This window comes from Frankia sp. RB5 (genome assembly GCF_059816245.1).
The window spans coordinates 1-91435 of record NZ_JCBATA010000026.1; the positions used below are offsets into that span (position 1 = coordinate 1).

The window sequence follows — 91435 nt, forward strand, 5'->3', positions numbered from 1 at the left end:
CAGGTCCGATCGGCCGCGCCCCCTCCGCCCCCGGGTCCGCGCGGGCGCGCCGGTCTACACCCGCGAGCCGCTCGGGCCCGTGGCGAGCGCGCCCCGCCCCTGGCCCCGGTTCCCCCGACCGGGGGGCGGCGGCCCGGGCCGGGGGGGGGGGCCCGCCGCAGCCCCCGCCTGGCCAGCAGTGGGGCGGCCCGCCGCCCGGGCAGCAGCCAGGGCAGTGGGGCCCGCCGCAGCCCCCGCCTGGCCAGCAGTGGGGTCCGCCGCCCCCGCCGCCCGTGCCCGGGCCGCCGCCCGCCGGTCGGGTGAACCTGGACAAGGGGCGGGTCTCGCTCGCCAAGGGCCAGAGCGTCTCGCTGGTGAAGACCGGCGCGCCCGCGCTGACCCGGGTGCGGATGGGGCTCGGCTGGGATCCGGCGCAGCGCGGCCGCTCGATCGACCTGGACGCCTCCTGCATCCTGTTCGACGATCGCGGCAAGGACGTCGACAAGGTCTGGTTCATGTCCAAGAAGGGCGCCCGCGGCGCGGTGCGCCACTCCGGCGACAACCTGACCGGTCAGGGCGATGGCGACGACGAGACGATCGCGGTCGACCTCGCCGCGCTGCCGCCGAACGTCGTCACCCTGATCTTCACCGTGAACAGCTTCCAGGGGCAGGCGTTCACCGAGGTCCGCAACGCCTACTGCCGGCTCTACGACGATGTCACCGGGCAGGAGCTCGTCCGCTTCGACCTGTCCGAGTCCAAGCCGTCGACCGGCCTGGTGATGTGCCGGGTCCAGCGGGAACGAGGCACGCCCACCTGGTCGATGACCGCGATCGGTGAGTTCCATGACGGCAAGACCGTCCGGGCCATGGTCAGCCCCTCCCGCCAGTACCTCTGATACCGCCTGACCCGCCGGCAGCGCCGGTGCGTGACTACGGAGCGTGCGCACTGTACACACTCCGTAGTCACGGTCGGGAGGGAGTGCGCGCGGCATGGGGGATCTGGGTCCGCGTCCACGGGCAGAGGCGGATGATCCACGGTCTGGTCCGCCGTGCCGCGTCGCGGCCGTCGCGGTCGCCGGTGTGCTGGTGGCCCTGGTCGCGGGTCTGATCGCGGCCGTCGTCCGGCCAGGGGCGGACCTGGAACGGACAGCCGTGAGCCAGCCCGCAGCCACCGGGATCCCGGTCCCCAGGACCGTTCCGTCCCCGCCGGACCCCGCCGCCTTCACCCGGCCCACGCGCGGTCTGACCACCGGCCCCGGCACCCCCACGGCCGCGGCACCCGGCGTCGCGGCCGGCGGACCGCCGGAGATGCCGGGCCTGGCAGGTACGTCGGGTGTGGCAGGTACGTCGGGTGTGGCAGGGGCGCCGGCGGGCCGGACGCTGGTCGCCGTCGCCACCCAGGATGTGAGCTGGTTCGCCGGAACCGGCGGGTCCGCGGCCGGTCTGGTCATCGCCTCGGTCGGGATGCCCGCGTCGCTGCCCGTCATCGACCAGCGGCCTGGCTGGCTGCGGGTCCGCCTGCCGCAGCGGCCGAACGGGTCGACAGGATGGCTGCGCCGCGCGGGCGTCGGCCTGACCAGCACCCCGTATCGGATCGAGGTCGACGCGCTGGCCGCACGTCTGCGCCTGTACTACGCCAACGCCCCGGTCCTGGACGTGCCGGCGGGCGTCGGCACCCGCGAGCATCCCACCCCCACCGGGAGCTTCTACATCACCCGCGTCGTGCCGCCTGCGCGCGCCGGCTTCGGCGACCTGGTTCTGGTCACCTCCGCGCACTCACCGACGGCGACGGACTACGACGACTCCCTCGACGCGAGCGTGGCGATCCACGGCCCGCTCGACACCACCGCCGACGTCGCGATCGGCACGCGCGGGGCCCACATCGCCCGTGGTTGCGTCCGTCTGCACCTGGCGGACCTCGACCGCCTGCGGGAGGTGCCGCCCGGCACCCCGGTCGACATCCTCACGGAGGTCGCGGTCTGAACGGGATGTGACGGACCGCGGAGTTGCGGTGGGGACGTGGGCGGGTAGCCTCCCGCCGTGATGACGTCCCGTCCGGCCCAGTCCAGGGTGTTCTGCCGGCGCCTGGCCGGCCTGCTGGTGCTCGACCCCAACGGTGACCAGGTCGGGCGGGTCCATGACGTGATCGTCACGCTGCGTCTGGGGCACGAGCCGCCGCGGGTGCTGGGGCTCGCGGTCGAGGTGCAGCGGCGGCCGATCTTCGTGCCGATCGGGCGGGTCACCGGTGTGGAGTCGGGCGCGGTCGTGCTGTCGTCCGCCCGGTTGAGCTGGCGGCGCTTCCAGCAGCGCCCGAACGAGATCCGGGTGCTCGGTGAGCTGCTCGACCGCCGGGTCACCCTGCTCGCCGACAGCACCGAGGTCACCGTCGTCGACGCGGCGATCGAGCCCGTCCGCGGCGGCGACTGGGTGCTCGACCAGGTGGCGGTGCGCCGGGGCCGGGGCCGGCGCGGGGAGGTCCGCACGGTCTCCTGGGACGAGGTCACCGGTTTCTCGTTGCCCGAGGAGGGACAGGGCGCGGCGAACCTGCTGGCCGCGTTCGAGAAGCTCCGCCCGGCCGATCTCGCCACGCTGCTGCATGACCTGTCGGACAAGCGCCGCGCCGAGGTCGCCGCCGCCCTCGACGACGAACGGCTCGCCGACGTCCTCGAGGAACTGCCCGAGGACGAGCAGGTGGAACTGCTCGGCGGCCTGGCCGAGGAACGCGCCGCCGACGTCCTGGAGGCGATGGGCCCCGACGACGCGGCGGACCTGCTCGGCGAGCTGCCCGCCGAGGACGCGGAGCGGCTGCTGCGCCTGATGGAGCCGGACGAGGCCGCCGGCGTGCGCCGCCTGCTGCGCTACGCCGACGACACCGCCGGGGGGATCATGACGAGCGAGCCGGTGGTGCTCGCCCCGAACGCGACGGTCGCCGAGGCGCTGGCGCGCATCCGCGAGCCGGAGCTGTCCCCGGCGCTGGCGGCGCAGGTGTACGTGGTGCGCCCGCCGTACGAGACGCCGACGGGTCGCTACCTGGGCCTCGCGCACTTCCAGCGGCTGCTGCGCGAGCCGCCGTCGACACTGGTCGGCGGGGTGATCGACGTGGACATCGCGTCGCTGCGCCCGGAGACGCCGCTCGCCGAGGTCACCCGGCACCTGGCGTCCTACAACCTGGTGGCGGCGCCGGTGCTCGACCAGGCCGGACGGCTTGTCGGTGTGGTCACCGTCGACGACGTGCTCGACCATCTGCTGCCCGCCGACTGGCGGGAACACCAGCTGGACGCCGACGTGGACGCCCGCACCACGCCCGGCGCCCTGACCCCGCCCCCGGCGGGTGACGTCGATCCCGCCCGCGGCGAGATCGGCCCTGGCCCGGCGGAGACGTCATGAGGGCGCGTCGGCGCGGCGCGCGGCTGGACCAGCCGCGCCTGTCCCGGCGCGTCCGGGTCCGGCCGGGCTATGAGGCGGACGCCTTCGGCCGGCTCGCCGAGCGGGTGGCCCGCTTCATCGGAACGGCCCGGTTCCTCGTCGCGCAGAGCGTCGTCATCGTGCTGTGGATCACCTATAACGTCGTCGCGCCGAAGGCGGCGCGGTTCGACTCGTTCCCGTTCATCTTCCTGACCCTTGTGCTGTCGTTGCAGGCCGCGTACGCGGCGCCGCTGATCCTGCTCGCGCAGAACCGCCAGGACGACCGGGACCGGGCGAACCTCGCCCAGGACCGCGAGCAGACCGTGCGCACCCGTGAGGACACCGAGTACATCGCCCGCGAGCTCGCCGCCATGCGCATCACAATCGGCGAACTGGCGACCCGGGACTACCTGCGGGCCGAACTACGTGGGCTACTCGCCGAGCTGGACCCGCCGCGCCGCACGACCGACCGCGAGCGGCGGGACCGGCGACGGCGCCGGGACGACGAGCGCGGCAGCGACAAGAAGCGCGAGAACGGCCACGACGCCGCCGACTCGGCCAGCCGACCCCTGCGGACGCCCGGGGACCGCTGAGGAGACCATCGACGAGCGGCTCAGGGCTGGCTGGCCGCTCCCCGGCACATGGTCAGCACGGCCATCGCGATCTCGACGCCGCGCGGCCCCAGCTCCTCGGCCCACGCGGCGATGATCTCGTTCTCTCGGGCGTGCTCGATGCGCGGACCGCCCTCGATCCCCCGCAGCGCCTGGATCTGGCGGGACAGGTCGCGCCGGGTGGCGAGCAGCGCGCGCAGCTGGCCGTCGATGTCGTCGATCAGCTGGCGTCCCTCGGCGATCGTGCTCAGCGTCGGCGCGCCGTCCGCGAGCGGCACGTCGGCGAGGGTGCCGCCGGGCGCGGTGGGCGCGGGGATCGCGGTGTCGGGACGGTCGACGAGGTTCTCCACGGGTGGGACCTTTCGATCGGAGCTCCGGCTCAGCCCAGGCCAACGGTGCCCGGGTGGACCGGGCCTGGGTCTGATGCTTGTGCCGCGTGAGGTCAGCGGCATCGCGGGGACCGGGCCCGGTCCCCATAAAACGGAGGCAGCAGCGCGCCGTGACGCGTGGTTCGGCCGCACCCCATGAGGCAAGCATGCCAGCCGGGCGCGGATCCGTCCAGGAACACGGTCCGCGCCGGATCCGTCGGAAGTGTGCCTCGCCTCCGTCCCGCCCGGGCCCGGCTAACCGGCCGCGGGCGGGACGGGGGCACCGGGACCGGGAACGCGCCGGACGTCGGTGACGTCGACCTCACGGCCGCAGGCCTCGCAGCGGCGGCGGTCGTCGATGTGACCGCCGCAGTCGCGATGCAGGATCAGGTAAGGCGGGTTGCCCGCCATCACGTGCCGGTCGCCCCAGACCATGAGGGCGTTGAGGATCGGCCACACGTCGCGGCCCTGCTGGGTCAGTACGTACTCGAAGCGTTCCGGCTGGTCCTGGTACCGGCGACGGTCGAACAGGCCGTCCGCGGTGAGGCGGGACAGCCGTTCGCTCAGCACGGTGCGGGCAAGGCCGAGGCGGCTCTGGAAGTCGGCGAAGCGGGTGGCCCCGCGGCACGCCTCGCGCAGGATCAGCAACGTCCAGCGATCGCCGAGGATCTCCAGGCTCGCGGCGATCGAGCAGTGTTCCTGCTCGTAGGTGCGCCGCAGCATGCGCCCAAGTGTAGCGTCACGCTACCCATGTTGGTAGCTTCACTAGACCTACTCGGTCCAGTGAAGCTACCAACCTGATGGGGTCGCCTGATGCGCGCCGATGCCCGCCTGCGCTGGGTCCTGCTCGTCACGTCGGCGGCGACGTTCGTCGCCAGCCTCGACCTGTTCGTGGTCAACGTCGCCTTCAACGACCTGCAGCGGGCGTTCGGCCACACGGACGCCGCGACGCTGTCCTGGGTCCTGAACGTCTACACGATCGCCCTGGCGGCGTTGCCCATCCCGTTCGGCCGCTTCGCCGACGCCTACGGCCGGCTGCGCGGATTCGTCGCCGGCATGGTCCTGTTCGCCGTCGCGTCCGCCCTGTGTGCCGCCGCACCGTCGCTGACCTGGCTCATCGTGGCGCGCGGGCTGCAGGGGGTGGGGGCGGCGGCGCTGCTGCCGACGTCGCTGAGCCTGCTGCTGGGTGAGTTCCCGCCGGCACGGCGGGCGGGCGCGGTGGCGACGTGGGCGGCCACCGGTTCGGTCGCCGCCGCCTTCGGAACTCCCGTCGGCGCGCTGCTCACCCGGGTCAGCTGGCGCTGGATCTTCCTGATCAACGTGCCGATCATCGTGGTCACGCTGCTGGTGGCCCGGCGGGTGCTGCGCGAGTCGCGGGCGGACGGCCCGGTGGAGCGCCCCGACCTCGTCGGCACCGTGCTGCTCACCGCGGGCGTCTCGCTGGTCACGCTCGGCCTCGTCCAGGCGGACTCCTGGGGCTGGGCCACGGCGGGGACGATCGGCACGCTGGTCGGCGGCCTCGCCGCGGTCGCCCTGTTCCTCCGGCAGTGCACGCGACACCGGGCCCCCGTCATCGAGCTGGACCTGTTCCGGGAGCGGTCGTTCAGCGCGGCGTCCGGGGTGACCCTGCTGCTCTTCGCCGGATTCGGGGCGTTCCTGCTCAGCAACGTGCTGCTCATGACCGACCTGTGGCGGCAGGGCGTGCTGACGGCCGGTCTGCAGTTCGCGCCGGGCGGCCTGGTCGCGGCCGTCGTGTCGATGTTCGCCGCCGCGCGCCTGGCCGCCCGCTTCGGCTACCGCCCGGTCGCCGCCGTCGGCTGCCTGCTGCTCGCGGTCTCGAACCTGACCTTCCGCGTGCTCGTCGGCGTCACCCCCGGCTACGCCCGCGACTTCCTGCCCGCGCTGATGATCGGCGGCTTCGGCGTCGGCCTCGCCATCCCGGTGCTCGCCGCCGCGATCTCCGCCACGCTGCCGCCGGCGCGCCGCGCGACGGGCAGCGCCGTGTTCGCGATGTCCCGCCAGCTCGGCACCGTGCTCGGGGTGGCGGCGACGGTGGCGCTGTCCGTGGGTGGCGCCGAGGGGCATGCGCTGTTCGCCTACCAGCGGGCCTGGGTGTTCATCGCGATCGTCGAGGCGGTCGCCGCGCTGAGTTGCCTGCTCCTGCCGACGCGCCGTACCGCGGCGGTGGTCCCTGCCGCGCGGGTGTCGTCTGCGTCCTCGGGCGAGGGCCCGGCGGCCGTGGAGGCGGTCAGCCAGGTGGGATGATCGGGCGATGGCACAGATGGAGCTCGCCGGCATGCCCCGCAGGCTGTTCGCCTGTACGCCGTCGCGGCTGGCGGCCTTCGAGGACTGCCCCCGTCGCTACCGGATGATCTACCTGGACCGGCCGCGGCCGCCGAAGGGTCCGGCCTGGGCGCACACCTCGTTCGGGGTGAGCGTGCACAACGCGCTGCGCCGCTGGTGGGAGGAGCCCATCGCGGCGCGCACGCCCGCGCGGGCCGTGCAGCTGGTGCGGCTGCTGTGGGTCGAGGACGGCTTCCGTGACGCGGAGCACTCGGCCGCCTGGCGGGAGCGCGCCGCCGAGATGGTCGCCGGATATGTGGGCGGCCTCGATCCGGCGGCCGAGCCGCGCGGCGTCGAGCGCTCGGTCGCCGCCCGCACCGACGCGCTGGCCTTCTCCGGCCGGGTCGACCGCCTCGACGAGCGCGACGGCGAGCTCGTCGTCGTCGACTACAAGACCGGACGGCGTCCCGTCACCGAGCAGGACGCGCGCAGCTCCCCGGCGCTGGCCCTCTACGCCCTCGCCGCCGGGCGGATGCTGCGCCGGCCGTGCCACCGCGTCGAGCTGCACCACGTGCCGACCGGCCGGATCGCCGTCGCGGAGCACACCGACGACAGCATCGCCCGGCATGTGCGCCGCGCCGAGTCGGTGGCGTCCGACGCCGTCGCCGCGACGGAGGCGCTGGGCGCGGGCGGTGACCCCGACCGCGCCTTCCCACCCAGGCCCGGCTCGCTGTGCTCGTGGTGCGACTACCGGCGGCTGTGCCCGCAGGGCCAGTCGGCCGGCCCCGAACGCCAGCCCTGGGCGGCCCTCGGCGACGAGACGGCGCCGGTGACCGAGCCTCGGCACGGCGACTGACGGACGCCGCGGTGTCAGGATGGGGCCGTGTCCGAGCAGATCACCGCGCCCGCTCCCACCCCGGCCAGCGTCTCCGGCGAGGCGAACGTCTCCGGCGAGGCGAACGTCTCCGGCGAGGTCAGGGTCTCCGCGAAGGCGACCACCTTCACGGAGTCCGTCATCCGGGACATGACCCGGCTCGCGCTCGCCCACGGCGCGGTCAACCTGGCCCAGGGCTTCCCCGACTTCTCCTGTCCGCCGGAGCTCAAGGAGGCCGCCAAGGCCGCGATCGACGCCGACGTCAACCAGTACGCGATCACCTGGGGGGCGGCCGAGTTCCGCGTGGCCATCGCGGCGAAGGTCGGCCGGACGTATCCGGGCTGGTCCGTCGACCCGGACACCGAGATCTGCGTGACCTGCGGCTCGACCGAGGCCATGATCGCCACGATGCTGGCGCTGGTCGACCCCGGCGACGAGGTCGTCATGTTCGAGCCGTTCTACGAGAACTACGGGCCCGACACGATCCTGTCCGGTGCGCGCCCGCGCCTGGTCCGCCTGCACCCGCCGGACTGGTCGATCGACCCCGACGAACTACGGGCCGCGGTCAGCGACCGCACCCGGGCGATCATCCTGAACACCCCGCACAACCCGACCGGCAAGGTGCTGCGCCGCGACGAACTCGACCTCGTCGCCGAGCTCTGCCAGCGCCATGACGTGCTTGTGTTCACCGACGAGATCTACGAGCACATCCACTACCTGGGCCCCGGTGGCCACATTCCGCCGGCGACGGTCCCCGGGCTCGAGGACCGCACCGTGACGATCAACGCCCTGTCGAAGACGTACGCCGTCACCGGCTGGCGGGTCGGCTGGACGATCGCACCCCCCGCCTACACCGCGGCGATCCGCAAGGTGCACGACTTCCTCACCGTCGGCGCGGCGGCACCGCTGCAGGCCGGCGGGGTCGCGGCGATGAACCTGCCGGCCGCCTACTACGGCGCGCTCGCCGAGGAGTACCGGGCCCGCCGAGACCTGCTGTGCGGCGCGCTCGCCGAGACCGGCTTCACCTTCCGCGAGCCCGACGGCGCCTACTACGTGATGTGCGACACCCGCGCCGTCGATCCGGTCGGTGACGATGTCGCGCTGGCCCGCCGCCTGGTCACGGACATCGGCGTCGCCACCGTGCCCGGCTCGTCGTTCTTCGCCGATCCCGCCGACGGGCGGCACATCATCCGCTTCGGCTTCCCGAAGAAACTCAGCACCCTGCGGTCCGCCGCCGACCGCCTCACCCGCCTCGCCCCCAGCTAGGTAGGCCTCGCGACGGCGCCATCCAGGCCCCGACGATCACCACAGGGGCGAGAAACCGTGTTCCCGCGGGAACACCCGGACGGGCCGACCGCCGACCGCCGACCGCCGGCCTAGTCCGTCTGGTTCGGCGTGGTCGGCCCGACCGGGGGAACGGGCGGGGTGGGCAGGGGATAGCCAGCGGAGGCGGCGCGTGCGTGGCCGGCGCGCAGCTCACGCTCCAGCTCGGTGATCGCGGCGCGGGCGCCGCCCCGCCAGGGCAGGCCGCGTGCCGACGGCGACGCGGCGCCCATCGCGACGGGATCCGGCGGGGCATAGCGGCCGCGCAGGTACTCGCCGATCCAGCGCCCCTGCGCACCGGCCAGGTCCGGGGCGTCGCTGAGGTGGAAGACCCAGGCCGTGCGCAGGTCGAACACGCCGCCGAACCGGGGCGAGTCCGCCACGTCCGGCAGCAGCGCGCGGGTGCCGTCCGTCAGCACGACCGCGTCGAAGGTTCCGAGTGACGCCTCGTCGCCGGGAGGGTCGGCTGGTGCGCCGTGGATCTCGAACGGCGGGGCGGCCGGGCTGGTGGTGGTCACGCCGGCGCTCGTCAGGCGCAGCGTGCCCGCGGCCACCTCGACGACGCGGTCGGCGCAGCCATAGGCCGCGAGGGCGGCGAGGGCGGCCGGCGTCACCGGAGCGGGGGTGACAGCGGTCACCGGGAGGCCGCCGTCGACGAGGGCGATCGTCGCGGCGGCGGAGGCGGCGTCGAGGCCGAGGACGGCGACACTGGGAAGTCCGGTCACGACGGGGCACTCTAACGGCTGGTCCATCGGTCACCGTCCGCGTGCCGTGGCGAGGGGCGCACTACGGTGGAACCATGAGCGTCGCGGCCCCCCAGCACGGTGCCCCTGCTGGTCACGGTGGCGCGGGTGCCCCTGCCGCGACGGGGGCGTCGCTGTGGTCGTTCGAGGTGGTGCAGTCGTCGTCGCCCGGAGCGCGCTGAGCCGCGTCATCCGGCGACGTCGGTCAGTTCGCCGACGAACTGCTCGACGACGTCCTCCATCGTGACGACCCCGACGGTCCGGCCGGACCTGTCGGCGACGCGGCCCAGGTGGCTGCCCGCCCGCTGCATCCGCCGCAGCGCCTGGTCCAGCGGGGTGTCCGTGGCCAGCTCCACCATCTGGTGCAGACGCAGCGGGGCCAGCGGGGTGTCGAGCCGGTCCGCGGGGACGCCCAGCACGTCCTTGGCGTGCAGGAAGCCCGCGATCTCGGCGTCGTCGCCGGGGGGAAGCACCGGGAAGCGGGAGTAGCCCGTTCGGGCGACCACGGCCTCGAGGTCGCGGGCGGAGATGGTCCACGGGACCGTTTCTACCCGTGACAGGGGAACCATCACCGCGCCCACCTCGTGCTCGGACAGTTCCAGAGCGCTGGTGAGACGTTCGTGCTCGGCCTGCTCGAGCAGTCCCTCCTCGGTCGACTCGGCGATGATCGCGGCGAGCTCCCGCGGACTGTAGGCGGAGGCGAGCTCGTCGCGCGGCGACACCCCCGCCAGCCGCAGCACCCGGTTGGCGAACCCGTTGAGCAGCTGGACGAACGGGCCGGTGGTCCGGGCGAACGCGATCAGCGGCGGCCCGAGCCACAGCAGCGCCCGCTCGGGCCCGGCGATCGCCAGGTTCTTCGGCACGATCTCGCCCAGCACCATGTGCAGCGCGGAGACGATGGTCAGCGCGACCGCGAAGGCGATCACGTGCCGCGCGGCATCCGGCACCCCGAGCGCGTGCAGCAGGTCGACCAGCAGGTGCGCGACCGTCGGCTCGGCCACGGCGCCGAGCGCGAGCGAGCACAGGGTGACGCCGAGCTGGGTGGCGGCCAGCAACGTCGAGAGGTGCCCCAACGCGCCGATCACCGAGCGGGCGCGGCGGTCGCCGGCCTCCACCAGCGGTTCGACCCGGTCGCGGCGCGCGGAGACGATGGCGAACTCGGCGCCCACGAAGAACGCGTTGCCGGCGATCAGGGCCAGCCCGGCGACCAGTGCGAGCAGCGTCACGATGCCCATGCCCGTCCGTCGTCGTCGGCGCGTGGGGTCGGCGTGCCGTGGACGCGCAGCCGCACCCGGTCGATGCGATGGTGGTCGAGCGCGACGACCGTCAGGGACACGTCGCCGATCCGGACCTCGTCGTCGACCCGGGCGAGCCGGCCGAGATGGGCGAGCACCAGGCCGGCGATCGTCTCGTACGGCCCGTCGGGCAGCCGCACGCCGGTGGCCTCGGTGGTCTCGTCCGGGCGCAGCAGGCCGGACAGCACCCAGGCGCGCCGACCCACGGGCACCACGCCGGGTGGGGACGGCAGGTCGTGCTCGTCCACCACCTCGCCGACGAGCTCCTCGACGAGATCCTCCAACGTGACGATGCCGGCCACGCCGCCGTACTCGTCGATGACCGTCGCCAGCTGCAGGCCGTGCCGGCGCAGCCGTGCGAGCAGGGTGTCGCAGTCCAGTGAGGCGGGTACGAGCAGCGGCGCCACCATGAGATCCCGGACGGTCACCGTCCCCCGGCGCTCCGGCGGGATCCGGAACACGTCCTTGACGTGCACCACGCCGGTCACCCCGTCGACACCCTCGATCTCCCCACCCCGCGCCCGCGTGCGGACGGGGAACCGGGAGTGCCCGGAGTCGCGCGCGACCCGCAGCAGCTGCGCGGCGGGCGCGTCGGCGTCGGCCCAGACCGTGCGCACCCGGGGGGTCATCACGTCGGCGGCATCGCGGTCGCCGAAGCGCAGCGAGCGGCGCAACAGGACCGCGGTGCTGGTCGGCAGGGTGCCCTGGCGGGCCGAGGACCGCACGATCGATCCCAGCTCGTCGGGGGAGCGCCCGGCACGCAACTCGTCCTGCGGCTCGACGCCGAGCATCCGCAGGATCGCGCCGGCGCTGGCGTTCAACACCGTGATCAGCGGCCGGGCCAGCCACGAGAACCAGATCTGCCAGCCGGCGACGGCGCGTCCCGCGCGCAGCGGCTCGCTGATCGCCCAGTTCTTCGGCACCAGTTCGCCGAACACCATCTGGCTGACCGTCGCGACGGCGAGGGCGACGGCGAGCGCCAGCACCGAACCCGGCGTCGGCGGCAGGCCGGCCGCCCGTGCCACCGGCCGCAGCAGGGTGGCCAGCGCCGGCTCGGCCAGGTAGCCGACCGCCAGCGAGGTGACGGTGATGCCCAGCTGCGCGCCGGAGAGCTGGAACGACAATGAGTGCACGGCCCGGACCACCGCCCGGGACCGCCGGTCGCCGCCCGCGACGGCCAGCCGCTCGGCCTGATGCGGCTCGATCGCCACCAGGGCGAACTCCGCCGCGACGAACACCGCGTTGGCCGCGATCAGCGCCAGCACGGCGGCGAGGTAGCCGAGTGCCTGGATCACCCGGCGCCGCCGGCGGCGGGTGTGGTCGGGGTCATGGGCGAGCGCTACCCGATCGCGCGGCCCACACACGTCGGGCGGTGCGCCGCCGGACGGCGCGCCGAGATTTCCATCCGCCAGATGTTGTGACCATCCGATTACCCATCCACACTGATCGGCGTGGCCCACATACTCGCGGTAGCGAACCAGAAGGGTGGCGTAGCCAAGACGACGTCGGTGGCCAGCATCGGCGCCGCCCTGACCGAGCTGGGCCGCCGCGTCCTGCTGGTCGACCTCGACCCCCAGGCATGCCTGACCTTCTCGCTCGGACTCGAACCGGATGCCCTCGAACTCTCCGTCCACGATGTGCTGCTCGGCCGGCTGTCCGCCGGCATCGTCGTCACCACGACCGGCGACGGCACCGATCTGCTTCCCGCGACGATCGAGCTGGCCGGCTGTGAGGCGGTGCTGCTCTCGCGCACGGGCCGGGAGCACGCACTGCGCCTCGCTCTCGCCGACGTCGTCGACGCCTACGACTTCGTGCTCATCGACTGCCCGCCGTCCCTCGGCGTGCTCACGATCAACGGGCTGACCGCCGCCGACGAGGTCATCGTCCCGCTGCAGTGCGAGACGCTGTCCCACCGGGGCGTCGGCCAGCTGCTGGACACCGTGCACGACGTGCAGCGGCTGACGAACCCGCGCCTGGCGGTCCGTGGCGTGCTGCCGACCCTGTTCGACGCGCGCACAGCGCACGGCCGGGCCGTGCTCGCCGACGTCCGGGTGCGCTACGGCCTCGCCGTGCTCACCCCACCGATCGCCCGCTCGGTGCGTTTCGCCGAGGCCCCGGGCACGGGACGGTCGATCCTCGCCACCGCCGGCCGCTCCAAGGGGGCCGACGCCTACCGGGTGCACGCACGCGTGATCGCCGGCATGCCGCCCGGTGAGACGGCCGGTGAGATGGCAGGCGGGGTGCCGGGTCCGGTGGCGGCGCGTGATCGGGGTCGGCGCGCTCGGCGCGGTTCCGCGGCGGGTGTGGTGTCGGCGGAGATCAGCATGCCGGCGGAGATCAGCGTGGCGGTGACGGCGTCGGCCGGTGGCGGGGTCGCTCCCGCCGGAGGCGTGCGGTGAGCCGGGGGACTGTGAGCCGGGGCAGTGTGAGCCGGGGGAGTGTCGGTCCTCGGTCCGAGCCGGCGGGTTCCGCCGCGGGCTTCGACCGCCTGCCACGTCGCGGGCCCCGGCCTCCCGGCGCGGGGACGGCGAGTACCGGGACCACCGTGGGGCGGGACGTGCACGGCAAACGTGCCCTGTACAGCGGTGTCCGCCCGACGACGCCGGCGCACGCGAGCCTGCGCGTCGAATGCGGCCGGTGCGGTGAGACCCGGCTGCTCGGCGCGCGGCAGGCACTGCGGACGCTCACGCCCAGCGTGCACCTGCCAGTGCTGCGAGCACGCCACTTCTCGCTGCTGCGCTGCCCGACCTGCCGCCGGGTGAGCTGGGTGCGCCTCGGACTGCACCTGCGGCCCGCAGCCCAGTCCTGACCGTCGCCCAGTCCTGACCAGCCCGGCTGCCGCCCCGCTCCGGCGGGAGGCGGCGAGATCCGGTGCTGGTCAGACGGAGGTGCTGGTCAGGCGGATTCGGCGCGGAGCGGGGCGGCCTCGGCTCCGCCGGCGTCGACCTCCGCGAACTCGGCCAGGTCGGCCAGGTCGGTGGCCTCGCCGCGCACGGCGCCGGTGCCGCGGCCCCGGTTGCCCCGGCGACGGCGGCGGCGCCGGGCCGGCTCGCCGGCGGCGCCGCCGGCCTCGGATGCCAGGGTGGACACGGCGGCGTCGGGTCCGTCGGCGTCCGCGACACCGTTCGCCTCGGCCACCACGCCCACGGCATCGGTGGTGAGATCGGTCACGTCGTTCTCGGCCGCGTCCTCGGCGGCGATCGCCAGGCCGGACGCGGCCGCGGCGGCGCCGGCGCCGCGGGTGCGCCGGCGCGTGCGGGTGCGGGTGGGTACCGGGCGGTCCGCGGCGCGGGACGTCTCGCGCCCGGCGCGGGGGCCACGCCGGCCGCGGCGGGACTCGCCCAGATCCTCGATGTCCTCCGCGTCGAGGCCGGCACGGGTGCGCGCGGCGTGCGGGAGGGTGCCGGCGGCCTCGGCCGGGATTTCGAGGGCCTCGTACAGGTGCGGCGAGGTGGAGTACGTCTCGACGGGCCCGTCGAACGGGAGGCCGAGAGCCTTGTTCACCAGCGTCCAGCGGGGCAGGTCGTCCCAGTCGACGAAGGTGACGGCGACGCCGGACTCGCCCGCGCGACCGGTGCGGCCGATGCGGTGCAGGTAGACGTTCTCGTCCTCGGGGCACTGGTAGTTGACGACGTGTGTGACGCCGCTGATGTCGATGCCCCGGGCTGCGACGTCGGTGGCGACGAGGACGTCGACCTTGCCGGCGCGGAACGCGCGCAGCGCCTGCTCACGCTGGCCCTGGCCGAGGTCGCCGTGTACGGCCGCGGCGGCGAAGCCGCGCTTGTCCAGCTCCTCGGCGACCTTGTCCGCGGTGCGCCGGGTGCGCACGAAGACCATCGCGAGCCCTCGGCCGGTGGCCTGCAGGACCCGGGCGAGGACCTCCATCTTGTCCAGCGCGTGGGCGCGGAAGACGTGCTGGTGCGTCGTCGGTACCGTGCGGGTCTCGTCCGGCTGCTCGGCGCGGACGTGCACCGGGCGCTGCATGAACCGGCGGGCCAGCGAGATGACCGGGCCGGGCATGGTTGCGGAGAACAGCATGGTCTGCCGGGCAGTCGGAAGCTGCGCCATGATGCGCTCGACGTCGGGCAGGAAGCCCAGGTCGAGCATCTCGTCGGCCTCGTCGAGCACCAGGGTGCGCACGCCGGCGAGGTCGAGGACCTTCTGACGGGCGAGGTCGAGCAGCCGGCCCGGCGTGCCGACGACGACGTCGACGCCGGCGCGCAGCGCGGTCAGCTGCGGCTCGTAGGCGCGGCCGCCGTAGACGGAGATGACGCGCAGGCCGCGGCGCGCGCCCGCACGGGTCACGTCCGCGGTGACCTGGACGCACAGCTCACGGGTGGGGACGACGACGAGTGCCTGCGGCCGGCCGTCGGCGCCTTCGCCGGGGGCCAGCGCGGTCTGCACGACGGGGATGCCGAACGCGAGCGTCTTGCCGGTGCCGGTGCGCGCCTGGCCGATGATGTCGTTGCGCCCGAGCGCGAGGGGGAGCGTCAGCTCCTGGATGGGGAAGGCGTGGATGATGCCCGCTTCAGCGAGCGCCTCGACGGTCTCGGCACGTACGCCGAGGTCGGCGAAGGTTGGCCGCTCGGTGGGCGCGGCGGTCTCGATCGGCTTGTTCGGGGCGGCTAGATCATCTGAAGGTACTGCGGCTGTGACGGACAGCGGGACGCTCCTGGTCTTCTCTGAGCGGTGTCTACGCTGAACCCGCTCACGGTGAGCCGCTAGGCGCCCGCGGCCCGATGTCCGTGTGCCCGGTGCCGAGAATGGCAGCTCTGGGTGCACAGGTGACGAGGCGACGCCTGCTATGCGGCAGCCGAGGTGACATAACGACCTCTGGCCACGCCCTAGCATACCCGGTGTGACGGCGAGTTGGGGGCTCCTTCGCCGAGGATTGCCGACCAGGACGATGCGGGGTGCCAGAATCGCGGCTGTGACGCAGACATCCATCCCGTCGTCCGACCCGCCTCCACAGGGCGGCCTGGCCGAGGCGGACCAGGCGACCGTTGACCTGCTGGGCCTGCTCGCCTACGGCGAACTCACCGCCTTCGAGCGGCTGGCGACCGACGCCCGGATGTCCCCCACCCTCGGCGACAAGATCGCCCTGGCGGCGATGGCGGCCGCCGAGTTCTCCCACTTCCAGGCGGTCTGCGCGGAACTCGACCGGCTCGGCGTCGACCGTGAGCGTGCGATGGCCCCGTTCGTCGCACCGCTGACGACCTTCCACAACTCGACCGCTCCCGCCGACTGGCTGGAGAGCCTGGTCAAGGCGTACGTCGGGGACAACATCGCCGCGGACTTCTACCGGGAGATCGCCGCCCGGCTGCCCGCGCCGTCGCGCGAGATCGTGCTGCGGGTGCTGGACGACACCGGCCATGCCGTCTTCGCGGTCGAGCGGGTGCGGGCCGCGATCGAGGCGAACCCCACCGTCGCCGGACGGCTCGCACTGTGGGCCCGCCGCCTGGTCGGCGAGGCGCTCACCCAGGCCCAGCGGGTGGGCGTCGACCGGGACGCGCTGACCGGCCTGCTCGTCGGGGTCGGCGATCTGGACGCGCTGGCGGCCATCTTCAACCGCATCATGGCGGCGCACGGTCGCCGGATGTCCGCCCTGGGTCTGTCCGCCTAGGTCTGTCCGCCTGGGCCAGTCCACCCGGGGAAGGGCTCCCGCGGCCGCGGACGGGTTGGCCGGGCCGGGCCTGGCCGGACTGGGAGCCCGGCCAGGCCAGCCGCGGTCAGTGGGAGCTCAGGCGCCGAAACCCACCCGCCGCTGCGAGGAGGCGGCGATTTCCACGTAGGCCAGGGACGACACCGGCACCACCACCAGCCGCCCCTTGTCGTCGATGAGGCTCAGCACGCCACTGTCGGCCTTGATCGCCTCGCTCACCAGCGCGGCGACGGCCTCCGCGGTCTGGTCGCTCTCCAGCACCAGCTCCCGGGTGACCTGCCGCACGCCGATCTTGACCTCCACCGAATGACCTCCGCCTTCGTCGGACCAGCACGCCGGCGGACATCCGCCGCCGAGGTTGGATCACCGCCCACACTATGGCTTCCGGGACTTCTCCACCGGGACGGGAGTGGCGTGTTCGCTGCGGGCACACCATGCCTCACCCGCGCCTAGCGTTGCTGGCCGTCCCGCCCGGATGGTTCCCGCTCCTGGCGGGGATAGCCCCCGATGCCGCGCCAGGCGAGCTCGACCATCGACTCGATGGCCTGTTCCTTGGGCACGGTGCCGCCGCGGACCAGCCACCAGCGCGAGGCCGTCTCCGCGAGGCCCACCAGGCCGACAGCGAGCAGGTCGGCCTCGTCCTGGGTCAGCCCGGTGTCGGCGACGATCGTCGCCGCGATGGAGCGCACGCACTGGGCGAACGCGGTCTCGATGCGCTGGCGCACCACCGGCTCGCTGCGCAGGTCCGACTCCAGCACGAGCTGGTGCGCCCCGGACGGGTCGTTGACGAAGTCGAAGTACGCCCGCACCGACCGGGCGATGCGCGTGTGGTTGTCCGTCGTCGAGGCGAGGGCCTCCTGCACGCTGGTGACCAGCTGTGTGGCGTGCTCGTCGAGCAGCGCCAGGTAGAGCTCCAGCTTGCCGGGGAAGTGCTGGTAGAGCACAGGTTTGCTGACGCCGGCCCGCTCGGCGATCTCGTCCATGGCCGCCGCGTGGTAACCCTGGGCCACGAAGACCTCGCGGGCGGCGCCGAGCAGCTGAAAGCGGCGAGCGGTGCGGGGGAGCCGGGGAGTCCTGCCCGGCCGCGTACCGGGCGAGGCTGGCTCGGCCGTCACCGGCGCACCTCCTGGTCGATGCGGACAACACTATCGCCGAATCCCGGTGGGGTGGCGACACCGGAGGCGCCCCCGCACCGGTGATCGGCTCACTCTCGCACAGCACCCCGTCCGCGGACCGTCCGCGCCCCCACCCCCGGGCGGGCCCGCGTCGCGCGCGGTCGGCCGCGGGTGGTTCAGCGGTAGTCGTCCTCGTCCATCTCGACGATGATGCTCTGCTCGACCAGGTCGAACTCGTCGACCTCGGCGGGTGGTGCGGCCGGCGCGCTGGGCCGGCCGGCGGCGGTCTGCGGCGGGCGGACCTCGCGGGCCTGCTCGGCGGCGTCGGCGTCCGGCGCCTCCAGGGGAAGTCCGGAGGCGGGCAGATCGGTGGGTGCACTCATGGGGACGTCCTCCTGCGCTCGTCGGTGCGGCGCCCGTGACCACGGGCGCCGGCGTTGGGACGGTGCGGACCGCGGCGGGGTCCGCACCGCGATGTGCCCGGGATGGGGACGTCTCACGCGGAACCGTCCTGACCGTCCGGCGTGCCCAGCAGAGTGGCGAACAGGTCGCCGTGCTCGTCCACCCGGCGCAGCACGTCGTCGGCGGTGAAGGTGAGGTCCTCGGGCCGGCGGGCGGCGCGGACCTCGTCCCAGCTCACCGGCGTGGACACGGTGGGCCGCTCGCGCCCGCGCAGCGAGTAGACGCTGACCGTGGTCTTCGCCGGGTTGTTCTGCGACCAGTCCAGCAGGACCCGGCCGCCGCGCAGGTCCTTGCGCATGTTGGCCACCACGAGGTCGGGGTGGTCGCGCTGCAGCTGGTTGGCGAGGGTGCGCATGTCCGCGCGGACCTGCATGGACGTCCGCCCGTCGGTGACCCGGCCGTACACCTGCAGGCCCTTCGAGCCGCTGGTCTTCACGCACAGCGGTGCCGGCAGCACCTCGCGCAGCAGCTCGGCCACCCGGGCACAGTCGACGACGGTGGCCGGCGGGCCCGGGTCCAGGTCGGCGACGACGAGGTCGGGCAGGCCGGTGGAGATCCGCCACATCGGCGTGTGCAGCTCGAGCGCGGCCAGGTTGGCGAGCCACATCAGGGTCGGCCGGTCGGTGGCGACCAGGTAGTCGATCGTCGAGCGGTCCTTGGTCGAGCCGGGGGAGGGCAGGGTCGCGACCGTCGTCCAGTCCGGGCGGTGGGACGGGGCGTTCTTGGTGAAGAAGCTCGACTCGGCGACCCCGTTGGGGAAGCGGACGACGGTGAGCGGCCGGTCGGTCAGGTGCGGCACCGCCACCGGGCTGATCCGCCGGTAGTAGTCGATGACCTGGGCCTTCGTGAAGCCGGCGGCCGGATAGAGGACCTTGTCGAGGTTCGACAGCCGCAGCCGCCGGCCGTCGACCTCCACGGACGCCGGGGTAGCGCTCACGACTGCGTCCCTATCCACTGGTGGTGCGCCCGGTCGGGCCCGGCCCGCAGGTGTGTCGGCCTGGTCGCGCGGCGCACCACGATGGTGCGGCCGATCCGTGCGGGAGGGAAGCCGCGCGCCGCCGCGCGACGCGGGGCGTGACCGGGTGCGTCGTCCGGGATGTGCCCCGACCGCGATCCGCCGCGCGGCCATCCACGACCGCTGACAACTTCGGACGATTCCCTCATCTGGCTTACTCGTGGGTGTCCCGTGGGTCACCATGGTGGGTAATCGACGTGAGGGGCGAACATGCGTTCGATCTGGAAGGGTGTCATCTCTTTCGGTCTGGTGTCGATCCCCGTCCGGCTGTACTCGGCCACGCAAGAGCGGGACGTCGCGTTTCACCAGGTCAGACGGTCGGACGGCTCCCGCATCCGGTACCGGCGCGTCGCCGAGGCCGATGGTGGCGAGGTCAGCTACGCCGACATCGCCAAGGGCTACGAGCTTCCCGACGGCCAGACGGTCGTCCTCACCGACGAGGACTTCGCCAACCTGCCGCTGTCCACCTCCAAGGCGATCGACGTGCTCGAGTTCGTCCCGCTGGAGCAGGTCGACCCGATCTACTTCGCCAAGAGCTACTACGTCGAGCCGGACCGGACCGGGGCAAAGCCCTATGTCCTGCTGCGCGACGCGCTGGCCGAGTCGGGCCGCGTGGCGCTGGTGAAGATAGCTCTGCGTCGGCGCGAGCAGCTCGCGACGCTCCGGGTGCGTGACGGCGTCTTCGTCCTGGAGACGATGATCTGGCCGGACGAGGTGCGCGAGCCGGACTTCCCGTTCCTCGACGAGGAGGTCGAGGTCCGCCCGCAGGAGCTGGCGATGGCGTCCTCGCTCATCGAGACCCTCGCCGCCGACTTCGACCCCGGCCGCTTCTCCGACGAGTACCGCGACGCGCTGCAGGCCGTCATCGACGCCAAGATCGCCGGTCGTGAGATCGTGAGCCCGCCGGGTGCCGAGGAGCGGGAACCGGTCGGCGACCTGATGGCCGCCCTGCGCGCCAGCATCGCCGCCGCGCGCAAGGACCATCCGAACGGCGCCGCCGCCGACGAGGAACCCGCCGCCCAGGCCGCCGACGGGGACTCCGCCGCAGGCAGGGGCGCCACGGCTGGCAGGCGAGCGGCGGGCAGGACCGCGGCCGGCAAGGCACCGGCGGGCAAGACGCCGGCCGGCAGGACTGCGGCGGGCAAGACACCGGCCGGTAGGGCTGCGGCCGGCAGGACTGCGGCGGGCAAGACACCGGCCGGTAGGGCTGCGGCCGGCAGGACGGCGGCGGGCAAGTCGACACCGAACAAGACGACGCCGAACAAGAACACGGGCGGCAAGACCGCGACCGGCAAGACCACCACGCATCCCACGAGGCGTTCCGCCTGACCAGGCCACTGGCCGGCGGCTCAGCGGCGGAAGGAGTCCTTGACCTTCTCGCCGGCCTGGCGCAGGTCGGCGACGGTGCGCTCGCCGCGGCCCTCGCCCTGCGTGCCCGGGTTGCCGGTGGCCTTGCCCGCGCTCTCCTTGCCCCGCCCGCGCAGCTCGTCCATCTTGTTCCTGACCTTGTCGACGAAGGACACGGCGCTCAACTCCCTGGGTAGGTGCGTGCACTCCATCGTCGGTCTACCCATCGGTGTTCGGGGAACACGCCGGCCGTCGCGGACGCTGTACGAACGGATGGCTCATTCGCGACGACGCCGCGCGCCGATATGGCATCGTCGAGGAACGACAGCGAACGCGAGGAGCAAGCGTGTCCCTTCCGCCCCTGGTCGAGCCCGCCGAGGGCCTGACCGTCGACGAGGTCCGCCGGTACTCGAGGCACCTGATCATCCCGGACGTCGCCATGGACGGCCAGAAGCGGCTGAAGAACGCCCGAGTGCTGGCCGTCGGCGCCGGCGGTCTCGGCTCGCCGACGCTGATGTACCTGGCCGCCGCCGGTGTCGGCACGCTCGGGATCGTGGAGTTCGACACGGTCGACGAGTCGAACCTGCAGCGCCAGATCATCCACGGCCAGTCCGACGTCGGCCGCTCCAAGGCCGAGTCCGCGCGCGACTCCGTGCTCAACATCAACCCGTATGTCAACGTCGTGCTGCATGAGACGCGGCTGGACACCTCCAACGTCATGGAGATCTTCAGCCAGTACGACCTCATCGTCGACGGGACCGACAACTTCGCCACCCGGTACCTGGTCAACGATGCGGCCGTGCTGCTCGGCAAGCCGTACGTCTGGGGCTCGATCTACCGGTTCGACGGGCAGGCCAGCGTCTTCTGGTCCGAGCACGGACCGTGCTACCGCTGCCTCTACCCCGAGCCCCCGCCCCCCGGGATGGTCCCGTCCTGCGCCGAGGGCGGCGTGCTCGGCGTGCTGTGCGCGTCCATCGCCTCGATCCAGACGACGGAGGCCATCAAGCTGCTCACCGGCGTGGGCGACCCGCTGGTCGGCCGGCTGATGGTGTACGACGCACTCGAGATGACCTACCGGTCGATCAAGGTCCGCAAGGACCCGGAGTGCCCGCTGTGCGGGAAGAACCCGTCGATCACCGAGCTCATCGACTACGAGGCGTTCTGCGGCGTGGTCTCCGAGGAGGCCCAGCTCGCCGCGGCCGGCTCGACGATCACCGCCGCCGAGCTGAAGGGCTGGCTGGACGCGGGCGAGCCGATCGAGCTGGTCGACGTCCGTGAGCCCGCCGAGTGGGAGATCGTGCGCATCCCCGGCGCCCGGCTGATCCCCAAGGGCGACCTGCCGGCGCACCTCGCCGAGCTGCCGCAGGACCGCCGGGTGGTCGTCTACTGCAAGTCCGGGGTGCGCTCCGCCGACGCGCTGGCGACCCTCAAGAACGCTGGCTTCGCCTCCGCGGTGCACGTCCAGGGCGGCGTGACGGCCTGGGCCACCCAGGTCGACAAGACTCTCCCGGTCTACTGAGCCTGCCGGTCCACTGAGCGCGGCGGCCGATCGAGACGTGAGCGGACCCAGAGCCCGGCGCGACACGCCACCACCCAGCGTGTCCGCCGGGCTCGGCACCCGGGTCGGGGTCCACCTCGGCGGCGCCGAGCCCAGCCCGCATGCGCGGGAGGTGCTGGACGCCGTCGCCCAGATCCCCCGCGGCAAGGTCATGACCTACGGTGACGTCGCCGAGTTCGTCGGCACCGGCACCGGCCGCACTGTCGGCGCCGTCCTCTCCCGCTACGGCGACGACGACATCCCCTGGCACCGCGTCATCCGCGCCTCCGGCGAGCCGAATCCGGCCAATCCCACCGAGGCGCTGCGCCGCCTCGTCGTCGACGGGACGCCCCTGCGCGAGGGCGGCGAGCGCGTCGACCTCGCCGCCGCCCGCTGGGACGGCACTTCCGCCCGCTGGTGAGGGCACCACCGTCCGCTGGGACGGCACTTCCGCCCGCTGGCGACGGCACCGCCGCCTTTACCGGGCTGGCGTCCGCCTTGCTCAGCCGAAGATCAGTGTCAGGCCGCGTAGCTGCCGGCCCGGCCTCAGGTGCTCGATCGGCTGTGATCAGCCGGCGTCCTGGTGCGGCGGGTCTCAGCGGGCGGACAGGCCGCCGTCGGCGAGGTAGACGCTGCCGGTGACCAGGCTCGCCCGGTCGGAGAGCAGGAAGACGACGACCTCGGCGACCTCGTTGACGGTGCCGAGCCGGTTGATCGGGGTGAGCAGCGCCGCGCCCCGCTGCGGGCGGCCGTCGACGTGGATCAGTGCCGTGTCGACGAAGCCGGGGGCGACCGCGTTCACCCGGATGCGGCGCGCCGCGTACTCCAGGGCGGCGGTCTTGGTCAGCCCGACCACGCCGTGCTTGGCGGCGACGTAGGGCGCGGAACCGGCGAAGCCGACCATCCCGAGCACCGAGGCCATGTTGACGATCGAGCCGCCCGTGCCGCCGTGCAGCATGGCGGTGATCTCCGCGCGCATGCTGTAGAAGACGCCGGACAGGTTCACGTCGAGCACCCGCTGCCAGTCCTCGGCGGGGGTGGTGCCGACGGGCTCGCGCCCGGCCGTGACGCCGGCGTTGTTCACGGCCAGGTCAAGCTTGCCGAACGTGCCGACGGCGGCCTGTACGGCACGCTCCATCGCGTCCGGGTCGGTCACGTCGGCCTCGACGGCGATGGCGTCGCCGCCGCCGCGCTCGATCTGGGCCGCCACTTCCTTGATCCCGTCCGGCTGGCGGTCGGTGACCACGACCTGAGCCCCCGCGCTCGCCAGCAGGCGCGCGCAGGCCGCGCCGATACCGGAGGCCGCTCCGGTGACGAGGGCGACCCTGCCGCTGCATTCGGTCATGGTCGATGACAGTGCCATGCCAGCCGGGGCCCGTGCACGCCGGCCCACCCGTTCGGGCATTGTCGGACCCGCGTGATGTTCTGTACGGGTGCCCCCCGCGTCTGCCCCGCCCGCCTCCCGCGGCACGTCCCGCGCCGGTTACCGGCTGCTGCCGGCCCCGGTCGCCGCGCCCGCCCGGCTCGTCGCCGATGCCGCCCAGCGGCAGGTGATCGAGCATGCCGGCGGCCCGCTGCTGGTGCTCGCCGGGCCGGGCACGGGCAAGACGGCCACGCTGGTCGAATCCGTCGCCGCGCGGGTCGAGGCGGGCGCCGATCCGCGGTCGATCCTGGTGCTCACCTTCAGCCGGCGGGCCGCCGCCGAACTGCGGGAGCGGATCACCGCGCGGCTCGGCCCGGCCGGCGGCGGCCGCGGGCCGGGGGCGTGGACCTTTCACGCCTGGTGTCTGGCGCTGCTGCGGGCGCACGACCGGCCGGCGCCGAGCGGCGGTTTCCGGCTGCTGTCCGGTCCGGAGCAGGACGCCCGGCTGCGGGAGCTCATCGACGGCTCCCGGGAGGACGGCCGCCCGGCCTGGCCACCGGCGCTGGCCCGCTGCCTGGGGACGCGTGGGTTCACCGAGGAGGTGCGGGCGCTGCTCGCCCGCGCCCGCGAGGTCGGGCTGGAGCCGGTCGGGCTCGCCCAGCTGGCCCGGCGCACCGCGCGGCCGGAATGGTCGGCGCTCGCCGAGTTCTACGAGATGTACCTGGACGTGTTCGGCTTCGAGGGCGCACTCGACTACGCGGACCTGGTGCACCGGGCCGCCGCCGTCGCGGGCGGCGCCGAGGCCGCGGACGCGCTGCGCACCCGCTATCGGCACGTCTTCGTCGACGAGTACCAGGACACGGATCCGGCGCAGGAGCGGCTGCTGCGGGCCCTTGCCGGCGGCGGCGGTGACCTGGTCGCCTTCGGGGATCCGGACCAGTCGATCTACGCCTTCCGCGGCGCCGAGGTGGCCGGCCTGCTCGACTTCCCCCAGCGCTTCCCGACCGCCGACGGCCGCCCGGCGCCGATCGTCGCGCTGCGCACCTGCCGGCGGATGGCGCCGGCGCCGCTGCTCGCGAGCCGCCAGGTCGCGCGGCGCCTGCCGGCCGCGGGCCTGCCCGTGCCGGCACTGCGCGCCCACCGGGACCTGACCGGGCGGGCCGATCTGGGCGACGGCCTGGTCGAGGCGCGCACCTACCCGTCGGCGGGCGCGGAGGCCGAGGCCGTCGCCGACCTGCTGCGCCGCGAGCATCTGGAGCGCGGCACCCCGTGGCGGGCGATGGCGGTGCTGGTGCGTACGGCGGAGCGGATCGGCCGGCTGCGCCGGGCCCTCGTCGCCGCGGGCGTCCCCGTCAGCGTGGACGGCGACGACCTGCCGGTGGCGCAGGAGCCGGCCGCCGCCCTGCTGCTGCTCGCCCTGCGCTGCGCCGACGACCCGGCCGGCGCGCTCACCGCCGACGCGGCCCGCACCCTGTTGACCTCCCCGCTCGGCGGGGCCGACCCCGCCGGCGTGCGCGAGCTGGGTCGGGCGCTGCGCGCCTTCGACCGGGACGGTGGCGCCATCCAGCCCGCCGCGTCCGCGGAGCTGGTGCGCGACGCCGTCGCCGATCCCGACCGCCTGCTGCTGCGCGTCCCGGACGAGGTCGCCCGGCCGGCGCGGCGGGTCGGCGGGCTGCTGCGGGCGGGCCGGCGCGCGCTGCGCGATCCCGACGGCACCCCGGAGCAGGCGCTGTGGGAGCTGTGGTCGGCCAGCGGCTGGCAGGAGCGCCTCGTCGCGGCGTCGGCCGGCGGGGGCGCGGCGGGCCGGGCCGCGGACCGTGACCTCGACGCGGTCGTGGCCCTGTTCGACGCCGTCGCCCGGCTGGCGCAGCGCCGCGGCCGCGGCGCCGGTGCCGCGCTGCTGGTCGACGAGCTCGGCCGGCAGCAGATCGCGGCCGAGTCCATCGCGCCGGTCGGGGAGGACGCACGGCGCGGCGGGGTTCGGCTGCTGACGGCGCACCGGTCCAAAGGACTGGAATGGGATGTCGTCGCCGTCTGCGGGGTGCAGGACGGCGCCTGGCCCGACCTGCGGGAGCGGCACTCGCTGCTCGGCGCCGAGGAGCTCGACGCGCCGGCCCGTGGCGGGCTGCGGCCGCCGCTGACCCGCCAGGACCTGCTCGCCGACGAGCGTCGCCTGTTCTACGTGGCGCTCACCCGGGCCCGGCGCCGGGTGCTGGTGACCGCGGTCGACAGCCCCGACGAGGACGGCAGCCGGCCCAGTCGCCTGCTCGAGGAGCTCGGCGTCCCGGTCGAGGCCGTCCTCGGCCGCCCGCCCCGGCCGCTGACGCTCGTCGCCCTCGTCGCCACCCTGCGCCGGCTCGCCACAGAGCCGACGTCGAGCCCGGCGTTGCGCGGCGCCGCCCGCCGGCGGCTGGCCGCGCTCGCCGCAGCCCGTGATGACGCCGGCCGCCCGCTGGCCCCCGCGGCGCATCCGCGCACCTGGTGGGGGCTGCTGGAGGTGACGACCTCGGACGTGCCGGTCGTCGCGCCGGACGCGCCGCTGCGGCTGTCCGGCTCGTCGCTGTCGAGCATCGGCGCGTGCTCGCTGCGCTGGTTCCTGGAGCACGAGGCGCACGCGGTCACCGTCTCGTCGACCGCGCAGGGCTTCGGCAAGGTGGTGCACGCCCTCGCCGACGAGGTCACGACGGGCCGCACCCCGGCGGATCTGGCGGCCCTCGACGCCCGGCTCGACACCGTCTGGCGCCACCTCGACTACGAGGCCCGCTGGCGCAGCGAGCAGGAGCGGGGCGCCGCCCGCGAGGCGCTCGCCCGCTTCCTGGACTGGCACGCCGCCGAGCGCGGGCGCCGCGTCGCGGGCGCCGAGGTCAGCTTCACCGCCCGGCTGACCGTCGCCGGGCGCGACGTGCTGCTGCGCGGCTTCATCGACCGCCTGGAACTCGACGGTGAGGGCCGGGTGCACGTCATCGACTTCAAGACCGGCCGCACCGCGCCGAGCCGCGCCGAGCTCGCCGTCCACCCGCAACTCGGCAGCTACCAGCTCGCCGTCCGCGCCGGCGCCCTCGACAGCGCCCTCGACAGCGCCCTGGCCGCCGCGCGAACCCCAGACGGCACCCCGGCAGGGCCGGGGGGCGCGCAGCCGGCGGAGCCCGGGGGAGCCGAGCTGGTCCAGCTGAGGCTGGATGCCGGCGGTGACAACCGGGCGCCCCGGCTGCCCGGGGAGGCGCCCGGACCGCCGCAGGTCCAGGCCCAGGAGCCGCTGCCGGCCACCGGCGAGACCTGGATGGACCAGGCCATCGGTGAGGCGGTGCGCGTCGTCGACGCCGAGGCGTTCCGGCCCACGCCCGGCGACCAGTGCCCGGTATGCACCTTCCAGGCGAGCTGCCCGGCCCGCCCGGAGGGACGGCAGGTGGTGGAGTGAGCGCGCTGGGCACCGGCGCGCGTGGGCCGGCCCAGCCGTTCCTGCCCGGCTTCGGCCTCGGTTCGGACGACGAGAGCCCCACCGGCCCGGCCCGGCCGCGGCTCGAACCGGACGACCTGCGTGACCTGCTGGAGGTGCCCTACACCGACGAGCAGATCGCCGCCGCCGCCGCGCCGCTGGAACCCGGGGTGATCGTGGCGGGCGCGGGCTCGGGAAAGACCTCGGTGATGGCGGCGCGGGTGGTCTGGCTGGTGGCCACCGGTCAGGTCCGCCCCGACCAGGTGCTCGGGCTGACGTTCACGACGAAGGCCGCCGCGGAGCTCGCCGGCCGAGTGCGCCTCGCCCTGCGGCGGGCGGGTGCCGCCGGCGCCACCGGCCTGCCCGTCCCACCGCCGGCCGCGGGGGTGGATCTCGGGGTGGACGCGGACGTCGACGGCGAGCCGATCGTCGCCACCTACCACGCCTACGCCGGGCGGCTCGTCGTCGACAACGCGCTGCGCCTCGGCCTGGAGCCGGACATCGCGCTGCTCAGCGGCGCGGCCCGCTACCAGCTCGCCGCCCGCGTGGCACGTGCCCACGGCGGGACGGTGCGGGCGCTGACCCGCTCCCTGGCCGCCGTCGTCGGCGACATCGTCGCGCTCGACGCCGAGATGAGCGAGCACCTCGTCGACCCGGATGCGCTCGCCGCCTTCGACGCCACCGTCGCCGAGGAGGCACTGGCCGCGCTGGCCAGCGCCCAGGGCCGGCACGGGACGAAGGGCGTCCGGGACCGGCTGCGCCGCTACGCGCACACCACGCGCGGCCGGCGCGAACTCGCCGCGCTCGTCGCCGAGTACCGCGCCGCCCGCCGCGACCACAACGTCCTCGACTTCGGCGACCAGGTCACCTACGCGGCCCGCATCGCCGAGACGATGCCGGAGGTCGGCCGGGCCGAGCGGGCCCGCGCCGCCGTCGTCCTGCTCGACGAGTACCAGGACACCTCCGTCGCCCAGCGCCGCATGCTCGCCGGCCTGTTCGGCGGCGGCCATCCCGTCACCGCCGTCGGCGATCCGTGCCAGGCGATCTACGGCTGGCGGGGCGCCTCGGTGGCCAACCTCGACCATTTCCCCACCCATTTCCCCCGGACCGACGGCACGCCGGCGACCGTCTACGAGCTGTCGGTCAACCAGCGCAGCGGCGGCCGGCTGCTGGAGCTCGCCAACACGGTCGCCGCGCCGCTGCGTGCCCGCCACCGGGTCGTCGAGCTGCGCCCGCGAGCCGACGTCGCCGAGCGCGGCGAGACGGTCGTCGCGCTGCACGACAGCTGGGACGACGAAGTGTCCTGGCTCGCCGGCCAGCTGCGCCGGGTCGTGGCCGCCGGCACCGCGCCGGGCGCCATCGCCGTCCTCGTCCGCGCGCGCGGTGACATCCCGCCGCTGCTGGCCGCGCTGCAGGCCGTCGGCCTGCCGGTCGAGGTCGTCGGCCTGACCGGCCTGCTCACCGTGCCCGAGGTCGCCGAGATCGTGGCGGTGCTGGAGACCCTCGACGCCCCCACCGCGAACGCCGCACTCGTCCGTCTGCTCACCGGCCCGCGGGTGCGCCTGGGACCGCGTGACCTGGCCGCGCTTGGCCGCCACGCCCGCGAGGTCGTCCGCCGCCCACCCGAACGGGACGACGGGCTGCCGGAGCGCGGCGACCCGCTGGCCGCGGCCGTGGCCGATGTCGACCCGGCGGACGTGGTCGCGCTGTCCGACGTCCTCGCCGAGCCGGGGCCGGAGATCTCCGCCGAGGGCCGCGCGCGGGTGCGTCGCCTCGGCGCCGAGATCGAAGCGCTGCGCCGCCACGTCGGCGAGGGGCTGCTCGACCTGTGCCACCGGGTCATCGCCACGATCGGCCTGGACGTCGAGCTGACCGCCACCGAGGCTGCCGTGCGCGCCCGCCGGCAGGACAACGTCGCCGCCTTCCTCGACGTCGCCGCCTCCTTCACCGACCCGGACGGCACGACGTCCCTGCACGGCTTTCTCGGCTTCCTGCGCGCCGCGCGCGAGCACGAGCGCGGCCTCGACGTCACCGGTCCCTCCGGCGCCGACGCCGTCGCCCTGATGACCATGCACCGGTCCAAGGGCCTGGAATGGGAGGTCGTCGCGGTCCCGAACCTCAGCGAGAAGGTCTTCCCCGACGTCACCGCCCGCGACCAGTGGGCGACCTCGCCCGGCGTGCTGCCGATCCCGCTGCGCGGCGACGCCGCCGACCTGCCTGCCATCCGCATCTCCGACCAGAAGGCCGATCACGACGCCGCCGTGGCCGACGCGAAGGCGTACGCCGAGCGGGAGGAACGCCGGCTCGCCTACGTCGCCGTCACCCGGGCGAAGTCGTTGCTGTTCGCCAGCGGGCACTGGTGGGGACCGGCGCAGAAACGCCCGCGCGGCGCGTCGGTCTTCCTCGAGGAACTGGCCGAGCACGCGCGCGGCGGGGGCGGTCGGGTCGACGGGTGGGCGCCACGCCCGGCGGAGACGTCCAACCCGGCGCTCGCGATCCCGACGGAGTTCGCCTGGCCGATCCCGTACGAGCCGGAACCGTTCGCCCGCCGCCGGGAGGCGGCCCGCGAGGTCCTCGCCCGCCTTGACGCCGCCCTCGCGCCCGCCCCGCGCCTCCCGTCCGATCCCCCGCCCGACCCCCCGTCCAACGAGAAGACGAGGTCCAACGAGAAGACGAGGTCCAACGAGAAGGCGAGGCCCGACGGTGGGGGCGCGGCCGGCGTCGACCCGCCCGGGCTGACCAGGGCGGAACGGGACCTGCTCGCCGAGCTGGGCCGGGAGACGGTGCTGCTGCTCACCGAGGAGCGCGCCGCCCGCGTCCCCCGGCTCGACGTGCCGCTTCCCGCGAACCTCACCGCCTCGGAGATCGTCCGCATGCGCGCGGACCCGGCCGCGTTCGCCCGCGAGCTCGTTCGCCCGCTGCCTCGTCGGCCGGTCGCCGCGGCGCGCCGGGGCAGCCGCTTCCACGCCTGGGTCGAGGAGCTGTTCGACCACCGGACGCTGCTCGATGACGACGACCTGCAAGGTGCCATGGATGCCGAGCTGTCCGACGACGACCTGCACGAGCTGCGCGAGGCGTTCCTGCGCAGCCCATACGGCGCGCGCCGGCCGTATGCGATCGAGGAGTCCTTCGAGCTGCCGCTCGCCGGCCGGATCGTTCGGGGCCGGATCGACGCCGTCTACGCCCTCGGCGGCGGCCGTTGGGAGGTCGTCGACTGGAAGACCGGGCGATCGTCCGCCGACGACCTCCAGCTCGCCATCTACCGGCTGGCCTGGGCCCGGCTACGCGGCGTCGACCCGTCCGCCGTCGACGCCGCCTTCCTCTACGTGCGTACCGGCGAGGTCGTCCACCCCCCGCTGCTCACCGAGGACGAGCTGGCCACCCTCCTCGCCCGGCCCCACACCTCCACCGGCTGACCGTCACCTCCCGACTGACGAGCGATCAGCCACTGTCGTCGGCGCCCTCGGCGCCCACCACGTCCGCGACAACACAACTGATGTTGTCCACGCCGCCCGCGGCCGTCGCCAGGTCGACGAGTTCATGCACCGCCCGTTCGGGCTCCGCGGCGCCGACCAGGATCTGGCGCAGCGCGTCGGCGGGCACCGCGCTGGACAGGCCGTCAGAGCAGAGCAGATACCGGTCGCCGCGCCGCACCTCGCGCAGGCCGATGTCGGGCACGGCCGCGGAACCCCCGTCCAGTGCGCGCAACAGCAGCATCCGCTGAGGATGGGTCGCGGCCTCCTCCGGCCGCAGCCGTCCGTCCTCGACCATCGAAGCGACGATCGTGTGGTCGTAGGTGATCTGCCGCAGAGCGCCCGCGCGCAGCAGATAGGCCCGGGAGTCGCCGATGTGGACGAGTGCCAGGGCCGATCCGGTCCACAGCAGGGCGGTCAGGGTGGTGCCGATCGGCGTCTGCGCCTGCGTCTGCGTGGCCTGATGATCATGTTCTCGCCGGTCGTCGGTCCGGTTCAGGTCGCGCACCGCACGGTTCGCGCGCGCCACCGCATCCGCGAGGAAACCAAGCAGTTCGCCCGGGGCCGCGGCGGACGCATCGAAGTGGCGCAGGGCGTTCACCGCGGCCTCGCCCGCCTGTGCGCCGGCGGAGCCGAACCCGTCCGCGACGGCCAGCACGGTCGGCCCGGCGTGCACCGCGTCCTGATTGCCGGGTCGGACCAGGCCGCGATCCGACAGGGCGGCGTGGCGCAGCGCCAGCCGTTCGGCCGCCGGGCCGCCCGATGCCTCCGGCCGCTCACCGGCTGAGGCGGACGGCCAGGTCGTCGCACTGCCGTCGGCCGGCGGTACCGGCTTGGAGTTCGGCATGTCCACGTCCTTTCGGGACAGGTACTCGACGAGGACCGCGGCCAGCTCACGTCGCGCCGCCACCGCGGCCTCGGTCTCCGCCCAGAAGCGCCGGATCTCCGCGCTGGCCATGGCGGCGTCGAGCGCGCAGATCCGGCGGATCCGGGCGAGCGGCATGTCCAGCCGGCGCAGCCACGCCACGAGGCGGGCCTGTTCAAGCTGATCCGGCGAGTAACGCCGGTAGCCGGAGCCGGGGTCGACCCGGACCGGTCGCAGCAGGCCCAGCTCGTCATAGAGCCGCAGCGCCTTCGGTGACAGCCGGCTCAGCCGGGCGAACGCGCCGATCGACAACAGCTCCGTCACCGGTCGCCTCCTCGGGGCCGGACGGGGTGTCCTGCCGCCACCCGACGATGTGGCCTGCCCATGGGGCAAGGTCAACCGTGGCCGACCGGTTGCCCGAGCCGCCGCGACGGCGGACAGCTCAGGAAGGCCAGTCAGTCCGGGGGTCGTCGACGTCGTCGAGGTCGACGAGCAGGGCGCGGTGGTCGGAAATGGCGGTGCGGCGGCTGTGGACCGCGCTGACCGTACCGACGGGTCCGCGGGCGAGAATGTGGTCGAGCTGCACGCGGGGCGCCGGCGCGGGGTACGTCGGCGTGACGGCGAGGCGGCGCCAGCCGGTCAGTATGGACGGCAGCCGGCTGGGCAGGTTCAGATCACCGAGCATGACGAACGGGCCGTCGACTCGCGCCAGCCGACGGGCGAGCCGCACCAGTTGAGCCACGTTCCATCCGGGTACGAACGACAGATGTGTGGTCACGACGGTCAGCGGGCCGCCGGGTGTGCGGATCCGGGCGGCGATGGCGATCCGGGGCTCGTCGTCCAGCAGGATCAGGCGAGCGCGCCTGCCAGCGCCGTCGGGAACCGCGATCGGGGAGCGGATCGGGGCCCGGCCCAGCTCGATCACCCGCCACTCGACGACCGGAAACCGGCTGATCAGCGCGATGCCGTAGGCCGGCTCGCCGCGCGCTGGCGGTCCGGTCGCGGGCCGCCAATGCGCGCCCGGCGTCCCATAGACGGTCGGAACGAACCGCCAGTCCTCGGCGGCGGCGCCCAGCGCCGTGGCGGCCGCGGCGGCCAGATCCATCCGGGCGGAGCGCGGCTGGTCGACATCGACCTCCTGCAGACCGAGCACATCCGTCCCCAGCCCGGCGACGGCGGCGGCGAACCGGTCCGGCGCCACCTGACCGTCGACGAGCGACAGACCGTGCATCACGTTGAACGAGCCGAGCCGCACGCGAGGACGGTACCCGCCCGGACGCCGTTCCCCACCGTCTCGTCCACTGCCGCGACCCGTGACGGTCAGGGGACGGCAGGATCAGGTGGGGGCGACGCCGTGGGGTCGACGGCGTGATGCGGCACGCTGACCGCGTGGTGCGGCGGGTCGTCGGCGCGGGGCGTGCGATGCCGTCCCAGACGAGCCAGCGCGGGTGCCGGATCCTCGCCGGCCGAGGCGCCCATGGCCTCCTGACCGGTGGACCCGGTGGACCCGGTGGACCCGGTGGACCCGGGCGGCCCGGGCGCGGGGGAGCCCTTCGCCGCCGCGGGCGGCCCGGGGCAACGGGCGTCGGCCGCGCCGGCGCGCAGCACCAGCTCGAGGTCGAAGCGGACGTCCGGATCCTCCAGGCAGGGACCGAAGAGCTGGCGCAGCTGATTGACCCGGTACCGCACGGTCTGTGGGTGGACGTGCAGCCGCTCGGCGATAAGCCCGCGCTGCCCACGCAGCGACAGCCACTGCAGCAAGGTCTCGGCGAGCCGCTCTCGGGTGCGGCTCGGCAGGCTGTCGAGCGGGGCGAGCCGGCGGGTCGCGAGGTCCGTGACGAGACCAGGGTCGCGGGCGAGCAGCAGGGCGCTCAGATGCTCTTCGGTGAACAGCGGATCGACGCCGCCGGCGCTGGTCAGCCGGCCGGCGGCCCGGGCGTCGTGGGCGAGACGGGCCCGCGTGGCGCTTGCCGCGGCCTGCCCCCACGACACCGCCGGGCCGATGACGGCGCCGAGCCCCGCCAGCCGCGTGGCGAGCGCCGCGCGAGTCGAGCCGCGGTCGGTGGCGCCGACGAACAGCCATGTGTCCTGCCCCTGCACCGTCCGCGGGCAGTCCGCGAGCGGCGGGAACTGTCCTGTGCCGGGGCCCGGGGCCGCCCCACCGGTGCTCGCCTCCCCGCTGGGGCGGGGGGCGCTCGGGCGGCCCGAGGGGATGAGGACGGCGGCCAGGCGGCGGGGCAGCGACACCCCGCCCTCGTCGGCGACCTGGGCGACGGCCTGTTCGCTCGCCCCGGTCAGCAGCATCTCGCCGAGGCGGTCCAGGAGGCGTTCGCGTTCCCCGGCGGCGGTGAACTGCTCGGCGGCGTAGCCCTCCGCCGACGCGGCGGAGATGCCGTCGATGTACGCGAACATCATCTCAGCGAGGCTCACCAGACCCGCCGGGTCGACGCCGTGGCGGGCGGCGGCCTCCCCGAAGCGCCGCCAGGAGACCCGCGCGCCGACCCGGTACGCGCTGAGCAGGTTGTCCAGCGAACGCCCGGAGCGCACCTCGCCCCGCCCGAGGCGGACGTACACCTCCCGGCTGGCGGCGAGGTCCGGCGCGCGCTGCGGACCGGCCTCGACCACGGCGAGGAACCGGTGCAGGGCCTCGGCGACCCCGCGGCGCACCCCCCGGCCGAACCCGCCCTCCAGCGGGCGGGCATACGCGGGGACCTCGCGCGCGATCGCCGCCATGATCTCTTCACCCAGACGGTCAACCTCACCCGCAAGAGTGGTGGGCAGGCCGGCCGGAAACTGTGCCATGGGAACAGTCTGCCGGGTCAGGGCCGGCATCTGCGGCACATTGCCTCCGTACCCTCGCCGCTGGTCCGCGCCCGTCGCCGCGGCGGAACGCGGCGCGGTGGACGCTGCGACCGGCGTCCTGCGCGCTCTGGTCACTGGCGTGATACTAGGGTTTGCCGGGCCGCGCGATCGTCCCCGGTCCCGGCGAGTCCCGATCGGCCGCGTGACGCGGGTGGGACGCGGGTGGGACGCGGTCCTTCGCCACCCGCCCGGCGGCGCGGGCAGTAGCGTGACAACCGTGTCGTCGCCTAGAGAACCCGGTCCGGTCGGCTCCGCCGCCGCGAGGTCGGCGCTGCCGGCATCCTCCTATCCGATCGAGCGGACCCGGCTCGACAACGGGCTGCGCGTCCTTCTCGCCCCCGACCGCACGGCCCCGGTGGTGGCCGTCTCGGTGCACTACGACGTCGGTTTCCGGTCGGAGCCCGAAGGGCGCACCGGGTTCGCGCACCTGTTCGAGCATCTGATGTTCCAGGGCAGCGAGAACGTCGGGAAGGCAGAGCATCCCAAGCACGTGCAGGCCGCCGGCGGAATCTTCAACGGCTCCACCCATCCGGACTTCACGGACTATTTCGAGCTGCTGCCGTCCGGCGCCCTGGAGCTGGCCCTGTTCCTCGAGGCCGACCGGATGCGCGCGCCGAAGATCACCCGGCAGAACCTCGACAACCAGATCGCCGTGGTGCAGGAGGAGATCCGGGTCAACGTCCTCAACCGGCCCTACGGCGGATTTCCCTGGATCAGGCTGCCGCCGGTCGCGTTCGACACGTTCCCGAACGCGCACAACGGTTATGGCGATTTCTCCGAACTCGCCGCGGCCAGCCTCGACGACGCCGAGGACTTCTTCGACAAGTACTACGCGCCCGGCAACGCGGTGCTCACGATCGTCGGCGATGTCGATCCCGCCGAGGCGCTGACGTTCGTCGAGCGGTACTTCGGGGACATCCCCGCCCGCGCGGTGCCGCCGCGGGCGAGTTTCGCCGAGCCGGTCCCGACGGCGGAGCGCCGGGCGTCGATCACCGACCCGCTGGCCCCGCGTGCCGCCCTCGCCGTCGGCTACCGCGTGCCGGACCCGATCGGTGACCTGTCCACCTACCTCTCCTACTACCTGCTCACCGAGGTGCTCAGCGACGGCGACGCCAGCCGCCTGGAGCGCCGGCTGGTGCAGAAGGACCGGTCGGTCCTCGGTGTCAGCGCCTACCTCGGCACGTTCGGCAATCCGTTCGAGCAGCGCGACCCGCTGCTGCTCACCCTCGACGCCCGCCAGTCCGAGGACGCCAGCGCCGACGCGGTCCTCGCCGCCGTCGACGAGGAGCTGTCCCGGCTGGCGGGCGACGGCCTCGCCGACGGCGAGCTGGAGCGGGTCCAGGCGCGGGTCGCGTCCTCGCTGCTGCGTGAGGCCGACGACGCCCTCGGCCGGGCGCTGGCGATGGCCGTGCACGAGCTGCACCGCGGCCGGGCCGAGCTGGTGAACGAGTTGCCCGCGGAGCTGGCCGCGGTCACCGGCGAGGCGGTCGCCGCCGCCGCCGGATCGCTGCTGGCGCAGGGCCGCTCCGTCCTCGAACTGCACGCTGGCGCCGATTCATGATCAGGAGTGCCGTGACCTCGACCGATCCCTCGTCCTCGGCGCCGGCCGCGACCACCGGCGTCATCCCGGCGGTGCGCCCGACCGTCCCGGCCCAGCTGCCCGCCGTCACCGATCACACCCTCGGCAACGGGCTGCGGGTGCTGGTCGTGGAGCGCTCCAGCGTGCCGATCGTCGAGGTGCGCCTGCGCATCCCCTTCGCCGGTGCCGGCGCCGCCCACCAGGCCCGCGCCGAGGTGCTGGCGGAGACGCTGTTCACCGGGTCGCCCCGGTTCGACCGGGTGGGGCTGGCCACCCAGGTGCAGCGGCTCGGCGGCTCGCTGTCCACCGGCGTCGACAGCGACCGGCTGGCCGTCGTCGGCTCGGCCCTCGCGACGAACCTCGAACCGCTGCTCGAGATCCTCGCCGAGGTGCTGCGGGGGGCCACCTACCCAGACGACGAGGTGGCCGGCGAGCGCGACCGCATCGTCGAGGACACCGCGGTGGCCCGCAGCCAGCCGGCGGTGATCGCCCGCGAGGCGCTGCTCGAGCGCCTGTTCGGCGATCATCCCTACGCGACCGGGATCGCCGATCCCGAGGTCGTCGGCCAGGTCGGGCCGGCGGATGTGCGCGCCCTGCACGCCGAGCGCGTCTCCCCGGCCGGCGCCATCCTCACCCTGGTCGGCGACGTGCGCGCCGAGCGGGCGATCGCCGCGGTCACCGCGTCGCTCGGCGGCTGGACGGGCCGGGCAGCCGACCCCGCGCCGCCGCTGCCCGCGCTGCGCACCGGCCCGCTGATCATCGTTGACCGGCCCGGCGCGGTGCAGACGAACATCCGCCTCGGCGGCGAGGCGCTCGACCGGTCCGCCCCCGGCTATCCGGCGCAGCGGCTGGCCAACACGATCTTCGGCGGGTACTTCAGCTCGCGGCTGGTCGACAACATCCGCGAGGACAAGGGCTACACCTACTCGCCGCGCAGCTCGGTCGACCACTACCAGGTGGGCTCCCGGTTCACCGTGGCCGCGGACGTCGCCACCGAGGTCACCGGCCCTGCGCTGCTGGAGATCGGCTACGAGCTCGGCCGCCTCGCCGTGCTGCCGCCGACCCAGGAGGAACTGGACGCGGCCCGCCAGTACGCCGTCGGCACCCTGGCCCTCGGCAGCGCCACCGCCGCCGGGCTCGCCTCGACGCTGTCGGCGCTCGCCGGCGTCGGCCTCGGCGTGGAGTACCTGCGCGACCATCCCCGCGCGCTCGCCGAGGTCACCCTCGACGACGTGCGGGCCGCCGCCGCCGAGCTGCTCGCGCCCACCCGGCTGGTCACCGTCCTGGTCGGTGACCGGGCCCGGATCGCGGCCGCCGTCGGGGCGCTCGGCCTCGTCGCGGACGCCTGACCGACTCGGACCGACCGACCGACCGAGCGTCGTCGGCGCCCGGTCGGTTCGGCGCGGGAGCCGGTCAGTGTCGCGGCTGGACCCGGTCAGTGTCGGGTGGACGCGGAGTGCGGCGGCGAGGGCCGGGGAGTGCTCCCACCGGCGCCCGCCCCGGGCGCTACCCCGCCGGGGGGCGCGCTGCCGCCGATGCCGGCCCCGCCGGTCCCGGAGCCCCCGCCTGTCCCGGAGCCGCCGCCGGGCGGTGGCGGGGCCGGCCGGCCGGCGAGCTCGCCCGGCAGGGTGGCCCGGGGGTCGCCGACCGAGTCGACGACCTGCCGGGCCAGGTCGTGCACCCGCCGGCCCATGCCCCGCGCGGTCCGTCGCAGCCGCTCGAACGCCTCCCGCGGCCGGATCTGGTTGCGCTCGGCCAGCACGCCGATGGCCTGCTCGACGACGACTCGCGACGCCAGCGCATGCTCGAGCTGCACGACGGACAGCCGCAGCTGCTCGATCTCGCCGAGGTCGCGCTCGGCCCGGCGCGGTCGCCCGGGCGGGGCGAGGTCCTCGGCGAGCAGGTCGGCGAGCACCATCGCGGACAGCAGGTCACCAACCGGGCGAATCTCGGTGCCGGGGCCCTCCACGATCCAGCCGGCCGTCGTCCGGCGCAGCCGCATGTCGGAGAAGGCGCGTCGCGGCGCCGTCGGGGCACCCTTCGCCGCCGGTGGCCCGCCAGGGCCGGTGCCGCCGCCGGGCGGCGCGGGCGGGGGTCCTGGACGCGGTGACCCCGGCCGCCCGGGCGGGCCAGGCCGCGGCGCCCGGGCGATCGTCTGTGGTGTCGGCGTCGGCCTGCCCGGCGGGCGCGGGGTCGCGGCCGGGGCGCCGCCCTCACCGGCCGGCCCGGGCGCGCGCGGCGGCGAGCCGGGGGTGGCGGAGGCCGGCGCGGTGGTACTGGGTGACGGGGCCGCGGGCGGCGGCGCCGGGGCGGGCGCCTCCTGCGGAGCCCGATCCCGATCCTGGTCCTGGCCTGTCTGGCCCGCGGGCGCCGGCTCGCCGCCGGATGCCGGGCCGGACGACGCCGTGGCACCGCTGGCAGGCGGTTCGGCCGCGGTCGCCGGCCCCGCCGCGGGAGGTGGGGCCGCCGCGGCTGGCCCTGTCTCCGCGGCTGGCGCTGTCTCCTCGGCCGGCCCTGTCTCCTCGGCCCGCGGAGCCGGCGCGGCAGGCGGAGTCGCTGTGGTCGGCGGCGTCGGTGCGGGGGACGCCGAAGGCTGTGGAGGACCTGGGCGGGGCCCGTTGGCCGAGACCGTCGGCGGGGATGGCGCGGGTGCGTCACCCGCCGCTCCCAGCGCGTCGGCGACGCCCCGGATCAGGGCCCGGTCATCCGCGGAGACGGGCACGTCGCCGTGGTCAAGGCCGACCAGGACGCCGAGCAGCCGACCGTCCGGCCGGATCACCGGCGACGCGTGATAGCTGCGCACCCCCAGTTGGCGATGCTCGGCGGTGTCGGCTGAGGGATGCCCCACGCCGACGCCGGCCGCCGCGGCGGGGGCACCGTCGAGCACGCGGGCGGTCAGGCTGTCCGCGCGTGGAAAGTGGGTTCCCTCGTCGAGACCGGGCAGGGTTCCCGACACACGGAGATAGCTCGCAGTCGTCGCTGATACCACGACGAAACAGGCTGTCTCCATCCGGTCCAGGGCGCGAACGGCCCGCAGCGCGGCATCGACGGTGCTCCACGCCTGTTCTGAAGGTGCTGACGACACAGGCCGAACTCTCCCACAAACTTCACGGGCAGTGACGGACACCGTCCCACGAGCCGGCCGCGTGTGCGGTGGGAAGGTAAGAACTCCCGGGATGTCGTTGCTCTACGTATCCGTTATGCGGCAGAAGTGACCTTCTCGGTGACCTGGCGGAGGCTCGGGTTCGTCATCACAGTGCCATCGGGAAAGAGCACCGTCGGCACGGTCGCGTTCCCGTTGTTCGCATCGCGGACAAGTTGCTCTGCTGTCGGGTCGTTCTCGATATCAACGGTCTTGTACTCCACCCCGGCGCGATCGAGTTGGTGCTTCAGCCGAACGCAGTAGCCGCACCAGGAAGTCGTGTAGATCGTGAGCACGAAAGAGCCTCCAAGCCACAGGGACGCAACCCACCGTGTAACAGCGCCGCATCGTCGGCGCTTCCCGGCCCCGTCCGGTACTACCGTGTCGAGGGATGTCCGGATCGCCTGCCCCCACCGCCCACTCCGCCGGGTCGCCCCCGTCCGCCGCACCCGCGGCTGACGACCTGCTCGGCGCGCTCGACCCGGAGCAACGGGCGGCGGCTGGCGCGCCGCTGGGACCAGTGTGCATCCTGGCCGGTGCCGGTACGGGCAAGACGCGCACGATCACGCACAGAATCGCCCACATGGTCGTGGATCGTGGGGTTGGTCCGGATCAGATCCTCGCCGTGAGCTTCACAACCCGCGCGGCCGGCGAACTGCGCGGCCGGCTGCGGTCGATGGGCGTGCCGGGTGTGCAGGCGCGGACGTTCCACTCGGCGGCATTGCGGCAGCTGCACTACTTCTGGCCGACCGTGGCCGGCGGGCCGCTGCCCAAGCCCGAGTCGAGCAAGATCTCCCACATGGCCCGGGCGGCGTCCCGGCTGCGGCTGCGCGCCGAACGCACCGAGCTGCGCGACCTGACCGCCGAGGTCGAGTGGGCGAAGGCCACGCTCCTGTCGCCGGCCGACTACGCGGCCGCGGCGGCGGCGAGCGGCCGGGAGACCGCGATGCCCGCCGACGTCATCGCCCGGCTCTACGCCGCCTACGAGGAGGTCAAACGGGAGGCCGGCGTCCTCGACATGGAGGACCTGCTGCTGCTCACCGCGGCGATGATCGAGGAGCACAGCTGGGTCGCCACCGAGCTGCGCGCCCGTTACCGGCACTTCGTCGTCGACGAGTACCAGGACGTCAACATGCTCCAGCAGCGGGTGCTGGAGGCCTGGCTCGGCGATCGCGACAGCCTGTGCGTCGTCGGCGACCCACATCAGACCATCTACTCCTTCGCCGGCGCCTCGCCCCGCTACCTCCTCGACTTCGCGCGTCGCCACCAGGCAGCGACCGTCGTCCGGCTGGTGCGCGACTACCGTTCGACGCCGCAGGTCGTGGCGCTGGCCAACCGGCTCGTGCGGGCGAGTCCGGCCACCGGGCTCGTCGCGGTGCCCACGCCCGGCCCGGCGCCGGTGTGGCTGGAATGTGACAGCGAGCCGGACGAGGCCGCCGCCGTCGTCAGCCGCATCCGCACCCTGCTCAACCGGGGCACCCCGGCGAGCCGGATCGCGGTGCTGTACCGGACGAACGCCCAGTCCGAGGCGTACGAGGCCGCGATCGGCGCCGGGGGCATCGCCTACCTGGTCCGCGGCGGGGAGAAGTTCTTCGCCCGCGCCGAGGTCGTCAAGGCGATGCAGCTGCTGCGGGGGGCGGTGCGCTCGGCCGACACCGACCGCCCCGAGGGGCTCGCCGACGCCGTCGCGGACGCCCTCGGCGCGCTGAACTGGAATCCTCGCACTCCCGCTACCGGGTCCGGCGCCGAGCGGGAGCGCTGGGAGAACCTTGCGGCCCTGCACCGGCTCGCCGAGGACCTCGCCGCTCGGTCGCCGCAGGCGGGGCTCGCCGAGTTCGTCGCCGAGCTCGCCGACCGCGCCGCCCACGAACACCTGCCCACCGTGGAGGGGGTGACCCTGTCCACCCTGCACGCGGCCAAGGGGCTCGAATGGGACGCGGTGTTCCTGGTCGGGCTCACCGAGGGCACGCTGCCGCTGGTCCACGCGCGCACGCCCGAGCAGGTCGAGGAGGAACGCCGCCTGCTCTACGTCGGGGTGACCAGGGCGCGCACGCACCTGGTCCTGTCCTGGTCGCTGGCCCGTGCTCCGGGTGGCCGCCGGGTGCGCGGCCCGTCCCGGTTCCTGGACGATCTGCGGCCCGTGCGCGGCGGGCGGCCCGGTGCCGGCGGTGTAAGTGGTGCCGGTAGGGGCCTGGGAGCGAGCGGCGGGCCCGGCGTCGACGGGGACGAGGGCGGGCGCTCGGGCGCGGCCGGACGGTCGGCGGGCCGCGGCCGGTCGGCGGTGCGGTGCCGGGTCTGCGGCTGCGCCCTCACCGGGCCCCAGGCCAGGGCCGGGCACTGCGACGGCTGTCCGGTCGACGTGGACGCCGCGCTGTACGAGCGGCTGCGGGCGTGGCGGGCGACGACCGCGCGGGAGCTGCGCCTCCCCGTCTTCGTGATCTACACGGACGCGACCCTGCGCGCGATCGCGGAATCCCGCCCCGCGTCGGTCGCCGAGCTCGTGCGGATTCCCGGAATCGGCCAGGCGAAGCTCGACCGGTACGGCCAGGCCACCCTCGACCTGGTCGCCGGGCGCACCCCGCGGACGGGGCCGGAGGGCACACTTTCGTGACTTTTCGTGTCCGACACGCGACACAGAAAATACGTTGAGGTTCTCGCGGCGGCCTTCTACCGTTACCCACGACGCCCGACGACCACGCCGGCGGAACGGTCACGTTCCCTGGCCCCGAGAAGGAGGTGATCTCGACGTGCTCAGCATTCTGATGGACAAAGTGGGCAGCGAGGTCACCCGTCCGTGGGGATATCGGTCCGGCGTCCTGGCCGCGACGACCGTTGCGGCGGTGAAGGCCGCCGGCGGCCTCGGTATCGGCGGCCTCGGTATCGACGGCCTCCGTATCCAGGGGCTCGGTATCGGCGATTCGCGGCCCGGCGGCGCGCTTGTCGACGGATTCGACGGCGTCACCCCGGCTGTCGGCACGTCGATCTTCGGCACGTCGATCTTCGGCCCGGCCACCTTGTGCGCGACCGCCTTCGGTACCGACGCCTTCGGCACGCCGTTCGTCGGCATCGCCCCGCGGCCGGCCGGCGGGAATGCCCAGGCGTCCGTGGTCGCGGTGGCCGCCGGAGCCACGGCTGTCGAGGCGCCCATGCCCGCACACCGTCACCTCAGCTCGGGATCCGTTCGCGATCCGCTCCCGGACTAGCTCCGCGGAGCCGTCGTCGAGGCCGCGATCCCCATGGGGATCGCGGCCTTTGTCGTTTTCGCTTCCCTGTCCATCCGCTCGAAGACCAACCCGTGTGAGAGGTGACACCGGTGTTCGATCACTCGATCGTCTCCCGGATCGAGCGGGATCAGCTCGTCCTACCCTGCTGGGACGCCGATCCTGAGATGTTCTTCGCTGAGTCCCCGGCGGACGTGGAGACCGCCAAGGCCGTCTGCCGTACCTGCCCGGTCCGGCCGGCCTGTCTCGCCGCCGCCCTCGACCGCGCCGAGCCTTGGGGGGTGTGGGGTGGGGAGCTGGTCGTGACCGGCACCGTCGTGCCCCGCAAGCGGCCCCGTGGCCGTCCCCGCAAGGTGCGTCCCGAGGAGGTCGCCGCCTGAGCCGAGCAGCCGGCGGGACACCGATGATTCGGTGTCCCGCCGGCTGGCGTTGGCCGGTCATTTCTTCCGGTGCTCGGGCGAGTCCCGGTACTGTGCCGGCGTGCCCAGCAGCGAGCGTGTCTATCCAGTGTCGACCGGACCGGTCACCGAGGCGGACGGGGTGCCGGGGCCCGCGGGCGGCGTCGACGAGCTGTCCCTGGCCGTCGCCGCCCTCACGGCACCGGAGTTGGCGGCGATCGTCGATCTCGTCGCCTGGGTCGACGCGGACTGGTTGTACGTCGCGAACGCGGCGGGCTCCGCCCGGCTGCCGGTCGCCGATCCCGACGGCCCGTGGGAACTCCGCTTCGGGCGCCACCCGCTGGCCTCGCAGGATCCGATGTTCGCGGTGCCGTTGTCCGCCGCGCTCGCGGATCCGTCCCCGCCGAACGAGCGCAACGCCTACCCGTTCGCCGGCCGCCGTCTGCTGTCCGCGCTCGGCGACGCCACCCGCTCACCCGACCTGATCGTCGTGCACACTCCAGGCCACTACTGGCCGGAGCGGGGCGGCCATCTCGGCGAGCACGGGTCGCTCGACGCCGGGCAGTCGCGCGCTCCGCTGCTGCTGTCCGGGGCCGGTGTCCGCGCGCGCGGGACGCACCCGGAGGCGGCCCGCGTCATCGACGTGGCGCCAACCCTCGCGACCCTCGCCGGCGTCAGCATGCGCGACCCCGAGGGGAGCGCGCTGACCGAGCTGGTCGGCCCGGGCGCGCGCCACGTCGTCGGCCTGCTGTGGGACGGCGCGAACAGCAACGACCTGCTCGCCATGGCCGCCGCCGGCGAACTGCCCGGCGTGGCCCGGCTGCTCGCCGAGGGCGTGGCGCTGGCCGGCGGGGCGATCGCCGAATTTCCCAGCGTGACGCTGACCAACCACACCTCGGCGCTGACCGGCGTCGGACCGGGACGCCACGGGATCCTGCACAACGTCTACTTCGACCGCGCCGTCGGCCGCCAGGTGATCGTCAACGACGTGAAGACCTGGCACGCCGCCTGCGACCAGCTCCGCGACGGCGTGGAGACCCTCTTCGAGGCGGTCACCCGCGAGCGGCCGGACGCGGTGAGCGCCTGCGTGAACGAACCGGTCGACCGCGGGGCGCACTACTCGACGTTCGGCCTGGTCCGAGAGATGGGCGCCGGCGCCGGGGACGGGCCCGGGGACATGAACGACTACCTGCCGCCCGCCGAGGGCGACCCGCACGCCAGCGAGCGCTGGGTGCGGGAGAATCCCGACTACGCCTGGTCGACCCGGGTGGACGCGCTGGGACTCGCCCAGGTCGTCCAGCTCTGGGGCGCCGACGCGACACCACCCGACGTCATGTGGTGGAACACGACGGTCACCGACACGGGCCACCACGGCGGCGGCCCCTACTCGGAGCAGGCCCGGGCCTCGCTGCGCGACGCGGACGCGCGCCTCGTCGCGTTCCTCGACCTGCTGGAGGAACGCGGCCTGCTGGCCGACACGGCGATCCTGCTGACCGCCGACCACGGCTCCGAGGCGGCGGACCCGACCTGCCGTGGCGACTGGGGCGAGGCTCTGCGGGCCACCGGCATCCCGTTCCGGGACGAGGGCTACGGCTTCATCTACCTGGGCCAGTCAGCCGTTCCGCCCGAACCCACCACCCCCACCGCACCGTAGGGCACGCCCCGGTCCCGCGGGACCTCGCCGCAGTCCCGCGGGACCGCGTGTTCCCGCGGTAACACGTCGGCTCGCCCGCATGGTCATCAGTGGCGGCCGCCTGGATCCACAACGACTAAGTCGCGGTTGGCGCGCTTCCCGCGTCCTCAGTCGGCGGCGGCTGCCGATTCGCCGGTGACGCCGGTGACGCCGGTGACGGTGGTGCCGGTGCCGGTGCCGGGGGCGTCTGGCTCGGGGGTGTCGGCTTCGTCCGGGCAGCTCGCTTGCGTTGCGACGGACGCGATGCCGCGGGGGAGCCGGCGGACGCGTCGGGGCCGGGCGAGCTCGCCTCGGGGGGCGTCGTCGTGGTGCCGGCCGGACCGCCGTCGCGGCCGGAGGGCCGGCGGGGTCTCGGCGGTCGGCTCACCTCGGCGGCCCCAGCCTGAGCGGGAACCTGGCCGGGCTTCGCCGCGGGCGGGGCCTTACGGGTTCGGGTACCCGGGCGGGCCGGCTTCGCGGCTCCGGCACCGGCCGCAGCGGCGGCTCCGGCACCGGCCGCACCGGCAGTGGGACCGGCGGCGGAGCGGCGGCGGGTACGTGGGGGGTCGGTGAGGACGACGGGGCCGGGCGCCGCGCGGATGACTCCGGCCTCGTCGCGTACCCGCAGTTCGGGCAGTGTGCGCTCGGGCCGGTTGGCGTGCGCGGCGGCCCGCGCGGGCGGGGAGCCGGGCTCGGCGAAGCCGGGCTGCCAGCGTTCCATCTCCGCGCGGAACGGGCCGGTGCTGCCGAGCTGGCAGAGGATCCCGATCGCCCCGAGTGTGACTCTGTGGATGAGCAGGTAGGACGGCGGGAGATTGAGCTGGCGGCCCAGCTGCGTGGTGGCGGAGCGCCAGTCGCTGAGCCGGGCGGCCTCCCCGCGTAGCCAGGCCCGGGAGAAGGCGAACTCGTCCTCGGTGATGGGCGCCAGCATCGGCGCGAGGTAGTCGAGCAGCACGTCGGCCTCGATCTCGGCCGACGGTGGGATGAAGCCCTCGGCTCGCAGCCCGGCGGCGACGGCTTCCGCGTCGCCCTCCAGCGTCTGGCGGGCCAGCCGCCCGATCGGCTCGGGCAGGCCGCCGGGCAGCCGGTTGACCGCGCCGAAGTCGAGCACGCCGAGCCGGCCGTCCGCGAGCAGCCGGAAGTTGCCCGGATGCGGGTCGGCGTGCAGCAGCCCGGCGCGCGCCGGGCACGAGTACAGGAAGCGCACCAGCAGCAGCCCGGCCCGGTCCCGCTGCTCGGTGGTGCCGTCGGCGATCACGGCGGACAGCGGGACACCCTCGATCCACTCGCTGACGATGACCCGGTCGGACCCGGCGAGCGGACGCGGGACGACGATGTCGGGATCGTCCGCGTACGCAGCCGCGAACGCCGACTGCCAGGCCGCCTCCAGCCGATAGTCGAGTTCCTCGGTGATCCGCGCCTTGAGCTCCTCGACCAGCGGCTTGATGTCCAGCCCCGGCGTCACCGCGCCGAACAGCCGTGCCGCGCGCCCGAGCTGGGTGAGGTCGGCGAGCAGCGCCGGCCCGGCGCCCGGATACTGGATCTTCACCGCGACCGACCGGCCGTCGGCCCAGACCGCCCGGTGCACCTGGCCGATGCTGGCCGCCGCGCTCGGAGTGTCGTCGAACTCGGCGAACAGGTCCCGCCAGCGCTCGCCGAACTCCTCGGTGAGCACACGGTGGACCACGGCGGCGGGCAGTGGCGGCGCCGCCTCCTGAAGCTTGGTCAGCGCCGCCCGGTAGGGCGCCGCCACCTCGTCGGGCAGCGCCGCCTCGAAGACGGACAGCGCCTGCCCCAGCTTCATCGCCCCGCCCTTGAGCTCACCGAGGACGCGGAAGATCTGCGCCGCGGTGCGCTGCTGGAGCTCGGTGGCGACGGCCTCCGCGGGCCGGCCCCCGATGCGCTTGCCGACGCCTAGGGTGGCCCGGCCGGCGATCCCGAGTGGGAGCGTGGCCAGTTTGGCGGTGCGGACGACGGCCCGCCGCGGGATGTCGGACACCGCTCCATCGTGCCCCCTCGGGGCCCACCGCGGGCAGTGGCGGCCGGTGATGGACCCGGTGCCGGAGCTGTCCCGGTGTGCCGGCGGCCCAGCCTCAACCGTCCTCGTCGCGCGGGGGGCCAGGGACGACCGCGGCGGCCGTTCGGGCCGTGCGACAGGGACAGTTGGGGTGCACCGGCCAGCTGCGCCGGCGGATCCGCCAGTCCGGAACGGCGAGCTCCAGGGCGCCGTTCGCCGTTACGGGAAGCGATGCCGAAGCGGACGTCGGTGTGTGGAAAATCTCAGTATCGACGGTTGCGGGCGGCGGGGCGAAGTCGGAGTTGTCGGACAGGCGGCCGGGTTCGGTGCCGTGGCCGGCAGCGCCGTCGAGGTAGGTCAACGCCTGCATGGCCGCGAGCGCGGCGACGAGGCTCGCGAGAGTGATCTCGCAGGGGTCGTGCCCGATGGTTCGTGGGCGGACCAGCTGCATCGCGAGCAGCGGCCAGGCCGGATCGCGGCCCTGCCGGTGCAGATGCTGGCAGTGCAGGCAGGCGGTGACGCCGGGCACGACGAGCGGGCCGACGACCCCGCTGGTCTCCCGCACGCCGGCCAGCAGGTGGGCGCCGCCGCGGCGCTCCAGCTCGAGGCAGTCGGCCGGCGCGACCGTCGGCGGCCCGACGGGGGCGAGCACGACCAGATCCGCCTCGAACCGACCCGGCCCACCGTCCGACCGGGGCCGTGGCCCGGCCCACTCGTGGCGCACCCTGCTCATCGCGGCCCCCGCGGCCAGCGCGCGGGGGCGGCCCACGTCGTCGAGCCGCAGGCCGCCCGGGGAGACATCGGCGGCCGTCGCCTCCGCCGGGTCGTCGACGACGACCCGGCCCACCCCGGCCGCGGCGAGCAGGGTGACGATCTGCGCGCCGACCCGGCCGGCGCCCCGCACGAGCACCCGGGCGGCCCGGCGGGCCGCCAGTGCCCGCGACGGGCGGCCGGGATCCACCGACCGCATCGACAGCGCCGCGAGGTCGGGCAGCAGCCGGTCCCGCTCGGCGGCGGGCAGCGCCGCGAGGCCGGGCCGGGCGGCCGCGTCGTCGAGCAGGCCGGCGTCGTCCAGCAGGTCCAGCAGGTCCTGCCCGGCGGCGCTGGTGGCGAGCCGCACCTGTTCGAGGGTGCGGCGGCCGTCGAGCGCGTCGAGCACGGCGGCGTGCGCCGGGCGCAGGCCGGTGACGAGCACGGCGGCGGCCGGGTCGATGCCGAGCTGCAGCGTGGAGCCGTTGTGCCAGAGGCGACGCAGGCCGGGCTTGAGGATCGGGCGCATGGATCCTCCGCGGGTCCACCGGCGGCGCGGGCCACCGGATACGAGTTCGGGCGCACCGGCCACGAGGCCGGCCGCGCCCTACCGTGCCACGGGGTCCGCCGCGAGGCGAGGCTGTGGACAACCGCTGTGGAGGGCCTGTGGAGAGTCCTGTGGGCTCCGCCGCACGCGGCCCGCCGCCCGGCTCAGGCCGGCGGGTTCGCCGCGCCGGGGCCGTCGCCCGGGCCCAGATCCTTCGGCCCGCCGCCCTCGGCGGGGGGTGTGTCGCGCAGCTTCTCGATCTCGGCGATCGGGTCGTCCAGGATGCTGGCCGCCGCCCCGCTCACGAACGTCGCCGGGGAGGCCAGGTCGTCGGCGGTGGGCAGCAGGTCCGGATGGGCCCACACGGCGTCCCGGCCCTCCCGGCCGCGAGCCTCGGCGAGCGCCTCCCACAGCGCGGCGGCCTCGCGCAGCTTGCGCGGGCGCAACGACAGGCCGACCAGCGTCGAGAAGGTCTGCTCGCCCGGGCCACCCTCGGCCCGGCGGCGGCGGACCATCTCCCGCAGCCGGCCGGAGCCGGGCAGATGACCAGCGGCCGCGGCATCCGCCACATGGTCGACCCAGCCCTCGATGAGGGCGAGGATCAGCTCCAGGCGGGTGAGCGCCGCCTTCTGCTCGGGGGTGGTCGCGTCGTTGAAGACGTCCTCGCCGAGCGCCTCGGACAGCCGCTCGGGGTTCATCAGCGCCGTCGGGTCGACCATCCGCATGACCCGGCCGACGGCCTCGGTGTCCACCGCGATGCCGCGGGCGTATTCCTCCACCGCGCCGAGCACATGCGCGCGCAGCCACGGGACGTGCGCGAAAAGCCGGTTCGAGGCGGCCTCGCGCAACGCGAGGTAGATGCGCACCTCGTCCTCGGGCAGCTCCAGCCCGGAGCCGAACGCGGCGACCCCGGCGGGCACCAGCGCCGCCGTCCCCGCGGGCCCGAGCGGCAGGCCCACCTCGGTGGACGAGACGACCTCGGCGGCCAGCGTGCCGATCGCCTGACCCACCTGGGCGCCGAACAGCATCCCGCCGACCTGGTTCATCATCTGGACGATCGGCCCGCCCGCGGACATCAGCGAGCCGAGGTCGACGCCCGGGGGCAGCGCGTCGCGCAGCTCGCTGGGCAGCTCGATCCCGCCACCGCCGAGCTGGCTCAGGCCGCTGGAGATGCCCGTGCGCATCGCCTCGACGACCTTCGCCGCGATCGGGTCGCACAGCGTGCGCCACACCGGCAGCGTCTTCTCGATCCACTCCACCCGGGACCAGCCCGCGGCCGCGGTCGCCCCGGACGGCAGGGTGGTCACCGGGTCGAGCCAGACGTCCGCGATGCGCAGCGCCTCGGCGACGAGATGCTGCTGGCCCATGGGCACGCTCGACGCGCCGTCGCCCAACGAGCGCACGGCCACCTGCCGGGCCAGCTCCCAGTTCACCGGGCCGCCCTGCCAGGACAGCAGCCGTTCCAGCTCGGCGAAGAACGGCGCGCTGCCCCCGAACGGGGAGCGGGACTCGTCGCCGCCGCCCGACGGGCTGAAGCCGAACGGGAGGTCGCCACTCATCGGACGTGACCTGATCGGAGAGCTGGGCGTCGCATGCGCGGTTGGGCCATGAACCCACGGTAATGCGTTTTCTGCCTTCTGGCCGGAACGGATGCTGCCACGTCCGGTTACGGTCGTGGATGTGGACCCGATGTGTTCTCCCGCGATCATCCCGACGGCGGACGAGGCAGGTGGCGGCGCGCCTCCCGTGGCGGCGGGAGCGCCGGGTGGCCCGTGGGACCCGGGCCCGGCCGCGCCCGGTGGCGCGGGTGGTCCCGGGGAGGGCCGGACGAGCCCGCCCGGCCGGGTGATGTTGGCGGAGGTTCGTGACAGCGCGTTGTCGGTCGACGAGTGCATGGCTGCCGTCCTGCTCCCCGAGGTGGGCGGGATCGCGCTGTTCGTGGGCACCGTGCGCGATCATGATCACGGTCGCCCGGTGACAGACCTCGCCTACGAAGCGCATCCGCGCGCCACGGCGGAGATCGGGCGGCTCGCCGCCGAGGTGGCGGCGAGCCGCGATGTGCGCGCGATCGCGGTGACCCACCGCACCGGGCACCTCCGGGTGGGGGAGATGGCGGTCGTGGTCGCGGTGGGCGCGGCGCACCGGGCCGAGGCATTCGCCGCCTGTCGTCGTCTGATCGATGACATCAAGGCGCAGGTTCCCATTTGGAAACACCAGATTTTTGCGGATGGCGCGGCGGAATGGGTGGGCGCCTGCTGAGCGGGGCACCTACGATAGAAATAAGTCATCTTCTTGTTCGTCTCGACGTCGAGGCCTTCCATGTGGCTCCTGTTGATCCCCCCCGCCGCCGTGTTCCTGACGATCGCGTGGGTCGCGCTGCGCACCCGGCCCGACCGCACCTCCGAAGCCATGCTCACCATCGAGGGCTACCGGCGCAGCATGGCCGCGCTCGCCCGCCCGATTCCCGCCCAGCCCGCCCCGCGGGCCGACGCGGACCTCGACGATCCGTACTTCCCCGACCCGCCCCCCTTCTCCGATCCCTCCCGCCTCGTCGACCCCCGGGCCTTCGCCGACGGTGATCCGTTCGCCGACGGGCACCCGCTAGACGACTCCCAGGCGCGTACCGAGCCCATCCCGTTCGCCGAGGCCCTCCCCGCGACCGGCCCGCTACCGGTCGTCGACCCGCGTCCCGCCGGCGACCCGCCGGCGCCGGGGCCGTCCGACCTGGCCTGACCGCACCACCCGCCGGCCGGCGCCCGCCCGCTGGGGCGGACGCCGGCCCGGACGGGCCACGGGCGGTACATAGACTGCGTCCATGGCCCGGCGTACCCAGACACTGGTGGTCACGTCGGTACTGGCGCTGGTGCTGCTCGTCGTGGGTCTCTGGCTGCCGGTACCGTTCGTCACCCTGGCCCCCGGGCCCGTCACCGACACCCTCGGCAGCGTCGACGGCACCCGGCTCATCTCGATCGAGGGTCGGCGCACCTACCCGACGTCGGGGCGCCTCGAGCTCACCACCGTCGAGGAGACCCCGAAGCTCAACCTGCTCAGCGCCCTGGGCGACTGGCTCGACTCGGACCGGGCGGTCGTGCCCACCGAGCTCATCCGGCCCCGCGGCTCCACCCAGGAGCAGGTGCAGCAGGAGAACGCGCAGGCCATGCTGGACTCGCAGGACCAGGCGACGGCCGCCGCGCTCGGCCGGCTCGGCATCGAGCCCACCGGGCACGCGATCGCGGTCTACACCGTTCCCGCGGGCTCCCCGGCCACCGGCAGGCTCACCGCGGGTGACGTGATCACCCAGGTGAACGGCGTGGCGGTGACGAGCCAGAACCAGCTGCGCGCCGAGGTCGGCAAGGTGCGCCCCGGGACGCCGGTCACCGTCGGCTACAAGCGGGACGGCAGACCGGCCACGGTCACGATCACCACCCGCCCGGCCACCGACGACCCGGCCCGCGCGATGATCGGCATCACCACGACCGACAAACGGACCTATCCGTTCACGGTGAAGATCCGTCTCTCCGATGTCGGCGGCCCGAGCGCGGGCCTGATGTTCGCGATGGGCATCGTCGATCTGCTCACCCCGGGCGAGCTGACCGGCGGTAAGACCATCGCCGGCACGGGGACGATCACCGCGGATGGTCAGGTGGGCCCGATCGGCGGCATCCAGCAGAAGGTGCTCGGCGCCCGGGCCTCCGGGGCCACGGTCTTCCTCGTGCCGGCGGCGAACTGCGCGGACGCCCGCGGGGTGGACAGCGCGAACGCGCCCCGCCTGGTCAGGGTCGACACCCTGGACGGTGCGCTGAAGGCCGTCGATGCGCTGCGGACGAATCCGGCCGCTGCCGTCCCGTCCTGCTGAGCTGGTCTGGGCCCGCCCGTAGTGCTGTCCGCCCTGGCACCGCCCGCCGCCGTGCCGTCCGGGGACGGCACGGCGGTGCGGCCGCCGGGCCCGGTGCCGCGCGCCGCCGGGCCCGGCGGGTGCTCACTGGAACGTCGCGAGCAGCCCGTCGATCAGGTTGTCGGCGAGATCGGGGTCGACGACCAGCTCGTCGTCCCCGCGCACGCGCAGGCAGGAGGCGTGCAGCCCGGTGCGGGTCACCCCGACGGCGAGGCGGACGTCCTGGCGCTCGGGGTGGTTGGCCGCCCAGTACTCGATCTCGTCGTCCGAGTAGGGGGCCTCCTCCTCGGCGCTGGGCGGGAGCACGACCAGTTCGGTGACCAGGACGCAGCCCAGCACCTCCGGGGGCCAGCCGATGCCCGCGAGCACCTCGTCGAGGCGCCCCACCGGCAGCGGTTCCTGCTCGACCGGGGTCAGCGAACCGGGCGGGGAGTCCCCGATGTGGGGCGCCAGCGCCGGCTCGCGGGCCAGCAGGTCGGCGGTGTCGGCGAGTGCGTAGACCTGGCTGGGCTGATCCCAGCCGGAATCGGCGACGTGCCGCTCGACCTCGAGTACGACGGAGGTCAACTCCGTGATGTTCGGGCTGCTCACCAACCCATCCTCTCCGATCCCCCCGTGGGGGCTGGCGTAGGTTGCCGTACAGGGGGTGCTTCGCACCGCGTGCCGGGGCTGCCCGGCCGGCAGGTCCCGGACCCACCCTTGCCGCCGCGGGCCGCCGTCACCGGCGGTCCGGCGGCCATCTGATCCATAACGTCCTGACCGCACGGAGGAACTGTGGCAACGACCAGCCGCCGCCCGGTGCTGACCCGCGCCACGGTTTTTGTCCCGGTGCTGCTGGTCGTGCTGCTCGCGATCGTGTTCGTCGTCGTCTTCACGCGGTTCTACACGGACCTGTTGTTCTATCGCTCGGTCGACTTCAGCAAGGTCTTCACCACCGTCATCTACACCCGGATCCTGTTGTTCATCCTCTTCGGCGCGGTGATGGCCGTCGTCATCGGGGCCAACATCGTACTGGGATACCGGCTGCGCCCGCCGCTTCGGCCGTTGTCGACGGAGCAGCAGAACCTCGAGCGCTACCGGTCGGCGATCGAGCCGTACATGAAGCTGATCCTGCTCGGGATCGCGGCGGTGTTCGGGCTGGCCGCCGGGCTGTCCGCGTCCGAGCGCTGGCGGACGTGGCTGCTGTGGGTGAACGGGGTGCCGTTCGGGAAGACCGATCCGCAGTTTCACCGGGACATCAGCTACTACACGTTCACCTACCCGTTCCAGCGTTTCCTGCTCGGATTCCTGCTGGCCGCGGTGCTGCTGTCGCTGCTGGTCACCGTGCTGACCCACTACCTGTTCGGGGGAATCCGGCTGCAGACGCCGGGGGAGCGGGTGACCCCGGCGGCCAAGGCACACATCTCCGTGCTGCTCGGGCTGCTGGCGCTGCTCAAGGCATGGGCCTACTACCTGGACAGGTTCGGGGCGGTGTTCTCCGCGCGCGGGGTGGCCACCGGTGCCTCCTACACGGACGTGCACGCCGTGCTGCCGGCGAAGCTGATCCTGCTGTTCATCTCGCTGGCCTGCGCCGTGCTGTTCATCGTCAACATCTTCCAGCGCGGCTGGACGCTGCCGCTGCTCGGCGCGGGCATCCTGGTGCTGTCCTCGGTGGTGATCGGCGGCATCTATCCGGCGATCGTCCAGCAGTTCCAGGTGCGGCCGAACGAGGCGAGCCGCGAGCAGCCGTACATCGAGCGCAACATCCAGGCGACCAGGGCCGCCTACGGCATCGAGAACGTGAAGGCGCAGCCCTACGGGGCCCGAACCGACGTCACCGCTCAGCGGGTCGCCACGGACACCGGGACGGTGCCCAACATCCGGCTGCTCGACCCGAGCAAGCTGTCGCGGACCTTCCAGCAGAGCCAGCAGATCCGCGGCTACTACACGTTCCCGAAGACCCTCGATGTGGACCGCTACACGGTCACCGGCGCCGACGGCAAGAAGACCACCGGCGACTACGTCGTGGCCGTCCGGGAGCTGAACCAGGCCGGCCTGGGCGCCGAGCAGCGCAACTGGATCAACGAACACCTCACCTACACCCACGGCAAGGGATTCGTCGCCGCACCGTCGAACACGGTGCACGAGGGCCAGCCCGTCTTCGACCAGGGCGAGCGCGACCTGCCACAGGAAGTCGCCTTCGGCGTCAGGGAGAACCGGGTCTACTTCGGTGAGCTGTCGCCGAACTACTCGGTCGTCGGTACCCGGCAGGCGGAGATCGACGGCCTCGGCCCCGGCAACACCCAGGCCACGACGACCTACACCGGCGACGGCGGCGTCTCGATCGGCTCCACGTTCCGGCGCACCCTGTTCGGGCTGCGCTTCGGTGAGAAGAACCTGCTGCTGTCCAACGACATCACCAAGGACTCGCGGATCCTCTACGAGCGCAACCCGCGGGACCGGGTGAGCAAGGCGGCCCCCTGGCTCACGCTTGACGGCGACATGTACCCCGCCATCGTCAACGGCCGCATCACCTGGATCCTCGACGGTTACACCACCTCCGACGGCTACCCCTACTCCGCCCGGCGCACCCTCGGCGACGTCACCGCCGACTCGGTCACCGCGCAGAGCGGCAACCGGGCCCAGCAGCCGCCGAACCAGGTCAACTACATCCGCAACTCGGTGAAGGCCACCGTCGACGCCTACGACGGCACCGTCACCCTGTACGCCTGGGACGAGTCCGACCCGGTGCTGCGGACCTGGATGAAGGCCTTCCCGGACACGGTGCAGCCGAAGAAGGACATCTCCCCGTCGCTGATGGAGCACCTGCGCTACCCCGAGGACCTGTTCAAGGTGCAGCGTGACCTCATCGGCCAGTACCACGTGTCCGACCCGCGGGACTTCTACTCGCAGGAGGACTTCTGGCAGGTCTCGGACTCACCGGACGGCAGCGGGCAGCCGCAGCCGCCGTTCTACGTCTACAGCCAGCTCCCCGACCGCCGCGAGCCGTCCTACAACCTCACCTCGCCGCTGATCTCGGCCCGCTCGTCGAAACTGGCCGCGTACATGGCGGTGTCCAGCGACCCGGCCAACTACGGCCGGTTCACCCTGCTGCAGCTGCCACCGGGTGACACGATCAACGGGCCCGTCCAGGTCCAGGGCGCCATCGAGGCGAACGCGGACGTGGTCAAGAACCTCGCCCTGTGGCGGGGCGTGGGCTCGCAGACGATCGAGGGCAATCTGCTGACCCTGCCCGTCGCCGGCGGCCTGCTCTACGTCGAGCCGTACTACGTGCAGGCCCGGGGGAGCTCGGGCTACCCCCTCCTGCAGGGCATCGCGACCGTCTACGGGGAGAGCATCGGATTCGGCTCGTCGCTCGGGGAATCGCTGGATAAGGCCTTCGGCACCGGAGCCGGCGCCGCGGCTGCCGGGGCCGGGACGGGGGCCCCCACCACCGGCGGTGCGGGTTCGGGCGGGGGCGGGCCGGGCGGCTCGTCCGGGACGGCGCCACCGGCCGGCTCCGGCCCGCTGCAGGACGCCGTGCGCGACGCGGACGGCGCATACCAGCGGGGCCAGGATGCCCTGCGTAAGAACCCGCCGGACTTCGCCGTCTACGGCCAGTCCCAGACCGACCTGGCGAACGCCCTGGGTCGCCTGCGCACGCTCGCCAGCCCGTCGACGACCCCGACGACCCCGCCGGCCCGGCCGGCCCGGCCGACCACGGGCGCCTCGGCCTCGCCCGGCGCCGCGTCCTCGTCCGGCCGGACGGGCGTTGACGCGCCGGTGTCCGGCACACCATCGCCGCCGCCATCTCCCACGCGTCAGGCGCCGCCATCGCCCGACTGACCGGACGGCCTGGCGGGTGCGGCGCACGCCGGCCGGCACCACCGCGGCGCGGCCGCCAGAAAAATCCAAAAAAGGTCCGCCCTCGATTTGACACCTCCTGGTTCCCGCCCTGTATGGTGATGACACACACCGACGCGGGGTGGAGCAGCTCGGTAGCTCGCTGGGCTCATAACCCAGAGGTCGCAGGTTCAAATCCTGCCCCCGCTACAAAGGAAAGAGGCTCTCGGAGGAATTCCTCCGAGAGCCTCTTTCATTGCTGTGGCAGGTGGTTACAGGAGGCGGCCGGTTTCGATGCCGGGCGTGGGCGCTGGCCCGCGCTCCGTGCGGAGGCGCGGGCCGTGTCCTGGGCGGTCTGCCTAGCGGGTGTTCGGGCGGGGGGACCGCCAGGGCGTCGCGGGGCGGACGGCCTCAGCGGCGTGGACGAGCGCCTGGGCGAGGCGGCGGGCCTCGTCGGGATCCAGATAGGCCGCCGCGAGGGTGTCCAGCATCGGGGCGTCCACCCGGAGAAGAATCACCGGCGCGCCGCTGGCGCTCGCCGGCGGCTCGGGGCGCACGGTGATCTCGGCTTGGCCGATGCGCGTAATCAAAATGCCGTCCTGCGGGTCATGGTGGACCAGCGCCATGCTCACCCCATCATGTCTGGGCCGAGTTTGTTTGACTGTCGTTGCATCAGTTGGACTCTTGTTGGTGCTTTGGGGTTGTTCGTGGACGGTGTCTTCGGGGTGACTCTGCCGACCGTTCCCGCCGGGCGGCGTCTCACCCGTGGTGCCGGCCGAACAGTGCCCTGGAGGGTGGCGCCCCGCACCGTCAGCGGACTCCCCACGTGTACGTCTGCTTGACCAGGCGCAGGTAGACGAAGGTCTCCGTCGCGAGGACCTGGGGTATGGCCCGGATCTGCGTGTTGATGAGCTCCAGCAGATGCTCGTCGTCCTCGGCGACGATCTCCACGATGAGGTCGAACGAACCGGCGGTGAGGACGACGTAGTCGACCTCGGGCAGCGCGGAGATCGTGTCGGCGACGTCGCGGGTGTCGCCGGTGACCCGGACGCCGATCATGGCCTGCCGGTGGAAGCCGACCCGCAGCGGATCGGTGACCGCGACGATCTGCATGACGCCGGCGTCTAGCAGGCGCTGGACCCGCTGGCGCACGGCGGCCTCGGACAGGCCGACGGCGGCCGCCATCGCCGCGTAGGAGCGCCGGCCGTCCTGCTGGAGCTGTTCGATGATGGCCTTGTTGACGTCGTCGAGCAGGGCGTCGGGGGCGGATCGCTGGCCGAGTGTGCGTCGGGACTGCACCCGGGATCCCTCCTCTCGCCCGGCGACACCACCGGTTTGTCAGGCAACCAGTAGAAAAGGCCAGATTGGCCCGGATCGCCCGCGGGCGTGCGCTGTCATCGTATGGCTACCGCGGAGCGAACTGGGAAGGCATCCCAAAAACGGCTCTTCTCGATGGATTCCGTCGCTCTTCCCCCTTCGGGTCTACGCTTTCAGTAGTTGCCTGCCGGAGGAGGTGTCTCGGTGTCGGACCTGATGACGACCCGGACGGGGGTGAGCCGGGCCGCGCTGCGTGCCGCGGCGGCCACGCTCACCGAGAGGGAGGAGGCTCGCCTGCAGGCCCGCACGCCCGCCTCGAAACGGATGCACGCGCGGGCCGTGCGGTCGATGACGTCCGGCGTGCCGTCGTCCTACCAGGTGCGCGACCCATGGCCGATCTACCTCACCCACGGCCGCGGCGCGCGGGTCTGGGACGTGGACGGCACCGAGTACTCCGACTTCCACAACGGCTACGGCTCGATGGTGCAGGGCCACGCCCATCCCGCGATCGTGCGGGCGGTCGGCGAACGGATCGCCCTCGGCAGCCACTTCGCCATGCCCACCGAGGACTCGATCGTCGTCAGCGAGGAGCTCGCCCGCCGCTTCGGCCTGCCACGGTGGCGCTACGTCAACTCCGGCTCGGAGGCGACGATGGACGCGATCCGGATCGCCCGCGGCATCACCGGCCGCGACACCATCATCAAGATCTTCGGCTCGTATCACGGTCACCACGACTACGTGATGGTCTCGATCGGCACGCCGTACGCCGACATCGGCCCGGCCGACCACATGAACTCCCTCGGCTACGGCGCGGGCATCCCGCAGGCCGTCGTCGACCTGACCGTGCCGGTCCCGTTCAACGACGCCCCGGCCATGCTGCGCCGCGTCGAGGCGCTGGTGGCGGAGGATCGCGCGCCCGCCTGCGTGATCATGGAGGCGGCGATGATGAACCTCGGCGTCGTCCTGCCCGAGCCCGGCTACCTGGCCGCCGTGCGGGAGATCACCGCCCGGCACGGCATCATCCTGATCTTCGACGAGGTCAAGACCGGGCTGTGCGTGGCGGCGGGCGGCGCCACCGAGCGCTTCGGCGTCCGCCCGGACATGGTCACCCTCGCCAAGGCGCTCGGCGGCGGGCTGCCGTCGGGCGCGATCGGCGCCACCGCGGAGATCATGGAGATCGTCGCCACCGACCGGGTGAAGCAGGTCGGCACCTACAACGGCAACCCGCTGACGATGGCCGCGGCTCGGGCCAGCCTGCTCGAGGTGCTCACCGGCGACGCCTACGCGCACCTCGAGCGCCTCGGTGACCGCCTGACCGCGGGCTGCGACGAGATCCTCGCCCGCCACGGCCTGCCCGGCTACACGGTCAGCGTCGGCTCCAAGGGCTGCGTGAACTTCACCGACGCCCTGATCCGCGACTACACGTCGTTCATGGAACACCAGCTCGCCGAGCTACCGGCGCTCGCCTGGCTCTACAACGCCAACCGGGGCGTCCTGATGGCGCCGGGTCGCGAGGAGGAATGGACGCTGTCGGTCCAGCACACCGACGCCGACGTCGACCGCTATCTGGACAGCCTCGACCAGCTCGCCCACGACCTCGTCCGCGCTGCCGCGTGATCCGGGAGGGACCATGGACGCGATCCTCGCCAACCTCATCGGCGGCGTCGCCGGCCAGGCGGCCGACGGCGGGACAATGTCGATCCTCGACCCGTCCACCGGCGAGCTGCTCGCCCAGGCGCCCCGCTCGGGCCCGGCGGACGTCGACGCCGCGGTGCGCGCCGCCGCGGCCGCGTTCGAGATCTGGCGCGACACCACGCCGGCTGAGCGATCCCGGGCGCTGCTGCGCCTCGCCGACGCGGTCGAGGAACGGGCGGCGGGGATCGCCGCGGTGGAGTGCGCCAACACCGGCAAGCCGCGCCAGCTCACCATCGACGAGGAGATCGGGCCCAGCGCGGACCAGATCCGCTTCTTCGCCGGGGCGGCGCGCACGCTCGAGGGCCGCGCCGGCGGGGAGTACCTGGCCGGGCACACCAGCTTCGTGCGCCGCGAGCCGATCGGCGTGTGCGCCCAGGTGACGCCGTGGAACTACCCGTTGATGATGGCGGTGTGGAAGGTCGCCCCGGCCATCGCCGCGGGCAACACGGTCGTGCTCAAGCCGTCCGACACCACCCCGGCATCGAGCCTGCTGCTGGCCGGAATCGCGGCCGAGTTCCTGCCACCGGGTGTGCTCAACGTCGTCTGCGGAGACCGGGACACCGGCCGGGCGCTGGTCGCCCATCCGGGGCCGGCGATGGTGTCGGTGACCGGCAGCGTGCGGGCCGGCCGGGAGGTCGCCAGCGCGGCGGCGGACACCCTCAAGCGGGTACACCTGGAGCTCGGCGGCAAGGCGCCCGTCATCGTCTTCGACGACGTCGACCCGGCCGAGGTGGCCGCCGAGATCGCCGGCGCCGCCTACTTCAACGCCGGGCAGGACTGCACGGCGGCGACACGGGTGCTCGCCGCCGCCGGCATCCACGACGAGCTCGCCGCGGCGCTCGCCGAGGCGGCCCGGGCCACGGCCACCGGCGCGCCGGACCAGCTCGACGTCGACTACGGGCCGCTGAACAACGCCGACCAGCTTGCCCGCGTCGGCGGGCTCGTCGACCGGGCGCCGGCGCACGCCGAGCTGCTCACCGGCGGGGCGCCGCTGGACCGGCCGGGCTACTTCTATCCGGCCACCGTCGTCGCCGGCCTGCGCCAGTCCGACGAGCTCATCCAGCGGGAGGTGTTCGGCCCGGTGATCACGATGCAGCGGTTCGACTCCGAGGACACCGCCGTCGACTGGGCGAACGGCGTCGAGTACGGCCTGGCCTCGAGCGTCTGGACGCGCGACCACGGGCGGGCGATGCGGGTGGCCCGGCGGCTGGACTTCGGCTGCGTGTGGATCAACACCCACCTGTCGATCGTCGCGGAGATGCCGCACGGCGGGTTCAAGAGCAGTGGCTACGGCAAGGATCTCTCGGTGTACGGGCTGGAGGACTACACCAGGATCAAGCACGTGATGAGCAACATCGAGTTCTGACGGGACCGGGTGATGGCGGCGCACGGCGGGGCCACCCCCGCCCCGACGGCCCGGTCCGTGGTCGTGCACGGATACCGGCGCTGCTACCTGCGGGCCGGGCGCGGACCGGCGCTGCTGCTCATCCACGGCATCGGCGACAACGCCCGCACCTGGGCGCCGGTGCTGTCCCAGCTGGCCCGTCACCACACGGTGATCGCCCCGGACCTGCTGGGGCACGGCGAGTCGGACAAGCCGCGCGGCGACTACTCGATCGGCGGCTACGCCTGCGGGATGCGCGACCTGCTCACCGTCCTCGGCATCGACCGGGTCACGGTCGTCGGGCACTCCCTGGGCGGCGGTGTCGCGATGCAGTTCGCCTACCAGTTCCCGGAACGCTGCGAACGCCTCGTGCTCGTCTCCACCGGCGGGGTGGGCCCCGACGTCCATCCCGCGCTGCGGGCGGCCGCCCTGCCGGGCGCCGGGATGGTGCTGTCGCTGGTCCGTGTGCCGGCGGTGCGGATCGCCGGACGGGCGGGGATGCGGGCGCTGCGGCTCGCGCAGGCGGACCTGGCCCGCGACGGCGCGGACATCCTCGGCGTCTGCGGCTCACTGGGGGCGCCGACCGCGCGGGCGGCGTTCCTGCGCACACTGCGCTCCGTCATCGACGCCCACGGGCAGTCGATCACGATGCTCGACCGGTGCTACCTCGCGGAAGGGATGCCATCCCTGATCGTCTGGGGCGGACGTGACGCGGTCATTCCGGTCGAGCACGCCTGGACGGCGCACGCGGCGATGCCCGGCAGCCGGCTCGAGATCTTTCCGGACGCCGGCCATTTTCCGCATCACAGTGATCCGGCCCGATTCCGCCGCGTCCTCGAGGATTTCCTGGCCGGTACCGCTCCGGCGGTCCACTCGGCCGGGCGGTGGCGCACGATCCTACGGGACAACGCGTCGGCATCGGGATCGGCGGCGGCTGGCGGCGCGCACTCGCCGCGCCGCCCTGGGCCGTCACGGTCGGCGGCGGATGGGACGGCGACGTAGGCGTGGATGGCGGGTTGCGCGGTTCTCGGCTGGACCGCGTGTCACGGTGCTGTTCGTCACCTGGGAAGGTTCGCCGCGCGTCCCGCTGCCGCCGGAGTCGTACCTTGTGCACGGTGCCTGTTGGGGCCAGCCGCCGTTCGCGTGTTGTGTGGTCTTCCGGTGCGGGTCTGCATTAACGGGTCGGCACCCGCTATCGTGGAGTTCAACGGGCAGGCCGACGTCAATATGGCCTATCCTTGGTGGCGTAACACCAAAGTCGTCAATACGCGGAGGTCGACCCTTGGCACGCCGTGCACGACTCAGCTGGCCGCAGGAACGGCGCCAGGCGAGTGAAGTGGTTGTTAGCCGGGTCGATCCCGGGCGGGGCTGGACCTTGGAGCAGGCTCGTGACCTGGTGCGACAGGGATACTCCGTCGAGCACGTGGCGGAACGGACCGGCTTTCCGGAGCAGATGCTGAAAGTGGCGGAGGAGGACTGAGCGCAGTCGCGGGTCATCACCGTGTCAGGAAAGTGCCACGGTGAGCCATGGCGGGCGCCCGTGCGGGGGGATGCCGGTAATCCGGCCGGGTCGCCAATCTGTCGGTTCGTCCCGTGGACCTATCGTGGCCACCTGCCGGCCGTGTCCGCTATACCTGCTGGAAGCGACCTTACCGGCGAGGTTATGCGGCAGCCCGGCGACGGTCACGCTGCGCACCGTGCATTGGGTAAGTTCGTCAGCTTCATGAGGAAATTTGCCGGAGCTGGCCGGCTCTAAGGGTTGTGGCCCGTTCGGGCGTCGATAACGGAGCCGGTGACGCGGACGAGGCGTCGCAAGTGGTCGCTGTAGACCGCGTCAAGGCCGTAGCCGGCCAGGCGGGCCAGCGTCGCCGTGCGCTGCGCGTCCCAGCCGAACGCGGCCAGGCCGAGCTCGTGCAGCGCCGCGGCGATCCCGGCCCGGCTCGGCGTCCATTCCCGGGTGCGCAGGTTCAGGGCAGCGACGCCCGCCGCCCGCAGCCGCGCGCCGTAGGCGTCGATGCCACCGCCTGATTCCACGTTCGCCATCGCCGTCGAGTTCACCAGTCGCACGTCCGGATCCCGGGACCGGTAGGCGGCAAGCTCCGGCAGGTTCCCGCACAGCCACAGCCGGGCGGCCGCCGCGCTCCCGCCGGCGGCGCGGGTGACGGCGAGGACGGCATCGGCGGCGTCCGCCCAGCCGCCCGCCGGCCCCTTGAGGTCAAGACTGAACTCGAACGACGTGCCGAGCTCGGCGTAGAACGAGGCCAGCGTCGGCAGCCAGCCCGGCAGCCGGTCGACGGTCAGCTCGGTGATCCGCCGCTGCCGCCCGGGCGGGCCGAGGACGCCGTCGTGGTGCAGCACCGGCACGCCGTCGGCGGTCAGCCAGGCGTCGGACTCCAGCCCGCTCGCCCCGCCGGCCAGCGCCCGGCGGAACGCGGGCAGGGTGTTCTCGCGCTGGTGCGGGGCCGGCGCCCCGCGATGCGCGAAGCCGATCACCGACCGTCACCCCTTCCGTCCTCGCCGGGGCGCGAGACACGCGCGACGCCGGCCGCCCGCGTCAGCGGGTGAACGACCGCAGCGCCACGTCGTGCAGCGCGCCGTTGGTGGTGAGGATCGTGCCGTGCCCCGGGCCGCGCTGGCCGGACAGGTCGGTGAACCGCCCACCGGCCTCCTCGACGATGACCTGCAGCGCCGCCAGGTCCCACAGCGACACCACCGGCTCGCAGGCGAGGTCGACCGCACCCTCGGCGACCATCATGTGCGACCAGAAGTCGCCGTACGCCCGGGTGCGCCAGACCTGGTCGGCCAGGTGCAGGAACTCGTCGAGCCGGCCGGCGGTCCGCCAGCCCTCGATCGAGGCGAAGGACATGAACGCGTCGTCCAGCCGGGTGACCGACGACACGCGCAGCGCCCGGGTGTCGCCGGTCGCGTCGCGGGTGAACGCCCCGGTGCCCCGGGCCCCCCACCAGCGCCGGCTCATCGCCGGGGCGCTCGCCACCCCGACCACCATCTCGCCGTCGATCTCCAGACCGAGCAGCGTTCCCCAGACGGGGACACCGCGCACGAAGTTCTTGGTGCCGTCGACCGGGTCGAGGATCCAGCGCCGGCGGGCACCGCCGCCGACGAGCCCCTCCTCCTCGCCGAGGACGGCGTCATCCGGCCTGGCCACGGCGAGCCGTTCGCGGATCATGGACTCGACGGCGGTGTCGGCGTCGGAGACCGGCGTGTTGTCGGGCTTGGACTCGACGTGCAGATCAACGGCCTGGAACCGGGAGAGAGTGATCCGATCGGCGGCGTCGGCGAGGCTCAGCGCGAGCGCGAGGTCGTCGGCAACGGTGACGGCGCCGAGGGCGTCGGTCGATTCGGTGCCCACGGAGGTGGGGTTAGGCGGGGTCACGCCTGCGAGACTACGAGGCGAGCCCCACGGCGCGTACGCCCCGCGGACGCTCCACCCCGCGTGGCGGGATGAGTGTGACCAATCTCCCGTTCACCGGCGCCTTCACCGGCGCGTGCACCGGCGACGGCCATCGAAGGCATTCACGGCGCGCTGCCGCGGGCGGCCAGCAGACGGCGCAGGCTCGCCAGGCGGGCCGCGTCGGCGTCCCCGTCGCGCACCGCGGAGTCCAGCGCGCAGTCCGGGGACGGCGCCAGGTGCTCGCAGCCCGGCTCGCACATCTCGGCGGCGGCCGCGAGGTCCGAGAACGCCCGCAGCACCCGCGACGGCGCCACCGCGCCGAGGCCGAACGAGCGCACCCCCGGCGTGTCGATGACCGTCCCGCCGCCCGGCAGCCGCAGCGCCACCGCCGCCGACGACGTGTGCCGCCCGCGGCCGGTCACCGCGTTCACCTCGCCGATCGCCCGGTCCGCGGCCGGCACCAGCCGATTGACCAGGCTGGACTTGCCGACGCCGCTGTGCCCGAACAGCACGCTCAGCCGGCCGGCCAGCAACGCCAGCAGCGGCGTCAGGTCGGTGTCCGGGCGGGTGGTCACCACCGGGAACCCCAGCGGCCGGTACAGCTCGATGATCGCGTCCGGGGCGGCCAGGTCGGTCTTGGTCAGGCACAGCACCGGGGCCAGCCCGCCGTCGTACGCGGCGACCAGGCAGCGGTCGATCAGGCCCGGCCGCGGCTCCGGGTCGGTGACCGCGCACACGATGACCAGGATGTCCGCGTTCGCGACGATCGGCCGCTCGGCCGGATCGGCGTCGTCCGGGGTGCGCCGCAGGACGCTCGTGCGCTCCTCCCGGCGCACCAGCCGCGCCAGCGCCCCCTGGTGCCCCGACGTGTCACCGACCAGCGCCACCCGGTCGCCGACGACCACCGACGTGCGGCGCATCGACCCGCCCCGCACCGCGGCGACCAGCCGCTCGGGCCACGGGTCCGGCCGGCAGGTGTAACGCCCGCGGTCGACCCCGACGACCACCGCCGGCACCGCCTCCGAGTGCTCGGGCCGCTCCCGGGTGCGCGGGCGCGAACCACGCCCCGGACGGATCCGGATGTCGTCCTCGTCCAGTTCGCGGGCCATCGCCGTCAACCCGCGCGCCGCCGGCTCAGCCCGCCCGCCCGGACAGCATCGCCGCCCACATGCGGGGGAAGTCGGGCACGGTCTTGCCGGTCGTCGCGATGTCGTCGATGGTGATCCCGGGCACCACCAGCCCGACCACCGCGTAGGCCATGGCGAGGCGGTGGTCCGCGCGCGGGTCGAGCCGCCCGCCGTGCAGCCGGGCCGGCTCGATGGCCAGCCCGTCGTCGGTCACCGTGATCCGCGCGCCGAGGCTGCCGAGCTCCTGGGCGAGCGCCAGCAGCCGGTCGGTCTCCTGCAGCCGCAGATGGGCGATGCCGCGCAGCCGGGAGGGCGAGTCGGCGAGCACCGCGAGCGCGGTGAGTACCGGCGCGGCCTCACCGAAGTCGCTGAGGTCGACGTCGAGCCCGTGGATCGTCCCGCCGCCGCTCACCGCCAGCCCGTCCTCGGTGCGCTCGGTCGACGCCCCCATCGCCGCGAGCAGCGTCGGCAGCATCCGGCCGGGCTGCTCGGTCACCTCCGGCCAGTCCGGGACGACCACCCGTCCGCCGGTGGCGAGCGCCGCGGCGAGGAACGCCGTCGCGCTGTTCAGGTCCGGCTCGATCGCCCGGTCCCCGCCGGCGAGCGTGCCCGGCTCGACCCGCCAGCGGCGGCTGCCGTCCCGCTCCGGCGGCGCGGCCTCGACGACCGCGCCGGCCGCCCGCAGGTCCGCGACCGTCATGTCCAGATACGGCCCGGACGGCAGCCGGGCGCCGCGGTGCACCACCGTCACCCCGGCGTCGTAGCGGGGGGCGGCGAGCAGCAGGCCGGAGACGAGCTGGCTGGAATCGGACGCGTCGACCGTCACCTCACCGCCGGGCAGCGCGCCGCGCCCGTGCACCGTGAAGGGCATCCGGTCGCCGTCGATGTCGGCCCCCAGCTCACGCAGCGCGCCGAGCAGCGGGGTCAGCGGCCGGTCGCGCATGCGGGCGTCCCCGTCGAACGTCACGTCGCCCGCGCGCAGCGTCGCGACGGCCGGAGTGAAACGCGCCACCGTGCCCGCGTTGCCGCAGTCGGCCACCGCGCCCGGGGCGAGCCGTCCACCCGGTGCGGGCGGGTTCACCAGCCAGTCCGGGCCGTCCGTGTCGATCTCGCCGCCCAGCGCGCGCAGCACGCCGGCCATGAGCAGGGTGTCCCGCGAGCGCAGCGCGCCGCGCAGCCGGGACGGCCCGTCGGCCAGTGCGGCGAGGACGAGGGCCCGGTTCGTGCCGGACTTCGCGCCGGGGACCGGGACGACGGCCGTCACGGGCCGTTCGGCGGTGGGGGCCGGCCACGGACCGGACTGTGTCCCGGTGGCCTCGGTGCCGGTCAGGATGCTCACCATGACAGCATGCCGGATGGACGCGTGGAGCCGGCGTCCGCGTACTGCCGGTCAGCCGTGGCGCCGCGACTACCCGGACCTGTCGGCGACCGAGGTCGCGGCCCTGGTGCGCGCCGGCCGGGTCGCGCCGGCCGACGCCGTGCGGGCCGCGTTCGCCCGCCTGCGCGAGACCGACGGCGCCCTGCGCGCCTTCACCGCCGCCTGGCCGCGGTGGGCGCTGCGGCGGGCCCTGCTCGTCGAGGTCGCACTCGAGCGCGGCGCCGTGCTGCCGCTGGCCGGCGTGCCGATCGCGGTGAAGCCGGGCAGCGCGGCCACCGGTCCCGTCACCCGCCGGCTGCTCGCGGCCGGCGCGGTCGCCATCGGCGTGACGTCGGCGCCGGTGCGGGCCGCGCACCCGTGGCAGACCTGGGGGCATACCGGCCGCGGCCCGACGGTGAACCCGTGGCGCCCCGACCTGGTCCCCGGCGGTTCGTCCGCGGGCTCGGCGGTCGCCGTGGCCCGCGGGGTGGTCCCGCTGGCGACCGCCTCGGACGGCGCCGGCTCCACCCGCGTCCCGGCGGCCTGGTGCGGCGTGATCGGGTTCAAGCCGACCACCGGACGGCTGCCCGGCCCCGACCGGGCGGGGCTGACCGTCCCCGGCCCGATCGTGCGCCACGCCGCCGACGCCCGGCTGTGGTGGGAGGTCGTCACCGCGCCCCCCGACCCACTGCCGCCCGCGCTGCCAGCCCGCCGCACCGCCCGTGCGACCCGACCCGTCCCCGTCCCCGGCCTCTATCCCCCGCTCGGCCTCACGTCCGGCACTACTCGGCTGACGGGAGGGGACTGCGCGCCTGGATGTGGCGAGCGGGCGGTCTGGTCATCCACCCTCGGTTTCGCCGAGCCGGAGCCGGAGGTGCTCGCGGTGAGCCGCGCCGCCGCCGAACGCCTCGCCGCCGCCGGCGTGCTGCACTGGCTCGGCGTCCCGGTGCGGCTGCGGGACCCGGAACCCGCCTGGCTCGCCGCCCGAGCGCCCGCGGCTCCCGGCGGCTCGGCGGGCCTGGGTGGTCCTGCGGGTCCCGGTGGTACGGGGAGGGAGCGCGGGGAGGCCGTCGCGGCTGTGCGTGCCCACAACGAGCGGGCGCTCGCGTGGGTGCTCAGCCAGGCGGATCTGCTGCTCACGCCGACCACACCCAACCGGCCGCACCCGCACGCCGGCCCGGGCGAGGTTCGCAGCGTGAGCCTGACCTGGGCGGTCAACCTCAGCGGCCATCCGGCGGTGAGCGTGCCGGCCGGCCGCACCGGCGACGGCTGCCCGGTCGGACTCCAGGTCATCGCCCGGCCCGGCGAGGAGGAGCGCCTGCTGCGCGTGGTCACCGCCCTCGAACACCTCACGCGCTGAGCGTCTCGCTCCGACCAGTCCCCCGCAGGCCCTTCCCGTCTACGGGAAGACAGCCATCGAAGACGCGGTGTCCAACGACAAGGCCGCCGTCGAGCGCCCGACGGGCGGAGGCGGTCCAGGGTGCCTGGTCAGGCGGGGCGGCGGGCGGAGGCGATCAGGTGGATGCCGATGGACTCGCCCTCGCGCTCGGCGGCCAGCTCCACCTCGGTACGCACGAGCGTCGGGAAGCAGGAGACGTCCTCGGCGACGGCGCGCTTGACCGCCTCCGCGGACAGCACGGTGCGCGGCCGGATCCAGTCGACCTCGAAACCGGCGCTGGTCAGCAGCGCGCGCAGCTCCTCCGGCCAGAAACAGCGGGTGATCGTGCCGTCCTCGGCCGGTACGAGGACGACGTCGGCGCGCGGGACGTCGGACAGCTCCGCCCAGCGGTGCTGCTCGGCGAGGCGGGCCAGGCCCAGCAGCAGCGAGTCGACGCAGAGCAGCAGCTGGCCGCCGGGGCGCAGCATGGTGTGGATCTCGTCGAGGGTCGTCTCGGTGGCCAGGCAGAACGACAGCGCGCGGGCCTCGGCGAGCACGGCGTCGAACGAGCCGGGAGAGAACCAGTCCAGCGAGCGCGCGTCGCCGACGACGGGCAGCAGGGCGCCGGGACCGCTGGGCGGCGAATCGCCGCGGGCGGGCTCGGTCACCACGCGCACGACCTGGTGGCCGGCCCCCACCATCTGGCGGGCGAAGCGGGCCCGCTGGCCGGAGACGTCGAGCACCCGCGACGGCGCGACGGGCAGCCACTGCCGCAACTGGACGGCCGCGACCTCCTCGTAGAAGGCCCAGTACGGATCGTCGCTGTTGGCCGGTGCCTCGCAGACGAGGGAGTTCACTCGTCCACGACGCGTTCCCGAGTCGGCGTCGGGGCCAGGCAGCATGGATCTTTCCTACCCTTCAGGGGGCGATAATGAGAGGCAAGTCACAAACTCGCGGTGGAAGTCTGACAGATTCCACGCTGGACCACGCCGAGTCCTTCCCCGCAGTGTCGGAGCAATGCACGTCGGAGCCCATCCCTTCGCGTCCGTTCCGGCCCGAAGGGGCCATGACGGCGACGGCACCCGCCACGGCCGTCCCACCCCTCGAGGATGACGTCCTCACTGCTGTGGACGGCGGACGGCTGCGGCTGGTTCCCCGGATCGGCACATCAACCGTTCTTTTCCTGCACGGCGCGGGCAGCGGGGTCGACACGCCGCTGTTCGAGGCGCTGGCGGCCGGCCTGGCCGCGGCCGGTGTGCGGGTGGGCCGGCTGGAGATGCCGTACCGGGTCGCCGGCCGGCGCGCGCCGGACCGCCCGGCCCGGCTCGACGCCGTCGCCGTCGCCGCCGCCGAGGCGCTCGCGGTGGCCGGCCCGCTGGCCCTGGCGGGTGTCTCGATGGGCTCCCGGGTGGCGATGCGGGTCGCCACGACGGTCGGTGCCCGCGGGGTGCTCGCCCTGGGCTTCCCGCTGCGGCCGCCCGGCACCACCGCGGCGGGGCAGCCCCGCCCGTCGCGGCAGGGCGAGCTCGACGGTGCGGCGGTGCCCGTCCTCGTCGTCCAGGGCGATCGGGACCCGTTCGGGTGCCCGCGACCCGATCCGGCCCGCGACCGGCGGGTGCATCTGGTCGCTGGCGGCGACCACTCGTTCCGTACCAGGGTGCGCGACGGTCGGCCGGCCGGTGACGCGGTCGCCGAGGCGGCCCGCGTCGGCGCCGCCTTCCTGCTCGGCGTGCTCGCCAGCCCGGGCGCCGGCGCGGGCGGCCGGGAATCCGCGGCCGCCGAAACCAGTTGATGACGAAGGCCAGACGATGTCACGGAGGTCCCATGACTCCAGCGAGCGCCATGCGCCGATGGCCACCGCTCCCCGCGGCCGCGGCGCGACCGATCGATGCCCGGCCGGCGATCCCGCGGCGGCCGGGGGAGGCTGTCGCGTCAGTGCGCGATCACACGGCGGTCGAGGTATCGTCCGCTGCGAGACGGCCTGGTTCCGCACGGTCCGCCGGACCGCGCGCCGGGCTGGGCGCCACGGCGCACGACGGTGAGGGGATGATCCTGGTCGACGAGACCACCGAGGAGCGGGGCGCGCGGTTCGAGCGCGACGCCCTCCCGTTCCTCGACCAGCTGTACGCGGCAGCCCTGCGGATGACCCGCAATCCGGCCGACGCGGAGGATCTCGTGCAGGAGACCTTCGTCAAGGCGTTCGCGGCCTTCCACCAGTTCCAGGAGGGCACGAACCTCAAGGCGTGGCTGTACCGGATCCTGACGAACACGTTCATCAACAACTACCGCCGCCGGCAGCGCCAGCCGTTGCAGAGCCCGACCGAGCAGGTCGAGGACTGGCAGCTCGCCGAGGCGGAGTCGCACACCTCGAGTGGCCTCAAGAGCGCCGAGACCGAGGCGCTGGAGCACCTGCCCGACAGCGACATCAAGGACGCCCTGCAGGCGCTGCCGGAGGACTTCCGGATGGCGGTGTATCTCGCCGACGTCGAGGGCTTCTCCTACAAGGAGATCGCCGAGATCATGGGCACGCCGATCGGGACCGTCATGTCCCGGCTGCACCGCGGTCGCCGAGGGCTGCGCAAGTCCCTGGAGAAGTACGCGACGGACCGCGGCCTCGTGCCGGCCGGATCCGCCGACGCCGAGGGCGGTGCGTCGTGAGCTGCGGTGGTGAGCACGAGATCGACTGCCGGAAGGTGCTCGACGCCGTGTTCCTGTACCTCGACGGCGAGTGCGACGGCGGGCAGCACAACCTGATCCGGTCGCATCTCGACGAGTGCTCCCCGTGCCTGCGCGAGTTCGGCGTCGAGCGCGAGGTGAAGATGCTCGTCGCCCGCAAGTGCGGCGGTGAGCGGGCGCCGGACTCGCTGCGCAGCAGCGTGCTCGCCCGGCTGCGCTCCGCCCGGGTTGAGGCCGACGCCGGGGAGTTCCGCGCCGAGTAGCCCTCCGGGGGGGCCTGGCGGCGGGCCGTGGGTCACGGCCCGCCGGGCGGCTCAGGTGTTCGGGCGCTTGCCGTGGTTGGCCTTGCTCTTCGCTCGAGCGCGGCGCTTGCGCTTCTTCTTCGCCATGACGTCCTCCCTTCTAGCGTCGTGGACGTCCCGTCATCGTGCCAGAGTCGTCCTCGACCGGATCGTCGTCCCATGCGCTCACGACCCGCCCACGCTCGGAGATCCGGGACCCGCCCGCCGCGTCGGTTCCGTTGCGGCTGTCGTGGTCCCCGGCCCGGGGGGCGTCCTGCTCGGGCTCATCGGGCCAGGCGTCGGGCTCGTCCCAGCCGCCGGTCTGGTCGGGCTCGTCCCAGTCGTCTGGCTCGTCGGAATCGTCATGGGCCGCCTGGCGGGCCGCCGGACGTTCGTACGCGGCGGTCTCGTCGTGCTCGGTGGTCCCGCTGTACGCGGCGGTCTCGTCGTGGTGGGCCGGCTCGTCGCGGCCGGCGGGTGTCGGCTCGGGGCGGGTCCGGCCGGTGCCGCCGTACATCGGCGGCAGGGCGCCGGCCAGCGCGGCGTTGCGGCGGGCCTGCAGCGTGCGGAACGCCCGCACCGGCGTGACCGCGCCGAACACGCCGAGCGCCGCCGCGATCGCCACGTCGCCGACGCTCAGCACCGCGGGCACTCCGGGGAACGGAAACGGGATGAGGTCGCTGAGCAGCCGCAGGCTCGTGCCGCCCCCGGCCGGCGTGTGGAAGGCCGAGGCGAGGATGTCGTCGACGGGGACGCGGGCGCGGTGCGCGCCCCACAGCGACACCGGCATCTCGCCGCCGTTGGCCGTGATGACGGCGGCGTTGGCGATGATGCCGGTGACCAGGAGCCCGAGCCCCGGCAGCCGGTTGTTCATCCCGGCGAACAGGGCGGCGAGCACGGCGGCCGCGATCCAGGCCGGGCTGTGCAGCGCCGGAACGAGCCCACCCACCGCGAGTACGAGCACCAGCACGGCGAACAGCCAGGGCCGGTAGACGTGGACGCGGGCGAACGCGCCGAGGGTTCCGCCGCGGGCGAGGCCGACGACCAGGCCACATACCAGGGTCAGCACGACAAGTACGAGCACATGCGTAGTCTGCGGGCTTACCTCGGCGATGCCCAACACCGGGCGGTCGAGTCGTCCTCGCGTCGTGGTCCCTGGGCCCTCATGCGCGTGGGGCATTGGTCGGCATGACGCTGGGCACTAGGCTCATGGCAGGTTCGCACCGCACGCTGAAGGGAGCGTCCATGCCGGAAGAGGTCCGCGCCGAGATGGTGGCCAACGTGTGGAAGGTCGTCGTCGGTGTGGGGGACCCGGTGGCCGCTGGTGACGCGCTCGTCATCCTCGACTCCATGAAGATGGAGATCCCGGTGATCAGCGAGGACGGCGGCACGGTCGCCCGGATCGCGGTGCAGGAGGGTGACGTCGTGCAGGACGGCGACCTCATCGCCGTGGTCGAGCCGGCCGCGGCCGGCTGATCCTCGCCTGGCGCCGCCCCGCCAGGCACCCCGGTTGTTGGTCGGGGTCACACTGTCGTGCCATGCCTTAAGCTGATGTTCATGGACGCCTCGTTCTGTGACCGTTGTGGCCAGCTGGCCAGCGTGGGTAACCATGAGGCGTGCGCGCGGGCACGGGAGCTGGAGCCGCCGCGGTACTGCCGGATCTGCCGGCGGCGGATGGTGGTGCAGGTGACGCCTGTCGGCTGGTCGGCACGCTGCGCCGAGCACGGCCTGATGACGGCCACGAACGCCTGACCCCCGCCCCCGCCGGCTCCGGTGCGTCGCATGTCGCCCGGAGCGGGCGGCGGGGCGCGGCCGCTCCGGTGCTACAGGGTGGCCTGCAGGGACTTGATCGGCATGCTCAGGTCGGCGAGCATCTTCAGGTCGGCCTCGGCGGGGCGGCCGAGCGTCGTCAGATAGTTGCCGACGATCACCGCGTTGATGCCACCGAGCATGCCCTGCGTCTCCAGGTCGCCGAGGGTGATCTCGCGGCCGCCAGAGTAGCGCAGGATCGTGCGGGGCATCGCGAGCCGGAACGCGGCGATCGCCCGCAAGGCGTCCCGGGGCTCGACCGGCGGGTAGTCGCCGAACGGCGTGCCGGGCCGCGGGTTGAGGAAGTTCAGCGGCACCTCGTCCGGATCGAGCGCGGAGAGCTGTGCGGCGAGCTCCGCGCGCTGCTCCAGCGACTCACCGACGCCGAGGATCGCACCGCAGCACAGCTCCATCCCGGCGGCACGCACCATCTCGCACGTCTCCCACCGCTCCTCCCAGGAGTGGGTGGTGACGACCTTGGTGAAGTGCGAGCGGGCCGTCTCGAGGTTGTGGTTGTAGCGGTGCACTCCGATCTCGGTCAGCTCGTCGACCTGGGCCTGGGTCAGCATGCCCAGCGAGCAGGCGACGTTGATCTCCACCGCCGCCTGGATGGCGGCGACACCCTCGCGGACCTGGGACATCAGTCGTGCGTCCGGGCCGCGCACGGCGGCGACGATGCAGAACTCGGTCGCCCCGGTCGCGGCGGTCTGCCGGGCGGCGTCCACCAGCGACGGCACGTCCAGCCAGGCCGAGCGGACCGGCGAGTCGAACTTGCCGGACTGCGAGCAGAAATGACAGTCCTCCGGGCAGCCGCCGGTCTTCAGGCTGACGATGCCCTCGACCTCGACCTCCGGCCCGCACCAGCGCATCCGCACCTCGTGGGCGAGCGCGAGCAGCTCGCTCAGCGCCTCGTCCGGCAGCCGCAGCACGGCGAGCACGCCGGCCTCGTCGAGCCCCCGGCCGCCCTCGAGGACCTCCCGCCGCGCGTGCGCGAGGATCTCCGCCGGATCCGCGGCGGCGGGCGCGGTCTCGGCAGCGTGCGTGGCAGCGGCGGCCGAGGTGTCGGCTGCCGAGGTGTCGGCTGCCGAGGTGGTGGGGGCTGCGGAGGTGGCGGGGGCGGAGGCGGCGTCGGCGGACTCCTGGGGGGACACCGCCGCCGCGGCGGTGGGGTGCGTGGTCACGGGTGCGGTCACGGTGGCCTCCAGGCGAGGGCGTCGGACAGGGCGAGTTCGGTCGCGGTCGTCGGGTTGTCGGTCGGTCCGCCCGGTGACGGTCCGGGTCGGTCCCGGTGGGTCCGGGCCTCGCCGGGTCAGGGCGTCGGCCGGCGTGGGGGAGCACCTATTGTCCGGCCCGGACCGTCCGGCCGCGCCCTTTTCGGGCGCGACGTGGGGCACGTTCGCGCCTGACGGTACTCGATTGTCACTCCTTGTGATGTTGATGACATCGATGGTGGATGGTCAGCGCCCTTGGCAGTCGACGAACTCACGGGCGTGGAAGGTGCCGCCGAGGGCGGGTTCGAGCGAGTGGCGGGCGGTCGCGAGGAACGTGGCGCGGTCCAGCAGCCCGGCGCCGGCCGGCAGCGCGCCGGACAGTGGCCGCCCGGCGAGGGTCTCCAGGTCGGCCAGATTGCTGCGGCAGGCCAGGTCGGGTTCGGCCGGCCATGAGCCGATCACCACTCCGGCGAGGTCCAGCCCGCGCTGCGCCATCGCCTCCAGGGTCAGCGCGACGGTGTTCAGCGCGCCGAGCCCGGCGCTCGTCACGACCAGCACCGGCGCGGCCAGCGTCCGGGCCAGGTCGGCCAGCGTCGCGCCGTTCGCGTCGTAGCGCACGAGCAGCCCGCCGGCGCCCTCGACGAGCACCAGGTCGCGGTCGGCCGCCAGCGTGGCGATGCGGGTCGCGAGTCCGGCCAGGTCGACGGGGGCCAGCCCCGAGCGCCGCGCGGCGGCCGCGGGCGCGAGCGGGTCGGGATAGCGGGCCAGTTCGTGGACGTCGTCGATGCCGGCGAGGCTGGCGACGAGGTCGACGTCCCCGAGCTCGCCGGGACCGACGCCGGTCTGCGCGGGTTTGACGGCGGCGACGGCGTGGTGGCGGTGCCGGGCGAGCGCGGCGAGCGCGGCGGTGACCACCGTCTTGCCGACCTCGGTGCCCGTCCCGGTGACCACCAGCACCGTCATCGGGCGCGCACCTGCGCCGCGGCGAACACCTCGGTGACCACGCGCAGGTCGGCATCGGTGAGATCGGCGCGGGCGGTCAGCCGCAGCCGGCTGGTGCCGGCGGGCACCGTCGGCGGCCGGAAGCAGCCGACGGCGACGCCGCGGGCGAGGCACGCCGCCGCCGCGGCCACCGCGGGCTCCGGATCGCCGATGACGACCGACACGACCGCCGCGGCCGGCGCCGGCGCCCCGGTCAGCGCGGCGAGCTGCGCCGCCCGCGCGCGCACCGCCGCCGCCAGCTCCGGCTGCTCCCGCAGGACGGTGAGCGCCCCCAGCGCGGCGCCCACGTTCGCCGGGGCGAGGCCGGTGTCGAAGATGAACGTGCGAGCCGTGTCGACAAGGTGGTCGCGCAGCGCGACCGGGCCGAGCACCGCCCCGCCGAGACCGCCGAGCGCCTTGGACAGGGTGACGGTCGCCACGACGTCCGGTTCGCCCGCGAGCCCCGCCGCCCACAGCGCGCCCCGCCCGCCCGGACCGACGACGCCGAGCCCGTGCGCCTCGTCGACGACCAGCAGCGCCCCGTGCGCCCGGGCGGTGGCGTGCAGCCGCGCCAGCGGCGCAGCGTCGCCGTCCGCGGAGAACACGGACTCGGTGACGACGAGCGCGCGCCGCCAGCCGCCGGCGGCCAGCGCCGCGTGGACGGCGTCGACGTCACCGTGCGGGGTGATCGCGACGGTGGCCCGCGAGAGCCGGCAGGCGTCGACGATCGAGGCGTGGTTGAGCGCGTCCGACACGATCAGGTCGCCGGGCCCGGCAAGCGCCGTCAGGCAGCCGAGGTTCGCCGTGTACCCGGAGGAGAACACCAGCGCGGCCGGGAAGCCGACATGCCCGGCGAGGGCCTGCTCCAGCTCCTCGTGCAGCGTGGTGGAGCCGGTGACGAGCCGGCTGCCCGTGGAGCCGGCCCCCCAGGTCCGCGCCGCGCGCGCCGCGCCCTCGACGACCGCGGGATGCCGGCCGAGGCCCAGGTAGTCGTTGCCGGCGAGGTCGATGAGCGCGGGGGTGGGGTGCGCGGCGCGAGGGCGCAGGGCGCGGCGCAGGCCGGCGGCGCGCCGGTCGCGCTCGTTGTCGGCGAGCCAGGCCAGCGGGTCGGCCGCCGGGGCGGGACGCCCGCCGCCGGGCGGCGATGTGGTCTTCGCTACGCTCACATCGGTCTCCCGGCCCGCGGATGTGGCGGAACGGGCGTTCGCGGTGGCGCTGTCGACGGTCACGACGGCGAGCGTACGGCTCACCAGGGGCGAATGCGGGTGCCCGGCAGCTCGCGGCCGGCGCCGGTCTGGCAGTCTCCAGACCCGTGGGAACCCTCGCCGACATGCTGCGCGCGAGCACGGACCTCAGCGACGACGACATCGACCACCTGCACGCGCTCGTCGCGGACTGGGCCCTGCTCGCCGACCTGTCCTTCGCTGATCTGCTGCTGCTCGTGCCCGTCCGCTCCGGTTCGGCCTCGGGGCGCGGAGGCCAGACCAGCGGGACCGAGTTCCTCGTGGTGGCCCAGGTGCGGCCCACCACGGGGCCGACGGCGTACCACAACGACGAGGTCGGCAGCGTCGTCATCAACCGCTGGGTGGTCCAGAACGCCTGGCGGGAGCACCGGATCGCCCGGGAGGGCGAGCCCGAGTGGGACGGCGGCGTCCCGGTGCGCACCGAGGCGATCCCGGTCCGCCGCGGCGACGAGGTGATCGCCGTGCTCGCCCGCGACACCAACCTGGTCAACCCGCGCACGCCCAGCGATCTGGAGTCGTCCTACCTGCAGGGCGCGAACAACCTGGCGCTGATGATCGCGGAGGGGGCGTTCCCGTTCCGCGGCAGCTCGGCGGAGCTGCCCGAGTCACCCCGGGTGGGGGACGGGATGATGCGCCTGGACGGCGCGGGCAAGGTCGTCTTCGCGAGCCCGAACGCGCTGTCCGCCTACCGCCGCCTCGGTTACACCGGCAACGTGACGGGTGAGGACCTGCGCACGGTGCACCGGGCGCTGAACCTGCCGGCGACGACGCCCGCCGTCTGGCACGCGATCGGGCGGCGCCGGCCGGTGGAGGTCGAGGCGGGCGTCGGCAGCACGGTGGTGCTGCTGCGGGCGATCCCGCTGTTCCCCGGGGCGACCCGCGAGGTGCTCGTGCTGGTGCGTGACGTCTCCGACCTGCGCCGCCGGGAGGCACTGCTGCTCAGCAAGGACGCGACCATCCGTGAGATCCATCACAGGGTCAAGAACAATCTTCAGACCGTGGCCGCGCTGCTGCGCCTGCAGATGCGCCGGACCAAGGTTGACGAGGCCCGGGCGGCGCTGCGGGAGTCGGTGCGCCGGGTGACCTCGATCGCGGTCGTGCACGAGACGTTGTCGCAGAGCCTGGGAGAGAGCGTCCCGTTCGACGAGATCGCCGACCAGATCACCTCGGTGACGGTGGACCTGGCGTCCACCGGAGCGCGGGCGAACACCCGGCGCTCGGGCTCCTTCGGCCGGCTGCCCGGTGAACTCGCCACCCCGCTGGCCCTTGTGCTTTCGGAGCTTCTGCAGAATGCTGTAGAACATGCGTTCGACGGTTCGGCGGGTTCGATCGAGGTGCGGGTCCACCGCTCGGTGGACCGGCTCGACGTCGTGGTCGCCGACGACGGGGCCGGGCTGCCGGAGGACTTCCAGCTCGAGCACTCCCCCCGGTTGGGGCTGCAGATCGTGCGGCAGCTGGTGCTGGGGGAGATGCACGGGACGATCCGGCTGCAGGCCGGTCCGGAGCGTGGCACCGAGGCGCTCCTGTCGATCCCGCTTTCTGAAAGTTGAGTGTTTAGGGCGGGGGGAGGTGGGTATCCCACGGATGTGTCCCTCGTCCGCGGTCGGTGTGGCGATGCGCCGCGTCCGCGCTCGGGGGTCGCGGCCGCCGTCGCGTCGGGTCGCCGGGCGCGGCGGGCGCGGCGGGCGAGGCTCCCGCGGACGCGTTCCGCGCGGACTCGGCCCAGGTCGACGGGGGCACACAAACGTGACGGCCGCTCCGTCCGCGCCCGCCGCATCACTGCGGCGGGCGCGCGGACAGAACGGCCGATGTTGCCGCCAGCCGCCTCCGCGCCGGGGCGCGGAGCGGGGCGTGGCGTCGTGCGGGTACCCCAGGGGCGTGCGAGTTCCCCGGTATCGCGCCGGCGGTATGTGCTCCGGCGTTCAGGGCATGCCGCGCGCGGAGATGGTGGATCCGACGCGGAGCGCGGTGGTGCTGTCCGGATCGACGGTGATGTCGCGGCCGGATCGTGGACCCCGGATGGTGGTGCCGAGGCTCCGGGGGTGGTGCCGTCAGGCGGTTCGGACCCGCAGCCGCACCTGGCGCTTGAGCGCCCGGCGTTCGTCCTCGCTCATCCCGCCCCAGACCCCGGAGTCCTGCCCGGTGTCCAGAGCCCAGTTCAGGCAGTCACTCGTGACTGCGCACCGCGCGCAAACGGCCTTTGCCTCTTCGACCTGGCGTTCTGCCGGACCGGTAGTACCGATCGGGAAGAAGAGCTCGGGATCCTCGTCACGGCAGAGCGCTCTGTGGCGCCAGTCCATGCGTACAACTCCCTCTCTCGTCTCGGGCCACACTGCACATGAGACGCTTTGCGAGCCGCTACGGTTGTGCCGCGGATGAAAATTGAATGAGCAGGATGTCTGCTCGGCCCCGGCGGCGGCCCGTGGAGCGGGTTTCTGGCGGTCGGTGAGCCCAGGTGCACGTGCATCCACCTCGGACATTCGCCACCCTCCCACCGGAACCGGCAGGGGCGCAAGAACCTGCAAGCGTCTTCACACCCTCTCTGGCCTGCACTTGTCCGGCAGGGACACAGATGGGCCACGCGGTGCGACCGTTCCTTCGAGGTGGTGTGGGGCATAGGAAGTCCTGGTTGGCAGGGGATGTCACCCTCCCGACAGGTACCCCTCGCGGCGGCCCCCGTCCACCCGGTAGGATCCTTACTGATCAAGAGTGTCGGGTCATGCCATCTGGGCATCGATGCCCCTTCGGGGGTGTGTGCGCGACTGCGACCCCGCTGTGGCGCCCTGCTCCCCCTGCCGTGACACGCGCGCCGGGTCGGAGATGGCAGGGTTGGGGCCATGCAGGTTCTCGGTCATCGAGGTAGCAGGGTCCCCGGCCCGGAGAACACGGTCGAGGCGGTCGACGCGGCGCTCGGCGCCGGCGCCGACGGTGTCGAGATCGATGTGCGACGCAGCGCCGACGGGGATCTGGTCTGCGTGCACGACGCGCGGCTGTCCCGTCCCGCCGGTCGCGCGGTGATCCGCCAGTCCACCGCCGCGCTGCGGGCCCGCGGAATCCCCCTGCTCGACGAGATCATCGATGTCTGGGCCGGTCGCGGCCGGCTCGTCTGCGAGATCAAGAACCAGCCGGGCCAGCCCGACTTCGACGCCCCGCGGGAACGCACCGCCAGGGCCCTCGTGGAAGCGCTGCGCGCCCGCGGGTACACCGGCCCCAGGCCCGCCGTGGCCGAGCTCGACGCCGGCGCCCCCGGTGTCACCGTCTCCTCGTTCGACTGGTTCGCCATCGAGGCCGTGCGGGACGCGGAGCTCGCCGTGGCGACGGCGTTCCTGACGATGCCGCGGATGTCCGTCGGCGGCGGTCTCGGCTACGTCCGCGCGGCCCGCCACGCCGAGCTGCACGCGCACACCAGCGCCGTGCTGGGCTCGGCGGACGCGGCCATCCGCGCCCGGCAGGCCGGGGTCCGCCTGGTCACCTGGACGGTCACCACCACCGACGTGGCCCGTGCCCTGCACGACGCCGGGGTGGCCGGGATCATCTGCGACGACCCGGTCGAGGTCCGCCGGGCCCTCGCGGCCGAGGACCCGAACCCACCCGGGGGCCACCCGGCGACCTGAGCCGAGCGGGCGCTGGGACCGCCGCTCGTCGCGGGCCCGGCGCCCGCCGGGCGGTCAGGCGATGACGCGCAGGGCGTGCGGGTGGTGGGAGAGCAGGATCTCGGGGCTCTCGCCGAGGTACTCGCCGTCCATCTGGATGGGCAGCGGGTCGGCACAGCGGAAGCGGATCGTCGCCGCGTCGTGGTGGCGCACGACGTTGCCCCCGCGGGGGCCCTCGCCGTCGCCGAGCATCTGCGACCCCGCGCGCAGCACGGAGGACAGCCGGACCCGGCGCAGCGCGACCAGGTCCAGGCCGGTGTCGAACGACGCGTCCGGGCAGGCGAGCACCGGGCGGGAGTCCAGGTACGTCCACGGCCGGGTGTTGCACACGATGCCGAGCGCGATCCGCCGTTCGTCGTCCCCCGCTCCCTCGCCCGCGGCACCGCCGGGCGCCTCGGTCTGCGCGCGGACGCCGGCGGGGTCGGACTCGGGCCCTGGCGTGACGCCGATCGCCGCGGGATCACCGGGGGTGTGGGCGTCGGTCGTCTCCAGCTCGATGGTGGGGGCACCGCGGTCGGCCCGGCCGGACAGCTGGGCGGCCGCGGCCCGCAGGAACAGCCCGGGGGTGTTGCGCCGGCCCCGGCTGCGCTTGCGCTCCACCCGGTCCACCACCCGCGCGTCCAGCCCGACGCCGAAGCAGAAGCTGAACCAGCGGCGCTCCTCACCCCAGGCGGCCTGGCCGAGGCTGATCCGCCGGCTGCGCCCCGCGCGCAGCGCGTCCAGCAGCTCCCCGGTCGCCTCGACGGGCGAGGCGGAGTAGCCCAGGGCACGGACGAACACGTTGGTGCTGCCGCCGGGCACGACCGCGAACGCGGGACCGTCCGGGATCGGACCGTTCTGGAGCAGACCGTTGACGATCTCGTTGACCGTGCCGTCGCCACCGAGGGCGATCACCACGTCGACACCGAGTTCCACGGCGCGCGCGCCGAGCTCCATCCCGTGCCCACGGCCCTTGGTGACCACCGTCTCCAGCGCGAGGTCCGCCGCGAGCGCGCTGGCGAGGACGTCACGGACGCGCTCGGTTGTGGTGGTCGCGACGGGGTTGACGACCAGCAGCCCTCGCATGTCTCTACCGTAGTCCGCCCGCACAGGTCGGGCGGCGCCTGGGAAAACTCTCACATCGGGGAAACATGACAGACCGCGCGGGCGGTGGGTGACCTCGTCAGACGGCGACGGCCGGGGATCGGCTCGCGACGGCGCGTCGGGAGTGGACGTAGTGTCGGGCATATGGGATCCACCCGTCGCTCCGCCGGTCGGCCCGGCGACGACCGGCCTGGCACCGGGCGGCTCGGCACCGGGCGGCCTGGCACGGACCGGCCTGGCACCGGGCGGCTCGGCGCGGTGCGCGCGGCCGTGGCCGGCGCGTCCGTACCGGCCCGGCTGGCCAGTGTGCTGCTCACGGCCGAGGCACTCGTGCTGCTGGCGCTCGGCGTCCTGCAGGTGCTGCGCGGGTTCGGTTCCGACATCGACGACGTGGGCCGCGCGGAGACCGGCGGCGTGCTCGCGCTGATCGGAGCCGCGGGGATCGCGGTGCTGGCAGGGGGCGTGTTGCGACGGGGGGCGGCGTTCAGGTCGCCAACCCTGGTCGTGCAGGTGCTGTGCCTGCCGGTGGCCTGGGGCCTGCTGCAGGCGGGGGACTACGGCTACGGCGTGCCGCTGCTCGTCGTGCCGCTGCTCATCGTCGGCTCGCTGCTGGTCGCGGGCGGGTTCGGCCCGTCGGCGCCGGACGCCCGCGGCCCGGGTGAGCGAGCTTCCGGCGGGCGCGGTACGCGCGGGGACGACGCCGAGGCAGGCGTCCCGCCCACCGCCCGCCGTCCGCGTCGCCCGTGAGCGCTCAGCCGTCCTCGAGCAGGCCGCGGCGCAGCTGGGCCAGGGTGCGCGCGAGCAGCCGGGAGACGTGCATCTGGGAGATGCCGAGCTCGGTGGCGATCTGGGACTGGGTCATGTTCCCGAAGAAGCGCAGCAGCAGGATCCGCTTCTCTCGCGGCGGCAGCTTCTCCAACAGCGGCTTGAGGGACTCCCGGTACTCGACGCCCTCCAGCGACTCGTCCTGGACGCCGAGGGTGTCCGCGACGGCGGGTGCCTCGTCGTCGCCCGAGTCGGGCGCGTCGAGCGAGACCGCGGAGTAGGCGTTCGCCGACTCCAGGCCCTCGAGGACGTCCTCCTCGCTCATCTGCAGGTGCCGGGCGATCTCGCTGACTGTCGGTGAGCGGCCGAGGGTCTGCGAGAGCTCGGAGGTCGCCTTGGTCAGCGAGAGCTTGAGCTCCTGCAGGCGGCGGGGGACGCGGATCGCCCAGCCCTTGTCCCGGAAGTGCCGCTTGATCTCGCCGACGATCGTCGGGGTGGCGTAGGTGGAGAACTCGACGCCGCGCTCGGGGTCGAACCGGTCCACCGACTTGATCAGGCCGATGGTGGCGACCTGGACGAGGTCGTCGAGCGGCTCGCCGCGGTTGCGGAAGCGGCGGGCGAGGTACTCGACCAGCGGGAGGTGCATGCGGACGAGCTGGTCGCGCATGGCGGCGCGCTCCGCGTCGCCTTCGGGCAGCTCGGCGAGGCGCACGAACAGCGCGCGGGCCATCGCCCGGTCCGGGGAGTGGGACCGCTCGGTGGTGGCCTCGCCCGTCGGCTGGTCGCCCGCCTCGGCCGCCGGCGCGGAACCGCCGGTCGCGGCGGAGTGGGCGGCCGGGTCGGAGCCGGTGCGGGACGGCGCGCCCCGCTCGTCCTGGGTGGCCTGCCCGTTGCCGGCCGCGGGTCCGCCGTCGGTCGGCTGGTCGTCCACCGCCGCGGCGCGCTGGCTGAGCGCGGCCACGGGGTCCGGCGCACGCGGGTCCTCGTCGGGCGCGGTGCGCGGCGGGGTCGGGGTTCTGCCGGTGGACGTCACGATGTACCTACCGCGTCCACTGACGGGGCCGCGTCGGCGGCGCCCGAGCCCCGCACGTGGCCGGCGGGCGGCTCACCCAGGTCCGCCCGCACTCCGCGCCGCTTCTGCAGCGTGATGCTCACCTTGGAGCCGGGACCGGTGTAGGCCTCGACGTCCCCGGCCAGCGCCTTGAGCACCGTCCAGGCGAAGGTGTCCTCCGACGGCGGCTCGCCGTCGAGGCTCTCGACCGTCACCAGCACGTGCATCACCCCGGGCGACAGCGTGAAGGTGCAGTCCAGCGACGAACCGGGTACCGCGGAGACGAGCAGGAGCGCGCACGCCTCGTCCACGGCGATCCGCAGGTCCTCGATGTCGTCGAGGGTGAAGTCGAGCCGGGCGGCCAGCGACGCCGTCGCGGTGCGCAGCACGGTCAGGTACGCGCTTGCCGCGGGCAGCGTGAGAGCGACGACGTCGCGCAGTCCGCCGGAATGGGCGGTGTGGCTGTCGATGGTGTCGGAGTTCTCCGCGCCGCCGGTCGAAGGCGTCGGATCCACGTTCCTACCCCCAAAGAGCCTGCGTCGTGCGAGGGGTGGGTCCCTCGCGGGTGGCCGTAGCCGGACTAACGATGATGTTGTAGGTGACTGCCTTCCCGATCGCCGACCCCGTCAAGCCTCCTCCGCCCGGCCGTGACGTCCCTCATGCCAGCGCAACCACGTCCCTGCGGGACGGTCGTGCCCCCGGCGGAGCGGTCATGCCCGGTTGGGATAGGCGCTTGTCGGCGTCCGGTGACGGCCACCGCCTCCACCGTACCCAGCCGTCCGCGGGTGCCGCAGGTCGGGTGATCGAAAGTCGTCGCGAAGGGTACGGTCGCGGCTTCCGTGCCCCCGGTGCGGTGTCCGTCTGCTGGGTAAAATGACCGATTTATGCCGCTTTTAGCGGGTGCGGGGTGAGGGTGAGGGTGGCGCGACGGTCAGGCCGGCGCGGCCGGCGGGCCGGCGGTGGGTGGGTCTTCGGTGTGCTGGGTGTGGGGGAACAGTGAGATGCCGGGGCACGGGCTGGCCTGGGCGGCGAGGGCGGTCAGGGCATCGCCGTCGAGGCGCCAGGTCGTCCAGCCGTCGAGCGGGTGGGCCGCGAGCGAGCGGTAGAAGCCGTGGGCGGGGGTGTTCCAGTCGAGGACCGCCCACTCCAGCCGGCGGTGCCCGTGCTCGACGGCGATCGCCGCCAGCGCGGCGAGCAGGCCCCGGCCGTGCCCGGCCCGGCGGTGCTCGGCGCGGACGAACAGGTCGATCAGGTGCATCCCGGTCTGGCCGGTCCAGGTCGAGAAGGTCGGATGCCAGATCGCGAAGCCCACGACCGGGGGCGGGACCACCCCCTGCGCGGTAGCCTGGTCGGGGGCGGACAGCGGGTCCGGGGTCGCGACCAGGCAGTGGGCGCTGGGCATCGGGGCGAAGAGGGCGGCCTGCAGGTCGGCGGCGGTCATCGCGACCGCGCCGGGCTCGCTCTCATAGGCGGCGAGCTGCCGGACCAGCGCCAGGACGTCCTCGACGTCCCCCGGTCCGGCGACCCGGATCACCGCCCGCCACCCGCGCCGACGCTCGCGGCCGCGCCGGCGGCGCGCAGCTCCCGGTAGAGCGCCTGGCACTCGCGGTAGGTGGGCAGCAGGCCGGCGGACTCCGCCTCCTTCAGCGTCGGCGCCGCGGAGTCCTTCGCGGACAGCAGCGGCACGAGCTCCGGTGGCCAGGGCAGCGCCAGGTCCGGATCGAGTGGATGGATGCCGAACTCCCGGTCCGGCGTGTACGGCGTCGAGCACAGGTAGGAGATCGCCGCGTCGTCGGTCAGCGCCATGAACGCGTGCCCCAGGCCCTCCGAGACGTACAGCCCGCACCGGTCGACGTCGTCGAGGACGACGGAGGCGAAGGCGCCGAAGGTCGGCGAGCCGGTGCGGATGTCGACGACGCAGTCCAGGACGCGCCCGCGCACGCAGGTCACGTACTTCGCCTGGCTCGGTGGAACCTGCGCGTAGTGCACGCCGCGCAGCGTCCCGCTGCGGCTGACGCTGTGGTTCGCCTGTGACAGGGCGAGGGGGTGGCCGACGACCTCGGCCAGGGCGTCGGAGCGGAACCACTCCAGGAAGGTCCCGCGGCTGTCGGAGTGCTGACGCGGGGTGAACACCCAGGCGTCCGGAACCGATAGTTCGCTGATCTCCACGACTGTGACGGTACCGGTTACCCGCGACGGCCCACAGCAGGCCGCGCGGCCCTGTCGGGACGCGTTGGTGCACAGGTGTGGCTCTTGCGGAGGACTGGCTCCGCTGGTGGGTGGGCGGGCCCGTCCGTTACCGGGGGTTATGCCAGTGCCGCCTGGAGTCATGTTCTCGGGTCGCGGCCGGGGTCGCCCGTCCCGCATGTCGATCCCGCTCCTTGGTGCCTGCGAACGAGGCCATGTGGGGATCGTGGCGGCCGGCGGTCGGGCCGGCGGGTTCGCGTCGGGGACGGCCCGCGTGGGCTGGCCACTGAGACCACGCCCACGGTCCGGCGGGCGGGCGAGGTCGATATCCATTCCGGCGATAGTTTTTGTGTTCGTGTCGAAGAACTCGTCGGGTGCGCGGGGCCACTCGGCAACGACCTTCACGGCGGCCCGGCCGCATCGCCCTTTGGGTACCTGACCTGCGAGAACTTCGTCCACGCTGCAGGTTGGGGAGGGTCTCGGCGCCGGTGTGGAGCCGCTGATCCCGCTGCCGGAGGCAGTCCTCGAAAAGGCGATTGTCGCGGCGAGGCCGGATATCCTGGCCCCATGACGAAAGGCATCGATGTGCACTGACGACCACTAGGCTCCGCGCGGCGCGACGTGTGACATGAGCGGGTTCGAACCGCACCCACCCCTGATCATGTGATACTTCGGCCACGCATCCGCACCCGGTTCGTGTCGGTCCGTTTCGATCCCGCGGCAACCCTGCTCGACCTGTTCGCCGTGAGCGAAACCTTACGGTGAACGGCGCCGGGCCCGCGTGCCATATTGGATGTGCCCCGGGCACCCCCCGGGTTCTTGTCCCGCCCCACACGATGTGGTGGGACCGCTCAGGCTCGCCCTCCCGCGGACCACGCCACGCTCGGGGGGCGGGCAACCTTGTAGCCGCCGTCCTGGTGGGACCACGACCGCCCCAGCGGGTCCACCGGCGGCTTGTCCGAGGAGCAACCTCCGTGACCGCAACCACTGACCATTCGACCCTCGACTCCACCGCCGCGTCGGAGCTGGCCGCGGTCAGCCCCCGGCCGTCCGACGACGACCCCGCCTTCGCCCTGCACCGCGGCGGGAAGATCGGCGTTGCGCTCACCGTCCCGCTGGAGAACCGCGAGGACCTCTCGCTCGCCTACACCCCCGGCGTCGCCCGGGTGTGCACGGCGATCGCCGAGACGCCGGCCCTCGCCGACGACTACACCTGGCGCTCCAACGTCGTCGCCGTCATCACCGACGGCACCGCCGTGCTCGGCCTGGGTGACATCGGCCCCGCGGCCTCCCTGCCGGTCATGGAGGGCAAGGCCGCGCTGTTCAAGCACTTCGGCGGCGTCGACGCGGTGCCGCTCGCGCTGGACTGCACGGACGTCGAGCAGGTCGTCGAGACCGTCGTGCGGCTCGCCCCGAGCTTCGGCGGGATCAACCTGGAGGACATCTCGGCGCCGCGCTGCTTCGCGATCGAGCGGCTGCTGCAGGAGCGGGTCGACATTCCGGTCTTCCACGACGACCAGCACGGCACGGCGATCGTGGCGCTGGCGGCCCTGGAGAACGCCGCGAAGCTGACCGGGCGGACCCTCGGCGACCTGCGCGCGGTGGTGTCCGGAGCGGGTGCGGCCGGCGTCGCGGTGACCCGGATCCTGCTCGCCGCCGGCATCGGCGACATCGCCGTCGGCGACAGCCGCGGCATCATCTACCCCGGCCGCGACAACCTCACCTCGGTCAAGGCGGCGCTCGCCGCGGAGACCAACAAGGCGCACCTGACCGGTTCGATCACGGACGCGCTCAACGGCGCCGACGTGTTCCTCGGTCTGTCCTCCGGCAAGGTGCCGGAGGAGGCGGTCGCCACCATGGCGCCGGAAGCCATCATCTTCGCGATGGCGAACCCGGACCCGGAGGTGGACCCGGAGGTCGCGCACAAGTACGCCCGCATCGTGGCGACCGGGCGCAGCGACTACCCCAACCAGATCAACAACGTGCTGGCCTTCCCGGGCTTGTTCCGCGGTGCCCTCGACGTGCGGGCCAGCCGGGTGACGGAGGGCATGAAGCTCGCCGCCGCCGACGCGCTCGCCGCCGTCATCGCCGACGAGCTCACCGAGGACCACATCATCCCGAGTGTGTTCGACGAGCGGGTCGCTCCCGCCGTCGCCGCCGCGGTCGCCGCGGCCGCCCGGGCGGACGGGGTCGCCCGGCGCTGAGCCGAGCAGTGGAGGATCACGCGCCCGTGTGGCGGGAGCGTGACCGGTGCGGGTGGGGCACCGGTGCGGGGTGGGCGGCCGGAGCGTGGGCCGCGGGCATGGCCGGGGCGGCCATCGCGCCGCCAGCACCGGCGATCGGGTTCTCGGGGCCCCGCGGAGCTTCTCCGCGGGGCCCTGTGCCGTTTCCGGGGCTGGTTCGTCAGGAGTGCTGGGGCGGGGTGTGGTCCGTGCCTCCCGCCGGCCGGGACGAGCCGTCAGACGCGGTTGCAGCCCGGGCAGGGGCGGTTCTCGGCCGCCTCGGCGAGGGGGCGCAGCGTCCCGCAGCCCTTGTAGGAGCAGCAGACGAAGTCCGCGGGGAGCACGGTGATGACCGGCGTGCCGTCGATGATGACCGTGGCGGGGGCCTCCGGCGCTGGCGCCGGCCGCCGCCGGCGGCGCCAGCCCAGCCGGCGGTGGGAGCCATGCCGTTCGGGCGTGCCCGGGCCGTCCTGGTGGGTCACCACGGCCTGCCCACCGCCTCGCACGCGCTCGTTCTGCCCACGGCGATGAGTTCAGCACACCGGCGGGGCGCGTGCGCGGGTCGGGGCGGAGGATCCGTGTTCGTCGGGATCGGCGCCGCGGCCGCCGGCGGATACTCGCCCCGCGGCGCGGTCGGCCGTAGGTTCGACGTGTGCTTGCCGTCGCCGCCGTCGCCCTGCACCCCGACAGCCCACTCGACGGACTGGACATCGGGGATCGGCCCGAGCCCACGCCGCCGGACGGATGGACCACCGTCGAGGTTCGGGCCGCCTCGCTGAACCATCACGATCTCTTCAGCCTCCGTGGGGTGGGCCTGCCGGCGGACCGTCTCCCGATGATCCTCGGCTGCGACGCCGCGGGCGTCACCGCCGAGGGGGAGGAGGTCGTCGTGCACGCGGTGATCGGGGATCCGGCGGCGGGCGGCGGCGACGAGACGCTGGACCCGCGCCGGACCCTGCTCTCCGAACTGCATCCGGGCACGCTCGCGCAGCGGGTCGCGGTGCCGCGGCGCAACCTCGTACCCAAGCCCGCGGAGCTCTCCTGGGAGGAGGCGGCCTGCCTGCCGACGGCCTGGCTCACCGCGTACCGGATGGTCGTCTCCCGGTCCGGGCTGCCGGCCGCCGGTGGCGGCAGCGTGCTCGTGCAGGGCGCGGGCGGCGGGGTCGCCACCGCCGCGCTGCTGATCGCCAAGGCCGCCGGGCACACCGTGTTCGTGACGTCGCGCGACGAGGACAAGCGGCGTCGCGCCGCGGCGCTCGGCGCGGACGCGGTGTTCGAGCCCGGTGCGCGCCTGCCCGCTCGGGTCGACGCGGTCATCGAGACGGTGGGTGCCGCGACCTGGGGGCATTCGGTGCGCTCGCTGCGCCCGGGCGGCCGGATCGTCGTGTCCGGCGCGACCAGCGGGCCGAATCCACCGGCCGAGCTCACCCGGATCTTCTTCCTGCAGCTGTCGGTGATCGGCTCGACGATGGGCAGCCGCGGCGAACTCGCGGATCTGGTCGGCTTCCTCGCGCGTACCGGCATCCGCCCGCCCGTGCAGGAGGTTCGGCCGCTGGCGCAGGCGCGTGGCGCGTTCGAGCGGCTCGCGGCCGGGGACGTCTTCGGCAAGCTCGTCCTGGTTCCCGGCTGATCATCTCGCCCCCCGGCCGGGGAGCTCAGAGGTCCGGGTCGTCGTCGGGGCGGGCGAGCCAGGTGGCGAGGCGTTCCACCGCCTCCTCGAACTGCGGGTGCACATCGACGAACGCGCGCAGCGAGTCGGCGAGGCCCTCAAAGGTGACCGTCTCCTCGCCGCGACGGTCGACGAGTTCCTCGATACCGCGATCGGTGAAGTACATCCGCGCTCCTGTTGCCCGGCCGATCCCCCGCCCCCGTGACGCCCCGGTGCCTGCTCCGGGCGCCGTCGCGGATGGTGCCCGCTGACGATGCCGTCCGCGAGGATCAGGCTAGCCCACCGGCGGGTGGCCACCGCCCACGGGAGGCAGCCACCGGCCGGGTACGGCTCAGATCTCGTAGGCCGCCTCGACGAGCGCCCGCTGCTCGCGCTCGTGCACTCGCGACGAACCAGATGCCGGCGCGGCGGCGGCCCGCCGGGAGATGCGGCGCAGCCGGATCCCGCGGGGCAGGTACTCGGCGATGTTGAGCGCCATGTGCGGGTAGGCGCCCTGGTTCGCCGGCTCCTCCTGCACCCAGACGACGTCGTCGACGTTCGGGTAGCGCTCCAGCACCGCGGCGAGCTCCGGCCCGGGGGTCGGGTAGAGCTGCTCGACGCGCAGCAGCGCGAACCGGCCGGCGTCGTCGTGCTTGTCCCGCGCGGCGGCCAGGTCGTAGTACACCTTGCCGGAGGACAGCAGCACCCGGCGCACGGCCGACGGGTCAGCGACGGCCGCGTCGTCGATCACCGGCTGCCAGGCGCCGCCGGTGAGCTCCTCCACCGCCGAGGTGGCCGCCTTGAGCCGCAGCATCGACTTCGGTGTGAAGACGACGAGCGGGCGGCGTACCGGCGAGAGTGCCTGGCGGCGCAGCAGGTGGAAGTAGCTGGCCGGGGACGACGGCGCGGACACCGTCATGTTGTTGTCCGCGCACAGCGACAGGTACCGCTCGATGCGGGCCGAGGAGTGGTCCGGCCCCTGCCCCTCGTAGCCGTGCGGGAGCAGCAGGACCAGCGAGGAGCGCTGCCCCCACTTCGCCTCGCCGGCGGTGATGAACTCGTCGATGATCGACTGGGCGCCGTTGGCGAAGTCGCCGAACTGCGCCTCCCACAGCACCAGCATGTCCGAGCGGGCCACCGCGTAGCCGTACTCGAAGCCCATCGCCGCGAACTCGCTGAGCAGCGAGTCGTAGACGTAGAAGGTGCCGACGGCGGTGTTGTTCTCCGTGCCGTCGAGGCCGTGGCGCAGCGTGCGCAGCGGGGTGTGGTCCTCGGCGGTGTGGCGGTCGACGAGCACGGCGTGGCGCTGGCCGAAGGTGCCGCGGCGGCTGTCCTGCCCGGTCAGGCGGACCGAGCGGCCGTCGAGCAGCAGGGTGCCGAACGCGAGCGTCTCGGCGAGGGCCCAGTCGATCCCGGCGGACTCGACCATCTGCGCGCGCCGCTCGACCTGTGGCCGCAGCCGCGGGTGCACGGTGAAGCCCTCGGGCAGGGTGACCTGCGTCTGGATGACCCGCTTGACGGCCTCCAGCGGCACGGCGGTGCTCACCGCGGCGGCCGCGGCGGCTTCCTCCGGCGTGGTGACGATCCGCGGCTGTGGGGCCGCGCCGGACGGTGTGGTGTCCCGCGTCTGCGCGAACGCCTTCTCCAGCTCCGCCCGGTAGGACTTCATCGCCTCCTCGGCCTCCTCGCGGGTGATGTCCCCGCGGCCGATCAGCGCCTCCGTGTAGAGCTTGCGCACCGAGCGCTTGCTGGCGATCGTGTCGTACATCAGCGGCTGGGTGAACGACGGCTCGTCCATCTCGTTGTGGCCGCGACGCCGGTAGCAGAGCAGGTCGATCACGACGTCCTTGTGGAACGCCTGGCGGTACTCGAAGGCCAGCGCAGCGACCCGCACGCACGCCTCCGGGTCGTCCCCGTTGACGTGGAAGATCGGCGCCTGCACCATCCGGGCGACGTCGGTGGCGTAGACCGACGAGCGGCTCGAGTCCGGCGAGGTGGTGAAGCCGACCTGGTTGTTGATGACCAGGTGGATGGTGCCGCCGGTGCGGTAGCCACGCAGCTGGGAGAGGTTCAGCGTCTCGGCGACGACCCCCTGCCCGGCGAACGCGGCGTCACCGTGCACCAGCACGGGCAGGATGGTGAAGCCCGAGTAGCCCTTGTCCAGGATGTCCTGCTTGGCGCGGACGACACCCTCGGTGACCGGGTCGACGGCCTCCAGGTGCGACGGGTTCGCGACGACCGACACCGGCACCTCGCGCCCCGACCGACCGCTGTACACGCCGTCGGCACCCAGGTGGTACTTGACGTCGCCGGAGCCGTGCGCGGTCTGCGGGTCGAGGTGGCCCTCGAACTCGTCGAAGATCTGCCGGTACGACTTGCCGACGATGTTCGCGAGCACGTTGAGCCGGCCGCGGTGCGCCATGCCGATGACGACCTCGTCCAGGCCGGCGTCGGCCGCCCGGTCGAGCACCTCGTCGAGCGTCGGGATGGTCGACTCGGCACCCTCGAGGGAGAACCGGCGCTGGCCGACGTACTTGGTCTGCAGGAAGGACTCGAACGCCTCCGCGGCGCCGAGGCGCTCCAGCACGTGCAGCTGCTCGGCCGGGTCGGGGCGCTCGGCGGAGCGCTCGACCCGGGCCTGGATCCAGGCCCGCTCGTCGGGCTCCTGGATGTGCATGTACTCGATGCCGACCCGGCGGCAGTAGGAGTCGCGCAGCACGCCGAGGACGTCGCGCAGCGACATCGTGCGCTGCCCGGCGAACCCGCCGACGGCGAACTCGCGGTCGAGGTCCCACAGCGTCAGCCCGTGGCTGATGATGTCCAGGTCGGGGTGGCTGCGGATGGCGAACTCGAGCGGGTTCGTGTCGGCCATCAGGTGCCCGCGCACCCGGAAGGCGTGGATCAGCTCCTGCACCCGGGCGCCGTGGTCGAGGTCGCCCTCGTGCACCACGGGGATGTCGGCCACCCAGCGGATGGGCTCGTAGGGCACCCGCAGCGACCGGAAGATCTCGTCGTAGAAGCCGTCCTCGCCCAGCAGCAGCTGGTGCATCCGGCGCAGGTACTCGCCCGACTGGGCGCCCTGGATGATCCGGTGGTCGTACGTGCTGGTCAGCGTGATCGTCTTCGAGATCGCGAGCCTGGCCAGCGTGTTCGCGGATGCGCCGGAGAACTCGGCCGGGTACTCCATCGCGCCGACGCCGATGATCGTGCCCTGGCCCTGCATCAGCCGGGGCACCGAGTGCACCGTGCCGATGCCGCCCGGGTTGGTGAGGCTGATGGTGACCTCGGAGAAGTCCTCCGTGGTCAGCTTGTTCGTGCGGGCCCGGCGGACGAGGTCCTCGTAGGCGATCCAGAACTCGCGGAAGTCCAGCGCCTCGGCCTTCTTCACCGCGGCGACGACGAGCTGGCGGCCCTTCGGCGTGACCAGGTCGATCGCGAGGCCGAGGTTGATGTGCTCCGGCTGGACGACCGCCGGCTTGCCGTTCACCTCGGTGTAGGAGGCGTTCATCGCCGGGTGGGCGGCGAGCGCCTTGACCATCGCGTAGCCGATGACGTGCGTGAACGACACCTTGCCGCCGCTGGAGCGGGCCAGGTGGCGGTTGATCACGATGCGGTTGTCCGCGAGGAGCTTCGCCGGGAACGCCCGCACCGACGTGGCGGTCGGGACGTGCAGCGAGGTCTCCATGTTGGTGACCACGCGCGCGGCGGCACCGCGCAGCGGTGTGGCCACGGCACCGGCGGGCGCGGCTGGGGCTGCCTTCGCGGCTGGGGCTGCCTTCGCGGCTGGGGCTGCCTTCGCTGCCGGGGCCGCCGAGGTGGCGGCGGCCGGCGACGCCGCGGGGGCCCCGGTGGCGGGACCGTCGAGCGCCGCCTGGTCGACGGCTGCGCCGACC

At 74.0% G+C, this 91435-nt stretch carries 81 protein-coding genes and 1 tRNA gene; 40 read left to right on the plus strand and 42 right to left on the minus strand.

Translation table 11 applies throughout. From position 1 onward, the window contains the following. From AC6EXY_RS15850 to AC6EXY_RS15865, 4 genes are all read left to right on the plus strand, one after another. Positions 1 to 875 (plus strand): TerD family protein (locus AC6EXY_RS15850; RefSeq protein ID WP_499842355.1); only part of this gene is annotated, 875 nt, incomplete at its 5' end. A gap of 184 nt (positions 876 to 1059) precedes the next feature. Next, on the plus strand, positions 1060 to 1962 hold the full coding sequence (locus tag AC6EXY_RS15855; RefSeq protein ID WP_499818183.1) for a L,D-transpeptidase: 903 nt from the start codon (positions 1060 to 1062) through the stop codon (positions 1960 to 1962). A 60-nt stretch (positions 1963 to 2022) separates the two neighbouring features. Continuing rightward, positions 2023 to 3366, plus strand: coding sequence for a magnesium transporter MgtE N-terminal domain-containing protein (locus AC6EXY_RS15860; protein ID WP_101832094.1), 1344 nt, complete (start codon positions 2023 to 2025; stop codon positions 3364 to 3366). Then, complete coding sequence (locus AC6EXY_RS15865; RefSeq protein ID WP_101832088.1) at positions 3363 to 3977, plus strand: DUF1003 domain-containing protein; 615 nt, start codon at positions 3363 to 3365, stop codon at positions 3975 to 3977. The genes AC6EXY_RS15860 and AC6EXY_RS15865 overlap by 4 nt, the downstream gene beginning before the upstream one ends. Positions 3978 to 3997: 20 nt before the next feature. On the opposite strand, the gene AC6EXY_RS15870 is transcribed toward AC6EXY_RS15865, so the two are convergent. Then, positions 3998 to 4345 (minus strand): chorismate mutase, encoded by a 348-nt coding sequence (locus AC6EXY_RS15870; protein ID WP_101832089.1) that lies wholly within the window; start codon positions 4343 to 4345, stop codon positions 3998 to 4000. 273 nt (positions 4346 to 4618) lie between these two features. After that, positions 4619 to 5086, minus strand: coding sequence for a winged helix-turn-helix transcriptional regulator (locus AC6EXY_RS15875; protein ID WP_101832090.1), 468 nt, complete (start codon positions 5084 to 5086; stop codon positions 4619 to 4621). 90 nt (positions 5087 to 5176) lie between these two features. On the opposite strand from AC6EXY_RS15875, the gene AC6EXY_RS15880 reads away from it, so the two are divergent. The 3 genes from AC6EXY_RS15880 to AC6EXY_RS15890 are packed head-to-tail and all read left to right on the plus strand — an operon-like array spanning position 5177 to position 8786. Then, positions 5177 to 6628, plus strand: coding sequence for an MFS transporter (locus AC6EXY_RS15880; RefSeq protein ID WP_101832091.1), 1452 nt, complete (start codon positions 5177 to 5179; stop codon positions 6626 to 6628). 7 nt (positions 6629 to 6635) lie between these two features. Next, positions 6636 to 7502: a RecB family exonuclease gene (locus tag AC6EXY_RS15885; protein ID WP_101832092.1), complete on the plus strand. Its 867-nt coding sequence runs from the start codon at positions 6636 to 6638 to the stop codon at positions 7500 to 7502. A 27-nt stretch (positions 7503 to 7529) separates the two neighbouring features. Further along, entirely contained in the window at positions 7530 to 8786 is a 1257-nt protein-coding gene (locus AC6EXY_RS15890; protein WP_243407564.1) for a pyridoxal phosphate-dependent aminotransferase, read from the plus strand. A 110-nt stretch (positions 8787 to 8896) separates the two neighbouring features. On the opposite strand, the gene AC6EXY_RS15895 is transcribed toward AC6EXY_RS15890, so the two are convergent. The 3 genes from AC6EXY_RS15895 to AC6EXY_RS15905 all read right to left on the minus strand — a co-directional run bounded on the left by AC6EXY_RS15895 (position 8897) and on the right by AC6EXY_RS15905 (position 12176). Beyond that, positions 8897 to 9595 (minus strand): hypothetical protein, encoded by a 699-nt coding sequence (locus AC6EXY_RS15895; RefSeq protein ID WP_243407110.1) that lies wholly within the window; start codon positions 9593 to 9595, stop codon positions 8897 to 8899. A gap of 179 nt (positions 9596 to 9774) precedes the next feature. Beyond that, positions 9775 to 10821: a hemolysin family protein gene (locus AC6EXY_RS15900; protein ID WP_499818184.1), complete on the minus strand. Its 1047-nt coding sequence runs from the start codon at positions 10819 to 10821 to the stop codon at positions 9775 to 9777. Continuing rightward, entirely contained in the window at positions 10809 to 12176 is a 1368-nt protein-coding gene (locus AC6EXY_RS15905) for a hemolysin family protein (RefSeq protein ID WP_101830005.1), read from the minus strand. The genes AC6EXY_RS15900 and AC6EXY_RS15905 overlap by 13 nt, the downstream gene beginning before the upstream one ends. A gap of 156 nt (positions 12177 to 12332) precedes the next feature. On the opposite strand from AC6EXY_RS15905, the gene AC6EXY_RS15910 reads away from it, so the two are divergent. After that, positions 12333 to 13280 (plus strand): ParA family protein, encoded by a 948-nt coding sequence (locus AC6EXY_RS15910; protein WP_101830006.1) that lies wholly within the window; start codon positions 12333 to 12335, stop codon positions 13278 to 13280. Between the two features lie 158 nt (positions 13281 to 13438). Continuing rightward, entirely contained in the window at positions 13439 to 13690 is a 252-nt protein-coding gene (locus tag AC6EXY_RS15915; RefSeq protein WP_243407111.1) for a hypothetical protein, read from the plus strand. Between the two features lie 86 nt (positions 13691 to 13776). Here AC6EXY_RS15915 and AC6EXY_RS15920 read toward each other — a convergent pair whose 3' ends face one another. After that, positions 13777 to 15399, minus strand: a complete 1623-nt coding sequence (locus tag AC6EXY_RS15920) for a DEAD/DEAH box helicase (protein WP_480014304.1) — start codon at positions 15397 to 15399, stop codon at positions 13777 to 13779. A gap of 412 nt (positions 15400 to 15811) precedes the next feature. Here AC6EXY_RS15920 and AC6EXY_RS15925 point away from each other — a divergent pair, with 412 nt between their 5' ends. Then, a complete protein-coding gene (locus tag AC6EXY_RS15925; protein WP_101830008.1) occupies positions 15812 to 16504 on the plus strand; it encodes a ferritin-like fold-containing protein in 693 nt (230 codons plus the stop codon). Between the two features lie 117 nt (positions 16505 to 16621). Here the strand turns inward: AC6EXY_RS15925 and AC6EXY_RS15930 are convergent, their stop codons facing one another. The 4 genes from AC6EXY_RS15930 to ligD all read right to left on the minus strand — a co-directional run bounded on the left by AC6EXY_RS15930 (position 16622) and on the right by ligD (position 19057). Next, positions 16622 to 16846 carry a DUF3107 domain-containing protein gene (locus AC6EXY_RS15930; protein ID WP_101830009.1) on the minus strand — a complete coding sequence of 75 codons (225 nt, stop codon included), beginning with the start codon at positions 16844 to 16846 and terminating at the stop codon, positions 16622 to 16624. Between the two features lie 146 nt (positions 16847 to 16992). Beyond that, on the minus strand, positions 16993 to 17658 hold the full coding sequence (locus AC6EXY_RS15935) for a TetR/AcrR family transcriptional regulator (protein ID WP_101830010.1): 666 nt from the start codon (positions 17656 to 17658) through the stop codon (positions 16993 to 16995). A gap of 176 nt (positions 17659 to 17834) precedes the next feature. After that, entirely contained in the window at positions 17835 to 18041 is a 207-nt protein-coding gene (locus AC6EXY_RS15940; protein WP_101830011.1) for an Rv3202a family protein, read from the minus strand. Positions 18042 to 18154: 113 nt separating this feature from the next. Beyond that, a complete protein-coding gene (gene ligD / locus AC6EXY_RS15945) occupies positions 18155 to 19057 on the minus strand; it encodes a non-homologous end-joining DNA ligase (protein WP_499818185.1) in 903 nt (300 codons plus the stop codon). 288 nt (positions 19058 to 19345) lie between these two features. Between ligD and ku the strand changes: the two genes are divergently transcribed. Further along, the gene (gene ku / locus AC6EXY_RS15950; protein WP_499818186.1) at positions 19346 to 20464 is read left to right on the plus strand and encodes a non-homologous end joining protein Ku; all 1119 of its coding nucleotides are present in this window, start codon (positions 19346 to 19348) and stop codon (positions 20462 to 20464) included. A 20-nt stretch (positions 20465 to 20484) separates the two neighbouring features. Here the strand turns inward: ku and AC6EXY_RS15955 are convergent, their stop codons facing one another. Beyond that, the gene (locus AC6EXY_RS15955) at positions 20485 to 20658 is read right to left on the minus strand and encodes a CsbD family protein (protein ID WP_243407112.1); all 174 of its coding nucleotides are present in this window, start codon (positions 20656 to 20658) and stop codon (positions 20485 to 20487) included. Between the two features lie 170 nt (positions 20659 to 20828). Here AC6EXY_RS15955 and moeZ point away from each other — a divergent pair, with 170 nt between their 5' ends. Then, positions 20829 to 22001, plus strand: coding sequence for an adenylyltransferase/sulfurtransferase MoeZ (gene moeZ / locus AC6EXY_RS15960; protein ID WP_101830015.1), 1173 nt, complete (start codon positions 20829 to 20831; stop codon positions 21999 to 22001). A gap of 37 nt (positions 22002 to 22038) precedes the next feature. Next, positions 22039 to 22440 carry an MGMT family protein gene (locus tag AC6EXY_RS15965; protein WP_499818187.1) on the plus strand — a complete coding sequence of 134 codons (402 nt, stop codon included), beginning with the start codon at positions 22039 to 22041 and terminating at the stop codon, positions 22438 to 22440. Positions 22441 to 22614: 174 nt separating this feature from the next. Here the strand turns inward: AC6EXY_RS15965 and AC6EXY_RS15970 are convergent, their stop codons facing one another. Next, positions 22615 to 23364, minus strand: a complete 750-nt coding sequence (locus AC6EXY_RS15970) for an SDR family NAD(P)-dependent oxidoreductase (RefSeq protein ID WP_101830017.1) — start codon at positions 23362 to 23364, stop codon at positions 22615 to 22617. 88 nt (positions 23365 to 23452) lie between these two features. Here AC6EXY_RS15970 and AC6EXY_RS15975 point away from each other — a divergent pair, with 88 nt between their 5' ends. Both AC6EXY_RS15975 and AC6EXY_RS15980 read left to right on the plus strand, forming a co-directional pair. Next, positions 23453 to 26800 carry an ATP-dependent helicase gene (locus AC6EXY_RS15975; protein ID WP_499818188.1) on the plus strand — a complete coding sequence of 1116 codons (3348 nt, stop codon included), beginning with the start codon at positions 23453 to 23455 and terminating at the stop codon, positions 26798 to 26800. Beyond that, a complete protein-coding gene (locus tag AC6EXY_RS15980) occupies positions 26743 to 30234 on the plus strand; it encodes an ATP-dependent helicase (RefSeq protein WP_499818189.1) in 3492 nt (1163 codons plus the stop codon). The genes AC6EXY_RS15975 and AC6EXY_RS15980 overlap by 58 nt, the downstream gene beginning before the upstream one ends. 25 nt (positions 30235 to 30259) lie before the next feature. Here AC6EXY_RS15980 and AC6EXY_RS15985 read toward each other — a convergent pair whose 3' ends face one another. From AC6EXY_RS15985 to AC6EXY_RS15995, 3 genes are all read right to left on the minus strand, one after another. Next, the gene (locus AC6EXY_RS15985; RefSeq protein ID WP_499818190.1) at positions 30260 to 31480 is read right to left on the minus strand and encodes a MerR family transcriptional regulator; all 1221 of its coding nucleotides are present in this window, start codon (positions 31478 to 31480) and stop codon (positions 30260 to 30262) included. Between the two features lie 118 nt (positions 31481 to 31598). Continuing rightward, positions 31599 to 32411, minus strand: a complete 813-nt coding sequence (locus AC6EXY_RS15990; protein WP_101830128.1) for an endonuclease/exonuclease/phosphatase family protein — start codon at positions 32409 to 32411, stop codon at positions 31599 to 31601. 65 nt (positions 32412 to 32476) lie between these two features. After that, positions 32477 to 33958 carry a PucR family transcriptional regulator gene (locus tag AC6EXY_RS15995; protein WP_101830139.1) on the minus strand — a complete coding sequence of 494 codons (1482 nt, stop codon included), beginning with the start codon at positions 33956 to 33958 and terminating at the stop codon, positions 32477 to 32479. Positions 33959 to 34226: 268 nt separating this feature from the next. Here AC6EXY_RS15995 and AC6EXY_RS16000 point away from each other — a divergent pair, with 268 nt between their 5' ends. After that, positions 34227 to 35579 (plus strand): M16 family metallopeptidase, encoded by a 1353-nt coding sequence (locus AC6EXY_RS16000; protein WP_101830129.1) that lies wholly within the window; start codon positions 34227 to 34229, stop codon positions 35577 to 35579. Further along, positions 35576 to 36946 (plus strand): M16 family metallopeptidase, encoded by a 1371-nt coding sequence (locus tag AC6EXY_RS16005; RefSeq protein ID WP_499818191.1) that lies wholly within the window; start codon positions 35576 to 35578, stop codon positions 36944 to 36946. Before AC6EXY_RS16000 ends, AC6EXY_RS16005 begins: the two co-directional genes overlap by 4 nt. Positions 36947 to 37032: 86 nt before the next feature. Here AC6EXY_RS16005 and AC6EXY_RS16010 read toward each other — a convergent pair whose 3' ends face one another. Both AC6EXY_RS16010 and AC6EXY_RS16015 read right to left on the minus strand, forming a co-directional pair. Continuing rightward, positions 37033 to 38553, minus strand: coding sequence for an ANTAR domain-containing protein (locus AC6EXY_RS16010; protein WP_499842356.1), 1521 nt, complete (start codon positions 38551 to 38553; stop codon positions 37033 to 37035). 242 nt (positions 38554 to 38795) lie between these two features. After that, entirely contained in the window at positions 38796 to 39035 is a 240-nt protein-coding gene (locus AC6EXY_RS16015) for a mycoredoxin (protein WP_101830132.1), read from the minus strand. A gap of 95 nt (positions 39036 to 39130) precedes the next feature. Here AC6EXY_RS16015 and AC6EXY_RS16020 point away from each other — a divergent pair, with 95 nt between their 5' ends. From AC6EXY_RS16020 to AC6EXY_RS16035, 4 genes are all read left to right on the plus strand, one after another. Continuing rightward, positions 39131 to 41350, plus strand: a complete 2220-nt coding sequence (locus AC6EXY_RS16020) for an ATP-dependent DNA helicase UvrD2 (protein ID WP_499818202.1) — start codon at positions 39131 to 39133, stop codon at positions 41348 to 41350. Between the two features lie 136 nt (positions 41351 to 41486). After that, the gene (locus tag AC6EXY_RS16025; RefSeq protein ID WP_101830134.1) at positions 41487 to 41942 is read left to right on the plus strand and encodes a hypothetical protein; all 456 of its coding nucleotides are present in this window, start codon (positions 41487 to 41489) and stop codon (positions 41940 to 41942) included. A 110-nt stretch (positions 41943 to 42052) separates the two neighbouring features. After that, positions 42053 to 42340: a WhiB family transcriptional regulator gene (locus AC6EXY_RS16030; RefSeq protein WP_101830135.1), complete on the plus strand. Its 288-nt coding sequence runs from the start codon at positions 42053 to 42055 to the stop codon at positions 42338 to 42340. 100 nt (positions 42341 to 42440) lie between these two features. Next, positions 42441 to 44012, plus strand: a complete 1572-nt coding sequence (locus AC6EXY_RS16035; RefSeq protein ID WP_423748033.1) for an alkaline phosphatase family protein — start codon at positions 42441 to 42443, stop codon at positions 44010 to 44012. 115 nt (positions 44013 to 44127) lie between these two features. Here the strand turns inward: AC6EXY_RS16035 and AC6EXY_RS16040 are convergent, their stop codons facing one another. The 3 genes from AC6EXY_RS16040 to AC6EXY_RS16050 form a co-directional block, all read right to left on the minus strand. Beyond that, complete coding sequence (locus AC6EXY_RS16040; protein WP_499818203.1) at positions 44128 to 46029, minus strand: ABC1 kinase family protein; 1902 nt, start codon at positions 46027 to 46029, stop codon at positions 44128 to 44130. Positions 46030 to 46123: 94 nt separating this feature from the next. Further along, positions 46124 to 47326 (minus strand): ThiF family adenylyltransferase, encoded by a 1203-nt coding sequence (locus tag AC6EXY_RS16045; protein WP_499818204.1) that lies wholly within the window; start codon positions 47324 to 47326, stop codon positions 46124 to 46126. 182 nt (positions 47327 to 47508) lie between these two features. After that, complete coding sequence (locus AC6EXY_RS16050; protein ID WP_101830138.1) at positions 47509 to 48903, minus strand: zinc-dependent metalloprotease; 1395 nt, start codon at positions 48901 to 48903, stop codon at positions 47509 to 47511. A gap of 289 nt (positions 48904 to 49192) precedes the next feature. Between AC6EXY_RS16050 and AC6EXY_RS16055 the strand changes: the two genes are divergently transcribed. The 3 genes from AC6EXY_RS16055 (at position 49193) to AC6EXY_RS16065 (ending at position 51200) form a co-directional block, all read left to right on the plus strand. Beyond that, positions 49193 to 49603, plus strand: coding sequence for a molybdenum cofactor biosynthesis protein MoaE (locus AC6EXY_RS16055; RefSeq protein WP_101830141.1), 411 nt, complete (start codon positions 49193 to 49195; stop codon positions 49601 to 49603). 60 nt (positions 49604 to 49663) lie between these two features. Continuing rightward, positions 49664 to 50077 (plus strand): hypothetical protein, encoded by a 414-nt coding sequence (locus tag AC6EXY_RS16060; protein WP_499818205.1) that lies wholly within the window; start codon positions 49664 to 49666, stop codon positions 50075 to 50077. A gap of 82 nt (positions 50078 to 50159) precedes the next feature. Further along, positions 50160 to 51200: a YlbL family protein gene (locus tag AC6EXY_RS16065; protein WP_499818206.1), complete on the plus strand. Its 1041-nt coding sequence runs from the start codon at positions 50160 to 50162 to the stop codon at positions 51198 to 51200. 123 nt (positions 51201 to 51323) lie between these two features. On the opposite strand, the gene AC6EXY_RS16070 is transcribed toward AC6EXY_RS16065, so the two are convergent. Continuing rightward, positions 51324 to 51830: a PPA1309 family protein gene (locus AC6EXY_RS16070; RefSeq protein WP_101833023.1), complete on the minus strand. Its 507-nt coding sequence runs from the start codon at positions 51828 to 51830 to the stop codon at positions 51324 to 51326. Positions 51831 to 52013: 183 nt separating this feature from the next. On the opposite strand from AC6EXY_RS16070, the gene AC6EXY_RS16075 reads away from it, so the two are divergent. Both AC6EXY_RS16075 and AC6EXY_RS16080 read left to right on the plus strand, forming a co-directional pair. Beyond that, positions 52014 to 55064 carry a UPF0182 family membrane protein gene (locus AC6EXY_RS16075; protein WP_499818207.1) on the plus strand — a complete coding sequence of 1017 codons (3051 nt, stop codon included), beginning with the start codon at positions 52014 to 52016 and terminating at the stop codon, positions 55062 to 55064. A 133-nt stretch (positions 55065 to 55197) separates the two neighbouring features. Further along, positions 55198 to 55271: transfer RNA gene (locus AC6EXY_RS16080), tRNA-Met, on the plus strand. 149 nt (positions 55272 to 55420) lie between these two features. Here AC6EXY_RS16080 and AC6EXY_RS16085 read toward each other — a convergent pair. Both AC6EXY_RS16085 and AC6EXY_RS16090 read right to left on the minus strand, forming a co-directional pair. Further along, complete coding sequence (locus AC6EXY_RS16085; RefSeq protein WP_101829655.1) at positions 55421 to 55687, minus strand: DUF6907 domain-containing protein; 267 nt, start codon at positions 55685 to 55687, stop codon at positions 55421 to 55423. Positions 55688 to 55871: 184 nt separating this feature from the next. After that, positions 55872 to 56360, minus strand: a complete 489-nt coding sequence (locus AC6EXY_RS16090; RefSeq protein WP_101829613.1) for an Lrp/AsnC family transcriptional regulator — start codon at positions 56358 to 56360, stop codon at positions 55872 to 55874. 234 nt (positions 56361 to 56594) lie between these two features. On the opposite strand from AC6EXY_RS16090, the gene AC6EXY_RS16095 reads away from it, so the two are divergent. Genes AC6EXY_RS16095 through AC6EXY_RS16105 form a run of 3 tightly spaced genes read left to right on the plus strand, consistent with a single transcriptional unit; the run spans position 56595 to position 60459 of the window. Next, entirely contained in the window at positions 56595 to 57995 is a 1401-nt protein-coding gene (locus AC6EXY_RS16095) for an aspartate aminotransferase family protein (RefSeq protein WP_207770096.1), read from the plus strand. A 13-nt stretch (positions 57996 to 58008) separates the two neighbouring features. Beyond that, positions 58009 to 59439 (plus strand): gamma-aminobutyraldehyde dehydrogenase, encoded by a 1431-nt coding sequence (locus tag AC6EXY_RS16100; protein WP_101829615.1) that lies wholly within the window; start codon positions 58009 to 58011, stop codon positions 59437 to 59439. A 12-nt stretch (positions 59440 to 59451) separates the two neighbouring features. Next, on the plus strand, positions 59452 to 60459 hold the full coding sequence (locus AC6EXY_RS16105; protein ID WP_101829616.1) for an alpha/beta fold hydrolase: 1008 nt from the start codon (positions 59452 to 59454) through the stop codon (positions 60457 to 60459). 750 nt (positions 60460 to 61209) lie between these two features. Here the strand turns inward: AC6EXY_RS16105 and AC6EXY_RS16110 are convergent. From AC6EXY_RS16110 to aroA, 4 genes are all read right to left on the minus strand, one after another. Further along, on the minus strand, positions 61210 to 61950 hold the full coding sequence (locus AC6EXY_RS16110; protein WP_101829617.1) for a glycerophosphodiester phosphodiesterase: 741 nt from the start codon (positions 61948 to 61950) through the stop codon (positions 61210 to 61212). Positions 61951 to 62011: 61 nt separating this feature from the next. After that, positions 62012 to 62851, minus strand: a complete 840-nt coding sequence (gene hisN / locus AC6EXY_RS16115) for a histidinol-phosphatase (protein WP_101829618.1) — start codon at positions 62849 to 62851, stop codon at positions 62012 to 62014. A 140-nt stretch (positions 62852 to 62991) separates the two neighbouring features. Further along, the gene (gene rsgA / locus AC6EXY_RS16120) at positions 62992 to 63978 is read right to left on the minus strand and encodes a ribosome small subunit-dependent GTPase A (RefSeq protein ID WP_101829619.1); all 987 of its coding nucleotides are present in this window, start codon (positions 63976 to 63978) and stop codon (positions 62992 to 62994) included. 25 nt (positions 63979 to 64003) lie between these two features. Further along, positions 64004 to 65338: a 3-phosphoshikimate 1-carboxyvinyltransferase gene (aroA, locus tag AC6EXY_RS16125; RefSeq protein ID WP_101829620.1), complete on the minus strand. Its 1335-nt coding sequence runs from the start codon at positions 65336 to 65338 to the stop codon at positions 64004 to 64006. Here aroA and AC6EXY_RS16130 point away from each other — a divergent pair. Further along, a complete protein-coding gene (locus AC6EXY_RS16130; RefSeq protein ID WP_279354578.1) occupies positions 65337 to 66713 on the plus strand; it encodes an amidase in 1377 nt (458 codons plus the stop codon). The two genes, aroA and AC6EXY_RS16130, sit on opposite strands and share 2 nt — an antisense overlap. Before the next feature lie 128 nt (positions 66714 to 66841). Here AC6EXY_RS16130 and AC6EXY_RS16135 read toward each other — a convergent pair whose 3' ends face one another. Then, positions 66842 to 67633: a methyltransferase domain-containing protein gene (locus AC6EXY_RS16135; RefSeq protein ID WP_101829622.1), complete on the minus strand. Its 792-nt coding sequence runs from the start codon at positions 67631 to 67633 to the stop codon at positions 66842 to 66844. A gap of 164 nt (positions 67634 to 67797) precedes the next feature. Between AC6EXY_RS16135 and AC6EXY_RS16140 the strand changes: the two genes are divergently transcribed. From AC6EXY_RS16140 to rsrA, 3 genes are all read left to right on the plus strand, one after another. Further along, positions 67798 to 68523 (plus strand): alpha/beta hydrolase family protein, encoded by a 726-nt coding sequence (locus AC6EXY_RS16140; protein WP_243407045.1) that lies wholly within the window; start codon positions 67798 to 67800, stop codon positions 68521 to 68523. A 254-nt stretch (positions 68524 to 68777) separates the two neighbouring features. After that, positions 68778 to 69389 carry a sigma-70 family RNA polymerase sigma factor gene (locus AC6EXY_RS16145; RefSeq protein WP_101829656.1) on the plus strand — a complete coding sequence of 204 codons (612 nt, stop codon included), beginning with the start codon at positions 68778 to 68780 and terminating at the stop codon, positions 69387 to 69389. Then, positions 69386 to 69670: a mycothiol system anti-sigma-R factor gene (gene rsrA / locus AC6EXY_RS16150; RefSeq protein ID WP_101829624.1), complete on the plus strand. Its 285-nt coding sequence runs from the start codon at positions 69386 to 69388 to the stop codon at positions 69668 to 69670. The genes AC6EXY_RS16145 and rsrA overlap by 4 nt, the downstream gene beginning before the upstream one ends. A gap of 51 nt (positions 69671 to 69721) precedes the next feature. Here rsrA and AC6EXY_RS16155 read toward each other — a convergent pair whose 3' ends face one another. Both AC6EXY_RS16155 and AC6EXY_RS16160 read right to left on the minus strand, forming a co-directional pair. Then, the gene (locus AC6EXY_RS16155; protein ID WP_369299096.1) at positions 69722 to 69796 is read right to left on the minus strand and encodes a 50S ribosomal protein bL37; all 75 of its coding nucleotides are present in this window, start codon (positions 69794 to 69796) and stop codon (positions 69722 to 69724) included. Between the two features lie 13 nt (positions 69797 to 69809). Then, on the minus strand, positions 69810 to 70772 hold the full coding sequence (locus tag AC6EXY_RS16160) for a DUF5317 domain-containing protein (protein ID WP_499818208.1): 963 nt from the start codon (positions 70770 to 70772) through the stop codon (positions 69810 to 69812). A gap of 161 nt (positions 70773 to 70933) precedes the next feature. Between AC6EXY_RS16160 and AC6EXY_RS16165 the strand changes: the two genes are divergently transcribed. Further along, positions 70934 to 71164, plus strand: a complete 231-nt coding sequence (locus tag AC6EXY_RS16165; RefSeq protein ID WP_101829657.1) for a biotin/lipoyl-binding carrier protein — start codon at positions 70934 to 70936, stop codon at positions 71162 to 71164. An 81-nt stretch (positions 71165 to 71245) separates the two neighbouring features. Then, positions 71246 to 71440 carry a biotin synthase auxiliary protein BsaP gene (gene bsaP, locus AC6EXY_RS16170; protein WP_101829658.1) on the plus strand — a complete coding sequence of 65 codons (195 nt, stop codon included), beginning with the start codon at positions 71246 to 71248 and terminating at the stop codon, positions 71438 to 71440. Between the two features lie 71 nt (positions 71441 to 71511). On the opposite strand, the gene bioB is transcribed toward bsaP, so the two are convergent. The 3 genes from bioB to AC6EXY_RS16185 all read right to left on the minus strand — a co-directional run bounded on the left by bioB (position 71512) and on the right by AC6EXY_RS16185 (position 74855). Beyond that, positions 71512 to 72495 carry a biotin synthase BioB gene (bioB, locus tag AC6EXY_RS16175; protein ID WP_499818211.1) on the minus strand — a complete coding sequence of 328 codons (984 nt, stop codon included), beginning with the start codon at positions 72493 to 72495 and terminating at the stop codon, positions 71512 to 71514. 459 nt (positions 72496 to 72954) lie between these two features. Continuing rightward, the gene (gene bioD / locus AC6EXY_RS16180; RefSeq protein WP_101829625.1) at positions 72955 to 73671 is read right to left on the minus strand and encodes a dethiobiotin synthase; all 717 of its coding nucleotides are present in this window, start codon (positions 73669 to 73671) and stop codon (positions 72955 to 72957) included. Beyond that, a complete protein-coding gene (locus tag AC6EXY_RS16185) occupies positions 73668 to 74855 on the minus strand; it encodes an 8-amino-7-oxononanoate synthase (RefSeq protein WP_499818209.1) in 1188 nt (395 codons plus the stop codon). The genes bioD and AC6EXY_RS16185 overlap by 4 nt, the downstream gene beginning before the upstream one ends. A gap of 164 nt (positions 74856 to 75019) precedes the next feature. Here AC6EXY_RS16185 and AC6EXY_RS16190 point away from each other — a divergent pair, with 164 nt between their 5' ends. Beyond that, positions 75020 to 76483, plus strand: a complete 1464-nt coding sequence (locus AC6EXY_RS16190; protein ID WP_207770097.1) for a histidine kinase N-terminal domain-containing protein — start codon at positions 75020 to 75022, stop codon at positions 76481 to 76483. 501 nt (positions 76484 to 76984) lie between these two features. Here the strand turns inward: AC6EXY_RS16190 and AC6EXY_RS16195 are convergent. Further along, positions 76985 to 77233 carry a WhiB family transcriptional regulator gene (locus AC6EXY_RS16195; RefSeq protein WP_011438134.1) on the minus strand — a complete coding sequence of 83 codons (249 nt, stop codon included), beginning with the start codon at positions 77231 to 77233 and terminating at the stop codon, positions 76985 to 76987. A 537-nt stretch (positions 77234 to 77770) separates the two neighbouring features. Here AC6EXY_RS16195 and AC6EXY_RS16200 point away from each other — a divergent pair. Next, positions 77771 to 78547: a glycerophosphodiester phosphodiesterase gene (locus AC6EXY_RS16200; RefSeq protein ID WP_499818210.1), complete on the plus strand. Its 777-nt coding sequence runs from the start codon at positions 77771 to 77773 to the stop codon at positions 78545 to 78547. Positions 78548 to 78601: 54 nt separating this feature from the next. Here the strand turns inward: AC6EXY_RS16200 and AC6EXY_RS16205 are convergent, their stop codons facing one another. Then, entirely contained in the window at positions 78602 to 79651 is a 1050-nt protein-coding gene (locus tag AC6EXY_RS16205) for a diacylglycerol/lipid kinase family protein (RefSeq protein ID WP_101829628.1), read from the minus strand. Between the two features lie 162 nt (positions 79652 to 79813). Between AC6EXY_RS16205 and AC6EXY_RS16210 the strand changes: the two genes are divergently transcribed. Next, positions 79814 to 80416: a hypothetical protein gene (locus AC6EXY_RS16210; RefSeq protein WP_243407047.1), complete on the plus strand. Its 603-nt coding sequence runs from the start codon at positions 79814 to 79816 to the stop codon at positions 80414 to 80416. Between the two features lie 4 nt (positions 80417 to 80420). Here the strand turns inward: AC6EXY_RS16210 and AC6EXY_RS16215 are convergent, their stop codons facing one another. The 4 genes from AC6EXY_RS16215 to rfbC all read right to left on the minus strand — a co-directional run bounded on the left by AC6EXY_RS16215 (position 80421) and on the right by rfbC (position 83654). Further along, the gene (locus AC6EXY_RS16215; protein WP_101829629.1) at positions 80421 to 81467 is read right to left on the minus strand and encodes an RNA polymerase sigma factor SigF; all 1047 of its coding nucleotides are present in this window, start codon (positions 81465 to 81467) and stop codon (positions 80421 to 80423) included. Further along, positions 81464 to 82000: an anti-sigma factor gene (locus AC6EXY_RS16220; RefSeq protein ID WP_101829630.1), complete on the minus strand. Its 537-nt coding sequence runs from the start codon at positions 81998 to 82000 to the stop codon at positions 81464 to 81466. Before AC6EXY_RS16220 ends, AC6EXY_RS16215 begins: the two co-directional genes overlap by 4 nt. A 416-nt stretch (positions 82001 to 82416) precedes the next feature. Then, on the minus strand, positions 82417 to 83019 hold the full coding sequence (locus AC6EXY_RS16225) for a GNAT family N-acetyltransferase (RefSeq protein ID WP_101829631.1): 603 nt from the start codon (positions 83017 to 83019) through the stop codon (positions 82417 to 82419). After that, a complete protein-coding gene (gene rfbC / locus AC6EXY_RS16230) occupies positions 83016 to 83654 on the minus strand; it encodes a dTDP-4-dehydrorhamnose 3,5-epimerase (RefSeq protein ID WP_101829632.1) in 639 nt (212 codons plus the stop codon). The genes AC6EXY_RS16225 and rfbC overlap by 4 nt, the downstream gene beginning before the upstream one ends. A 992-nt stretch (positions 83655 to 84646) precedes the next feature. Here rfbC and AC6EXY_RS16235 point away from each other — a divergent pair. Next, complete coding sequence (locus AC6EXY_RS16235; protein ID WP_101829633.1) at positions 84647 to 85876, plus strand: NAD(P)-dependent malic enzyme; 1230 nt, start codon at positions 84647 to 84649, stop codon at positions 85874 to 85876. Between the two features lie 254 nt (positions 85877 to 86130). Here AC6EXY_RS16235 and AC6EXY_RS16240 read toward each other — a convergent pair whose 3' ends face one another. Next, a complete protein-coding gene (locus tag AC6EXY_RS16240) occupies positions 86131 to 86379 on the minus strand; it encodes a hypothetical protein (RefSeq protein WP_101829634.1) in 249 nt (82 codons plus the stop codon). A gap of 167 nt (positions 86380 to 86546) precedes the next feature. On the opposite strand from AC6EXY_RS16240, the gene AC6EXY_RS16245 reads away from it, so the two are divergent. Beyond that, positions 86547 to 87524 (plus strand): zinc-binding dehydrogenase, encoded by a 978-nt coding sequence (locus AC6EXY_RS16245; RefSeq protein ID WP_101829635.1) that lies wholly within the window; start codon positions 86547 to 86549, stop codon positions 87522 to 87524. 25 nt (positions 87525 to 87549) lie between these two features. Here AC6EXY_RS16245 and AC6EXY_RS16250 read toward each other — a convergent pair whose 3' ends face one another. Further along, entirely contained in the window at positions 87550 to 87729 is a 180-nt protein-coding gene (locus tag AC6EXY_RS16250; RefSeq protein ID WP_101829636.1) for a DUF6104 family protein, read from the minus strand. Between the two features lie 165 nt (positions 87730 to 87894). Next, the coding region (locus AC6EXY_RS16255; RefSeq protein ID WP_499842357.1) for a multifunctional oxoglutarate decarboxylase/oxoglutarate dehydrogenase thiamine pyrophosphate-binding subunit/dihydrolipoyllysine-residue succinyltransferase subunit at positions 87895 to 91435 on the minus strand (3541 nt) is incomplete at its 5' end.

What these genes read in the sequence shown, in the direction of transcription:
- rsgA (WP_101829619.1), bottom strand. Translation starts at nt 63,978, where the DNA reads ATGGCCCGCGAACTGGACGAGGACGACATCCGGATCCGTCCGGGGCGT.
- AC6EXY_RS16135 (WP_101829622.1), bottom strand. Translation starts at nt 67,633, where the DNA reads ATGCTGCCTGGCCCCGACGCCGACTCGGGAACGCGTCGTGGACGAGTG.
- AC6EXY_RS16065 (WP_499818206.1), top strand. Translation starts at nt 50,160, where the DNA reads ATGGCCCGGCGTACCCAGACACTGGTGGTCACGTCGGTACTGGCGCTG.
- AC6EXY_RS16005 (WP_499818191.1), top strand. Translation starts at nt 35,576, where the DNA reads ATGATCAGGAGTGCCGTGACCTCGACCGATCCCTCGTCCTCGGCGCCG.
- AC6EXY_RS16085 (WP_101829655.1), bottom strand. Translation starts at nt 55,687, where the DNA reads ATGGCGCTGGTCCACCATGACCCGCAGGACGGCATTTTGATTACGCGC.
- AC6EXY_RS16205 (WP_101829628.1), bottom strand. Translation starts at nt 79,651, where the DNA reads ATGCGAGGGCTGCTGGTCGTCAACCCCGTCGCGACCACCACAACCGAG.
- AC6EXY_RS16095 (WP_207770096.1), top strand. Translation starts at nt 56,595, where the DNA reads ATGACGACCCGGACGGGGGTGAGCCGGGCCGCGCTGCGTGCCGCGGCG.
- AC6EXY_RS15860 (WP_101832094.1), top strand. Translation starts at nt 2,023, where the DNA reads ATGACGTCCCGTCCGGCCCAGTCCAGGGTGTTCTGCCGGCGCCTGGCC.
- AC6EXY_RS16140 (WP_243407045.1), top strand. Translation starts at nt 67,798, where the DNA reads ATGACGGCGACGGCACCCGCCACGGCCGTCCCACCCCTCGAGGATGAC.
- AC6EXY_RS15895 (WP_243407110.1), bottom strand. Translation starts at nt 9,595, where the DNA reads ATGGACCAGCCGTTAGAGTGCCCCGTCGTGACCGGACTTCCCAGTGTC.
- AC6EXY_RS16055 (WP_101830141.1), top strand. Translation starts at nt 49,193, where the DNA reads ATGTTGGCGGAGGTTCGTGACAGCGCGTTGTCGGTCGACGAGTGCATG.
- ku (WP_499818186.1), top strand. Translation starts at nt 19,346, where the DNA reads ATGCGTTCGATCTGGAAGGGTGTCATCTCTTTCGGTCTGGTGTCGATC.
- AC6EXY_RS16210 (WP_243407047.1), top strand. Translation starts at nt 79,814, where the DNA reads ATGGGATCCACCCGTCGCTCCGCCGGTCGGCCCGGCGACGACCGGCCT.
- AC6EXY_RS15875 (WP_101832090.1), bottom strand. Translation starts at nt 5,086, where the DNA reads ATGCTGCGGCGCACCTACGAGCAGGAACACTGCTCGATCGCCGCGAGC.
- AC6EXY_RS15980 (WP_499818189.1), top strand. Translation starts at nt 26,743, where the DNA reads ATGCACCTTCCAGGCGAGCTGCCCGGCCCGCCCGGAGGGACGGCAGGT.
- AC6EXY_RS15970 (WP_101830017.1), bottom strand. Translation starts at nt 23,364, where the DNA reads ATGACCGAATGCAGCGGCAGGGTCGCCCTCGTCACCGGAGCGGCCTCC.
- AC6EXY_RS16060 (WP_499818205.1), top strand. Translation starts at nt 49,664, where the DNA reads ATGTGGCTCCTGTTGATCCCCCCCGCCGCCGTGTTCCTGACGATCGCG.
- AC6EXY_RS16250 (WP_101829636.1), bottom strand. Translation starts at nt 87,729, where the DNA reads ATGTACTTCACCGATCGCGGTATCGAGGAACTCGTCGACCGTCGCGGC.
- AC6EXY_RS15940 (WP_101830011.1), bottom strand. Translation starts at nt 18,041, where the DNA reads ATGAGTGCACCCACCGATCTGCCCGCCTCCGGACTTCCCCTGGAGGCG.
- AC6EXY_RS16100 (WP_101829615.1), top strand. Translation starts at nt 58,009, where the DNA reads ATGGACGCGATCCTCGCCAACCTCATCGGCGGCGTCGCCGGCCAGGCG.
- AC6EXY_RS15900 (WP_499818184.1), bottom strand. Translation starts at nt 10,821, where the DNA reads ATGGGCATCGTGACGCTGCTCGCACTGGTCGCCGGGCTGGCCCTGATC.
- aroA (WP_101829620.1), bottom strand. Translation starts at nt 65,338, where the DNA reads ATGGTGAGCATCCTGACCGGCACCGAGGCCACCGGGACACAGTCCGGT.
- AC6EXY_RS16200 (WP_499818210.1), top strand. Translation starts at nt 77,771, where the DNA reads ATGCAGGTTCTCGGTCATCGAGGTAGCAGGGTCCCCGGCCCGGAGAAC.
- AC6EXY_RS15885 (WP_101832092.1), top strand. Translation starts at nt 6,636, where the DNA reads ATGGCACAGATGGAGCTCGCCGGCATGCCCCGCAGGCTGTTCGCCTGT.
- bioD (WP_101829625.1), bottom strand. Translation starts at nt 73,671, where the DNA reads ATGACGGTGCTGGTGGTCACCGGGACGGGCACCGAGGTCGGCAAGACG.
- AC6EXY_RS15865 (WP_101832088.1), top strand. Translation starts at nt 3,363, where the DNA reads ATGAGGGCGCGTCGGCGCGGCGCGCGGCTGGACCAGCCGCGCCTGTCC.
- AC6EXY_RS15995 (WP_101830139.1), bottom strand. Translation starts at nt 33,958, where the DNA reads ATGGCACAGTTTCCGGCCGGCCTGCCCACCACTCTTGCGGGTGAGGTT.
- AC6EXY_RS16105 (WP_101829616.1), top strand. Translation starts at nt 59,452, where the DNA reads ATGGCGGCGCACGGCGGGGCCACCCCCGCCCCGACGGCCCGGTCCGTG.
- AC6EXY_RS16050 (WP_101830138.1), bottom strand. Translation starts at nt 48,903, where the DNA reads ATGAGTGGCGACCTCCCGTTCGGCTTCAGCCCGTCGGGCGGCGGCGAC.
- AC6EXY_RS16195 (WP_011438134.1), bottom strand. Translation starts at nt 77,233, where the DNA reads ATGGACTGGCGCCACAGAGCGCTCTGCCGTGACGAGGATCCCGAGCTC.
- bsaP (WP_101829658.1), top strand. Translation starts at nt 71,246, where the DNA reads ATGGACGCCTCGTTCTGTGACCGTTGTGGCCAGCTGGCCAGCGTGGGT.
- AC6EXY_RS16145 (WP_101829656.1), top strand. Translation starts at nt 68,778, where the DNA reads ATGATCCTGGTCGACGAGACCACCGAGGAGCGGGGCGCGCGGTTCGAG.
- AC6EXY_RS16190 (WP_207770097.1), top strand. Translation starts at nt 75,020, where the DNA reads ATGCTGCGCGCGAGCACGGACCTCAGCGACGACGACATCGACCACCTG.
- AC6EXY_RS16130 (WP_279354578.1), top strand. Translation starts at nt 65,337, where the DNA reads ATGACAGCATGCCGGATGGACGCGTGGAGCCGGCGTCCGCGTACTGCC.
- AC6EXY_RS16165 (WP_101829657.1), top strand. Translation starts at nt 70,934, where the DNA reads ATGCCGGAAGAGGTCCGCGCCGAGATGGTGGCCAACGTGTGGAAGGTC.
- AC6EXY_RS15880 (WP_101832091.1), top strand. Translation starts at nt 5,177, where the DNA reads ATGCGCGCCGATGCCCGCCTGCGCTGGGTCCTGCTCGTCACGTCGGCG.
- AC6EXY_RS16045 (WP_499818204.1), bottom strand. Translation starts at nt 47,326, where the DNA reads ATGCGCCCGATCCTCAAGCCCGGCCTGCGTCGCCTCTGGCACAACGGC.
- AC6EXY_RS16020 (WP_499818202.1), top strand. Translation starts at nt 39,131, where the DNA reads ATGTCCGGATCGCCTGCCCCCACCGCCCACTCCGCCGGGTCGCCCCCG.